The organism is Puniceibacterium sediminis (genome assembly GCF_900188035.1).
GTDB classification, from domain to species: domain Bacteria; phylum Pseudomonadota; class Alphaproteobacteria; order Rhodobacterales; family Rhodobacteraceae; genus Puniceibacterium; species Puniceibacterium sediminis.
In genome coordinates, this window is record NZ_FZNN01000015.1 from 1 (window position 1) to 115,343 (window position 115,343).

General features: G+C 60.5%; 103 protein-coding genes and 1 pseudogene (1 of these 104 running past the window's edge). 67 read left to right on the forward strand and 37 right to left on the reverse strand.

The window, feature by feature from the left end:
• Positions 1–97 precede the first annotated feature (97 nt).
• Positions 98–1,348, reverse strand: a pseudogene (locus tag CHB75_RS15300) (IS5 family transposase).
• Positions 1,349–1,610: 262 nt separating this feature from the next.
• On the opposite strand from CHB75_RS15300, the gene CHB75_RS21720 reads away from it, so the two are divergent.
• A complete protein-coding gene (locus CHB75_RS21720) occupies positions 1,611–1,781 on the forward strand; it encodes a hypothetical protein (protein ID WP_176439158.1) in 171 nt (56 codons plus the stop codon).
• Positions 1,782–1,937: 156 nt separating this feature from the next.
• Positions 1,938–2,078 carry a hypothetical protein gene (locus tag CHB75_RS21725; protein ID WP_176439159.1) on the forward strand — a complete coding sequence of 47 codons (141 nt, stop codon included), beginning with the start codon at positions 1,938–1,940 and terminating at the stop codon, positions 2,076–2,078.
• A gap of 295 nt (positions 2,079–2,373) precedes the next feature.
• On the opposite strand, the gene CHB75_RS15310 is transcribed toward CHB75_RS21725, so the two are convergent.
• The gene (locus CHB75_RS15310; protein ID WP_176439160.1) at positions 2,374–3,249 is read right to left on the reverse strand and encodes a helix-turn-helix domain-containing protein; all 876 of its coding nucleotides are present in this window, start codon (positions 3,247–3,249) and stop codon (positions 2,374–2,376) included.
• Between the two features lie 186 nt (positions 3,250–3,435).
• Between CHB75_RS15310 and CHB75_RS15315 the strand changes: the two genes are divergently transcribed.
• Genes CHB75_RS15315 through CHB75_RS15335 form a run of 5 tightly spaced genes read left to right on the forward strand, consistent with a single transcriptional unit; the run spans position 3,436 to position 8,632 of the window.
• Positions 3,436–4,476, forward strand: a complete 1,041-nt coding sequence (locus tag CHB75_RS15315) for a TRAP transporter substrate-binding protein (RefSeq protein ID WP_089272039.1) — start codon at positions 3,436–3,438, stop codon at positions 4,474–4,476.
• Complete coding sequence (locus tag CHB75_RS15320) at positions 4,473–5,033, forward strand: TRAP transporter small permease (RefSeq protein WP_217898799.1); 561 nt, start codon at positions 4,473–4,475, stop codon at positions 5,031–5,033. The genes CHB75_RS15315 and CHB75_RS15320 overlap by 4 nt, the downstream gene beginning before the upstream one ends.
• Positions 5,030–6,352, forward strand: coding sequence for a TRAP transporter large permease (locus tag CHB75_RS15325; protein WP_089272041.1), 1,323 nt, complete (start codon positions 5,030–5,032; stop codon positions 6,350–6,352). The genes CHB75_RS15320 and CHB75_RS15325 overlap by 4 nt, the downstream gene beginning before the upstream one ends.
• Positions 6,353–6,362: 10 nt before the next feature.
• Complete coding sequence (locus tag CHB75_RS15330; RefSeq protein ID WP_089272043.1) at positions 6,363–8,084, forward strand: thiamine pyrophosphate-requiring protein; 1,722 nt, start codon at positions 6,363–6,365, stop codon at positions 8,082–8,084.
• A 14-nt stretch (positions 8,085–8,098) separates the two neighbouring features.
• Entirely contained in the window at positions 8,099–8,632 is a 534-nt protein-coding gene (locus tag CHB75_RS15335) for a 2,4'-dihydroxyacetophenone dioxygenase family protein (RefSeq protein WP_089272045.1), read from the forward strand.
• Positions 8,633–8,713: 81 nt separating this feature from the next.
• Here CHB75_RS15335 and CHB75_RS15340 read toward each other — a convergent pair whose 3' ends face one another.
• From CHB75_RS15340 to CHB75_RS15365, 6 genes are read right to left on the reverse strand one after another with little or no spacing between them, the layout of a single operon-like run.
• Positions 8,714–10,165, reverse strand: coding sequence for an aldehyde dehydrogenase (locus CHB75_RS15340; RefSeq protein WP_089272047.1), 1,452 nt, complete (start codon positions 10,163–10,165; stop codon positions 8,714–8,716).
• A 15-nt stretch (positions 10,166–10,180) separates the two neighbouring features.
• A complete protein-coding gene (locus CHB75_RS15345; RefSeq protein WP_089272049.1) occupies positions 10,181–10,900 on the reverse strand; it encodes an ABC transporter ATP-binding protein in 720 nt (239 codons plus the stop codon).
• A complete protein-coding gene (locus CHB75_RS15350; protein WP_089272051.1) occupies positions 10,893–11,621 on the reverse strand; it encodes an ABC transporter ATP-binding protein in 729 nt (242 codons plus the stop codon). Before CHB75_RS15350 ends, CHB75_RS15345 begins: the two co-directional genes overlap by 8 nt.
• Positions 11,618–12,571 carry a branched-chain amino acid ABC transporter permease gene (locus tag CHB75_RS15355; protein ID WP_089272053.1) on the reverse strand — a complete coding sequence of 318 codons (954 nt, stop codon included), beginning with the start codon at positions 12,569–12,571 and terminating at the stop codon, positions 11,618–11,620. The genes CHB75_RS15350 and CHB75_RS15355 overlap by 4 nt, the downstream gene beginning before the upstream one ends.
• Positions 12,568–13,440 (reverse strand): branched-chain amino acid ABC transporter permease, encoded by an 873-nt coding sequence (locus CHB75_RS15360; protein WP_089272055.1) that lies wholly within the window; start codon positions 13,438–13,440, stop codon positions 12,568–12,570. Before CHB75_RS15360 ends, CHB75_RS15355 begins: the two co-directional genes overlap by 4 nt.
• A 30-nt stretch (positions 13,441–13,470) precedes the next feature.
• Positions 13,471–14,700 carry an amino acid ABC transporter substrate-binding protein gene (locus tag CHB75_RS15365; RefSeq protein ID WP_089272224.1) on the reverse strand — a complete coding sequence of 410 codons (1,230 nt, stop codon included), beginning with the start codon at positions 14,698–14,700 and terminating at the stop codon, positions 13,471–13,473.
• Positions 14,701–16,654: 1,954 nt separating this feature from the next.
• On the opposite strand from CHB75_RS15365, the gene CHB75_RS15370 reads away from it, so the two are divergent.
• The 7 genes from CHB75_RS15370 to CHB75_RS15400 all read left to right on the forward strand — a co-directional run bounded on the left by CHB75_RS15370 (position 16,655) and on the right by CHB75_RS15400 (position 25,761).
• On the forward strand, positions 16,655–18,883 hold the full coding sequence (locus tag CHB75_RS15370; RefSeq protein WP_176439161.1) for a TonB-dependent hemoglobin/transferrin/lactoferrin family receptor: 2,229 nt from the start codon (positions 16,655–16,657) through the stop codon (positions 18,881–18,883).
• Positions 18,883–20,604 carry an ABC transporter ATP-binding protein/permease gene (locus tag CHB75_RS15375; protein ID WP_089272059.1) on the forward strand — a complete coding sequence of 574 codons (1,722 nt, stop codon included), beginning with the start codon at positions 18,883–18,885 and terminating at the stop codon, positions 20,602–20,604. Before CHB75_RS15370 ends, CHB75_RS15375 begins: the two co-directional genes overlap by 1 nt.
• Complete coding sequence (locus tag CHB75_RS15380; RefSeq protein ID WP_089272061.1) at positions 20,601–21,311, forward strand: ChuX/HutX family heme-like substrate-binding protein; 711 nt, start codon at positions 20,601–20,603, stop codon at positions 21,309–21,311. Before CHB75_RS15375 ends, CHB75_RS15380 begins: the two co-directional genes overlap by 4 nt.
• A gap of 8 nt (positions 21,312–21,319) precedes the next feature.
• A complete protein-coding gene (locus tag CHB75_RS15385; RefSeq protein ID WP_089272226.1) occupies positions 21,320–22,126 on the forward strand; it encodes a ChaN family lipoprotein in 807 nt (268 codons plus the stop codon).
• A 503-nt stretch (positions 22,127–22,629) separates the two neighbouring features.
• Positions 22,630–24,003, forward strand: a complete 1,374-nt coding sequence (locus tag CHB75_RS15390; RefSeq protein ID WP_089272063.1) for an ATP-binding protein — start codon at positions 22,630–22,632, stop codon at positions 24,001–24,003.
• Positions 24,004–24,033: 30 nt separating this feature from the next.
• Positions 24,034–25,104 carry an isopenicillin N synthase family dioxygenase gene (locus CHB75_RS15395; RefSeq protein WP_245840999.1) on the forward strand — a complete coding sequence of 357 codons (1,071 nt, stop codon included), beginning with the start codon at positions 24,034–24,036 and terminating at the stop codon, positions 25,102–25,104.
• A gap of 3 nt (positions 25,105–25,107) precedes the next feature.
• The gene (locus CHB75_RS15400) at positions 25,108–25,761 is read left to right on the forward strand and encodes a LysE family translocator (protein ID WP_089272065.1); all 654 of its coding nucleotides are present in this window, start codon (positions 25,108–25,110) and stop codon (positions 25,759–25,761) included.
• Between the two features lie 203 nt (positions 25,762–25,964).
• Here the strand turns inward: CHB75_RS15400 and CHB75_RS15405 are convergent, their stop codons facing one another.
• From CHB75_RS15405 to CHB75_RS15430, 6 genes are read right to left on the reverse strand one after another with little or no spacing between them, the layout of a single operon-like run.
• Positions 25,965–27,329, reverse strand: coding sequence for an FAD-dependent oxidoreductase (locus tag CHB75_RS15405; RefSeq protein ID WP_176439162.1), 1,365 nt, complete (start codon positions 27,327–27,329; stop codon positions 25,965–25,967).
• Entirely contained in the window at positions 27,322–28,188 is an 867-nt protein-coding gene (locus CHB75_RS15410; RefSeq protein WP_089272230.1) for an isocitrate lyase/PEP mutase family protein, read from the reverse strand. The genes CHB75_RS15405 and CHB75_RS15410 overlap by 8 nt, the downstream gene beginning before the upstream one ends.
• On the reverse strand, positions 28,185–28,802 hold the full coding sequence (locus tag CHB75_RS15415) for a cysteine hydrolase family protein (protein WP_176439163.1): 618 nt from the start codon (positions 28,800–28,802) through the stop codon (positions 28,185–28,187). The genes CHB75_RS15410 and CHB75_RS15415 overlap by 4 nt, the downstream gene beginning before the upstream one ends.
• On the reverse strand, positions 28,802–30,865 hold the full coding sequence (locus tag CHB75_RS15420) for a hydantoinase/oxoprolinase family protein (protein ID WP_089272067.1): 2,064 nt from the start codon (positions 30,863–30,865) through the stop codon (positions 28,802–28,804). Before CHB75_RS15420 ends, CHB75_RS15415 begins: the two co-directional genes overlap by 1 nt.
• On the reverse strand, positions 30,862–32,511 hold the full coding sequence (locus tag CHB75_RS15425; RefSeq protein ID WP_245841007.1) for a hydantoinase B/oxoprolinase family protein: 1,650 nt from the start codon (positions 32,509–32,511) through the stop codon (positions 30,862–30,864). The genes CHB75_RS15420 and CHB75_RS15425 overlap by 4 nt, the downstream gene beginning before the upstream one ends.
• Positions 32,512–32,561: 50 nt before the next feature.
• Entirely contained in the window at positions 32,562–33,122 is a 561-nt protein-coding gene (locus tag CHB75_RS15430) for a nuclear transport factor 2 family protein (protein ID WP_089272071.1), read from the reverse strand.
• A gap of 145 nt (positions 33,123–33,267) precedes the next feature.
• Between CHB75_RS15430 and CHB75_RS15435 the strand changes: the two genes are divergently transcribed.
• From CHB75_RS15435 to CHB75_RS15460, 6 genes are all read left to right on the forward strand, one after another.
• Positions 33,268–34,062, forward strand: coding sequence for a GntR family transcriptional regulator (locus tag CHB75_RS15435; RefSeq protein WP_089272073.1), 795 nt, complete (start codon positions 33,268–33,270; stop codon positions 34,060–34,062).
• A complete protein-coding gene (gene leuC / locus CHB75_RS15440; RefSeq protein WP_089272075.1) occupies positions 34,059–35,456 on the forward strand; it encodes a 3-isopropylmalate dehydratase large subunit in 1,398 nt (465 codons plus the stop codon). The genes CHB75_RS15435 and leuC overlap by 4 nt, the downstream gene beginning before the upstream one ends.
• A complete protein-coding gene (gene leuD / locus CHB75_RS15445; RefSeq protein WP_089272077.1) occupies positions 35,456–36,055 on the forward strand; it encodes a 3-isopropylmalate dehydratase small subunit in 600 nt (199 codons plus the stop codon). The genes leuC and leuD overlap by 1 nt, the downstream gene beginning before the upstream one ends.
• 86 nt (positions 36,056–36,141) lie before the next feature.
• Positions 36,142–37,170 carry a TRAP transporter substrate-binding protein DctP gene (dctP, locus tag CHB75_RS15450; RefSeq protein WP_089272079.1) on the forward strand — a complete coding sequence of 343 codons (1,029 nt, stop codon included), beginning with the start codon at positions 36,142–36,144 and terminating at the stop codon, positions 37,168–37,170.
• A 62-nt stretch (positions 37,171–37,232) separates the two neighbouring features.
• Positions 37,233–37,739 (forward strand): TRAP transporter small permease, encoded by a 507-nt coding sequence (locus CHB75_RS15455; RefSeq protein WP_089272081.1) that lies wholly within the window; start codon positions 37,233–37,235, stop codon positions 37,737–37,739.
• On the forward strand, positions 37,739–39,043 hold the full coding sequence (locus CHB75_RS15460) for a TRAP transporter large permease (RefSeq protein ID WP_089272083.1): 1,305 nt from the start codon (positions 37,739–37,741) through the stop codon (positions 39,041–39,043). Before CHB75_RS15455 ends, CHB75_RS15460 begins: the two co-directional genes overlap by 1 nt.
• A gap of 187 nt (positions 39,044–39,230) precedes the next feature.
• Here the strand turns inward: CHB75_RS15460 and scpB are convergent, their stop codons facing one another.
• Complete coding sequence (scpB, locus tag CHB75_RS15465) at positions 39,231–39,821, reverse strand: SMC-Scp complex subunit ScpB (RefSeq protein ID WP_089272085.1); 591 nt, start codon at positions 39,819–39,821, stop codon at positions 39,231–39,233.
• Positions 39,822–39,823: 2 nt separating this feature from the next.
• Complete coding sequence (locus CHB75_RS15470) at positions 39,824–40,708, reverse strand: DUF1403 family protein (protein WP_089272087.1); 885 nt, start codon at positions 40,706–40,708, stop codon at positions 39,824–39,826.
• A gap of 772 nt (positions 40,709–41,480) precedes the next feature.
• On the opposite strand from CHB75_RS15470, the gene CHB75_RS15475 reads away from it, so the two are divergent.
• A complete protein-coding gene (locus CHB75_RS15475) occupies positions 41,481–42,521 on the forward strand; it encodes a tyrosine-type recombinase/integrase (protein WP_245841001.1) in 1,041 nt (346 codons plus the stop codon).
• Positions 42,522–42,832: 311 nt separating this feature from the next.
• On the opposite strand, the gene CHB75_RS15480 is transcribed toward CHB75_RS15475, so the two are convergent.
• The 3 genes from CHB75_RS15480 to CHB75_RS15490 form a co-directional block, all read right to left on the reverse strand.
• A complete protein-coding gene (locus tag CHB75_RS15480) occupies positions 42,833–43,990 on the reverse strand; it encodes a helix-turn-helix domain-containing protein (protein WP_089272091.1) in 1,158 nt (385 codons plus the stop codon).
• Positions 43,991–44,234: 244 nt separating this feature from the next.
• Entirely contained in the window at positions 44,235–45,200 is a 966-nt protein-coding gene (locus tag CHB75_RS15485) for a ParB/RepB/Spo0J family partition protein (RefSeq protein WP_089272093.1), read from the reverse strand.
• Complete coding sequence (locus tag CHB75_RS15490) at positions 45,200–46,417, reverse strand: AAA family ATPase (RefSeq protein WP_089272095.1); 1,218 nt, start codon at positions 46,415–46,417, stop codon at positions 45,200–45,202. Before CHB75_RS15490 ends, CHB75_RS15485 begins: the two co-directional genes overlap by 1 nt.
• An 863-nt stretch (positions 46,418–47,280) precedes the next feature.
• Between CHB75_RS15490 and CHB75_RS15495 the strand changes: the two genes are divergently transcribed.
• From CHB75_RS15495 to CHB75_RS22125, 15 genes are all read left to right on the forward strand, one after another.
• The gene (locus CHB75_RS15495) at positions 47,281–48,219 is read left to right on the forward strand and encodes a hypothetical protein (RefSeq protein ID WP_245841003.1); all 939 of its coding nucleotides are present in this window, start codon (positions 47,281–47,283) and stop codon (positions 48,217–48,219) included.
• 99 nt (positions 48,220–48,318) lie between these two features.
• Positions 48,319–49,275 (forward strand): AAA family ATPase, encoded by a 957-nt coding sequence (locus tag CHB75_RS15500; protein ID WP_089272097.1) that lies wholly within the window; start codon positions 48,319–48,321, stop codon positions 49,273–49,275.
• Positions 49,272–50,177: a DUF58 domain-containing protein gene (locus tag CHB75_RS15505; protein WP_089272099.1), complete on the forward strand. Its 906-nt coding sequence runs from the start codon at positions 49,272–49,274 to the stop codon at positions 50,175–50,177. Before CHB75_RS15500 ends, CHB75_RS15505 begins: the two co-directional genes overlap by 4 nt.
• A gap of 2 nt (positions 50,178–50,179) precedes the next feature.
• Complete coding sequence (locus CHB75_RS15510; RefSeq protein ID WP_089272101.1) at positions 50,180–50,545, forward strand: hypothetical protein; 366 nt, start codon at positions 50,180–50,182, stop codon at positions 50,543–50,545.
• Positions 50,538–51,491: a VWA domain-containing protein gene (locus tag CHB75_RS15515; RefSeq protein WP_089272103.1), complete on the forward strand. Its 954-nt coding sequence runs from the start codon at positions 50,538–50,540 to the stop codon at positions 51,489–51,491. Before CHB75_RS15510 ends, CHB75_RS15515 begins: the two co-directional genes overlap by 8 nt.
• Positions 51,491–52,387, forward strand: a complete 897-nt coding sequence (locus CHB75_RS15520) for a vWA domain-containing protein (RefSeq protein WP_089272105.1) — start codon at positions 51,491–51,493, stop codon at positions 52,385–52,387. The genes CHB75_RS15515 and CHB75_RS15520 overlap by 1 nt, the downstream gene beginning before the upstream one ends.
• Positions 52,384–53,064 carry a hypothetical protein gene (locus CHB75_RS15525; RefSeq protein WP_089272107.1) on the forward strand — a complete coding sequence of 227 codons (681 nt, stop codon included), beginning with the start codon at positions 52,384–52,386 and terminating at the stop codon, positions 53,062–53,064. The genes CHB75_RS15520 and CHB75_RS15525 overlap by 4 nt, the downstream gene beginning before the upstream one ends.
• Positions 53,061–54,236, forward strand: a complete 1,176-nt coding sequence (locus CHB75_RS15530; RefSeq protein ID WP_089272109.1) for a BatD family protein — start codon at positions 53,061–53,063, stop codon at positions 54,234–54,236. The genes CHB75_RS15525 and CHB75_RS15530 overlap by 4 nt, the downstream gene beginning before the upstream one ends.
• Positions 54,237–54,441: 205 nt before the next feature.
• Positions 54,442–55,080 (forward strand): S-(hydroxymethyl)glutathione synthase, encoded by a 639-nt coding sequence (gene gfa / locus CHB75_RS15535; RefSeq protein WP_089272111.1) that lies wholly within the window; start codon positions 54,442–54,444, stop codon positions 55,078–55,080.
• Positions 55,081–55,209: 129 nt separating this feature from the next.
• Positions 55,210–55,935, forward strand: a complete 726-nt coding sequence (locus tag CHB75_RS15540) for a response regulator (RefSeq protein WP_089272113.1) — start codon at positions 55,210–55,212, stop codon at positions 55,933–55,935.
• A gap of 12 nt (positions 55,936–55,947) precedes the next feature.
• A complete protein-coding gene (locus CHB75_RS15545) occupies positions 55,948–57,108 on the forward strand; it encodes an FIST N-terminal domain-containing protein (protein WP_089272115.1) in 1,161 nt (386 codons plus the stop codon).
• Positions 57,105–59,324, forward strand: coding sequence for a hybrid sensor histidine kinase/response regulator (locus tag CHB75_RS15550; protein ID WP_089272117.1), 2,220 nt, complete (start codon positions 57,105–57,107; stop codon positions 59,322–59,324). The genes CHB75_RS15545 and CHB75_RS15550 overlap by 4 nt, the downstream gene beginning before the upstream one ends.
• 67 nt (positions 59,325–59,391) lie before the next feature.
• Positions 59,392–60,063, forward strand: coding sequence for a hypothetical protein (locus CHB75_RS15555; protein ID WP_176439165.1), 672 nt, complete (start codon positions 59,392–59,394; stop codon positions 60,061–60,063).
• Entirely contained in the window at positions 60,060–60,404 is a 345-nt protein-coding gene (locus CHB75_RS15560; RefSeq protein ID WP_089272119.1) for a hypothetical protein, read from the forward strand. Before CHB75_RS15555 ends, CHB75_RS15560 begins: the two co-directional genes overlap by 4 nt.
• 382 nt (positions 60,405–60,786) lie before the next feature.
• A complete protein-coding gene (locus CHB75_RS22125) occupies positions 60,787–60,996 on the forward strand; it encodes a hypothetical protein (RefSeq protein ID WP_245841005.1) in 210 nt (69 codons plus the stop codon).
• Between the two features lie 210 nt (positions 60,997–61,206).
• On the opposite strand, the gene CHB75_RS15570 is transcribed toward CHB75_RS22125, so the two are convergent.
• Positions 61,207–62,016, reverse strand: coding sequence for a quinoprotein dehydrogenase-associated SoxYZ-like carrier (locus tag CHB75_RS15570; protein WP_089272121.1), 810 nt, complete (start codon positions 62,014–62,016; stop codon positions 61,207–61,209).
• A gap of 136 nt (positions 62,017–62,152) precedes the next feature.
• On the opposite strand from CHB75_RS15570, the gene CHB75_RS15575 reads away from it, so the two are divergent.
• Positions 62,153–63,193 carry a quinoprotein relay system zinc metallohydrolase 2 gene (locus CHB75_RS15575; RefSeq protein WP_089272123.1) on the forward strand — a complete coding sequence of 347 codons (1,041 nt, stop codon included), beginning with the start codon at positions 62,153–62,155 and terminating at the stop codon, positions 63,191–63,193.
• 164 nt (positions 63,194–63,357) lie between these two features.
• Here the strand turns inward: CHB75_RS15575 and CHB75_RS15580 are convergent, their stop codons facing one another.
• The gene (locus tag CHB75_RS15580) at positions 63,358–63,969 is read right to left on the reverse strand and encodes a hypothetical protein (protein WP_089272125.1); all 612 of its coding nucleotides are present in this window, start codon (positions 63,967–63,969) and stop codon (positions 63,358–63,360) included.
• A 153-nt stretch (positions 63,970–64,122) separates the two neighbouring features.
• Here CHB75_RS15580 and CHB75_RS15585 point away from each other — a divergent pair, with 153 nt between their 5' ends.
• The 7 genes from CHB75_RS15585 to CHB75_RS15615 all read left to right on the forward strand — a co-directional run bounded on the left by CHB75_RS15585 (position 64,123) and on the right by CHB75_RS15615 (position 70,440).
• Entirely contained in the window at positions 64,123–65,235 is a 1,113-nt protein-coding gene (locus CHB75_RS15585; RefSeq protein WP_089272127.1) for an S-(hydroxymethyl)glutathione dehydrogenase/class III alcohol dehydrogenase, read from the forward strand.
• Positions 65,236–65,242: 7 nt separating this feature from the next.
• On the forward strand, positions 65,243–66,079 hold the full coding sequence (fghA, locus tag CHB75_RS15590) for an S-formylglutathione hydrolase (protein ID WP_089272240.1): 837 nt from the start codon (positions 65,243–65,245) through the stop codon (positions 66,077–66,079).
• Between the two features lie 11 nt (positions 66,080–66,090).
• On the forward strand, positions 66,091–66,501 hold the full coding sequence (locus CHB75_RS15595) for a c-type cytochrome (protein WP_089272129.1): 411 nt from the start codon (positions 66,091–66,093) through the stop codon (positions 66,499–66,501).
• A gap of 140 nt (positions 66,502–66,641) precedes the next feature.
• Positions 66,642–68,441, forward strand: coding sequence for a lanthanide-dependent methanol dehydrogenase XoxF5 (xoxF5, locus tag CHB75_RS15600; RefSeq protein ID WP_089272131.1), 1,800 nt, complete (start codon positions 66,642–66,644; stop codon positions 68,439–68,441).
• 88 nt (positions 68,442–68,529) lie between these two features.
• Complete coding sequence (locus CHB75_RS15605; RefSeq protein ID WP_089272133.1) at positions 68,530–69,069, forward strand: c-type cytochrome, methanol metabolism-related; 540 nt, start codon at positions 68,530–68,532, stop codon at positions 69,067–69,069.
• The gene (locus CHB75_RS15610) at positions 69,053–69,901 is read left to right on the forward strand and encodes a substrate-binding domain-containing protein (RefSeq protein WP_089272135.1); all 849 of its coding nucleotides are present in this window, start codon (positions 69,053–69,055) and stop codon (positions 69,899–69,901) included. Before CHB75_RS15605 ends, CHB75_RS15610 begins: the two co-directional genes overlap by 17 nt.
• Complete coding sequence (locus tag CHB75_RS15615; RefSeq protein ID WP_089272137.1) at positions 69,901–70,440, forward strand: PQQ-dependent catabolism-associated CXXCW motif protein; 540 nt, start codon at positions 69,901–69,903, stop codon at positions 70,438–70,440. Before CHB75_RS15610 ends, CHB75_RS15615 begins: the two co-directional genes overlap by 1 nt.
• A gap of 43 nt (positions 70,441–70,483) precedes the next feature.
• On the opposite strand, the gene CHB75_RS15620 is transcribed toward CHB75_RS15615, so the two are convergent.
• From CHB75_RS15620 to CHB75_RS15630, 3 genes are read right to left on the reverse strand one after another with little or no spacing between them, the layout of a single operon-like run.
• Positions 70,484–71,287, reverse strand: a complete 804-nt coding sequence (locus CHB75_RS15620) for a quinoprotein dehydrogenase-associated SoxYZ-like carrier (RefSeq protein ID WP_089272139.1) — start codon at positions 71,285–71,287, stop codon at positions 70,484–70,486.
• 2 nt (positions 71,288–71,289) lie between these two features.
• Positions 71,290–72,270: a YncE family protein gene (locus tag CHB75_RS15625; RefSeq protein WP_089272141.1), complete on the reverse strand. Its 981-nt coding sequence runs from the start codon at positions 72,268–72,270 to the stop codon at positions 71,290–71,292.
• The gene (locus CHB75_RS15630; protein ID WP_089272143.1) at positions 72,224–72,760 is read right to left on the reverse strand and encodes an SRPBCC family protein; all 537 of its coding nucleotides are present in this window, start codon (positions 72,758–72,760) and stop codon (positions 72,224–72,226) included. Before CHB75_RS15630 ends, CHB75_RS15625 begins: the two co-directional genes overlap by 47 nt.
• A gap of 313 nt (positions 72,761–73,073) precedes the next feature.
• Between CHB75_RS15630 and CHB75_RS15635 the strand changes: the two genes are divergently transcribed.
• The 6 genes from CHB75_RS15635 to CHB75_RS15660 are packed head-to-tail and all read left to right on the forward strand — an operon-like array spanning position 73,074 to position 78,043.
• Positions 73,074–74,240, forward strand: a complete 1,167-nt coding sequence (locus tag CHB75_RS15635) for an ABC transporter substrate-binding protein (protein ID WP_089272242.1) — start codon at positions 73,074–73,076, stop codon at positions 74,238–74,240.
• 18 nt (positions 74,241–74,258) lie between these two features.
• Complete coding sequence (locus CHB75_RS15640; protein ID WP_089272145.1) at positions 74,259–75,233, forward strand: YVTN family beta-propeller repeat protein; 975 nt, start codon at positions 74,259–74,261, stop codon at positions 75,231–75,233.
• Between the two features lie 29 nt (positions 75,234–75,262).
• Complete coding sequence (locus CHB75_RS15645; protein WP_089272147.1) at positions 75,263–76,237, forward strand: ABC transporter substrate-binding protein; 975 nt, start codon at positions 75,263–75,265, stop codon at positions 76,235–76,237.
• An 11-nt stretch (positions 76,238–76,248) separates the two neighbouring features.
• The gene (locus CHB75_RS15650; RefSeq protein WP_089272149.1) at positions 76,249–76,998 is read left to right on the forward strand and encodes an ABC transporter permease; all 750 of its coding nucleotides are present in this window, start codon (positions 76,249–76,251) and stop codon (positions 76,996–76,998) included.
• Positions 76,995–77,615: an ATP-binding cassette domain-containing protein gene (locus CHB75_RS15655; protein WP_089272151.1), complete on the forward strand. Its 621-nt coding sequence runs from the start codon at positions 76,995–76,997 to the stop codon at positions 77,613–77,615. Before CHB75_RS15650 ends, CHB75_RS15655 begins: the two co-directional genes overlap by 4 nt.
• A 2-nt stretch (positions 77,616–77,617) precedes the next feature.
• Positions 77,618–78,043 (forward strand): hypothetical protein, encoded by a 426-nt coding sequence (locus tag CHB75_RS15660; RefSeq protein WP_089272153.1) that lies wholly within the window; start codon positions 77,618–77,620, stop codon positions 78,041–78,043.
• Positions 78,044–78,142: 99 nt separating this feature from the next.
• Here CHB75_RS15660 and CHB75_RS15665 read toward each other — a convergent pair whose 3' ends face one another.
• The 6 genes from CHB75_RS15665 to CHB75_RS15690 form a co-directional block, all read right to left on the reverse strand.
• Positions 78,143–79,111 carry a 2-hydroxyacid dehydrogenase gene (locus CHB75_RS15665; RefSeq protein ID WP_089272155.1) on the reverse strand — a complete coding sequence of 323 codons (969 nt, stop codon included), beginning with the start codon at positions 79,109–79,111 and terminating at the stop codon, positions 78,143–78,145.
• Complete coding sequence (sucD, locus tag CHB75_RS15670; protein WP_089272157.1) at positions 79,108–80,007, reverse strand: succinate--CoA ligase subunit alpha; 900 nt, start codon at positions 80,005–80,007, stop codon at positions 79,108–79,110. Before sucD ends, CHB75_RS15665 begins: the two co-directional genes overlap by 4 nt.
• 12 nt (positions 80,008–80,019) lie before the next feature.
• Complete coding sequence (locus CHB75_RS15675; RefSeq protein WP_089272159.1) at positions 80,020–81,198, reverse strand: malate--CoA ligase subunit beta; 1,179 nt, start codon at positions 81,196–81,198, stop codon at positions 80,020–80,022.
• A gap of 23 nt (positions 81,199–81,221) precedes the next feature.
• A complete protein-coding gene (locus tag CHB75_RS15680; protein WP_089272161.1) occupies positions 81,222–82,166 on the reverse strand; it encodes an HpcH/HpaI aldolase/citrate lyase family protein in 945 nt (314 codons plus the stop codon).
• A gap of 39 nt (positions 82,167–82,205) precedes the next feature.
• Complete coding sequence (locus CHB75_RS15685; RefSeq protein ID WP_089272163.1) at positions 82,206–83,402, reverse strand: aminotransferase class V-fold PLP-dependent enzyme; 1,197 nt, start codon at positions 83,400–83,402, stop codon at positions 82,206–82,208.
• 234 nt (positions 83,403–83,636) lie between these two features.
• Positions 83,637–84,269 (reverse strand): LuxR C-terminal-related transcriptional regulator, encoded by a 633-nt coding sequence (locus CHB75_RS15690; RefSeq protein WP_089272165.1) that lies wholly within the window; start codon positions 84,267–84,269, stop codon positions 83,637–83,639.
• A gap of 260 nt (positions 84,270–84,529) precedes the next feature.
• Here CHB75_RS15690 and CHB75_RS15695 point away from each other — a divergent pair, with 260 nt between their 5' ends.
• Entirely contained in the window at positions 84,530–86,206 is a 1,677-nt protein-coding gene (locus CHB75_RS15695) for a formate--tetrahydrofolate ligase (protein WP_089272167.1), read from the forward strand.
• A 116-nt stretch (positions 86,207–86,322) separates the two neighbouring features.
• Entirely contained in the window at positions 86,323–87,225 is a 903-nt protein-coding gene (gene folD, locus CHB75_RS15700) for a bifunctional methylenetetrahydrofolate dehydrogenase/methenyltetrahydrofolate cyclohydrolase FolD (RefSeq protein ID WP_089272169.1), read from the forward strand.
• Positions 87,226–87,538: 313 nt separating this feature from the next.
• Here the strand turns inward: folD and CHB75_RS15705 are convergent, their stop codons facing one another.
• The gene (locus tag CHB75_RS15705) at positions 87,539–90,274 is read right to left on the reverse strand and encodes a phosphoenolpyruvate carboxylase (RefSeq protein WP_089272171.1); all 2,736 of its coding nucleotides are present in this window, start codon (positions 90,272–90,274) and stop codon (positions 87,539–87,541) included.
• Between the two features lie 495 nt (positions 90,275–90,769).
• Positions 90,770–91,450 carry a GntR family transcriptional regulator gene (locus CHB75_RS15710; protein WP_089272173.1) on the reverse strand — a complete coding sequence of 227 codons (681 nt, stop codon included), beginning with the start codon at positions 91,448–91,450 and terminating at the stop codon, positions 90,770–90,772.
• Positions 91,451–91,566: 116 nt separating this feature from the next.
• On the opposite strand from CHB75_RS15710, the gene CHB75_RS15715 reads away from it, so the two are divergent.
• From CHB75_RS15715 to CHB75_RS15780, 14 genes are all read left to right on the forward strand, one after another.
• Positions 91,567–93,672 (forward strand): hydantoinase/oxoprolinase family protein, encoded by a 2,106-nt coding sequence (locus CHB75_RS15715; RefSeq protein ID WP_089272175.1) that lies wholly within the window; start codon positions 91,567–91,569, stop codon positions 93,670–93,672.
• Entirely contained in the window at positions 93,662–95,269 is a 1,608-nt protein-coding gene (locus CHB75_RS15720; RefSeq protein WP_089272177.1) for a hydantoinase B/oxoprolinase family protein, read from the forward strand. The genes CHB75_RS15715 and CHB75_RS15720 overlap by 11 nt, the downstream gene beginning before the upstream one ends.
• Before the next feature lie 74 nt (positions 95,270–95,343).
• Positions 95,344–96,876, forward strand: a complete 1,533-nt coding sequence (locus tag CHB75_RS15725; protein WP_089272179.1) for an ABC transporter substrate-binding protein — start codon at positions 95,344–95,346, stop codon at positions 96,874–96,876.
• Positions 96,877–96,886: 10 nt separating this feature from the next.
• A complete protein-coding gene (locus tag CHB75_RS15730; protein WP_089272181.1) occupies positions 96,887–97,846 on the forward strand; it encodes an ABC transporter permease in 960 nt (319 codons plus the stop codon).
• Complete coding sequence (locus CHB75_RS15735) at positions 97,843–99,717, forward strand: dipeptide/oligopeptide/nickel ABC transporter permease/ATP-binding protein (protein ID WP_089272183.1); 1,875 nt, start codon at positions 97,843–97,845, stop codon at positions 99,715–99,717. Before CHB75_RS15730 ends, CHB75_RS15735 begins: the two co-directional genes overlap by 4 nt.
• The gene (locus CHB75_RS15740) at positions 99,717–100,724 is read left to right on the forward strand and encodes an ABC transporter ATP-binding protein (protein ID WP_089272185.1); all 1,008 of its coding nucleotides are present in this window, start codon (positions 99,717–99,719) and stop codon (positions 100,722–100,724) included. The genes CHB75_RS15735 and CHB75_RS15740 overlap by 1 nt, the downstream gene beginning before the upstream one ends.
• Entirely contained in the window at positions 100,721–101,440 is a 720-nt protein-coding gene (locus CHB75_RS15745; protein ID WP_089272187.1) for an SDR family NAD(P)-dependent oxidoreductase, read from the forward strand. The genes CHB75_RS15740 and CHB75_RS15745 overlap by 4 nt, the downstream gene beginning before the upstream one ends.
• Positions 101,437–102,774, forward strand: coding sequence for an NAD(P)/FAD-dependent oxidoreductase (locus CHB75_RS15750; RefSeq protein ID WP_089272189.1), 1,338 nt, complete (start codon positions 101,437–101,439; stop codon positions 102,772–102,774). The genes CHB75_RS15745 and CHB75_RS15750 overlap by 4 nt, the downstream gene beginning before the upstream one ends.
• A 120-nt stretch (positions 102,775–102,894) precedes the next feature.
• The gene (locus tag CHB75_RS15755) at positions 102,895–103,704 is read left to right on the forward strand and encodes a creatininase family protein (RefSeq protein WP_089272191.1); all 810 of its coding nucleotides are present in this window, start codon (positions 102,895–102,897) and stop codon (positions 103,702–103,704) included.
• Between the two features lie 56 nt (positions 103,705–103,760).
• The gene (locus tag CHB75_RS15760) at positions 103,761–104,762 is read left to right on the forward strand and encodes a TRAP transporter substrate-binding protein (RefSeq protein WP_089272192.1); all 1,002 of its coding nucleotides are present in this window, start codon (positions 103,761–103,763) and stop codon (positions 104,760–104,762) included.
• On the forward strand, positions 104,759–105,322 hold the full coding sequence (locus tag CHB75_RS15765; RefSeq protein ID WP_089272194.1) for a TRAP transporter small permease subunit: 564 nt from the start codon (positions 104,759–104,761) through the stop codon (positions 105,320–105,322). Before CHB75_RS15760 ends, CHB75_RS15765 begins: the two co-directional genes overlap by 4 nt.
• A gap of 3 nt (positions 105,323–105,325) precedes the next feature.
• The gene (locus CHB75_RS15770) at positions 105,326–106,609 is read left to right on the forward strand and encodes a TRAP transporter large permease (protein WP_089272196.1); all 1,284 of its coding nucleotides are present in this window, start codon (positions 105,326–105,328) and stop codon (positions 106,607–106,609) included.
• 9 nt (positions 106,610–106,618) lie between these two features.
• A complete protein-coding gene (locus CHB75_RS15775) occupies positions 106,619–107,296 on the forward strand; it encodes an RraA family protein (RefSeq protein WP_089272198.1) in 678 nt (225 codons plus the stop codon).
• Between the two features lie 252 nt (positions 107,297–107,548).
• On the forward strand, positions 107,549–108,481 hold the full coding sequence (locus tag CHB75_RS15780) for a 2-hydroxyacid dehydrogenase (RefSeq protein WP_089272200.1): 933 nt from the start codon (positions 107,549–107,551) through the stop codon (positions 108,479–108,481).
• 102 nt (positions 108,482–108,583) lie between these two features.
• On the opposite strand, the gene ggt is transcribed toward CHB75_RS15780, so the two are convergent.
• The 3 genes from ggt to CHB75_RS15795 all read right to left on the reverse strand — a co-directional run bounded on the left by ggt (position 108,584) and on the right by CHB75_RS15795 (position 111,294).
• Positions 108,584–110,251 carry a gamma-glutamyltransferase gene (gene ggt, locus CHB75_RS15785; RefSeq protein WP_089272202.1) on the reverse strand — a complete coding sequence of 556 codons (1,668 nt, stop codon included), beginning with the start codon at positions 110,249–110,251 and terminating at the stop codon, positions 108,584–108,586.
• A 203-nt stretch (positions 110,252–110,454) separates the two neighbouring features.
• Positions 110,455–110,727: a hypothetical protein gene (locus tag CHB75_RS15790; protein ID WP_089272204.1), complete on the reverse strand. Its 273-nt coding sequence runs from the start codon at positions 110,725–110,727 to the stop codon at positions 110,455–110,457.
• A 258-nt stretch (positions 110,728–110,985) separates the two neighbouring features.
• On the reverse strand, positions 110,986–111,294 hold the full coding sequence (locus tag CHB75_RS15795; RefSeq protein WP_089272206.1) for a hypothetical protein: 309 nt from the start codon (positions 111,292–111,294) through the stop codon (positions 110,986–110,988).
• 180 nt (positions 111,295–111,474) lie between these two features.
• Here CHB75_RS15795 and CHB75_RS15800 point away from each other — a divergent pair, with 180 nt between their 5' ends.
• Positions 111,475–112,728 carry a lytic murein transglycosylase gene (locus CHB75_RS15800; protein WP_089272208.1) on the forward strand — a complete coding sequence of 418 codons (1,254 nt, stop codon included), beginning with the start codon at positions 111,475–111,477 and terminating at the stop codon, positions 112,726–112,728.
• A 45-nt stretch (positions 112,729–112,773) separates the two neighbouring features.
• Here the strand turns inward: CHB75_RS15800 and CHB75_RS15805 are convergent, their stop codons facing one another.
• Together CHB75_RS15805 and CHB75_RS15810 are read right to left on the reverse strand one after the other, a co-directional pair.
• Complete coding sequence (locus CHB75_RS15805; RefSeq protein WP_089272210.1) at positions 112,774–113,727, reverse strand: D-2-hydroxyacid dehydrogenase family protein; 954 nt, start codon at positions 113,725–113,727, stop codon at positions 112,774–112,776.
• 471 nt (positions 113,728–114,198) lie between these two features.
• A protein-coding gene (locus tag CHB75_RS15810; RefSeq protein ID WP_089272212.1) for a TRAP transporter large permease crosses the window boundary here: on the reverse strand, positions 114,199–115,343 show its 3' portion. Its footprint extends 139 nt past the window's final position; 1,145 of the gene's 1,284 nt are visible here — the last part of the coding sequence; its start codon lies off the right edge, out of view; it ends in the stop codon at positions 114,199–114,201.

Here is a 115,343-nt window from a genome sequence, read left to right on the forward strand (position 1 = left end):
CGCGCCGAAGCCGGTCATTCTCTTGGGCGAGGCGTAGATCCTCTTTCGACACCACATCCGTGTCTCGGTGTGCTGTGATCCACTTGTTCAGCGTCGACTAAATAACGGCGACGCGGAATGCGGCCAGGATGAGGGTCAACAAAGCCCTGAGGTGGGCGAGGATCTTGCGGATGTTGTGGCCGCAGCCGCAAAGCACGGCGAAGACCGCGTCGCCGAACGTGCCCTTCAGCGGGCAGTGCGAGAGGCGACCGTCGGTTTTCATGTGTCCGATCTCGGGCTCGATGGCGCTGCGTCGTCGCAGCAGCGTCTTCAGCTTTGGCGTCAGGCCCCGGCGCGTGCCGCTGATCAGCACTTTAGTTTTTGATACACCGTGGCCACGATAGCCACGGTCGACGACGACCAGTTCCGGGGTCTGACCGGTCAGGATTGCGACCTGTTCCAAAGCCTCTGACAAGCTTTGCCCATCGTAGGGATTGCCCGCGAGGGCGCGCATGCCGACGACAAAACCCTCGTCGATGGTCGTGGCGAGGCTGACCTTGGTGCCGAAATCGTAGCGTTTGCGGGCCCTGCCTTTCGAGATGCAGCCGACCTCGGGCTCATGCAAAGCGTAAATCTTGCCAGGGCTCTTGGGGCCTCGATGCAGCAGTCTGCCGACGAGCGCGAGGGTGTCCAGAACACGCTCGCGGAAGGGGCCACCCGGAATCTCCTCCAGCTCGCGGCGGATGTCGCGCAGGACGCGGCCGGTGTAGCCCTTCAGTTTTTTCAGAGCCTTGCACATGCGCTTGAACTGGCGGGCATGAGCATAGCGCCCGATCTGCATCGCGAGGCGCGGTGCCAGTCGATTGTAATACTAGCGCAGGCCGCCCCCGCCTTCATCTGCCAGGGCAACGAGCCGCCGACGCGCCTTTTCATACAGTCGTGCGTCGGTCGGGTGGGCGATATTCTTCTCCATCACCGTCGTATCCACGGCTATGCGTGACAGGCTGCGATCCTCCACCAAACCTGGTGCGCCCCCGACCTCGATCGCTTTGGTCAGCAGCCACTCGGCTCCTTCCTCGCCGATCCGTCTGCGCCACCGTGTCAGCGATGACGGATCGATCGGAGGGCGATGCTGGAAGAACACCTCGCCGGTGAAGTGCTGGTAGTAGGAGTTTTCGACCCAGCGGGCGACGACAGCTTCGTCGGACAGGCGGTAGGCGTGCTGGAGATAGAGCAGCCCCGCCACCAGGCGCGGCGATGTGGCTGGCCGCCCTGCCGTGGAGGGAAAGAAACTGGCCCATTCCGTCTCGAAGAACTCCCAGTCGATCAGCGCTGCCAGTTTCGCCAATGCGTGCCGAAGATCGATCATGTCGGTCAGACGGAGACGCAGGAGATCGTCCTGCTATTCAATGCGGGGATGAGGCTTCATCGCGGCTCCGGAATTTGCAAGATTTCCGCACCCATCATACGAAACCCTGCAATTTCCTGCTTCAGTTCTACCGGGATCACCGAACAAAGTCAGACGCTTGCGACTTGTTCAGGACGAACTATTTACGGCATCAGCCCGGAAAACTGATATCTCGTCGACGGATCAGGTTGTTCAGCACCCTGATATAAAAGTCGAATTCCGCTTGGCGTTTGAGGAACACGAGGACGGCACCAATGCCATCCTGCTCGACTCGGCGGCAGCTAACCTGCCCGCTCTGGATCACGCGCTTGGCCCGCACGCCGATGCTGAGGATATATTCATCACCGGCGATCTGTCGGATGGGGGGGAGACGGGGCCGCCTACATCCGTCTGAGTGACATCCTCGCCAGACTCTCTCTGCCCGTGCATCTGGGCACCCAATCATGATCGACAGCTGGGGACCCCAACCCAAGTCGGCCATTTCTGCGCACGACGTCCCGACTGGCTCTCTGCACAACTGGCGCAGCTTGAACGGCCTCTACAGATTTTCATGCACGACAACCCGGCACCGGTCGATATCGCGCCGGTGGACCAAATCATGCTCCTGGATTCAGAACGCCTGCGCGATACCCTGCGCCCCGACCTCGACATGATCACACATAGTTTCATGGGCACTGCCGCCTGCATCTGAACGGAACTTTCGAACCCATACCGTTTTCCGCACCACGCGGCACGACCCATGCCGCCAGGTCGGATTTTGGCGCAATAACAGCCTTGATCGCGTCAGATATGACGGGATCCTATGCGGTGATCCCATGCAACGGGCCGGATACAATGATTCACATTGTAGAACTTGGATATGATGGCCCGCTCCGTTCCGAAGGTTCGCCCGAATACGCCGACTGGTACCTGACGACTCCACGATAAAGAACCTACTGCGACGGATTGGCTGACAGTTAAACGGGCCCAGAAACTGCCTCTTTTTCTTATGGCCAAGCGGCGTAGGAGGGGCGGCTCTTTCGGGATTGGATATCGCGGCGCTGGTGGTTCGGGGATTGGCCCGTGAGTCTCTTGTAGAAACGGCTGAAATAGGCCGGATCAGAGAACCCAAGATCGTCGGCGATCTCGGCGATCTGCAAGCTGGAATCGTCCAGAAGGGCATCGGCCTCGTGAATGATGCGTGCGTGGATCAAAGCGAGAGGCGGTCGACCTGTTGAACGGCGCAGGGTTGCGTTCAGCCGGTCGGGTGTTACGCCAATTTCGGCCGCGTAGCGTGCGACGGTCCAGTGATCGCGCAGGTGCAGTTCAACCGCCTGCAGGAATTGCAGGGCAATCGTGCGCGGCAAGGGCTGCGACCCGCGCTTTACCGGGCCCGACATGCGCCAGATCGCGATAAAAAATAGCGCCAGGAGGTGCTGAACGGCCTCTTGCGCACCGCCTTCCTCGCTATCGATCTCCTCGGCGATCTTCTCCAAAGCCTCGGACAGCTGCTTGGCCTGCTTCAGATCAATCCGCGCCTTGATCATCGGTTCGAGCAGAACCGCCCGGATCTGCGAGGTGAGCGGACCGATGTTGATGGCCTGCGCGATCCCCACTTCAGTGACGCCGAGCGCGACGCCCCGGCTGCCGGCATCCAGCATGAAACGCTGCCCCGCACCCGCCGGCAGCCAAACCAGACAAGGCGCGACAAAAGACAGATCGCCGCCCGCCAGAGCAACCCGACCCTGCCCCGCCTGAAGAATAAAGCCTCGGTGGCGTTTGTCCCGGAACGACCATCCGCCGCTCGTCAGCTGGCTGCGAATCTGTGTCACCTCGGTGTCGGGTGGGCTTTTGAGATCATGCATTCTGGCTGAGATCGGCATGTCTTGCGCTCCGGGTCTTTGACCCTTGAATAGTACAATTATTGTCTGAATATGTCCATTCCTGCAGTGCCAGTTCCGCAATATCATTCCACCACGATTGTCCGCGCGGGAGGAGAGCTGTGCCGGGCCATTGCAACAGCGCAGGCTGTCACGACGTGTCGACGCCTGTCTCAGGGAGGGGAAATTATGATTAATCGACGGCAGATCCTTGTCGGCGGTGCGGCAATCGTCGCGACGCCCGCTTACTTGCGCAAAGCCTGGGCGCAGACTCCAGAAGTCGAACTGAAGCTGCACCACTTTTTGGGCCCAAAGGCCCCGGCGCATTCCAAGATGCTGGAGCCTTGGGCACAACGCATTCAGGACCAGTCCGAAGGACGGGTGAAGATCGAGCTTTATCCAGCGATGTCGCTGGGCGGATCCCCGCCGCAGCTGTTCCGCCAGGTCGCCGAGGGCGTGGTCGACATTGTCTGGACAGTAAACGGCTATACTCCGGGTCTTTTCCCGCGTTCCGAAGCCTTTGAATTGCCAACCGTCTTTACCAACGATCTTAGCGCCGCGAACCTTGCCATGCGCGATATGTTCGACGAATATCTTTCCCCCGATTTCGCGGATGTGAAAGTGCTGTTCATGCATGTCCATGCGGGACAGGCCCTGCAAATGGCTGAAAAGCTGGTCCGCTCTCCCGATGACACCAAGGGGTTGAAGCTGCGGGTGCCCGGCCCGACCGGCAACGCGGTGGTCGAGGCGATGGGGGCCACGCCGGTCACGATGCCCGTGCCTGATCTGCCCCAGGCACTAAGCACGAACGCCGTTGACGGAGCCTTGATCCCCTGGGAAATCATTCCGCCGTTGCAGTTGTTCGAATCCACCAAGTACCAGATTGAAGGCCCGGACAATAACCGCTTTGGCACAACCACGTTCCAGGTTTCGATGAACAAATCCCGCTGGGACGGGCTGCCCGACGATCTGCAGCAGATCTTTGCCGACAACAGTGGCGAAGACTGGCTGCGGGAAGTGGCGGACATCTGGCGCGGAGCCGATGACTTTGGCATCAAGATGGCCGTGGATAATGGCAACGAGCATATCGTTCTATCCGACGCGGAAATGGCTGCCTTCAACACGGTGCTGGCTCCGGTCGTCGACCAGTGGGTTGGTCAGCAGTCGGGCTTTGACGCCGCGGCGCTTGTTGCGGCGGCACGACAGACCATGGCGGCCCGGCAATCTTGAACGAAAAGATCGAACCAACGGCAAGCACCGAACCGCCTGCTGCCGAAACGCGGACGCCCATTGGCGCATGGATCGTAAGGTCCGTGCGCTGGTGGGCGCTTCTGGGCGGGGTACTGACGCTCGGGCTTGCTCTGATGACTGCAACAAGCGCCGTGTCGAACCTGCTGACCGGCAGACCCTTTCCCGCGGATTATGAACTCGTCAAGCATGTGATCGCCGTAGCGATCTTCATGTTCTTGCCTTACTGCCAGATAACCGGCTCCAACGTCTCGGTCGATATCTTCACCGAGCGGATGAAACCCCGCGCCAAGGCGGCCATGGCAGCGCTGTCTTCGATCCTGGCCATCGCCTTTTCGGTCATGATGCTAGTTCAGATGTATGGCGGGCTGCAAAGCTACATCAAATACCGCGAGGTAACCCCGGTGCTGAAGCTGCCACTGTGGACGGCCTTTCCGCCGATCCTTCTGTCACTTGTACTGCTGACGCTGGCATCCTTTGTCACGCTTGCGGCCCAGCTTCGCAGCTTGCGCGCGGCGCAGAACGGGGCGCATGCATGATCGACAATTTTCTGATCGGCATGGGCGGGCTTGTTGGCCTGCTGGCCCTGATCGCCATCCGCGTGCCCATCGCTTATACCATGATCCTGATCGGGTTCGTCGGCATTTGTTTGCAATCGGGACCCGGGATCATCCTGAGCCAGCTCAAGGATCTGGCATACGCACAATTTTCAAACTACGATTTGTCGGTCCTGCCGATGTTCATCCTGATGGGCGGGCTTGCAGCAAGATGCGGACTGTCGAGCGACATCTTCCGCGGTGCGAATGCCTGGCTTGGCCGCTTTCAGGGTGGTGTGGCCATGGCGGCAATCGCCGCCTGCGCGGGCTTTGGCGCGGTCTGTGGATCGTCCACCGCGACGGCGTCGACCATGGGACAGGTCGCGATCCCTGAACTGCGCAAGTACAAGTATTCCGGCGCTCTGGCCACGGGCTGTATCGCGGCGGGCGGCACGCTGGGTATTCTCATCCCGCCATCCATCGTGCTGATCGTCTATGCGATCATCGTCGAGGTGAATATCGTCAAGATGTTTGCCGCCGCGCTGATCCCCGGCCTTTTGGCGACGTTAATGTTCATCTTGACGATCTCGCTTTATGTGCGCTTTGTGCCCGGATCTGGCCCCAAGGCGCAGCCGGTTGGCCTGCGCGATCTCGGTTCAGCGACCCTCGCGATGCTGCCGGTTCTGGTGATTTTTGGCGTGGTCATCGGTGGCATCTATGCGGGTATCTACAGCCCCACCGCTGCTGCAGCCATCGGTGTGATCATGGTCATCGTCTATGGCATCGCGCGCAGACGGCTGACCCTGCCGGATATGGGTGATGCGCTGCTGGAAACGGCCCGCAGCAGCGGCATGATCTTTTTAATCGTATTCGGCGCGGAACTGCTAAAGATCTTCATGTCCCGTGCTGGTGTACCCCAAGCGGCCGCCGAACTGCTGCAGACCAGCGGCCTTGCGCCGATGACGATCATGGTCCTGATCATCGTCATATTTCTGGTCCTCGGATGCCTGATGGACAGCCTGTCGATGGTGATCCTTGCGATCCCCTTTTTCTGGCCGGTGGTGGCTGGTCTCGACTTCGGGCTGAGCCCGGACGAAACGAAACTATGGTTCGGCATCATAATCCTTGTGGTGGTCGAGCTAGGCCTGATCACCCCTCCCGTGGGCCTGAACGTATTTATCATCAGCGCGGTGGCCAAAGACGTGCCCATGCGTGATACCTTCCGGGGCGTCATGCCCTTCTTTGGTTCCGAGATCGTGCGCATCACGATCCTGGTGCTGTTTCCGGCTGTGTCGCTTTTCCTGCCGCGGCTGCTGCAATGAGGCTGATACCATGACCACTTCCCCCACCCCGACCGGTATGAGGATGACGGCCGGCGGCGCCCTGTTGGCGCGGCTGAAATCCATCGGCGTGGATTACATCTTTGCAAATTCCGGCACCGATTTCCCCCCGATCATCGAAGGCCTCGCCGAAGCCGCAGCCAAGAACATTGACCTGCCGCACGCGATCATCATCCCGCATGAATCCGCCGCCATGGGCATGGCGCACGGATACTATTTGGCGACGGGCCGGTCGCAGGCCGTGATGGCGCACACCAACGTGGGCCTCGCCAACTGCGCCATCGGGGCGATCAACGCAGCGGTCGAACATATCCCGGTGCTGCTGTTTTCGGGCCGCACGCCCACCACCGAAAAGGACAGGTTCGGCACCCGCACTGTGCCCATTGGCTGGGGTCAGGAAATGCGCGACCAGACCGCACTGGTGCGCGAAGCCAGCAAATGGGACTATGAGCTGCGCTTTCCCGAACAGGTCAGCGAAGTCGCCGACCGTGCCTGGGCCATTGCCAATTCCACCCCCAAGGGGCCCGTCTATATCAGCATGCCCCGCGAAGTACTGTGCATGGAAACTCCGACTGACGGTCTCGATCTGCCCCCCTCCATGCAGCCAACGACATCCCATGCAAGTGCAGCGCAGATCGCTCAGGCGGCCGAGATATTGGCGACAGCGCAAAACCCGGTGATCTTTGCTCAGCATGGCACGGGAAGCAGCGCTGCCTTTGCCGCCCTGTCGCAACTTGCCGACGGCTGGGGCATTCCGGTCTGCCAGTATTGGGCGCTGTCGCTGGCCATGCCCACCGATCACCCGATGGCCGCCGCCCCCGATCCCGCGCCATTGATCGCGCGCGCCGATGCGATCCTTGTGCTGGATGCGCTGGCCCCTTGGGCGCCGGAAATCCACAAACCCGCCGCCGGATGCAAGATCATCCAGATGGGGCAGGATCCGCTGTCCATACGTACCCCCATCCGTAACTTCCGCTCGGATCTGTCCATTGCCTGCGACACGGCAGATGGGATCCTGGCCCTGAAGCAGGCGATGGATGCGCTACACAAGGATCATGCGCCGCGCATCCCGCCACGCCGGACAGCCGTCGCCGCAGAAAACGCAGAGGCGCGCAAACAGGTTCTTGCCCGGTCAGAGGCGGGCCGTGACGGGCAGATGACCAAGGAGTGGGTAAGCCTGTGCCTGTCGCGGGCGATCAAAGGGCGCAGCGCCAGTGTTCTGTCGGAACTCGGCTGCCCGATGGCGCCAATGTCGCTGGACCATCATCAGGCCTGGTATCAGGAACCCCATGCCGGCGGGCTGGGCTGGTCCTTTCCGGCCGCGCTGGGGATGCAGCTGGCCGACCGTGACCGCCTGATCGTGGCCACCATGGGGGATGGCTCTTACATGTTCTCGAACCCCGTTGCCTGCCACCAAATTGCGGAAGCGCTGCAATTGCCGCTTCTGATAATCATCGTGAACAACGCCGAATGGGGCGCAGTGCGTCAGTCAGTTCTGGGCATCTACCCCGAAGGCTATGCCGCGCGCACCAACAAGATGCCGCTGACGCAGCTTTCACCCGTGCCCGATTTTACAAAAGTCGCCGAAGGTAGCCGCGCCTGGGCGCGCCGCGTTGAAACTGGCGCTGACCTTCCGGGCGCGCTTGCCGACGCCCTTGAACATATCGCTGAACATCGGGGCCTCGCACTGCTGGATGTGCGCGTGCGCCCCTGAGGAAAGAACTGTAAATGGCCGAAAAACCTACCCACGAATTCTGGCGCGACCTAAAGCCTCTCACCAACGTCTTTCGCCCCGACGCCAAGCCCGAAGTCTATCTTCCCGAGGCCGCCACCGACGACGAGCGCTACTACGTGCCCTTCACCGAAACAGTCTCCTCCCGCCCGCTTTGGATTTCGCCCGACCAGAACAAGTGGTGCGATATCCTGATGGCGAAAGAGGCCGGTGTCATAAACCGCCACTATCACCCGCACGAGGTTTTTGCCTACACGATCTCGGGCAAGTGGGGCTATCTGGAACATGACTGGACCGCGACCGCGGGCGATTTCATTTTTGAAAGCCCCGGCGAGGGCCACACGTTGGTCGCCTATGACCACAAGGACCCGATGAAGGTGTTCTTTCAGGTAACCGGCCCGCTGATCTGGCTCGACGCTAAGGGCGAGCCTGACGGCTATTTCGATGTGCACAACTACATCGAGATGTGCCGCGATCATTATGAAAAGGTGGGACTTGGTGCAGGGCTGATCGATACGCTGTTCAGGTAGGTTGCCCCGGGATGAGCGTTAAGCGCTCATCCCGTTCTCAGGCTCGGCAGGTCGATAAGTTCCCCGGCCCTTTTGACAATCTCAGATCGGATAGTGGATCGGGCCATCCTGCACGGTGATCCAGCGCAATTCAGTGAATTCCTGGACTGCCGCCTTGCCGCCGAACCGGCCATAGCCCGATGCCTTTGTCCCGCCAAAGGGCATCTGAGCTTCGTCATGGACCGTCGGGCCGTTGATATGGCAGATGCCGGATTCGATACGCCGTGCGACGGCCATGGCGCGCATCGTATCCTTGCCAAAGACCGCAGCGGACAACCCATATTCGGTGTCGTTGGCGACAGACACGGCCTCGTCTACGCCGCTAACCCGGGCAATGGTCACGACGGGCCCAAAGGATTCCTCGTAATAGATCTTCATCGAAGGCGTCACATTGTCCAGCACGATGGCAGAAATGATCGTGCCATCAATGCCGCCGCCCGCTGCCAGGGCCGCACCCTTGGATACCGCGTCCTTGACCAACTGGTCGATCCGATGCGCGGCTGTTGCGTCCACTACGCTGCCCAACGGCGTCTTGCCCTCGGACGGGTTGCCTGCCTTCAGACTCCGGGCCTTGGTGGCGAGAGCGGCGACAAAGGCGTCGGCAATGCTTTCGTCCACGACCAGACGTTCGGTCGCCATGCAGATCTGGCCTTGGTTCATGTAGGCGCCAAAGGCCGCAGCCGCGACTGCCGCATCAATGTCGGCATCGTCCAGCACCACCATCGGCGCTTTGCCACCCAGTTCCATCAGGGCGGGTTTCAGGTGACGACCACACAGCTCGGCAATGATCCTCCCGACCCGGGTCGATCCGGTAAAGTTGACCCGCCGCACCGCCGGTTGGGCGATCAGCGCCTCAACGATTTCGGGCGCATCATCGGGCGCGTTCGAGATGGAGTTCAGCACGCCTGCAGGCAGGCCTGCCTCGTTCAGCGCATCAATGATCAGCCGGTGGGTACGCGGGCAGATTTCCGACGTCTTCATAACCACCGTATTACCACAGGCGATCGGCATCGCGATCGAACGCACGCCAAGGATCACCGGAGCGTTCCACGGGGCCATGGAAAGCACCACGCCCGCCGCCTGTCGGATCGCCATTGCCATCGATCCGGGGCGGTTCGATGGGATGATTTCGCCGGTGATCTGTGTGGTCATCGCACCCGCTTCGCGCAACATGTCCGATGCAAGCGTTACGTTGAACCCGGCCCAGCCCGCCGTAGCACCGATTTCAGCCGCCATCGCCTCTTTGAACAGCGGCATCTTCTCGACCAGGATGTCCGCCGCCCTGTTCAGCACGGTGCGCCGCTCCTTGGGAGAGCTTTGTGACCACTTCGGAAAGGCGGCAGCGGCGGCATCGACAGCCGCAATGGCGTCGTCCTTCGTCGCCGCGGCTGCCTGGGTGGCCAGTTCGTTGGTGATTGGATTGCGCCGCTCAAAGGTGGCACCGTCGGTGGCGGTGACATCATTGCCGCCAATCATTAGTCCAAGCGTTTCCAAAATCGTCTCTCCTGCTCAGGTATGTGCCGCGACGCCCAGAAACGCGTTCTGAACCGCCGGATCATTTGCCAATGTTTCCGCTGTGCCCTGCCCCACGATGCGCCCTGCCTCAAGCAGGTAACCCCGATCCGCAATCGACAGGCTTATCTTCACGTTCTGCTCGACGATCAGCAAACCGACACCGCTTTGGCGGATGGCAGCCAGTGACTGGAACAATTCGCCCACCAGAACCGGAGCCAGTCCAAGGCTCGGTTCGTCGAGCATCAAAAGTCGGGGCGAGGACATCAGCGCCCGCCCGATGGCAACCATCTGCTGCTCTCCACCCGACATGGTCGACACCGTCTGCCGCCGCCGTTCAGCAAGGCGGGGAAACAGGGTCAGCACCTTGTCTAGGTTCGCCGCCTCCTGGGCGCGGGCGCGCCGCGGATAGGCACCCAGCAGCAGATTTTCGCGAACCGTGAGAGCGGCAAAAACGCCGCGCCCCTCGGGCACCACCGCGATGCCGGTTTCGACGACCTCGTGCTGTGGCATGCCGATCAGGCTCTGGCCCAACATCTCAATACTCGCGCCGGCGGCAGGGCGCACCATCCCCGCGACGGATTTCAGCAGCGTAGACTTGCCCGCACCATTGGCCCCCAGGATGACCAGCGCCTCACCCTCGGCCATGTCTATCGACACGTCCTGCAGCGCCATGTGCTTGCCATAGGCGACCGAAAGGTTCCTGACTTCAAGCATCTGCAGTCCCCAGATAGGCGCGCACCACGCCCGGATCGTTCAGCACAGCGTCGGTATCGCCATCGGCGATCTTGCTGCCGACATTCATCACCACACAGCGGTTGCACAGCGCGCGCACCGCCTCCATCACATGTTCGACCAGCAGGATCGTCATACCGGCGTCGCGCAGGCCCGCAATCAGGTCGATCCCGACCCGCAGTTCGGTGGGATTCAGCCCGGCCAGCCATTCGTCCAGCAACAGCAGACGCGGCTGTGACGCCAGAGCGCGGGCCAATTCCACGCGCTTCTGGTCGATGTAGGTCAGGTTTTCGACCATCTCACCGCCCCGCGCGCTCAGCCCCGCATTGACCAGCAGGCGGTCGGCCTCGTCCTGGGCCTCCTGCCCCCAAAGTGCGTCCCGCCGAAACGCCAAGGCAGCGATCACATTTTCACGGACATCAAGCGAAGGCAGGATCTTGACCAGCTGAAAGGTTCGCGCGACGCCTTTCGCCGCGACCCGGTGCGGCGGCAGGCCGGTGATCTGTTCCCCCGCCAGGGTTATCCGGCCCTCAGTAGGTTTCAGCGCGCCCGAGATGATGTTCATCATCGTCGTCTTACCCGACCCATTCGGCCCGAGTAGCGCCAGCACTTCGCCCTCGGCCACATCGAACGACAGATCATCCACCGCCGTCAGGCCGCCGAAACGCTTGGTGATGTTTTGGATTTCCAGCAGCGCGCTCATTTACCCGCTCCCTCACCACTTGCCGCAGGCTGTACCTCTGCACGCCGCGTGCCGAACCGGTCATCGAATAAACCGACGACTCCGCGTGGCAGCAGGAACACGATGATGATGAACAACAGACCCAGCAGGATGGAATAGTGATCGGGAAAGTTCGCTGACAGCCACTCAAACAGCAAGAACAGAGGAATCGCGCCCAGTGCTGGCCCCCAGAGCCGACCCGCACCGCCAAACAGCGCCATGATCAGTGTCATGAAGGACACGGTGGGATTGAACACGATGGCGGGTTCAACATAGGTCCAGCGCGGCGACTGAATTGCCCCGACCAGCGTCATGATGACGGCGCTGACGGCGAAAAGCGTGATCTTGGTCCAGGCGATGTTGATCCCGATGTGCGAGGCGACGGTTTCGTCGTCCGCGATCACCTTGAGAGCGAGGCCAAGGCGCGACCGCCCGATCCACCAAGTCAACAGCAGGGTGACCACGGCCAATGCCAAAAGCTGCCAATAGATATGCTCGGGTCCGAAATCCAGAAAAATGTAGCGCCCTAGCGTGCCGTTGATCGAGGTCTCATACCAGGTAACCAGCTGGCGCACCAATTCGGCAAGCCCGAACGAGAAGACCACGAAATAGACCCCCTCCAGCCGCAAGGTCGCAAGGCCCACCAGCAGCGCCACGCCCAGCCCGATGCCCGCCGCGACCAAAAGGACCACGGGATAGGGCATTGCTTCGCTCAGGACTGCGACAGTGTAGGCGCCGATACCAAAGAACGCGACCGTGGCCAGCGAGACATAGCCAGTCCGCCCCGAAAACAGCGCCCAGGCCGATGCCAGCGTGACATATCCCGCCAGACCGATCAGCAGGCCCAGCCAGTAGGGCCCGACAAACAGCGGCGCGCAGGCCAGCACAACAAGTGCAGCAAGCGCCGCAGGAATACCGTAGGTCAGCTTCATTTGCCGACCTTTCCGAACAGGCCCGATGGACGCCACAAAAGGATCCCAAGGAAGATGATGTAGACCGCGGCCATGGTCAGACCGGGGCTGATATATGTGGCCACCAGCGTTTCCGACAGGCCTAGGATCAGACCGGCACACAACGCCCCGGCCAGGTTCCCGACCCCGCCCATGATTACGACGATCAGCGCCTTCATGGTGAACACCACACCGGATGACGCGGTGAACGTTTGATACATCGACACGACAACCCCGCCGCTTGCCGCAAGTGCGCCACCAAGGGCAAAGGCGAACCGGGCCGCGCGGTTGGCGTCAATCCCGACCAGAGGCGCCGCCGCCGGATTTACTGCGACCGCACGCAGGGCTGTCCCCCAGCGCGTGCGCGTCAGCAAAAGGAACAATCCGCCACCAATCACGAAGGCAAGGAACAGCACCAGCAACCGGTTGGCCGCCACGCGTACGCCAAGGACTTCGATGCCGAAGTTCAGATAGTTGTAACTGATATAGTTGCCGCCAAAGACCACCAACATCACACCCTGGATCACGAACAGCAGGCCAAAGGTCGCGAGGATTGAGTTGATCTCAAGCGAGGCGATGTTCTTGGATCGCGCCACCAGCGGGCGCAGCAGAATGCCATAGACCAACCAGCCAAATACAAAGCCGGCGGGGGCGATGATCGCCAGCCCCAGAACGGGGCTGACGCCAAGTGTGTTGTGGATCAGATAGGCCGCAAAGGACGCAGCAATCATGGTTTCGCCATAGGCGAGGTTCATGGTCCGGGCGATCCCGTACTGGATCGTCAGCCCCATCGCGACAAGGGCATAAGTCCCCCCCAGCACGAGACCTCCGACGAGTGTCGCCATCAACATCCGCGTTCTCCGCCTTCCAATCCGACCGGATTACTGTCCCTGCCAAGCAGCCTTGGGCAGCTTGGGCGCCTTGGCACCCTCGCGGTCCGCGGGAGCCACAGCCACGTACTCGCCATCCTGCCACTGCCCGGTCAGCCAGAGCGTGCGAAGCTGGTTATCTTCCAGCTTGATTTCGCCCGAGGCCGTCTGGAAGGTGCCGTTCGACAGCTCGTCCGAGACCGCGTCACGATCCAACCCGCGACGCTTGATGGCTTCCTGCAACATCTGCAGGCTTGAGTAGGTAATGACCGATCCCCACAGATCGGGCGCCTGTCCGGTCAATTCTTCATGGCGCTTGCGATAGGCCATGTTTTCTTCGTTGCTGTAGTCGATGCCACCAAGGCTCATGATGCCTTCGGCATTGGCACCGTTGTTCGCCCCATACATCGGAAAGCCGGTGCCAACACCAAGATAAAGCACCTTGGGATTGAAGTTCGCGATCTGCGCCTGCTGGGTCAGCGCAAAGGTTTCCGGCGGATAAGAAAAGGCGACAAAACTGTCGGCCCCGCTGGCTGCAGCATCGTTGAGGATCGATGTGAAATCGGTAGTGCCCGCCGGATAGGTGACGTCGTAGACGACCTCGATCCCGGCGTCTTTCATCGCGGGCCGCGCGGCGGTGACCAGGTCGATCCCAAAGCCATCGGCGACCGAGATCATGGCGACTTTCGAGTTGATGGTCCCTTCGCTCGAAGCCGTGCTCAGCACCTTGGCCAGCGCGTCTGTGTAGTCATGCCCGCCGCCTAGCAGCCAGAAACTCTTGTCCCAGCGTTTGACAAATTCGGGCGCCTTGTCGGTCACTGCGGACACGGCAAGCTGCGGATAACCGAAGCGGTCGAACAGCGGCGCGACCGCAAGGTTGAACCCGGTGCCCCAGGGCGGCAGCATGAAGTCGACCTCATCCTGTGTTGCAAGGCGTTCGATCGAACGCACAACTTCCTCGGCCGAGGACCGATCATCGTATTCGATCACCTCGATCGGTAAACGCGTGCCGTCGGGCAATTCCAGTCCGCCAGCGTCGTTCACGTCCTTGATCCAGAGCTGGTAGTTCGGCAACGTCGTGATCCCGGCGCCTCCAGCATTACCGCCCGTCTTGGAGATCGCATAGCCGATCTTGACCGAGGTTCGATCCTGGGCTGTCGCCGCGAAGGGCGCGGCCGTGGCAAACACAATGGCACTGGCACCGAAATAGCGCAGGGCATGCCTGCGGGTTGCAGTCATCATCAGAAATCCTCCCATGAAAGGCGGGCACCTTACGGCCCGTCCTATTCGCAAGGCACAGTTCTCCTCCCGTACGCTTGCTTATCGAACGAGGCTAGGAGCTATTGCCGCCGAACGGAATAGACATTTTTGGGGATGAATGGTACTTTTCAAGGCTAAAATTAGAGGCAGCTCAATTCATGTCATTCTCGGCTCAGAACCGCGCGTGGCGTTATCGTGCAAACCAATCGGCTTCAGCTGTGACACGACGTCGGCTGCCGCTTTCCAGGCGGCAATTGCGTCGGGTCATCGCTCCCGCCGTGGGCGGTACGTCCGTTTCAATCTGAGTCGGCTTGAGGTTGAACGGGTCCCGTTCGATCAAGGCACCGACGTATCATGCGACGATGGGGTAGATGCAAAAACGAAGTTCAAGTTCTGTGTTTAAACAGAATGCTTCCTGAAGTTTATCAACGGGGAACGGCTAAACGCAGCTAAACCTAGTAGCCCATCACCTTTAGAGACGCCAAGATGATAGCTGCCCTGCTCATTCGGTTCAGGAACCACTGCAAGCCCGTCGAAAATCGCAACGAATTCTGGCCATTCCAGAAGCGTGTTTCACGCTGCACGACCCGAGTCGATGCCGGTGCCGCAACCTGATGCGTGGTGCCGTGGTAAACTCGGATTATCGCGCACCATAATCGTCAGAACCGCACGCCGACAGGGGGCAATATTCGGCTCTGACCCAAGGTTGACGCTCCCACATTGTCATGAAGGCGTCAGCAGGCGCGACCTGAGGAGATTACTGCTTGCACCCCGATACATCTTACATTTCAGAGTTTTCAAGCAATTGATCTGACCTTTATTTTTCCCGTCCCAGCGTGGTTCCCTAGGGGCGCAGAAATGCGCAGCGTCGTCGCACCGATGGATGCAATCGGGCTGTCGACTTGTGGCCACCCCATGTTGATGCGCCTTTCAAGATAGGAATAGCCCCGAGACACACAAACGATCATGCAATATCCAACCCGCGCATCCGAGCTTGTTCACCGACCTCTTCAGACCTCGGCCCACCCTTGGGCGTCCAGATCAAGGTAAACGCTTTGCCGTCCCAGATCGCATAACAGATCCTTGAAAAAAGACATCAGAGCGGTGCGCTGATGACACGTTGGCGGCGTGGCTGCACGGCAGAAGATCGTCGATCCAGATGGATGATGGCGTTGGGCGCGGTGCGCCTGACAGGCCGAATGTCGGCGTCCCGGAGCTGCGCGGATACCAGTCGCAGCGCTCGTGCAATAGGACGTGCATGCAGTCGGCCACCGCAGATGGAAGTGTTTGTGCAAAAACCCGGTCGGGCAGCTTGGGACACGGCAGCGGGACCTGCTCAATCAATTCCACCAGCAGATAGCGGGCTGGCAAATCGGCTGGCCGATACCGACTGTGGACGTGGCGAGAAGCCATGCCACAGTACAGGTGGACATCATGACAGTCGAAGAGCAAGCGTAAAACCGCATAATTTGACCATCGAATACCGCTTGATTGGCCCTGATGCCTGCAGGCACTAAATCCTGCCGTGGAATCAATGCAGCCATCGGCAACCGTCAGGAAAGGACCTCACGGCTTGGCCCGCCCAAGCTTCTAAAGCTCTGATACATCGGCACATCCAAGCACGCGGTTGCCACCGCATTTGATTTTTTGCCGAAGCGCTGCGCTGACGATCTGCCAACATACAAAAGAAGCATCTTACGGAGGGATCACCGCAACGAATTATGCGTGGGCCAGCCAGCGGAGTGAATTCCCTGCCCTATTTTCGGGGCAACCCAGTAAAAATAGTGAGCCACTTCATAGTTGACTAAATTACTTAGGTACAATAGCAGGCCCGGGTAGTCTGCCGAAAACAAGAAAAACAAAGGTCAGACAACGGAATTTGCGCCAGCTCTCCTCGCTAGCTTCTCTCAGATGCAACCCGAACGAGGACATGACTTTGGCTCGATATTCCAACGATTGGGCGCTTTTCGCGGCCACGCTTTCTGCTGTGCAATTTGCCGCCACTGCGGCCTCTGCCCAGGACGAACCCTTTATTTTGGACCCGATCACGGTGAACGCTGACCGGGCCGGAGACGAGGCTCTGGACGTCCCCGCGAACATCACGGTCATCGACGGGGAAACCATCGAAGACCACCAGATTTCCGACATTGAGGAACTTGTGCGCCAGGTCCCCGGTGTCACGGTAAGCCGTCAGACAACCGGCACCGACCCGTTCAATACCTTTGGAGGCTTCACCATCCGCGGCGTCGGTGGAAACCGGGTGGCGATCCAAATGGATGGGTCACGGATACCCGAGCGGATCATGGACGGCACACGCGATTACATCGACCTGAACTTTACCAAGCAGGTGGATATCGTACGTGGACCGGCTTCGGTGCTTTGGGGCGCGGACGCACTTGGCGGGCTTGTGTCATTCGAAACAGTGGACCCTGAAGATATCCTTGATGGTCAGGATCGCGCCGTAAGGGCCAAGGCTGGCTATGACAGCTTTAACGAGGGTGCCAGTACATCGCTGACGGTCGCCCAGAAATTTTCCCCCACACTTTCCCTGCTTGCAGGCGTCGCCCGCGAAAATGCCCACGAGGCCGAGCTTTCGAATGCGCGCGACGATGGTGGCATCTATGGCTGCCCGCGTAACATCGACGACGGGGCGACCCCCTGCGGTGAACTGGACCCGACCGACACACAATCCACGCGGGCACTGGTGAAACTGGTCTGGACGCCGACCGATCAGCACCGGCTGGAATTCAGTACCGACCTTCTGCAGCGCGACACCAGCGTCGAGCAGGACTATGTCCTGGGTCCCAACTCGTCAGGTGAGGTCATTACGGACAAGGACCGCGAGCTTGATCTTCATCGTCAACGTTACGCAATTGAACATACCTTCACCCCAACCGGTGGGCTCCTAAGTGAGCTGCGCACTACCTTGGCCTATACCTCCAACGGTTATACCCGAAGCGGCACCGAAGAATCGATTTCTACCGGAGGAGACGAGATCAAATCCTGGGATGAACTGGAATATTCCGAGAATTTTCTGGAACTGGATGTGCAGGCCACGGTCAATTTCATGACAGGTGCTGCAGATCACCGGATGATCATGGGCTTTGACGGCGACATCACCAAAACTGACTATTCCCGCCGCGATACCGAATACAATATCACGACAGACACCAAAACCGTGACATCCGCTGGTGGTTTCAATTTTGCCAATGCCACCACGCGCCGCGCCGACATCTATCTTGAGGACCGCATCACCTTTGGCGGCGGTCAGTTCGAACTGACGCCGGGTTTGCGCTTTGCAACCTACAAGATCGACCCCCGGACTGATTCCGACTACCAGGCTGTGACCGGGCAGGAGCCCGCTGTACGCGACGATCAGAGGCTTTTGAAAAGCCTCGGCGCGACCTACCACTTTAATGACAACTGGTCTGTCTGGGCGAAATACGGCGAAGGGTTCAAGATGCCCATTGCGCAGCAACTCTATACCTCGCTGCCCGGCACCTTTTTCAACCTGACCCCGGCCCCGGGTCTCCTCCCCGAAGAAGTGAAAAGTTACGAACTTGGCCTGCGGTTCGAAGAAGAGCGCGGCTTCTTTGCGATCAATGCCTTCAAGGCGGATTACACCGACTTCATCCAGAGTTTCTACAACCCTCCCGGCACCTCTGATTATACCTACCGCAATCTCTCGACAGTGAATGTCTGGGGTCTTGAGGCATCGGGGGCGTTGGCCCTAAGTGACCGAACCACGGCCAAATTTTCCGCATCCTGGCAAAAGGGCGAACAACAGGTCAATTCAGATTCGGACACCACGGCGCATACTTTGCCGCCGTTGATGGCAACCCTGTCCCTGGCGCATTATTTCCCGAACCAGCGTCTAAGCCTTGAAGGTGTCGGAACCTTTGCCAGCGCGGTCAAGGATACCGCCAGTGATACCGATTTCAAACCGGACGCCTATGCAATCTTTGATGCCCACGCAAAGTGGGAACTTGTGGAAAATGGTTTCCTGAACATCAGCATCAATAACATGTTCGACAAACGCTACTTCACGGCCAATGCTGCCACCTACGGCACGACTGCTTCCAGTTCGGTCGCGTCCAGCAACCCTATTGAACTTCAGACCGGGCCGGGTCGCACTTTTGCAGTCAGTTATGAAATGAGGTTCTGATGCGCCGCACCCTCGGACGCATAGGACGCCTGACCCTGCTTGCGGCCTCCGGGCCGCAAGCGTGGGTCGGGTTGTTTATGTTCGGGACCGTTCTGACGCTGCAATTTGTCGATCTTTGGGTGGATATCCAGATGATCGCCTGGACCAAACGGTTCTACGACGCGCTGGAACAGGTCGATGCGACCACCGCCATTCGCGAACTCGGTGTCTTCTTTTGCATCGTTGCCGCTTCTGTCGGACTCTATCTGATCAGTGACTACCTTCGCAAACGGCTCTGGCTGCGCTGGCGGACGGAACTGACCCAGAAGGCGCTCAATGCATGGTTGGGCGGGCAGGCCTATTGGCATCTGCGCCCGGGTCTGTCGCCCGAAGCCATTGATAACCCTGATCAAAGAATCGCCGAAGACTGCAAGATCTATGTCGAATTACTGTTGCAAGAGACTTTGGATCTGATTGGCCGCGCAGTCGGGCTTGTCACCTATGTGGTGATCCTTTGGAATATCTCGGATTTCCTGCTGGAATTCACGGTTCTAGGGATCGGTTTTTCCATCCCGCATTACATGGTTTGGCTGGCGTTCCTGTATGTTCTGCTGTCCAGCATCATCACCCACCTGATGGGTCGTCCGCTGAAATCGCTATTCTTCCGCCAGGAACGACACGAGGCTGACTTTCGCCACGCTCTTGTTCAGATCCGGGACAACGCCACCGAAATCGCGCAGGCCGGTGGCGAAACCGCCGAACGCCGCCGTCTGACCACCCGGTACGAAGGCATCCGCCAGAACTGGTTCCGCCTGATCGGACAAGAGTTCTTTCTGGGCCTCTTCACCCGCCCTTATTATCAGACGATCCTGCGTATCCCGCTGTTCTTTGCGCTTCCCGCATTTTTCGCGGGGGCGGTTACATTTGGCGGTTTGATGCAGCTTTCCAGCGCCTTTGGCCGCGTTACACAAACCCTGAGCTGGTTCATCTTTTCCTACAAGGATCTCGCCAATTTTGCCGCTGTGGCGCACAGGTTGGACGATCTGTTCGCCCAGACCCGCAACCCCGAACCAATGGCAGGTGCCCCGTGCGCCATTAACCACGGGCCAAGCGACGACGGCGCGCTGCACATTCAGGGGCTTCGGCTTGCCACTCCGTACGGCCGCTGGTTGTCTGCCGTGCCTGACCGCGTTGTCACCCCGGGCGAACGTATCTGGATTTCGGGTGACTCCGGACAGGGCAAGACCACGCTGCTCTCGGCTATCACCGGCCTTTGGCAGTATGGCGAGGGCCGGATTGGCCGACCCGATGTGAAAATGGTCGCACTCCCCCAACGGCCCCACCTATTCCCCGAAGGGTTGGCCGCCACAGCCTCTTACCCGCGCGACCCAGCTGACATTCCCACGGACAGGTTGCGTAGTATTCTGGAACGCCTTGGCCTTGACCATCGCCTGCCGATGCTGGACGCAGCCGGCGAAGCCTCCCTCGAAGGGCTGTCTTTGGGCGAACGACAGCGACTCGCCTTTGCCCGCATCCTTCTGCATCAACCCGATCTGGTTCTTCTTGATGAGGCAACCAGCTCTCTTGATGCGACAAGCGAAGCGCACCTTCTCTCGCTCCTGCGCAAGGAGCTGCCAAACGCGACCATCCTGTGTGTTGCGCACCGGATGCCAACGGCGCTTGAGCCGACCGATACATGGTACATCGGCCAAGCCACTCAGACTGAAAGGAAATCCGCATGAATGACGACATCCTCAAAGGCCACTGGACGCTGGTCGATGTCTCAGCCGCAGACATTCTTGCCCGACTGCCCGAAATGGACCGGGTCATGGTCATTCATCTTGGTGACGGCGCCACACATGAACGCATCGGCACAGTCGAAACAGTCACCAATGACGACGGCCATGTCACGCTGAACGGTGCCACACACGAAAGCCAGGTTGACGCCCAGACCATCACATCAATCAGGCTCGAGACGACGTCGATCATGCGTGAAAAGGTCTATCCGAGCCTCGGCTTTTTCACTGAAAAGCAAGAACTCCTGTTCCGCGTTGTCGGGATGGAGGGTGCCGCGCCATTTCTGGAGCCGCTCAAAGACATCGAACGCACCGCCCTGCCGACTGAGGATAGAACAGTTGGTGTTGTGAAAGAGACACCGCCAGAGGATTTATCCGACGACCCAGGCTTCCGTCTGCTCGACAGCCTTCGTGAGGCTGCCAAACCGGTGGCCATCCGTCTGACCCGACCGGGGCGCGAACAGGTCTGGCGTGGCACGATCGACGCCGTCAAACCCGTAATGGGTTATTCCAATGTGATGACAAAGGATTTCCATCTGCATCTTAAGGCCGGAAGTGTCGGCAGTTGGAAATCACTGGCCAATCAGCATATTGCGCTGGATGAAGAGGGCCAGGAAATTGGTCTTGAGATTGTGGAGAGCCCGACAGCATGAGCCTTGGCATGAAATGGTACGCCCCGTCAGGTGGAGAGAGCCTGCCCCACAATGACGCCATCGCCCGGCTTGCCGCTGCGGACATCGTGCTGCTGGGCGAGCAACATGACCGTGCCGATATTCACCGTTGGCAATTACATGTCGCCGCCGGGCTTCTGGCGCATCGCCCGCTTGTCATGGGCTTTGAGATGTTCCCTGCCCGGCTTGACCCTGTTCTAGCAGAATGGATCGCTGGTGACATGGACGAGGCCACTTTTCTTGAGCGTACCGATTGGGCCAAGGTTTGGGGGTTTCCGCCAGAACTCTACCTGCCGCTCTTTCGATTTTGTCGGGAAACTGGGACGCCGATGGTTGGCCTGAACGTCCGGCGTGACCTTGTCCGCCAAGTTGGAAAAGGCGGCTGGGACAGCGTTCCCGAAGCAGACCGAGAAGGGCTGTCACCGCCCGCGCCTTCGCCGTTGCCCTACCGTCAGTTCATCTTTGATCTGGTTGGGGCCGGTCCGGCAGGTCGCGGCGCAAAGGGTCCTGCAGATCCCGCCTTTGATCGCTTTGTCCGCGCGCAAGAGGTCTGGGATTGTGCTTTTGCGACCCGGCTCTTTGGTGCGACGGAAACCGCCACCGATACCGCTGTTCGCCCCATTGTTGTCGGCATTATCGGTCAGGGTCACCTGCAATGGGGCGGCGGAGTATCTTGGCAGTTGGCCCACTTGGGCATCGACAATGTCCACACCGCCATCCCACAACAGACCGGCGCCCAAAGACTGCAGCCGGGCGTCGCTGAACTGGCATGTGTCCTGCCAAAAGCCTTTTCCTGACCCTCGCATCTCAATCGACATTGAGGACAGCCTCCTCCGGGCATTCAGGTTTCCACCAGTTTGCCGAAGTCACTGAATGATTTAGCTGAATAGTTGCCTATCGATTGTGAAGCCCTTGGCAAAGGCTGGGTCATGCCGCCATTTAGCAGGCTACCGAAATATTACACGCGCGAGAATATCATTCTTCCTATTGGTCGTTCAGCCACGCATTTGTCATGCTACGGGTCGCCGTCTTTCGCCTCATACAGTCAGCAGTCTGGGCAGTCGCGCAAGATTGCCGACTACCATCGTCAGCATGAGGCGTGATCGGACGCGCTTGACGCCGCGAGACATGGTTTGCGCCCTGCATCGGTCAGTTCGCCCTCTCCCTCAAGCATTGAAAAATCCAAGAATCTCGTCATAAAACAAGTTTATCGTTCGGCTGCGTCCGAAATCTAGACTACCGGCTAGGAAAAATTCCGGTTAGCTTGACACTAAGTATGCGGTTCCAAGGGAAAATATGAGTGCCAAAGTTGCTACCACCACATTTTTTTGAACAAAAACAGTTTGATGAGGCGCTAACGCTTCGCACGCTCAACGTTTTTGCGGTCGATCTGATTGCGATTCCAAACGTAGAAGATTTGTTCTGGTATGTCGCGCAGAATGTGGTCGGAAAGCTGAATTTTAGTGACTGCGTGATATATCAGGCCGATGATGAGCAGAGGGTACTAACTCAGGTTGCCGCACTTGGTGAAAAAAACCCCTTTGGGCGTAGTATCGTTAATCCACTCCGCATTCCTTTCGGAGAAGGGATTACCGGACGGGTGGCCCAGAACAGAGAAGCCATCATCGTTGATGATCTTCTCCGAGATCAAAGTTACATTCCGGATACACAGCCGGCACGCTCGGAGATCTGTGTCCCCCTTGTCATGCACAACCGCCTGGTGGGAGTCATTGACAGTGAACATCCTGAACCGGGGGCTTTTGGTAAGGCAGAGTTAGAAATCCTGACGACGGTTGCAGCAATGACAAGTGCAAAGCTGGAACTTCTTGAAGAGGCGGAACGCTCTAGGCAAAGATATCGGGATTTGGTCCAGTCTCATGCTCAGTTGAACCTGGAAACAACTAATCGAAAAGCCCTGGAGACCGATTTATTCAACGCACGCAAGCTAGAAGCCGTAGGGCGTCTGACCGGGAGATTTGCACATGATTTCAATAACCTGCTTACGGGTATTTCAGGGAATCTTGAACTGCTGGAAGGCGATTGTGTCAGCCCGGAATCCAAAGAAAGCCTGGACTATGCCAAAGCAGCTGCGGCGCGTGGGGCCCAGCTGATCCGTGATATGCTCGCATTTTCTCAGCGGACACGCCTATCTCCCACGCAAATTGACCTGAACACGCTCGTATCGACGGCATGTGCGCTAGACAGCGGAATAGTAACCTCGAAGGTCGAGATGAATCTCGATGAAAAACTTTGGTTGGTGAATGCTGATGCGACCATGGCAAGGAACGCCTTGGTCAACCTCATAACAAATGCCCAGGACGCCATGCCACATGGTGGCAGTCTTAAGATCAGCACTGAAAATATCCGGCAGACTTGGTCTGATGATGCCGCGCTCGCATCTAAAATTGCGCCAGGACGATATGTTCGACTAAGTGTCGAAGATGATGGTGTTGGCATTTCGGAAGAGTCCCATCAGCAGATTTTTGACCCGTTTTACACGACGAAGCCCGTCGGCGCGGGCACCGGATTAGGTTTGTCGATGATTTTGGGGTTCATGCAGCAATCCGGTGGAACAGTCTCTGTCGAAACAAAAATCAACAGTGGTTCCACATTCCGGCTGTATTTTCCGGCCGCCACCGACGACGCAAACGATTTGTTAACCATGGAACGTTAACAAGTGATTACGCCAACCGGGAGGGTGCAGGTGTCAGCTCTATCGGCAAGTAAAGATGAGGACACCGTGTCTATTCCACTGATCAGCATTCAGAACCTGAGGACAGGCAACCGTGCCTCCTTCAAGCAGGTCGCTGACGAAATTGGACGCGCGGCCCGCGAAATCGGATTTTTTCGGATATGTGACCACGGGATTGATTCCGAACATTTTGAGGCAACTTACGCTGCTGCAGAACGTTTCTTTTTGCTGCCTGCGCATGAGAAGCATCAGTATTATATCGGTCATAGCTCAAATCATCGGGGCTATGTTCCCTTTACGGAAAAGGGCGATTACCCAGATGAGGTTAACCGGAGCTATGAGGCATTTGATCTGGGGCTAGATCTGCCAAGTGACGATCCAGACTTTGTCGCAGGCAACAGAGTTTTGGGGCCAAATGTTTGGCCTAAGGTGCCAGGATTCAAGGAAGTAGTTGCGCGCTACTATGCCAGTGTTTCAGCGCTTGGCCGCTTGATCTGCTCGGGTCTCGAGGTTCACTTGGGCCTGCCGCAAGGTGCCATGACAGACCACATGACCAAGCCGATTTCGCAACTCCGGCTGCTGCACTATGTCCGCCAAAAGGAAACGGCAGATCATCAGTCTGTAAACATGGGCGCACATACCGACTATGAGTGCCTCACCCTTCTGCATACGCGGAACAAGGGTTTGCAGGTCATGACCCGAGATGATCGCTGGATCGACGTTCCCGTCGATCCAGACGTTCTGGTGGTCAATATCGGCGACATGCTCGAGGCTTGGAGCAACGGCTTGTTACGATCAACGCCGCACAGGGTGCTGAATCTGAGCCCCGAGAGGTTTTCTCTGCCGTATTTTGTAGCGACAAACTACGACACGGTCATACGACCCCTACCCGAATTGGTGAGTTCGGAGCAGGAAGCAAAATATGAGCCGTTTCTGGCGGGTGCTCACTTGGAACGCATGCTTGCCCGCGATTTTCCCTACCTGCGAAACAGTGGTTCTGCTTCCAAAGACAGCTACTCGGCGGGATCGCCTTCTTCGTCCTACAACCCATTTGAGCAACGCCTCAACCGGAGCATTGGTTAAATCATGCCACAATTTGATACGATCTTAGCAGTGATCCTAGCTGGCCTCGCGCTCAGTGCGACGCCGGGGCCATCAATGCTTTATGTTTTGTCGCGCAGTGTTGGTCAGAGCCGCGCGGCCGGGCTGGCGTCGGCACTCGGTTTGGGGCTGGGCGGCATCCTGCTTGCAGTGGCCACTGCGATGGGACTGGCGGCCACATTTACAGAATTTAGCGAACTTGTCGTAGCCTTGCGTTACATCGGCTCTGCTTATCTGGTGTGGCTAGGCGTCGGGATGATACGCGATTCCCGAACCAGTGTTCCGGTTGCAATCAAGGCTCAGAAAGTCGTCCCCAGTTCATTTCGCACAATTATATATCAGGGCGTCCTGATAGAATTGCTGAACCCAAAGACTGTCCTTTTCTTTGCGCTATTCCTGCCCCCGTTTATCGATACGACAAGCGGGCAGGCCACGGAAACCAGTGTTCAAATCCAGCTACTTACACTCGGCGTCCTTGTGCCACTCACAGCGATTCCATCAGATATCTTCGTCGCCTACATGGGCGGCACCATGACCCAGGTGCTCAAACGCCAAGAGATTTTCGGCAAGTTTCTGGCATGGATTGGTGGACTGACGCTGATCGCCATTGCGATAAATCTGCATCTTGAGTTTATTTGATCTCGCCTGAACTGGGCACCATGGATCGTCCCTGGCCAACTGCAGATTGCGTAACGAACCCTGTTCTTTGGCGATGATGCAATCGTTAGTCCCGCGGACCGTGCAACACAGCTCAAATAGCCCGCGCCGAGTACCCTCGTGGCAATGACTGCCAGCCACGATACTTCGGGAACATGTTCCGCGCTCAGAGCTTCGCATACTGATCAAACCATTCCGCAGCCCGCGCTGTATCCCAGAACCACTGCAGCGAGAAGCCCGTTTCCGGACAGATAGCCACTGTCTCCTGCGCCAGAGACTCCGCATGCCGCGCCACCCGCAGCAAAGAGATTGGGAAACAGGCTGCCGTCGGTGGCGCGTACGCGACCACTTGCGTTTGTCTCCAGCCCGCCTTGAGTATGGAACAGCGCGCCAGTCACTTGCACTCCCATATAACGCGGCGAAAGCGGCGGCGTATCGAACTGCCGACCGAAGCGATCTCGCGCACCAGTGGGACGCGAGTTAATCTCATGGGTCAGCTCCGCTTCTGGCAGACCCAACGCCTGCGCAAGAGCTTCAGGCGTATCAGCAGATTTGACAGCCCCCTGCAATTCGGCCTGTTTGAAATCGGCGAATTGCCGCGCAATCTCGGCAATGCGGTGGTCAAAGATCGCAAAGGCCCGGCCGTCGGGCTGGGCAAGCACGGAACGGGCTGCTTCGGAATATCCTTGGCTCTCATCCCAGAAACGCTTTCCCTGACTGTTGACCTGAAAACCGCCCTGCGTGATCACCGCCCAGGTGATCAGAATGCCATGCGGATGCGCCACATTGCCGTGACCCTGATAGGCGCCCAAATGCCGGGTCGCCGCACCCAGCGCCTGCCCCCAGCGTATCGCCTCACCACGGTTTCCATCGTGACCGAACCAAACGGCGTTATCGATATCCGACATGTACTGTGCCACCATGGCGCGATTGCCGCCAAAGCCGTTGCAGGCGAGGATCAGCTTTTCGCAACCGATGGTCTCTGTTGCTCCATCGGGACGCTCAAGCCGCACACCAGTGATCTTGCGACCGCTGTGATACAGGGTCACGGCGCGCCGTTCGCAAATGATATCGATGTCCCGATCCTCGGCAGCTGCACGCAACCGGTCAATCAGCTCGGCCCCCGAGCGGGTGGGAAGACCGTGCATCCTGCGCCGACTGTGACCGGGATAATCAAAATCAGTCACCACCGAAAAGGGTAACCCGATCTCGTCGGTCAGCCAATCGATCACTGGTGCCGACCCGCGTGCGAGCGCATCCACCAGATCGGGATCATTTTCCGACTTCGCCTTTTTCTGGATGTCTGCGGCGAACAAATCCGCGTCATCCTCGATTCCGACCACTGCCTGCAGGCGGGTTCCGGCAGCCGGGATCAAGCCGGCAGACAGCGCGGTCGAGCCTTGTGGCACCGCATCAGCCTCGATCACAAGCACCTCTTGCCCCGCTTCGTGCGCAGCTAGGGCTGCGACAAGCCCACAGGCCCCCGCGCCAATGATCAGTGTGCCGACCTCAAAATCGAAACTCTCCGGGCTGGGGGCGATTTCAGGCATCAGCAGGGCCGTATTTGCTGCCTTTTTCGAGCATTTCAGGCGTGCCAATGACTGCGTTCAGCCCGTCGAAATCGAACATTCGCCCGGCAAAGGGCCGGTTCGATCCATTCGCCTGAAGGCTGGCATAATAATCCTGCGCGGTCCGCGCCAGCGCCCGCACAACCCCGCCCGGAAAGATCACGATGGAAAACCCCATCTTCTCAAGATCCCCTGAGGAGGATATCGGCGTCGCGCCACCCTCGACCATATTGGCAAGAAGCGGAATCCGCCCGGCAAAGCGTTCGGTGGCCGCACGCATTTCGTCCGCAGATCGAAGCGCTTCGATAAACAGCACATCCGCGCCCGCCTCGATGTAACGTTCGGCACGGTCAAATGCAGCCTCTATGCCTTCGACAGCCACCGCATCGGTACGCGCGATGATCAGCGTCTCGTCCGAGTGGCGCGCATCGGCCATCGCCGACAGCTTACCCACCATTTCCACCGCCGGGATCAGGGACTTATCCGCCAGATGACCACAGCGCTTGGGATAGGTCTGATCTTCGACCTGAAGCGCCGAAGCGCCGGCGCGTTCGTACTGGCGCATGGTCCGCTGCGCGTTCAACGCGTTACCAAAGCCGGTATCCGCATCAATGATCACTGGCAGTCCAGTCCTGTCCGCGATCAATGCCATCGTGTCGGCCATTTCCGATGCAGTGGACAACCCGATATCGGGGCGCCCCAGCCGGGTATAGGCGACCGCCGCACCACTCAGATACAGCGCCTCAAACCCCGCCTCAGTGGCGATCGCAGCCGTAAGGCCATCATAGACGCCGGGCGCGGTCAGGATGCGCGGCTCTTGCAGCCTTGTGCGCAGGCTCATGCCGTGCCCTCCAGCCATTCAACGGCCTCGGCGCAGGTCCTTTGCGCACCAAGGGACCCAAGGGAAACCAGTGTGGCGTCATGTACCTCTGGCCGGAACGCAGCGCAGCCGTCGCTCAGCAGGATGGTGTCAATGTTGCGCAGGTGGGCGTCCCGCAAGGTCGAGGCGACACCACCATTGGTCACGATCCCGCCGATGATCAGCGTGTCAATATCCAGCGCGCGCAGGATATATTCCAAACGCGTCTGGTAAAACGCAGAATAGGCGACCTTTTCGACGGTGTAATCCGCAGGAGCCAGATCCTCGACAAGGGAATGTCCGAAACCGCCGGGGGCGAAATCGCCTTTGGTAAGAAACGGTCGCAGCTCTTTGAGATGCGGCGCGATCAGCGGGGCGCCGCCCGGGCCGGGCACGAGCGTGAACTGTGCGGAGACATAGGTGCCGCCCTTGGACCGTAATGCGTCAACCACCCGTGCGATCCGTGAAGGCAGCGCCTTGATGCTGTCTGCGCCCTGCCCCGCGCGGCCATAAGCCCCTTCGGGGTGCAAAAAGTCATTTTGCAGATCGATTGTCAGCAGAGCCGTCCGTTTCGGGTCAATCTGAGAGATGTCCATTATGCGTCCTCCCGGGTGATGATCGTGTTGCCATAACTGTCGACGCGGCCAATCAACCCAGGTTCTATCAGCACGGTTGTATCGGGCTGCTCCAGAATGGCTGGTCCGCTGATTTCGGCACCCACCGGCAGTGCCAGACGATCATAGATCGAAGTGCTGAACCATGCGGTGCCGAAATGCACATCGCGGTGTCCCTTAAGTGCTTCCTCTGCCAGCCCCCCCACGGGGGCCAGTGTCGACAGGTCGAATTTAGGGCGTTTTCCGGTCACCGCCGAACGCAGGTTCATCACCCGGCGCACGCCTTTTTCCAGAAGCCGACCGTATGCGGCCATATAGGCGGCATCAAAGGCTTCGGCGATCTGTGCCAGCGTTGGCGCGACGACCGTCGTGTCGTTCACTTTGACCGTCAGCGGCACCGACACCGTATGAGTCTGCCCCAGATAGGCCATATCCAGTTCAAAGCTGATCTCGCGCGCTTCAAACGTGGTTCGGGACGCCGCCAGCATCGCAATCCCCTGATCCACATGCGCCTGCATGAAGCGACACAGGGTGGCAGTGTCCAGTGCATCGGCAAGGCTGTTGATGGTCTGCACAAAGTCCTGCCGCATATCGGCAATCACACAGCCCATGGCGCTGGTGACACCGGGATACCGCGGCACAATCGCCCTGCCAATGCCGACATCGGCAAGCATTGCCCCGGTGTGCAGCGCGCCGCCCCCGCCAAATGGCATGAAGGCAAAACGCTTGGGATCAAAACCGCGTTCAATGCTGACCAGCCGGATCGCCCCCGCCATACGGCTGTTGGCGACGCGCAGAATGGCTTCGGCAGCTTCCACCGTCGACAGGTTCAGCGGCGCGCCGACATGAGTGTCAATCGCTTTCGACGCTGCCGCTACATCAAGCCGGGTCAGTTTTCCGCCAATCGGATTATCGGGATCAATGCGCCCCAAAACCACGTTGGCATCTGTGACTGTCGGGCGTGTGTTGCCCAATCCATAGGACACTGGGCCGGGATTGGATCCGGCGCTTTCCGGCCCGATGTTGAGCAGCCCGCCCTTGTCTACCCAGGCAATGGAACCGCCGCCTGCTCCGATCGTCGTGATTTCAATCATCGGGGTGCGCACCACCATGCCGAAATCGATCGAAGTCTGCGGCGACAGGATCGACTGCCCGCCCGCGATCAGAGACACATCAAATGAGGTTCCCCCCATATCACCCGTAATCACATCGGGAAAACCCGCGGTGTCGGCGATATAGGCGGCAGCGATGACGCCTGCCGCCGGACCGGACAACGCCGTGCGGACCGGAAGCTGGCAGGCCGTGCCAACGTCCATGACGCCGCCGTTGGACTGCACGATCATGAATTCGCCGTCGAATCCGCCGCCTTTGAGCGCGGTCTCAAGCCGGTCGAGATAACCCGAAACCTCTGGCTGTAGATATGCATTCAGCGCGGTGGTGGAAAACCGTTCGAATTCACGGATCTCCGGCAGAATTTCGTAAGAGGCCGAGACATGCGGAGTGGGCCAGATTTCCCGCAGTGCGGCAACAGCAAGCGCTTCGTTTTCAGGATTGGCATAGGAATGGGCGAAAAGCACCGCCACCGCCAAACAACCCTGATCCAGCAACTGTTGCGCCGCCGCCCGAACAGCATCCAGATCAACCGGCACGCGGATCGTACCGTCAGCCAATGTGCGTTCGGGCACCTCAAGCCGCAGATCGCGCGGCACGACAGGTTCAAAATCGCCGCGCAAACCCCATGTCCGGGGGCGGTCACGGCGGCGCATTTCCAGCACATCCCGCAACCCCTGCGTGGTAATGATACCGATCTTTGCACCCTTGCGTTCCAGCAGCGCATTCGTTCCCGCCGTGGTGCCGTGCACAACGACGGCCACATCCGAAAGGTCGCTGACCTGTCGGCCTATGCCATCAAGGAAACCACCCGACTGGTCCGGCCGCGTGGTCGGCACCTTGGCAACGCTGGCGGTGCCTGCGGCTTCGTCCAGAACGAACACATCCGTAAAGGTGCCGCCGACGTCGACGCCGATCATCTTTTTGCCACTCATGCCTGCTGCTCCTGCCATGCGGTTCCATAAAGCCGCTCTGCCTCGGCTGCGCTCAGAAAACCGAGCGCAACATCGCGCGCCACGGCTGCGGAATCACGTGCAGCTGCTGGCCCGTAGCCGCCGCCACCCGGGGTTTCAAGACGCACCGCCTCGCCCGCTTTCAGGGGAATGCCACGCATCTTTGATGTCATCGGGGGACAGGCCTGCGCGCCATCCTGATCATAGGAAAACTGGTTCAACGCCGCCTCGCCGCCCCCCGCGACCCCCTGCGGGGCAAAGCGACCGCGTTCGCCGAACAGAAACGCTTCGGCGCCGTTTTCCTCAAGCACCTCAATCTCATAGACCGCACCAAGACCGCCCCGGTGCTGGCCTGCACCGGCACTGTCAGGACGCAGGGCCCACTGCCGGAACATGACCGGATAGGCCGCCTCAAGAATTTCCAGTGGCGGAATCGTCGCCGTCGAGATCGGCGCATTCCCGTGGTTCAACCCGTCGGATTCCAGCGATCCGCCATGGCCGCCCCCGTAAAATGAGAACATGACCCATGGCTGACCATTGCTGCGCCGCCCGGCTATCGACAGTGCGTTGATCGTCCCATAGGCATTGGCGACAACGCGATCCGGCGCGGCCTGTGCCGCCGCCGAAAAGATCACGTCAATCATCCGCAAGATGGTTTCTGTATAACCGCCGACCGGTGCCGGAAATTCCGCTGCCAGCAGGGATCCTTCGGGGATCTTCACCTCGATCGGGCGCATCACACCAGCGTTTGCAGGCAAGGCGGGAAAGATGTGTTTGATTGCAACATAGGCGGTCGCTACCGCGGTGGGCAGCGCAATGTTGACAGGCCCGGCACAGCGCGGCGCCGTCCCTTCGAAATCCAATACCATGCGGTCGCCGCAGATTTCCAGCGACACCGCGATCGGAAGGGCTTCATCCTTGATCCCGTCGTTGTCGAGGTAATCCACCGCCTCCCAGCGGCCATCGGGCAGCGCCGCAAGCTCCGCCCGCATCAGCGTTTCGGCGCGATGTCCCAGTGCCTCAAGCGCGGCGCTGACTGTCGCTGCTCCGTATTCATCCAGCAGCTCATCCATACGGCGCACACCAAGATCAAGTGCGCCAAGCTGACCGTTCAGATCACCCATAGCGGATTGCGGCAGACGAGTATTTCGCATCAGAATATCAATGATATCCTGATTCATATGGCCTTTTTGGGCAAGCCGGACGGGCGGCAGAACAAATGCCTCTTGAAAGACATCCGTAGCGGCCGGGTTATAGTTTCCCGGAACGCCGCCCCCCAGATCATGCCAGTGACCCACCGATGCAAGATAGCAGAACAGTTGTCCGTCGCGAAAATAGGGTCGCACAAGACGCATGTCGTTGAGGTGTGTCCCGCCAACATGCGCGTCGTTGAAAATCCAGATGTCACCATCTTCGGCCTGACCGCTGACAGCAGCCTTTTCGATCACCGCCTTCACTGCAAAGGACATGACCCCGACAAATATCGGCAAGCCGGACTTGCCCTGCACCAGCGTATCGCCGCTGGTGGCATGATAGAGCCCGTGGGATGCATCATGCGCCTCGGCAATGATCGGATTGAAGGCAGAGCGGAACAGGGTGGCGTCCATCTCATCGGCGATCTGCTCCATCCGCCCGGCAAGCACTGCCAGCGTGATCGGATCAATTTCTGCATGCTCAGTCACGGGCGTACCTCAGCCATATCGTTCCAGACCTCTTGTTTGATGATTTTGCCGCCAGCGACCTCGAACCGGTCGATAAAGCGGATTGCGTCAAAGGGGGTGCCATCCAACCAGACACCCGACAATGTGCCGCGCATATAGACCGTCGCCGCTTCGCCCGCGCCCTGGAACGCTTCGGCCGCCTCATAGGTCTTGCGAACCTCGCGGTAACGTAGTCTGGACCAATCGAGCAGCTCCTGCAGGTCATGCATCGCGGGCGCACCGGGAAAGAGCATCACGAATCCCTCCCCCAGAAACTCACGCGCCGCGCCAAGGCTGCGCGCCTCCATCGCATCCAGATAACGGCGCACGATCACGGCCGGATCAGGCAGCGCCGGTGCAGGTTTTTGCTGAACGCGTCCACGCATGTACTGGGCCGCGCTGCGTTCGTGGATCATGACGCTAATTGCCTCTGGTGCGGCGGGCACAACCAGACGCACCGCATCTGTCAGGGCCACCCCCAGCCGGGTCTTGTCCGCGCGATCATAACCTTCCAGCAGATGCAGTTCGACAATAGGCATGGGGTCGCTCCTCAGGCAGTTGTATCTTTTGTAATACATCTTAATGTTTATTCAAAGCATAAATTTTGCCGCGATTGTCATACAAATTTCTTGCGTTTCAAAAACCAGCCGGTACCCTGATGTGCAAATGACGGGGAATCTGCCGATGCGCGATCACGTGAAGTCCAGCCTGCCCGAGGGAGGCAAGGCCCGCCGGGTCTATCTTCTGCTGCGTGACGAAATCCTCAACAGCGTTTATCTGGCGGGCGGGCTTTTGCCGGGCGAACAGCGGCTGGCACAGCAATTTGATGTCAGCCGGGTCACGATACGGCGCGCTTTGGATGCGCTTGAGGCGGACGGGATGATTGACCGCCGCGCAGGCAGCGGCACCACCGTGCTACCCCAAAAAGAGGCCGGGACCATCGCAGCCGACATGACCATGCTCATTCCCCAGCTGGTCGAGCTTGGTCAGCATTCGGCCCGATTGCTATCGTTTTCCTATGGTCCCGCCCCCGAGGTTGTGGCGCGGGACATGGGGCTGACGCCGCAGGCCCGCGTCCAGCGTGCTGTGCGGGTGCGGATTGCCGATGGCAGCCCGTTTTCGCACCTCACCACCTATGTGCCCGAAAACATCGCAGCAAATTACTCAGAGTCCGACCTTGCTGCAACACCTCTGTTTCGGCTGTTGGAGCGTTCGGGCGTTCAGGTAGAGGCGGCGCACCAGACCGTCAGCGCGGCTCTGGCAACTCCGGAAGTGGCCGAAGCCTTGGAGGTGTCGGTCGGCTCTGCCCTATTGTCACTCAAACGGATCGTGCGCGATACCAATGGGCGCGGCGTCGAATATCTCTCCGCGCTTTATCGCCCGGACCGGTTCCAGTTGGAAATGACGCTAAGCCGGGTCGGCGAAGGCGGCGCGCGCCATTGGGAGCCAGTTATCGGCGACAAGGGGGACAAGGCGTGAGCCAAACCCTTCTGGACAAACTCTGGGCTGCACATGAGGTGCGCCGCAATGACGATGGGCAGTCCCTGCTTTGGGTTGATCGCCATCTTGTGCACGAGGGTTCCCACCATGCATTCGGCAAGCTCGCCGCGCGTGGCCTGCCGGTGGCAGAACCGGACCTGACATTCGGCGTCGCAGATCACTATGCGCCCACCGGGGATCGCGGCCGCATTACCGATCCAGCCATCGCGAAAATGATCGAACGGCTGGAAACGCATTCGCAGCAACATGGCATCACGCTTTTCGGACTCAACGATCCGCGTCAGGGCATCGTCCATGTCATCGGTCCGGAGCAGGGGCTGACCCTTCCCGGGCTGCAAATCAACTGCGGCGACAGCCATACTTCGACCCACGGCGCGTTTGGGGCACTGGCCTTTGGCATCGGCGCCACAGAAGTCGCACATGTGCTGGCAACCCAGACCGTCTGGCAGACCAAGCCGCGCGCGATGCGGATCACCATCGACGGATGCCTTGGCCCCATGATCAGCGCCAAGGATATCGCCCTCCACTGGATTGCGCTGTTGGGGACCGACGGGGCCCGTGGCCATGCCATCGAATACGCAGGCGAGGCGGTGCGCGCACTTTCTATGGAAGGTCGCATGACCCTGTGCAACCTGTCGATCGAAGGCGGCGCCCGGTTTGGCATGATCGCCCCTGACGAGGTGACATTTGCCTATATCAAGGGCCGCCCGTTCGCGCCCAAAGGTGCCGACTGGGACGCTGCCTTGGACGAGTGGTTGCGGCTCAACAGTGACGATATGGCTGTCTTTGACCGCGAAGTTCGCCTTGATGCCGCCGAGATCGCGCCGACCTTGACCTGGGGGACCACGCCGGAACAGGCGCTGCCGATTACTGGCAGGCTCCCCAATCCCGCCGATCTGCCCGAGGATAAGGCCCGCGCAGCCTCGGAAGCACTAGAATACATGGGGCTTCACGCAGGGCAAGTGCTGGACGGGGTGCCCGTGGACCAAGTGTTTCTAGGCTCCTGCACCAATGCAAGGATCGAGGATCTGCGCATCGCCGCCGCCGTATTGCGTGGCCGTATGGCCAAGGTCCCGGGCATCGTCTCGCCCGGGTCGATGCTAATCCGCGCCCAGGCAGAACGCGAAGGACTTGATCAGGTGTTCACGGCGGCGGGGCTGGAATGGGTGGCGTCCGGATGCTCGATGTGTGTCGGAATGAATGGCGATCTCGTGGCGTCCGGAAAGCGCTGTGCCTCTTCCACCAATCGCAATTTTCGCGGCCGTCAGGGCAAAGGTGCACGCACCCATCTGATGTCCCCCGCGATGGTGGCCGCTGCCGCCGTCACCGGCACTCTCACCGACCCGCGCCCGCTGCTTGAAGGACGTCTGTAATGACAGGATGGACCAGGCATGACGGCACCGCAGTGGCCCTGCCGCGCGACAATATCGACACGGACCAGCTGATCCCTGCTCGGTTCATGTCCGCCTCGCGCGCAGAAGGGTACGGCCAATTCCTGCTGCGCGACCTGCGCGAGGGCGATCCAGGCTTTCCGCTCGACCGTTTTCCGCAGGCCAGCATCCTGCTGGCAGGGCGCAACTTTGGCTGCGGTTCCTCGCGCGAAGCGGCGGTTTATGCGCTGGTCGATGCGGGCATCCGTTGCGTCATTGCGCCCAGCTTTGGCGATATCTTCGCCGCAAACGCCGTGAACAACGGACTTTTGCCCGCGCGGGTCGCGGAAACTCCGGCGATGATGCAGGCGCTTGCGGGCGGGACTGCCCCCGCTTCCATCGACCTCAAGGCCAGCCAGATCGAAATCAACGGCACGACCCTAACCTTTGATCTGGCGCCGGCCTGGCGCACCAAGCTGATCAATGGCTGGGACGACATCGACCTGACCCGGGCCCATCTGGACGAAATCCGCAGCTATCGCAACCAGCGCCACGAACGTCAGCGCTGGAGCTGGCCCGCACCACAGGATCCGCAAAGCTGACGCGCTCAGCCTTCGGCATTACCAGGGCTTCGCGCCCGCTAATAAGCAACGTCGGCTCTGAACCGGCTCACAACAAGGAGACCATAATGAAGCACACAGTCATCAGAGGCCTGACAGCCGCGTCTATCGCGCTGAGCAGCCTCGCAACGGCAGGCGCCGCCCAGGCCGAAGATACGATCTCTGCCGTCCATGCCTTTCCCGAGACGCTGATCTATACCAAGAGCTTTCTCAAGTTCGTCGACGAGGTAAATGAGGCCGGCGAAGGCGTCGTCCGCATCGACGTGCGCGGTGGTCCCGAAGCGATCGGCATGTTCCAGCAGGCCGATGCCGTGCGCGACGGTATCGTCGACATGGTCTATACGGCCAGTTCTTTCTATGGCGGCACCGTACCGGAAAAAGACGCTCTGGTGGCTTCGAACATCACGGCCGTCGAGGCCCGCGCCAATGGCGGGATTGAACTGATCGATCAGATCCATCAGGAAAAGATGGGCGTGAAATACCTCGGCTGGTTTGATTCCGGCGTTTGCTACAATCTGTGGACCAAGGATGAGCCAAAGTTCGACGCCGAAGGCAATCTGGATATCAGTGGGCTGAAGCTGCGCGGAAATGCCGTCTACAACGCGTTCTTCAAGGAATATCTGGGCGCGCAAGTCATCGACATGTCGACAACAGATGTGTTTGCCGGGCTCGAGCGCGGCGTGGTTGATGCCACCGGCTGGACCCAGATCGGCCTGATCGATCTGAAATGGAATGATTTTCTGAACTACCGGATCGAACCCTGCTTCTTTTCCACCGATCTGGGCGTGATCGTGAATCTCGAAAAGTGGAATTCCCTGTCCGACGAATCCAGGAAGATCCTTCAGGATGTTGCCATCGCGCATGAGAAATCCAGCGTCGAAGAGATGCGCGCAAAGCGTGACGAAGATTTCGCAGCGCTCGAAGCAGGCGGCATGAAGGTGATTTCCCTCGAAGGCGACGCCAAGGCGAGCTACCTCTCGGCGGCCCGCGAAAAGACCTGGGAACGTATGAAGGGCCTGATGGCCGAAGCACCCCAGGGAGATGGCAACTATGACAAGCTGATCGGCCTGTTCTACGACGCCAACGCCGACAAATAGTCCCGCGACGACGGCCCCGCGATCCGGGGCCGTCGTTCGTTTTCATCCGGAAAGGAGTGGTCATGCGCCTGCTGGCCCGAGCCTATGATACGGTTCTCTATGCGATGGCATCCGTGTCCGCAGCCATGCTGATATGGCTGATGGTCTCGATCGTCATCTCCGTGCTGATGCGCAATGCGGGGTATCAGCCCTATGCATGGCTGTTCACATCCTCTGAATACGCGGTGCTTTACCTGACCATGCTAGGTGCGCCCTGGCTGGTGCGCGAAAAAGGCCATGTGCATATCGAACTTGTCACCGCCGCTCTGCCCGCCGGGCTGCAACGGCTGGTTTCGCGGGGTGTTGCGCTCGCCTGTGTGGCAGTGTCGCTGATCCTTGCCTGGAAGGGCCTTGATCTGGTTCTGACCAACATCGCGCGCAATGACTATGACGTGCGGGCCTATTACTTTCCGCGCTGGCTCCTCACGATCTCATTCCCCATCTGCTTCAGCGTGATGGCTGTTGAATTCGCCCGCTTCGTTTTTGGCAATGAGTTGCTGCATTCAGGCAAGGCCGGAGTACACGAATAATGGACTGGTACGAAGCACTGGGGCTGCTGCTGGGCTCCATCATGTTCCTGATGGCCTTGGGCATGCCGGTGGCGCTGGCGTTCCTCGCGGCGAATATCCTTGGCGCATGGATCTTCATGGGGGGTGAACGCGGTATCAGCCAGCTGCTCAACAACGGACTTGGATCCCTGACCAGTTTTGCACTGGTGCCGATCCCGCTGTTCCTGCTCATGGGCGAGATCTTTTTCTATACCGGACTTGGCGAACGTATGTTCAATGCCATCGATCGGTTGCTGGGCAAGCTCCCCGGCCGACTTAGCTATGTCACGGTGATCGGGGGCACAGGGTTCTCAACGCTTTCAGGGTCTTCCATGGGTTCGACCGCGCTGCTGGGCAGCCTGATGGTCCCCGAGATGAACAAGCGCGGCTATAAGAAACACATGAGCATCGGCCCCATCCTTGGCACCGGCGGTCTGGCAATCATCATCCCTCCCTCGGCTCTGGCCGTGCTGCTGGCCACGCTGGCACAGATTGATGTGGGCGCATTGCTCATCGCCGGGATCATTCCGGGCCTGATCCTTGCCTGCCTGTACATTGGGCTTATCTATCTTCAAACCAAGATCGACCCGGATGCGGCGCCCGCCTACGAGGTTTCACCGATGGCGCTGTCGGCCAAGCTAATGCTTGTCCTGCGCGATGTGGTACCGATGATGGGCGTCATGGTGTTGACCGTGATCGGGATGATCAGTGGATTTTTCACCCCGTCCGAAGCGGCTGCCTTTGGCGCACTTGGTGTGCTGATCCTGGCTGCGATCTTTCGCTGCCTGACCCTCGACGCAATCAAGAACTCTGTGATCGGCGCACTCAAGGTCACGCTGATGGCCTACTTGATCGTTTTCGGTTCCGCCACCTTCAGCCAGCTTCTGGCATTTTCCGGGGCCTCATCCGGGCTGATCCACTGGGCGACATCCTTTGATCTGGCACCAGTGGCGATGTTGTTGGTGATGTTCGGCGTGCTTCTGATCCTTGGCATGTTCATGGAACAGATTTCGATGATGCTACTGACCGTGCCGATCTTCTTTCCGCTGGCGGCATCCTTGGGGTTTGACCCCGTCTGGTTCGGCCTGATCATGCTGCTGGCTCTTGAAATCAGCTTCACAACACCGCCCTTCGGGCTTCTGCTTTTTGTGATGAAAGGCGTCGCACCGCCCGAGACCACCATGCGTGAAATCTATACCGCCGCCTTCCCGTTCATCGGTTGTTCATTGCTGTTGGTGCTGCTGCTGATCATCTTCCCCCAATTGGCACTCTGGCTGCCCGGGTAACCGCCCAAGAGCATTCGGATTTTATCTCATGGACGGCTTTGATGATATGACCACTTTGTCTCGTCCCGATGCGCATGGTGATACTGTGATGGGGAAAGCGTCATCTCGAGCTTCTCTAGCGCGCCCACACGCAGGTCTGTCCAGAAAAGATGCCCTTCCTTTACCACCGAAACCAAGTAATCACCGCCTAAGCTGCGCCTAGCCCTGCATCATCCAACTGCTCCCGATCCGGGAGGTCGCGCAGCGTTTCCAGTCCGAAGGCGACCAGGAATTGCGCGGTGGTTACGAAAGTGTAGGGCGCGCCACGACTCGGGCTGCGTGGGCCGGTGGCGATCAGACCACGGGCGTGTAGCCGTCCGATCAGCTCGCGGCTGATTTCTTTGCCGAAGATATCCTTCAGCCCGTCACGGGTGACCGGCTGATGATAGGCGATGGCGGCCAATACCGCGACGTCGAACTCGTTTAGGTCCAGATCCTGCCCGTCCACATCGGCTGCTGCCCGGATCGACGCGGCATAAACCGGCCGCGTCCGCAGCATCCACCCGTCTGCGACGCGGACAGCCTCATAGGGGCGTTCGGCAAGCCCGATCATCAGATCCTCAATCAGCAGCTCTACCGAGGCGCCCTGCCCCACGACCTTTGCCAGCGCCTCGCGCGACACCGGCGAGGCGGAGGCGAAGAGCACCGCCTCGATCCGCCGCATCCATTCCCGCCAGCGCAGCTCGGGCGGCAAGTCCTGCAGTTCTTGGTCAAGATCGGGTTCGGGCTGTTTCTTCATATTCACAACCCATAGAGCCGGAAGGTCGCCCGCCCGGTCAGCTCGCGCACCGCGCCCAATTCAACCAGCCGATCGCAGAGGCGCCTCGCCGCGCGATCAGGCAGCGGTAGCGCCACAGGCGCAACAGCGTCCCATCTCAGAAACATTTCGACCGCCGCATCTGCTCCCTTGGCGCGTAGCTTTGGCGAAACCGCTCTCAGCCGAACCGCGCGACGGGTCAAGTCGGCGGCGATCCGCACCGCCTCGGCAGCGGCGGACACAACGGCCCGGTGGCACGCCATCCGCAGGTCGTCCCCACCCTTGCGCAGGTCCCTCGGTTTCAGCCCGGCGGCCAGCAACGGCACAATGTGGTCCCAACCCAATGCCTGCGCCATAGCGGCATCGGCCAGGATCAGCGCCGTGGCCTCGGCGCGCGGTCGGTCCAATAAAACGGCCTCAAGCACCGCCGATGCCCGCACTACAGGGGCACCCTGCCCCGGATCAAGCCAAGTTGTGATCTGGTTCGGTGCCTGCGCGGACAAAGCCCGATGCAGTGCCTTGATCGAGAGTGGCCTTTCCACGGTCCGCCGCCATTGCAGGTACACGTCCCCCGCTGGCCCGGGCTGATCGCCGGGGCGCAGCAGGTGCAACGCGTCACGCAACTCCCCTGCCCTTTCCATCCGCCCCGAAAACCCTACACAGGCCTCTGCGGCGCGCAGCGCCAGACGTTCCCGGAACAACGCTTGGGGGACATCTCCTCGCCCCAGCACCATATGCAGCGTGGCGAGCGCTCCTCCTGACAAAAAGGCCACATCTTCAATTGTTTGCTCACGCCCCGAGGAGACCCAGCCCGGCATCCTTGGTAGGGTTTGCGGGTCGTGCAGCGGATCAGGTTTCGTATATGTCATGCCACAAGCCTAACTCAAGGCGGCGCTTTCCACCACAATATTGCGTAGTAACCGCCGCAACTTGTGGCTCACTTTTATGTCCGATAATCCAAACCTATTGGCCAGAACCGAGAGCCCTAAGATAATGGATCTGGACGGGTGCGCCGACACCGGCGCCGAATGGACAATGGCATCCATCGTGATCGAACCGAACTGTCCACACGGGACGCGCAGTCGCCTAACCGATCAAGTGGCGCCCATAGCGGACGAATTGCCCATACCCGGCGAACCAAGCGCCCCTCGCCACCATCGGTGTTCCTCTTAACTAAGCTCTGACAGGTAAAATGGCGTTGGGAAATGCCATGTCCATACGATCTGTCCACAACCCTGCCCTACCAGCACGAAGACACTCGGATATGCCGCCTCTTTCCTTCCCCGAAACCCAATTGCGTGACCGGTTTGGACACCGCAATTTCAACGACAGGTGTTCTGCGGGTTCCGGGGACAGGATGAAAGCGGCTGCGCGCAACCGCCCGTTCCCTTGCCGCGGCATCTGCGGCGCGGATCACCGGTTGATCCGCCATGGCCAAAATCAGTAAAAGAGTGTCTTATGTCCGATAATGAAGTTAAAATCCAGCAAAGAAACAGCGATGTTACATTATAAATCAATAGCTTAGAGACCTTTATGGAACAAGAACGGCAGTCAAAATACGATGGACAATCGCCCAAGCGCTCGGTAAACGCCCCCGTCCGCAATGCGGAAAGCCAGAGCACCTCACCTGAGACTGATGCTATGAGTGTTCCGCCCGGTTTGCGTGTCCCCGCGGCATCGGCTGGGTCGGACTCTCTCGATCATCTTGTCGATACTGCCAATATTTATACCGGCCAGCGCACCGCTCAGAACACTAAGAAGGCATACAAGCAGGATTGGACCCACTTTGCCAGTTGGTGCCGCAGACGTGGCGCAGAGCCCCTGCCCCCAAATCCGCAACTGGTCGGCCTCTACATAACGGACTGCGCGGCACCAGAGACAAAGACCCTTTCGCAGCCGTTGTTCCGCCCCCTTTCGGTATCGACCATTGAGCGAAGACTGTCCGGGCTTGCCTGGCACTACCAACAGCACGGGTTTGTTCTGGATCGCAAGGACTGTCACATCGCGACTGTGCTTGCCCATATCAGACGTCGACTTGCGCGGCCTCCAGTGCAAAAGGAGGCTCTGCTGGCCGAGGACATCCGCGCCATGTTCGCTTGCCTTCCCTTCGATTTGCGGGGCCTCAGGGATCGTGCGATCCTCCTGATCGGCTATGTCGGCGGGTTGCGCAGGTCCGAGATCGTGAGCCTGGATTATGGCCACGACGACAGTCCGGACTCCGTCGGGTGGGCCGAGATTGAACAGGATGGTGCCATCCTGTTCCTGCGCGGAAAAACCGGGTGGCGTGAGGTTGAGATTGGCCGCGGTTCATCTGATCAAACCTGTCCTGTCCATGCGCTGGAACAGTGGTTGCATTTCGCCAAGATCGACTGTGGACCGCTCTTCCGCCGCACCAGCCGTGACAACACGCGCGCTCTGGCCGCACGACTGTCTGATAAGCATGTTGCGCGGCTGATAAAGAAGACCATTCTGGATGCTGGCATCCGCAGTGATCTGCCGGAAAAAGAACGACTGGCACTGTTCTCTGGCCATAGCCTACGTACAGGGCTCGCTTCGGGCACTGAAGTAGACGCGCGTTACGTACAAAAGCAGCTTGGTCATACCTCTGTAGAGATGACCCGAAGATATCAACGCCGCGGCGACCGGTTTCGTGTGAATCTGACCAAAGGGGCAGGACTTTGACTTCGGCTTGCAGATAAGTGAAAGAGCTCGCCGGGCTCAAGCTCCCCGGGTTTTAAGGCGTGGATTAGACTGTGATGGCTACGCAATTGCGGTGTGCCTGTTCAGGTCAGATTTTGATGCACTTTCCCATCGCTGAAAGTCTACCCTGCCGCGGTGGGAAAGTGCATCAAATGGCGTTAGCGCCCGCCTCGTCAATTGGGAGCGGTGGGCGGATCGAGGTTTGCAACGGGGTGTCCACATATCTGGGAGCTAGTTGCTTTGGACTAATACCTACGATTTACCGCGGTAAATCGTTATCGCAGGAAAGTTTGTCATGTTGGGACCCCGTAGGATTGAACCCACCGGCAGCGCTCGTTTGGCACTACGCGACCACCGGCGATTGGTTCTCCTTGCTCATAGGCATTTATCATAGACCTGAGATATCCCTCAGGCCGAGAGATTGTCGCAATCTTTGAAGACAGATAGTCGAGGGTGTGGATCATCGCTTCCCATCCAATGACAGACAGTCCGTGGATAACGCCACTCTGTCCAAGTCCAATAAAGGAAGAAAAACTAAAAAGCGCTTCTGCGGCCTCTCGCTCTCTTTCGGGCGCGTTGGGGTAGAACTGCTGTAGCATCTCCGTTTTCCTCCAGCTTTCAACAATGAGGCGGGGATCAAAACGGATGTGCTCCTTTTTATTTTTTTCTTTTAGTTTTGACTCTATGTGCCGGACAGTCTGTCCGGCATCGACGGGACAAGTGTCCGCTAAAACGGCGGTTTTCATCGCAGTCTGATCCTGCTGTTGGTCAGAGTCTGCCCGGCTGATCTCTGCTTCGAACTGGGCAATACGGGCTTCGATGGCATCAAGCTCGTCAAGTGCCGTGGTCTTGCGACGGACAGCGCAGCGTAGCTGAATGCGCAGGGATTCGATCCAATCAGGGAGCTTGGGGCTAGACTGGAGGAAGGTCTTTAGGGCGGCCTGAAGACGGGCGCTGACGCTGTTCTTGCGGCTGCGCAGCAAAAGACGCTCTTCCTCGATCCTGTCCCGCATATCGAGCAGTTCGGCGTATCTTTCAAAAAGCGGGGCGATGTCGACGCCGTAGGCATTGACGATAAGGCCCTGGTTGTCACGTTCCGGAAAGCGTCGACCGTTACCACTCAGGCGTCGACGGATGAGGCCGACCTGCTCAAGACGGGTCTCGCCCCGGCGGAAGCGCCGCTCATCCATGCCGCAGGCTCTCTCTAGAATCTCTGCAATCTGCATGAAGGACACGTTGAGCTTGCTGGGGTCGAGCGGACCATGGGGCAGGACGGTCAGGTGGGCTCTCAGGACCATCACGTCCCGGTCCGTGAGGCCGAGTTCATGGCGTAACCCGGTGACCAGCGACAATAACTCCCACCGGTCCAGCAGGCGGGGCCCTGTACCTGGGTTTGGACAAGCCGATATCGCTTGTCCACGCGGCATTGCCGCGGACATTAATGTGTTCATTCAGATTTCAGACGGCAAAATTCGACCGTTCACCGAAAACCGGTGTTGAAAGTAATTCGGAAAGCGGCTAGAAAGACTTTGCTACAAGACCTATCCAGCCCTCTTCGGAACTTCGGTTTCGGGGGGGGCTTTTTTGTGCCGGTGTCTGCTCCTTTTGGTTTCGCCTGTAATAGGGCTCTGTGGCCCGCCTATTGGATTTACCGCGGTAAATCATTTTTATTGTTTTATATCAAATGATTACATGTCATCCCTCCTGTGCTGCTTCAAGTTCTGCCAAGAGTTCCACGATCTTTGCGTCGATTTTTTCAAGGATCTCGGGTGGCATGTTCTTGCGGGTGTTCACGACCAGTTGCTGTGGCTTGCGCACCGTCGAGACTCCGCCTCCAAAGAAATTGCGCCGACTTGCCTTGGGGGCAGGGGAGGGGGGCTTGTTCTTTGCGGCCCTGATCTGAAGGGCGTAGAGCAGAGCTTCGAACCGTTCAACACTGTCGGCAATGTCTTCGTTGACCAGAGCCCTGGCGGCGTCGGGTGAAATACCGTGGCGTGCCATGGTGGTAACAAGAGTATCCCATTTGCGACGCCCGACACCCCGGGCCGGGCCGATGGATAAAACGAGTTCCTCACCCACGGCCTGATAGCTTTTGATCATGAAGTTTATCAGCGTGCGGGAAATGTTCAGGAACTCGGCGATGTCCTTCTGGTCATAGCCCGCATTTACCCCCTGCGCCGCCGCACGGGCCCGCTCGATATAGCTTGTCTCCAGCCGGGCTGAGTTTTCGATGCCCTGCGCGATGAACGCCTCTCGGTCATCAAGCTTGGCGACGAAGGCCTTGATCCTCGGCAGAGCCAGACGGCGATGCGCCGCGAGGCGCCTGCGACCGACGACAATCTCGTAGGGCTTCTCGCCCTGTACCACACGGACAAGGATCGGGATTTGCTGGCCGTTCGCACGGATGCTCTCGACCAGACTGTCGAGGTCTTCTTCGACATTGATGCGATCCCTGATCGGGCTTTCCTGGATCTGATCAACCGAAATTTCCTGATAGGTCCGGTCGGCTCCGCCCTGCGTCGCAGCGTTGATATATTTGGAACTTGCCGCGCCGCCCTTGATGATAGGCTTGCGCCGGGCCAGCATCGGCTTTTGGTCGACCTTGTCCTGCCCGGACTCACTTGCCGGACCGGACTGATTTCCGAAGACTGATCGCGCCATCAGGCAACCTCCTCATTCTCGGAAACCCGACCGCGGCCGGCCATGATTTCCCCTTCGATTTCCAAAGCGATTCCATGAAGGCTTTCGAGGATGCGATCATAGGTCTTGCGAGTGAAGCTCGAAGGATCGACCTCCAACAGGGGGTTCATCGTGTTGCCGGCATCCGCGATCGCGGTCGAGGCCAGAAAGTCGGTATTTAGCATCGCGCTGCCCAGCGTGTTGCGCAGAAAGGAACTGAGCTGGAGTTGGGCCGGATCATTGGGCGAATAGCGCGTCAGAAGGATGCGGATGAAGTCGAAGCGCTTGTTGGGATCGACGCCTTCGATGCTGTCCAGGGTGCTCGATGCGAGGTCGAGAAACTTCACGAGGCTCACAACATCCAGCATCCCCGCCGAAAGCGGAATGAGCATCGAGTTCGATGCATAGAGCGCCGCGATCACGCAGAACGACATATGCGGCGGGGTGTCGAATAACACCACGTCATAGGCGTCTTCGACCAAGCTGAGGGCGTCAGAGATCCGTGAGTAGAAGGGGATGCCCTTGGCGGCGGCGCTTGCTGTTTCATATTCGAATTCGGTCAGCGAGATTGAGCCGGGGATGATGTCAATATTGGGGAAATACGTGGCCTGAATGGCATCGGCGATCGGAACACGCGCTTCGCCATCACCTTCCTCTTCGTAGCGCAAGACATCGTAGATCGACGGGGTGCCGTCGAGGTCTGCCTGAATGTCGAAAAGGTCCGAACAGCTTGCCTGCGGGTCGAGATCCACAAGAAGAACCTTGAACCCGCGCATCGCGAGGAACTGCGCGAGGTTGACCGCGGTAGAGGTCTTACTTACCCCACCTTTCAGGTTGTAGATCAACAGCTTGGTGGTGTTTTCTCCGTCAAGTTTGCTGGGATACATCTCGACCGGGATCTTACCTGCTTCAAAAAGCCTTTGCTGAATTTCAAGGATTTCCTCGAGCGAGAATGTCCTGCGGTTGCCGGGCTCCATGATACCCTGAGGCAGGTCGGGGATGTTCTTGAGGTGATGCCGGAGGGTGTTGTAGTTCACCCGGAAGCAGATGTCAGCCATCTCGCGGATGGTAAAGCGGCGCAGACCCTTGTCGGACTTGCGGGTGTCCGGTGCCAGAAGACGGCTGGATTGTTGACGCAGGGCCACATCCAGTGCTTCACTAAAAGCGCCCAGAGTCTCCGAGCCCAGAAGGTTTCTCATGCTGCTCTGTCCTCATTGGTGTTCTTTTTTAAAAGGCTTACATCAGTAAAGCTGCTCAAGTCTATAGAAAGCTGATGCGATTGACTATTCAGCGTGAGGTGCGGCTGGGTTGATGTGCGAGGATGTCTCGAATATATCATTTAAAACAAATGCTTGACGGGAATTTGCTGAAATGTGGAGGGCGCGTGAGAGACTGTGCAAGAAATATCCACAGGTTGTCAGAGGGGTCTGCGCGCTGACGGGGCGGACCTATGAGTAAGAATCGTCGAAGGCTTGTGAAGGGAGAAGGGGCTGCGCAGGACTTTTGGTCAAGCGATGAGTTCGAACCGGTGAGGTTTGAATGCGGTCATTTTGTGCAGAATGTGGGCGGCGGTCCTGATTTGAGTGTTCTGGCTCGGAAAGCTCCGCGCTTTCATTTCAGGGCCGAAGACCGTCTTCCAACGGCCCATTTGGATTTCCCCCGAGGGCGCTGATTGTGGCGGTGTCGCCAAGTGGATACGCGCGTCAGGGCGAGATACCAGCCAGTCATGGCAATTTCATTTTCCCGGCCACGTCCTAAAGGTTTTCGCGCCAGTCCCAGCTGACATCGGGGCGATGCCGGGCCGGAGAACGATTGATGGTGGACGAAGGCTGGTCACAATCGCCAACGCGATCATTCAAAGCGGTATCCCTTCGTAGATTCAGCCCGGAGAATAGACACAGTTGCCAGGCCGGGTGACGCGGGCAGAACGAACTGTGAAAGCCGGGGTGGCGCTGCTTTGACCGGGGGCTGAGGGCTCGCTGGCCTGAGCTGCCGGTGCAAAAACTCTGGGAATTTTTCGACCGTGCGCTACCTTTGAACCTGGCGACAGGGAGCACCGCGGATGGTCCGTTTGTTTTCACTGCTAGGTGTCCTTTGTTTCAGCCTCGGGCTGGAGGCCCAGGCGACGCCACTGCCAGGCGACCGCGATGCCTTTATGGCGCTTGCGAAAAAGGGCTGGGTCTATGAGCTGCGCACGGCGATGTGGAAGCACGACCCGCTGACCCCACCCATCGTGATCAACGGACGCGATCTGGCGGGCGCTGCGATATGTGTTGTGGGAGAAACGCCACATCCGCAATCGCGGGCCGTGATTGACACCTTTCGTGCGCTGATGGCGGATGTCTTTGGCAAGCCGCTGCCGCTGCGCTATGCGGGTGGGGGGCTGGAGTTCTGCGGCACCGGGCGGGTGGTGTACATCAGGCTCTATTCGGATCGGCCGCCACATGTAGCCCTGAACGCGGATCTGCGGCGGATGGACGAGGTGTTCGAATTCGGCCTGCCGCGAGGGCGGGAACAATCGGTGATATCGCCAGCACAAGCGCAGACGTTTTTTGGCCGGAAGGGCAGGGCGACGCATGTTCTGGTCAAGCAACCAGCGCCGGGCGACACCACGGATCTGGAGGCGGCGTTCTATGCGTCGATCATGATCGAAGAGCTCTACCAGACCTTTACCTATGGCATGGATATCCTGCATTTCGACCCCAAAGCCAACTTTGTGTCCAAGCTTGAGGAATTTCCGGTCTATCTGCGGAATTTCCCTTGGGATTCAAAGCGGTATATGCAGGGATTGCTGTCGTCGAACCCAAGCGGGCTTTGCCGTTTTGACGTGTTCATGCTGCATGCGCTGGCCGAAGCCCCGGTCGAGAACACGAATTCCGACGCGTTTCTGGAATATATCGGCGGGGCTTTTGAGCGGCTTGAATCCGAAACGGATGTGACCGTGGCGAACCCCGATTACGCACCCATTCTGGATGTAGCCTGTAGTGTCACAACGCAGTAATTGGCCCCGACTGCTACCTAGGAACATGTTTGTCGATTTCCCGGCCTGCGTTAGGCTTTGGCGCAAAGCACGTCAGGAACTGACGGCACGGGAGGATTCATGGATGCAATGACGGATCATGCGCCGGGCGGAGTTGCCGCCCTTGCGGATCATCTTGCCGAAGGGCTGGTCGGGCATGAGGTGCTGATAGAACGCCTGCTGATCGGCGTGCTGGCCGGGGGCCATCTGCTGATCGAAGGTGCGCCGGGACTGGCCAAGACCCGCGCGGTCAAGCGTCTGGCCGAGGCGATGGATGGCGGTTTCGCCCGCATCCAGTGCACGCCCGACCTCATGCCGTCTGACCTGACTGGTACGCCGGTGTTTCGCCCGCAGACCGGCGCATTCGAATTTGTGCCGGGGCCGGTGTTTCACAACCTTGTCCTTGTGGATGAAATCAACCGCGCCCCGCCCAAGGTGCAGTCTGCGCTGCTAGAGGCGATGGCAGAGGGGCAGGTGACAAGCGGTAACGAGACGATGAAGCTGCCCGATCCGTTTCTGGTCGTGGCGACGCAGAACCCGATCGAGCATGATGGCACCTTTCCCTTGCCCGAGGCGCAGCTGGACCGGTTCCTGATGCATGTGGTCCTGCATCTGCCCGATCCGGCGACCGAACGGCGCATCCTTGATCTGGTCGAGGCAGAAGGGCAGGGCGTGGCGATAGCGCCGATGCAGCTGTCATTGGACGATGTGCGCGCTGCACGCCGCGCGGCGATGTCGGTGCATCTGTCGGGGCCATTGCGGGACTACATCGTGCGACTGGTGACCGCGACCCGCGCCGAACCTTTTGCCCGCGACATCGAACATGCTGTTTCGCCGCGCGGATCGCTTGCATTGGCGGCGGCGGCCAAGGCGCGGGCGTACCTTCATGGGCGCGATTTTGCCCTGCCCGAGGATGTGGCGGAAGTTGCCGGGGACGCGCTGGCGCATCGCATGGTCATGACCTGGCGCGCGGTGGCGGAGGGGCGCACGGCGCGGGCCCTGATCGCGGATGTGCTGCGCGCGGTCGAGGCGCTGTGATCCCCGCCCTGGACGTTACCGGCATCGCGCTGCGGGCCGAGGCGCTGATCGTGCTGCGGGGACGGGCCGGGATTGGTGGGGACACCGCGTTGTTATCTGCGCTTCCGGGTGGGTTCGTGACCAAACGGCGCGGCCACGGGCAAGAGGTGTCGGACGTGCGTGAATATGTGGCGGGCGACGATATCCGCCACCTTGATCGCGGCTCCACCGCGCGTACCGGAACGCTGCATGTGCGCCGGTTTCAGGAGGAACGCGACCGGGTGACCCTGCTTGTGGCTGATTTCCGGCCCTCAATGCTGTGGGGGACGCGGCGCGCGTTCCGGTCCGTGGCGGCGGCCGAGGCGCTGGCGATGATCGGTTGGCGCGTGATCGAAGCCGGCGGGCGCGTGGGGTTGCTGGCCCTTGGGGCGGGTGAATCTGTTGCGGTGCCGCTGCGGGGTCGTGCCCGTGGCATGCTGGGTGTGATTGGTGGTCTGGTGCGCGCCCATGAGGCGGCGCTGCAACTGGCGCTGGCGGGTGAACAGGACGATCCGCCGCTTGATGAGGCTCTGTCGCGGCTTGGTCGCATTGCGCCTGCGGGGTCGGAACTGGTCATCGCCTCTGGCTTTGATGGGCCGGGCGCGGGGTTGGCGGACCGATTGTCCGAACTTGCGCAGCGCCGTACGCCCCGGCTGATCTGGGTGCGTGATGACCTTGCCGCCAACCTGCCGCCGGGGACCTATCCGATCCGTCTGGTCGGTGGCGGCCGGGCGCGGGCGCGTATTTCCGAAGGTGCGCGGCCTGAGCCGGTTCAGGAAAGCATGATTGCGGGGTTTCCGGCGCTGCGGGTTGATGCCGGTGCAGCACCGGAACAGACGGCCCAACTGTTGAACGCGGCCTTTCCGCTGGACCGGGGGGCCTGACCATGGCCGACAGCGCGCTGAGCAAAGAGGCGATGCTGGAGGGGTTGCGCGACATCCGCCTTCCCGGTGATGCCCCCGGCGGGTTGGTGGCCGAAGGGCTGGCTGCTTTGGCCTGCGGGCTGCTGCTTGCCGTGCTTATTGGCGTGATCCTGCGCGTGGTGACCCGGGTTCGGCCCCGACGCGCTGTTCCCGAAGATCCGTTTCGTTCAATAGGCGCGCTGGCGGAAGAGGATCAGCGCCTTGCGCTTCTTCGGATGCTGAAGGCCCGCGCACCGGAACGGTATGCAGTACTGGCACAGGATCTGTATCAGCCGGGCGGTTTGCCGGATGTCGGGGCCCTCTGGGCTGAGGTGCGGCGCGATGATTGAACTGGCCAGTCCCTTGGCGTTGCTGCTGCTGCCGCTTCCGTTTCTGGTGATCTGGCTGCTGCCCGCCGCGCCGACGGGTGGTCCCGCGCTGGCTGTGCCCGAACGGATCGGGCAGGGTATCCTGGCCGGGGCGGGGCAGGGGGGCGAGGCCGCATGGAGGCGTCGGTTTGCGCCCTGGATGGTCTGGGTGCTGCTGGTTCTGGCGCTGGCGGGGCCAAGGCAGCTTGAACCCATTCCGGCGCTCAAGGTTTCGGGCCGGGATCTGGCGATTGTGCTGGATCTGTCGGGGTCGATGGTGCGCGACGACTTTTACCTTGATGGCGCGGCGATCACCCGGATGGCTGCGGTGCAGCGGGTCGGTGCCGCCTTTGCCCGCCGTCGCGCGGGGGATCGTGTGGCGCTGATCGTCTTTGGGTCCGAGGCGTATTACGCCGCCCCCTTCACATTCGACACAGAGGCGATTGCGCGGCAGATTGAAACCTCGGTCATTGGTATTTCGGGGCGGGCGACGAATATTTCCGACGCGCTGGGGCTGGCGTTGAAACGGCTGGAGACGTCTGAGGCGGACAGCAAGGTTGTGATCCTGCTGTCTGACGGGATCAACAATGCCGGAGCGACGAACCCGCGCGGGGTTGCCGGCCTTGCGGCGGATCTTGGGATCCGGGTGCACACGATTGCGCTGGGGCCAAAGGATCTGACGAACAGTGCGCCGGGTGAAAATGGCGTGGTCGATGCGGCCACATTGCGGGCCGTTTCCGACCTGAGCGGCGGGAGCAGTTTTCGGGTCCGCACGACCGAGGATCTGGTGGCGGTGACGGACGCCCTTGACCAGCTTGAGGCGACCGATAGCGACGGGCTTTCGGCGCAGGTCTTTGCCGAATTCTGGATCTGGCCGGCCGCGTTTGCCGCCATGCTTTGCCTCTGGATCGGGTGGAGGGCCGAGTGATGGAAGACGTTTCCCTGCTGCGCCCCCTGTGGTTGATCGCGCTGCCTGCGCTGGTGGTGCTGGCCGTGGTGATGCGGCGACGCCGCGCCGGGTTGGGGGATTGGGACAGGGTGCTGGACCCGGCGATGTTGCGGGCGCTGCGGGCGCTGGGTCATGTCGATGAGGCCAGAAGCGCCCGGCGGGGGCTGATGGCGCTAATCGCTGCCGGGCTGGTGGTGGTGGCGCTGGCGGGGCCCGCGCTGGAACGGCGGGATGCGGCGGCGTTCCGTAATCTGGACGGGGTCATCTTTGCGATTGATGCCTCATCGTCGATGGTTGAGAGTCCGCGCTGGCCGGCCCTGCAGACCATGGGGCGGTTCGGTATTTCCGCGCTTGGGTCGCGGCCCGCGGCGCTGTTGGTATTCGGCGGCGATTCCTATGTGGTGAGCGATATGACCGGCGATCTACGCCAGCTGGGCCAGACCCTGTCATTGATCGACGCCGAGACCGTGCCGGACAAAGGTAGCCGCCCCGAGCGCGCGCTGGCAGAGGCGGCGCTGATCCTGGATGAAGCTGATGTGCTGGCAGGCGACGTGGTGCTGTTCACCGACGGCGGCGGGCTGGGGCAGGCGGCAATGGCCAAGGCGGGGGAACTTGCGGCGCGCGGCGCGCGGGTGTCGGTAGTGAGTCTGGATGACCCGGGACCAGAGGTGCAGACATTGGTGGCGACGGGGCAGGGCAGGGTGTTCACCCTGAACGAAACCGACGCATTCGCCGCCTTCCTTGCGCAGGACGCGCGCGACCGGCTGGAAAAGCAGGATTATCCGCTGCTGTTCTGGTCGGATTATGGCCGTTTTCTGCTGCTGGTGGCGCTGATCCCCGTGCTGCTGCTGTTCCGCCGGAGGGGTGTGGCATGAGGTGGGTTCTGCTTGTCGGTTGCCTTTGTCTGGCGCTGTCGGCGATGCTGGGTGGGACCGCGCCGATGGGTCGGGTGCTGTTGTCGGCGGGGATGCCGGGACTTGCCGCCCCTCTGTTCAGCGATGCGGGGTGGCGCGGGGCGGCGCTATATCGCGCGGGGCGGTTTTCTGAGGCAGAAGTGGCGTTTCGCGCGGCGCGGGAGATGCTGAACCTTGGCAATGCGCAGGTGATGCAGGGGGCCTATGCGGCCGCGTTAGAGGCCTATGACGCGGGCCGGATGAAGGGCGACCCCGAAGCAGGCGCGAATTTCGATCTGGTTTCGGCCTATTACGCGGGTCTAGCGCTGGATCCCGACGCCGAGATTTCGTGGTTCGCGAAAAAGGACAAGAACGGCGAGGCGCAGCCGTCATCCGTCGCGCAGGGCAGCGCGCGGGCAGCCGGAACCGGGTCTGAGGCGACCAATGCCGGGGCGCTGATCGGGCTGCCTGAGTTGGAGAGCCGGGGCAGGCTGGGGGTGCGGCGTGTGTTCGATGACAAGTTCATCATGGCCAACCGGCGCTGGCTGGCGACACTGCCGGACGTGCCGGGCGATTACATGGCCGCACGCATCACGTTCGAACACAAGCGGCGTGACAAAGCAGGCCTGTCACCACCCGAGCCGGAGGACCCGCGATGAGGTGGTTCGTGGTGCTGATCTGGGCGCTGACGTCGGTTGCTTGCGCCGCCCAGACGACGCAGGTGAACCCGGCGGACCTGACCCTAACCGTGACTGTCGCCAACGGGGATGTGGCGCCCTATGTGCAGGAAATGGTGTTGGTCACTATCGAGGGCCAATATCGTCGGCATGTCACGCGCGAGATAATGGAGCAGCCGGATCTGGAGGGCTTCAACTGGATGCAGCTGGGTCCGGACCAGTGGTATGATACGACCGAGCGCGGCAAGAAGGTCAAGAACCTCAGGCGGCGCATGGCGCTGTATCCGGACCGCCCCGGCACGCTGACCATCGGCGCGTTTACGCATCACCTGACGCTGACGGACGAGGGCGATGACTGGTTCCCGCATGACATTCAGTCCCAGCCAATCACAATAGAAGTGCTGCCCGCGCCCGAGGTCAAGTCCTGGTGGTTCCCGGTGCGTCACCTTGAGGTGTCCGACACCTGGTCGAACGCACCGGACCGGTTGAAGCCGGGCGAAGGTGTGCTTCGGGTGATCCGGGTTGAGGCGACAGGCGTGCCGCCCGACATGATCCCGCCGATGCCAGAGCTGCACTCGCCCTCGGCGATGATATTCGCACATCCCGAAAAACGGTTGGTGGAACTGTCCCCCGAAGGCCCGGTTTCCGTGGCTTTCTGGCGCTGGACGATCCGCCCGGGCAATCACACGTCTGCCATCGTAGAGCCGATCAGTTTTGACTATTTCGATACCCGCAACCGCGTGCCGCGCACGGTGACCATTTCTGCGCAGCGGGTGGCGATGGATGAATCCAGCCTGCCGGACCCGGTGCTTCCGCCCGAACCCGCGCGGCTGTTTGCGCTACCAGTGCTGATATTGTTCGGGGTCGCTTTGGCAGGGGGGCTGGGGGCGATCCTTTTTGGTCGGCAATTCGCCGGGTTGGACAGACTGCGCCAAGTCGCGCTGCTTGATCCCTTGCGCCGAAAGATGCGGCGGGCGGCGGCGGCGCGGGATCTGCCGGGGCTACGGCGCGCGGCGATCGCGATGCTGGCACGCGACGGGTATTCGGTTGCCCGGTGCGAGTTACTGAAGGATCTGGATCGGGACGCTTTCGGGCGCACGCCGGGGCACCTGGATGGGCGGGCATTCGCGCGGCGATTTCTGGCCTCCCGATGAGTTTGCGCCGAAACCTGCGCTGCGTCGCCGAGGTAGAGGGGCCAGCCGCTAACACTCCCCGGAGCATTTCGGGACAGATGAAGGCGCGCAGGGCGCTGAATGCGACCGATACCATTGGTTCAGTTGTCACAGGGCAAAGCGGCGGGCAGTCTTCGTACCATCGCGCGAAAAAAAACAGGGCGTGGTCAAGGGAGGGAATATTTCAATGGGACTGCTTTCAAATCTATTCGGCGGCGGAAGCGCTGCATCGAAACCGAGCGCGCCGCGTTACACCAATGTACGCATCCACCCGGCGGTGGATAACGGCGTAAAGCCCGGGTCAGCAAGCTTTTCGGGCGGGACGCTGAAGTGCCATTGCGCCAGCGACAAGGTCGAGGTCGAGGTCGGCGGCCAGACGGCGCATAATCACGTTTGCGGCTGCTCCCAGTGCTGGAAGCCCAAAGGCGCGGTCTTTTCGCAGGTTGCGGTTGTCGGCAGCGACAAGGTGACGGTGACCAAGAACGGCGAAAAATTGGACCGGGTCAACACCCATGCAACGATCCAGCGGTATGCCTGCAAAGGCTGCGGCGTGCACATGTTCGGCCGTATCGAAAACACCGGGCACCCGTTCTACGGGCTGGATTTTATCCATACAGAGCTGTCCCCCGCGTCGGGCTGGTCCGCACCGGAATTCGCCGCTTACGTATCGTCGATCATCGAGGCTGGGTATGACCCTGCCAAGATGGGTGACGTGCGCGGACGGCTCAAGGAACTGGGGCTGGAGCCCTATGACTGCCTGTCCCCGCCCCTGATGGATGCGATTGCCACACATATCGCCAAGGCGAAGGGCACCCTAAAGGCCTAAGGGCGCTGGGGAGTTTTTTGGGTCGTGAACCGTGTTTCGCGACCCGATCATCGCTTGCCATACAAATGTGCGTGGGAGTTGCGTGGCGGGTAACTTTCTTGCTAAGCTTTTGGCAGGGAGGACTTTGCTATGAAACATGATCCGGTGGCTCAGCCCGCTGGCCGTATACGATCCGTTGTGATCGTGGACGATCATCCGCTGTATGGTGATGCGCTTGCGTCTGCGTTGCGCCACGTTTTTCAGGATTGCCGCATAGAAACAGCCAAATCGTTGGGCGAGGCGATGGACCTGCTCGCGCGCGGTGCTGCGCCCGATCTGGTGATGTTTGACCTAAAGCTGCCGGACGTCACGGGAATCAGCGGGTTCCTGTCGCTGCGCGATCGGATTCCGGACACGCCGATTCTGGTGATCTCGTCGCTGACCTCGGTGGATGTGGTGCATGCTTTGATGGATGCAGGCGCGGCCGGTTTCCTGCCCAAGGATGCCTCGGCCCAGGTTCTGAAGTCGGTGTTGTTCGACGTCAGCGCCGGGCGCAAGTATCTGCCCAAGGAATATCAGAAGACCGCCAACACAGAGCAGCGTCGGCCTGACTGCCATCAGGTCAACCAGAAGCTTGCGGACCTGACCCCGCAGCAGACCCGCATCATGAAGCTGATTTGCGCCGGCAAGCCGAACAAGCAGATCGCCTATGAGCTGAGCCTGGCCGAAGCAACGGTCAAAGCACATATCACGGCGCTTCTGCGTCGTCTGGGCGTGCAGAACCGCACGCAGGCTGCGGTGCTGGTGGAAAGCGGCAACATGGACGGGGCTATGGGGGCCTCTGATGCGGATGCCCGCGCCTTTCTGAGCCAGTAGGGGAGGCGGCGGATGCTGCATCAGCCTCTGAATGCGCCAACCTCTGTCGGGGTTGGCGTTTCCTATCTCAAGGATGCCCGCGACGCCGTGGCCGATCTGGTGACGCAGATCGACCTGCGCGAGGTATGCTTTGCCATGGTGCTGATCCCCGAAGGGTCCGACCTGCCCGCGCTGGCGGCGGAGCTTGATCGCCAGATGCCGGGGCTGCCGGTGTTCGGCTGCACTACGGCCGGGCAGATCACCCCGCGCGGATACGAGACCGAAGCCCTGCAGGTTCTGGCCTTTCCCAAGCGGCATTTCCGCTGTGCCTCGATGCTGATCAAGCCGCTCAAGCCACTGTCGATCAAGAAGATCGCGGCGGATGCGCGCCGCCACGACGCGCAGTTCCAGCGCACCGCCGACTGGGACCGGCTGGCCCTGATCTTTGCCGATGGTCTGTCCAAGCAAGAGGACATGCTGGTCACGGCGCTGGAGCAGGGTTTGGGCGATATGCCGGTCTTTGGCGGATCCGCCGGCAATGGCCTGAACTTTCGCGAAACATTCGTGCTGCATGGCGGAGAGTTTCACACCAACGCGGCGCTGCTGTTGTTTCTGGAAACGGATCTTGCTTTTACCGGGCTGGGCTTCGACCATTTCCTGCCCACGGACAAGCAGATGGTCGTGACGCACGCGATCCCCGAAGAACGGCTGGTGCTGGAGATCAACGGCGCGCCGGCGGCGGTGGAATATGCCCGGTTGGTGGGCGTGCCTGTGGATCAGCTTTCACCGCAGGTTTTTGCGGAAAACCCGGTGCTGGTGCGCAACCACCACAATTATCACGTCCGCGCCATCCAGGAGGCGCCCGGTGCACACGCTTTGTCGTTCCTATCGGCCATCGACGACGGTCTGCTGCTGACACTTGGTCGTGGCAAAGAGATCCTGCGCACTTTGGAGACCGGGCTGGACGTGCGCAGCCCTGCAGGCAATCCGCCGGATTTCATCCTTGGTTTTGACTGCGTGTTGCGCAAGCTCGAGATCGAGCAGAAACAGCTGAGCGGCGCTGTATCGGAAATATTCCGCGACCGTCGGGTGCTGGGTTTCAACACCTACGGCGAACAGCACTGCGGCGTGCACGTGAACCAGACCTTTGTGGGTGTCGCGTTCTTTGAACCCAGAAAGCGGGATCTGCATTGATCGACCCGAATGACCCTCTGGATGTGCAGGTTGAAAAGCAGACCAAGATCATCGACGCCCTTATACGGCGGACCGGCAGGCAGCATGACGTCGGCCATTCCGCCTATGCGGCCTTTCAGTCGGCGATCGCCCTGCAGGGCCAGGTCTGGGCCAAGACGCTGGACCTTGAACGCGCCAGCAACGAGTTGGAACTGGTCCGCTATGACCGCGAGCGCACGCAGAAGAACCTGACCGATGCGCTGTCCGCGATGGAGGGCGGTTTTGCGCTGTTCAACGATGGCACGCTGCAGGTCTGTAACGACCTGTTCAGGACGCTGCTGCCGGACATCACGGAACTGATCCTGCCGGGCCTTGCGATGGCCGACTATTTTCTGGCCATGGAAAAGAGCACTCATCTGGTTGGTGCTGATGCCAAGCTGCATGTCAATCTGGCAGAGGCGCAGACCGGGCCTTCGGGCGCATCGCTTCTGTCCTTTGTGGTGGCGCTAAGTGACGACCGCTGGTTCCAGATCAGCCAGCAGCGCACGAGCCTGGATAACGTGATCATCCTGCAGACCGAGATTACTGATGTGGTGCGTCAGAACCGGTCGGAAAAGGATCACCTGATCGACATGCAGGCGCATTACCTGCAGGCGGCGTTTGACAACATGTCGTCGGGCATCTGCACGTTTTCGCGGGCCGGAATGGTGATGATGCACAACGATCGGTTCCGCGAATTGCTGGGCCTTCCGTTCACACTGATGCATCAGGGCACGCAGTTCACTCAGATCCTGGGCTTTATCCAGAACAACGGGTTGCTGGTGGATTCCGACATCACGGATATCGACCGCTGGCCGTACCGCCTGCGGACCGAAGGCCAGTTGCGCAAGCGTCTGCGCCATGGCGGGGGCCGTGTGCTGGATCTGCAGGCGCATCTGCTGCCGGATCGTGGATTCCTTGTGGATATCAAGGATGTCACGCTGGAATCCCGTGCCACCGAGATGTTGGAAAAGCGGGTTGATGAACGCACCTCCGAACTGACCGAAGCGAACGTGCGCCTGACGGCCCAATCCGAAGCGCAGGCGCGGGTCGAGGAAGAGTTGCGCATCGCCAAGGAGGCGGCCGAGGCTGCCGTTTCGTCCAAGACGCGGTTTCTGGCGGCGGCGAGCCATGATCTGCTGCAACCGGTCAATGCAGCCAAGCTGCTGATCTCGACCCTTGTGGACATGTCGCGCACAACGGCGATGGCGCCCACGGTTGACCGGCTCGACGGTTCGTTTTCCTCGATCGAATCTCTGTTGCACGCGCTTCTGGATATTTCGCGGCTGGAAAGCACCGAAAGCGCCCTGTCGGTGACTGAGGTCTGTCTTGGCAGTCTTATGCAGGGAATCATCGAAGATCACGCGCCGGTCGCCGCCAAGAAAGGCGTAAGGCTGGATGTGGTGCCCTGTTCGCTCTGGGTGAAAAGCGATCAGCGCTATCTGATGCGGTCGGTTCAGAACCTTGTGGTGAACGCCATTCAGTACACCGAAAATGGCCGGGTTCTGGTTGGCTGTCGGCGCAAGGGTGCGAATGTCGTGCTTCAGGTCTGGGACACGGGCATGGGGATTTCGCACAAGGATCAGAAGCGGATCTTTGACGAATTCACCCGCGCCGACAACGTTCCGCCGGGGTCCGGCATGGGTCTGGGCCTGTCCATCGTTGACCGCACCTGCCGCCATCTGGGCCACACCGTCAGCGTGCGCAGCAAGCCGGGGGTCGGGTCTGTCTTTTCCATCGAGATGGAGATGGTTCCGGGGCGGGCGCCAATGCCCGTCAGCCACAGCACCGCGCAGGCCAGCTTTGACAATGACATGAACCTGATTGTGCTGGTGGTCGAAAATGATCCTTACGTGTTGTTCGCCACGACTCAGAAGCTTGAGACCTGGGGCGCGAGCGTTCTGGCGGCCAAGTCGACCGAAGAGGCGCTGACGCTGGTGCGCGATATCGGCATGGCGCCAGATATCATTCTGGCGGACTATCAGTTGGACGGCGACGATACCGGCGTGCAGGCGATCCGTCTTGTGCGCGAAGAGACAGGCAGCCATGTGCCGGCCATTGTGATCACCGCTGATCGTGGCCCCGCCTTGGTGCAGATCGGGGCACGCAATGATTTCACGGTGCTGACCAAACCTGTGCAGCTGTCGCGGTTGCGCCCGCTGATCGACTGGAAGACCCGCGAACAGGCCGAAGTGTGACCCAGACAAAAGTAGCGCATGACAGTCCGCAGATGGTCAGTAGGCTACGCCTTGGGAGGAGACAATTATGCTGAAACATCTGGCTTTCGTGATGGTGGCTTTCGCTTTGGCGGGGACACCGGCCTGGGCCGCCGCCGATGACGGCAAGGCGACCTATGATCTTCTGTTCAAGGACGGTACGCTGGACGATGTGTCCAAGGATCACGTCCTGTTGTACAATAGGGTCGTAACGAACGCCTTGCTGCCCGAGGCTGCGCCGCGTGACACCGGAGAGGTCGAGCTGTCGTTCGAGGACAGCACGCCGCCCGAGGCAAGTCTGCGTTTTCTGCGCGCAGGCAAGCATCGCAATCTGGGTGTCTTTCCGATGAGCGTCGGTAACCCGATCATCATGTATTTCGTCGAAGCGACGGTGCGCGACATGGCCGAAGCCGCTGGTGGCAGCCCGTTCTACATCCGCAACCGGGTGAAGGAAGCGCTGATCACACCGACCGAAGTTCAAAGCGGAGAGGCGATGTATCAGGGCAAGGTCGTGCAGACCAAGATCGTGACGCTGCACCCTTTTGCCGACGATCCGAACCGCGACAAGATGAAAGGCTTCGGCAATCTGGCGCTGACCGTTGTCATGTCGGACGAGGTCCCGGGCTGGTATCAAAAGCTTGAGGCGACAGCGACAGGCAGTGACGGCCCGGTCTACAGCTCCGTGATGCAGTTTGAGGATGTAGAAGAGGCACCGCAATGAGACACCTTGCGCTCGCACTGACACTTCTGGCGGGGTCGGCGACGGCCCAGTCGGTCGAGCAACGGCTGAACGACTATCCGACGGCCGCTCGTGCCGATTATGTCTTTGCCTGCATGGCGACGAACGGCCAGGGCCGCGATGTGCTGGAAAAATGCGCCTGTTCGATCGACACGATCGCGTCGATCCTGCCTTACGACAAGTACGTCGAGGCGGAAACGGTGCTGTCCATGCGCCTGACCGGGGGTGAGCGAATGTCGATCTTTCGCTCTGCCGCTTTTGCGAACACCATCGTCGCCGATCTGCGCCGTGCACAGGCCGAGGCCGAGATCATCTGTTTCTGATTGTTTGTGCGGACCTGCGTTAAGATGATCCTGTCGGGCGGGCGCCGCCCGGCGGGTGTTGTCCGTCTGGTCGCAGGAAATCGACACGCCGAGATAAAAGCCGCTACCGTCTCCAACCCCTGGAAGTAAGTGGTGCACCCTCTTCGGGGCTGCTGTCGCCTGGGAGGGTCCAGGTCTGAGCCTTACGCACTTTCCACCAGCGAAGATGGAAACCGCATGTTTCGGGTCGTGCCCCAGCCAGTTTTGCGGTCCAATCCTGTGAAATCAGGAGGTGCCTTGCCATGATCCAGACAACAAGCGCACTTTTCTTATTCCTCTTCCCACTGGCATATAGCCCGGGCCCGGGCAGTGTATTCTTTGTGGCCAACAGGGCGCGATTTGGTTGGCTTGGAAAATATTTCGTGCTGGCACCTTCGAAGGAGGTGGCGTTGCCAGCCCGGCGACATTCAGGGACGGGGTCGTTCTGCTGGCCCTGAACGCCACGGCGTATGTGATTATTGCGCTCATCTTTACGCAGTTTCTGGGCCGGTCGGATATGGGAACACTGGCCACTGTCTTGTTGATTACCACGGTCTTTACTTCGACAATCTGATCGCCTTTTCCACCTAGGCGTTGATCGGAGACAAGATCGCGGGTTATTTCTGGACGCCGAATAGGGCACAAAAAGAGAACATGATCTTCGGCGGAATTTTAGCAGCAACATCTATATCGCGACTGCTGCCATAGGTGGCTGGGTCCGGACAGTTTCCCGCAAAGCACACTGGGGATTGTCTCCGGAGCTTTGCGCCTGGAGCGATGATTTTCAGCCCTGCACGTCCTTTGGCAGCGTATGTTCGAAAACGTTGCCTTCGGTATCTGTGGCGCGCACCTGCAGGTCGGTTGATCCGTTGTCCGTGTATTGGAACCGGAAAACCGGGTTTTCACTGACCGAAATGCCGCCTTCCATCGTCCAGAGCATATCATCCCCCTGGAACACCTCGATCTTGTCGATGAAGTGCGCCGAGATGAACAGTTGGGTGATCTGATCCCGCTGCAGGCCCGAATAATTCGGGTGACGGATCATGATCTGCGCCTCGCGCCGGGGTGTCGACATCAGCGCGGGCTGTTCGAACTGACGCAGGCGCATTTGCCCCATGGATGCCAGGGCCAGTTCAGGGTTCTTGGATGCCGGCGCCGAACAACCGCCCGATGCCTTCACATACCGGCCGTCCATCAGCAGGCCTTTGTCGGTTTCGGCAATGACGCGGACGTTGGAATACATGTTCACGCGAACGCGCAGTTCCAGATCCAGAGGGGCCATCGCGGCGCCGAAAGTGAATTCGGCCGCAAGCGGCGCGGGGTTTTCGTCGATGACGACCTTCAGGCCCTGAATTTGAATGCCCGGATCTGTCTGGGTAATGTGAATGGGAACCGTGGCGGCGTCATCAGCACGATAGGGGGCGTCGACGTTGAACATGCTTCTGCCGTCGGCGATGTCGGCCTCTCCTGTTATGTCGCCACGCAGGTCTGTCCAGCTTTCACTATCGGTCAGGGGATTATGCACGGCATCGGTCGCGGAATGAACCGGGCCCGCGATCAGGGCAGTCAGGGCAATAGCGTGGAAAATGTTCATGTGTGACGTCCTCCTCCTCGGGCGTATCGCGGGTATATGCCATAAAATTCGGCACAAAGACATTGGGTCCTTGGTCTGACTGGATCACAGTTCCGTTGGCGCGCAGTGTGGGCAAGCACCGGGGAGGGTGTGTGGAATGCTCGAACTTGTGGTGACGCTTTGCCTGATGGGGGGGGATGCCTGCCGGGATGTTTTGTTGCCGGGATACGAGGCGTCCGAGGTCGCCGGTTGCGAACGAGCGCTTTCGGCAGTGCCCCCTGACCTTGTTCCTTTTGCCGCATACGACCAGCGCTCGGAACCGCATTGTGTGCCGGTGGGCGAAGCTCTGGCGTTTGAAGAGGCGGCGCCCGGGGTATTCGTGCATCGCGGATTGATCGAAGAGCCGACGCCGGACAACGGTGGGGACGTGGCGAATATCGCCTTTGTGATCGGTGACAGGTCTGTCGCGGTGATCGACTCCGGGGCGGCGCATTGGGTGGGCGAGGGGATCTGGCGGGCGATTCGGGCGCGCACGGATCTGCCGGTCAGCCATGTGATTCTGACCCACATGCACCCTGATCACGTTCTGGGCGCTTCGGTGTTCGTGCAGGCCGGGGCCAAGGTCGTGGGTCACGCGGGTCTGGAGCGGGCGCTGGCGGACCGACGTGAAAACTACCTGCAAAGTCTGCAAGCTTTGATCGGCCCGGATCAGTTCATCGGAACCCAGACGGTGCGCACGGATATCGCCATTTCAGACCGGGGCGTGTTCGATCTTGGCGGGCGTCGGATTGCTCTGCGGGCGTGGCCCGTGGCCCATACCGGCACGGATCTGACGGCGCAGGATCTGGCGTCCGGGTTGTTATTCACCGGGGATCTGGTGTTCGACGAACACACGCCCGCACTGGACGGCTCTGTTCTGGGATGGGAGGCTGTTCTGAACGAATTGGCTGCGGAGCCGATTGCGCAGGTAATGCCGGGGCATGGCGGCCCGCTGTTGGACTGGCCCGAAGGGGCCGCGCCGATGCTGCGGTATCTAGGGGTGCTGGCGGCTGACACCCGGACGGCGATTGCGTCAGGACTGCGGCTGGGTGATGCGGTGCAAGTGATTGCGCAGTCAGAGGCGCCACACTGGGATTTGTTCGGGGCGTATAATGCGCGCAATGCGACCGTGGCATTTACGGAACTGGAGTGGGAGTAGCATCTTTTTCCCTGAAACTGCGCGATGACCCAGCCCGGAATTTAGCGCGCCGCGCTGACCAGACGTGGCCCGCGGCTGGTTAGGGGGACCAACACTTTGCCGACGGGATAACCCGCCGCAGAAAGTTCAGGATCTGACGGACGCCCGGCGCGTTCCCCCATCTGTCAGCTTTTGGCAGCGTCCATCAACATCTGCGCAATGGCGTAGAGGCGCTTTTCCAGCAACACGGGTGTCTCACAGACATAGGTAAGCGACTTTTGCCGGTCGGTGTAGATTCGCTCATCCCAGTCGACCTGTTCTTCCAGCTTGTCCACCTTGTCATAATCGGGGGACTCCGCCGCCATCAGCGCGTCCATTTCGCTGCGTGCGCCATCGATTCGCTCGGACATCGCGATCTGTTTGAGCGAGAAATCCTCGATCCCCTTGATGATCAAGGTACGCCGTCCGGCAAGCTTGTCGAAGACCTTTTCAAAGACATGGCCCATCAGTGCTTCGCTATGGCCATACTCTGCGGCAAAGGCTGTCACATAGCCCTGCGCCTCTTCCAGATCGATCCGGCGCAGCTCCAGTCGGGCGGCCAGTTCGTTGACCGCCTGACCCAGCTCCGGGGTCATCTTGATCTGCGCGATTTCATGCGGCCACATGAGACCAATGGACAGTGTGTCCACCTTGCGCTGGACGCAAGGCCAGGTCGGATCGGAAAAGTCGGCGGCCTGTGCCGGTGCCACAAGACCCAAGGAAACAAGGGCTGCGGCCAATATTTTGAGGTGTTTCATCTGCTCTCTCCCTACGGGGCAGACTATGCGCGAGCGCCGGTTTCCTGTCCACAACCCGCAATACCAACCATTGTCGCAGTTGTTCGGTTGTTGCCCCCTTTTATAGTGCTATCAAACGCCATCAGAGCGAACCTAATTATGTGGAGGAATGGCATGCGCACACGTGCAGCCGTGGCCCTAGAGGCCGGCAAACCGTTGGAAGTCATGGAAGTCAATCTCGAGGGCCCGAAGGCCGGCGAGGTTCTGGTCGAGATTAAGGCGACCGGTCTGTGCCATACTGACGAATTCACCCGTTCCGGTGATGACCCCGAAGGCATCTTCCCCGCGATTCTGGGCCATGAAGGTGCCGGTGTCGTGCTGGAAGTGGGCGAGGGCGTCAAAAGCCTGAAGCCCGGCGATCACGTCATTCCGCTGTACACGCCGGAATGCCGCGAATGCGAATACTGCCTGTCAGGCAAAACCAACCTCTGCCAGGCGATCCGCGTCACGCAGGGCCAGGGCCTGATGCCCGACGGCACCACGCGTTTCTCGATGCTGGATGGCACGCCGATCTATCACTACATGGGTTGCTCGACCTTTGCGAACCACACGGTTCTGCCGGAAATCGCGCTGGCCAAGGTGCGTGAAGATGCGCCCTTCGACAAGATCTGTTACATTGGCTGCGGGGTCACAACCGGCATCGGCGCGGTGATCAACACGGCCAAGGTCGAACTCGGCAGCCGTGCGGTTGTCTTTGGTCTGGGCGGCATCGGTCTGAACGTTATTCAGGGCCTGCGCCTTGCCGGTGCGGATCAGATCGTCGGCGTCGATCTGAATGACGACAAGGAAGAGATGGCGCGCCACTTCGGCCTGACCGACTTCGTGAACCCCAAGAAGGTCGAAGGCGATATCGTCGCGCATCTGGTCGAACTGACCAAGGGCGGGGCGGATTATACCTTTGATGCGACGGGTAACACGACTGTCATGCGGCAGGCGTTGGAATGTGCGCACAAGGGCTGGGGCACCTCGATCATCATTGGCGTGGCCAAGGCCGGCGCCGAGATTTCGACACGTCCCTTCCAGCTGGTCACGGGTCGTAACTGGCGCGGCACCGCGTTTGGCGGCGCCAAGGGCCGGACCGACGTTCCCAAGATCGTCGACTGGTACATGAACGGCAAAATCGAGATCGATCCGATGATCACGCATACGCTGACGCTGGACGAGATCAACCACGGCTTTGAGCTCATGCACCAGGGCAAGTCGATCCGCGCGGTGGTGGTCTACTGATATGAGCATGGAGGTCATCTCGGAAAACAGGTGTTACGGGGGCGTGCAGGCTGTGTACTCGCATCCCTCAAACACCTGCGGAGTCGAGATGACCTTTGCGGCCTTCATTCCGCCGCAAGCCAAGGATGGCCCGGTTCCGGTACTCTGGTATCTGTCCGGGCTGACCTGCACGCATGAAAACGCGATGAACAAGGGCGGATTTCAAGAACATGCCGCCCGGCACGGCATCGCGGTGATTTATCCTGACACCTCGCCACGTGGCGATGGGGTCGCGGATGATCAGGCCTATGATCTGGGGCAGGGCGCCGGGTTCTACGTCAATGCGACGCGCGATCCGTGGCGGCGTAACTTTCGGATGTATGACTACATCGTATCCGAGCTGCGTTCAGTCGTGACAGCCAATCTACCTGTTCAGGACGTGCACGGAATTACCGGCCATTCGATGGGTGGTCACGGAGCTTTGACCATTGCCCTTCGCAATTCCGAGCTATTTGAATCCGTATCGGCTTTTGCGCCTATCGCACATCCGACTCGTTCGGATTGGGGCCGCAAACAGCTGAGCGCCTATCTGGGCGACGACGAGACCGCATGGTCAAACCACGATTCGACCATCCTGCTCGAACAGAATGGCTGGAAGGGCGATATCCTGATCGATCAGGGCGAGGCAGATCAGTTTCTGGACCTGCTGAAGCCGGAGGCTCTGGCAGATGTCATGGCCCGTCGACGCCAGCCGGGGTTGGTACGGATGCAAAAGGGGTATGACCATTCGTACTACTTTATTAATACCTTCGCGTGTGATCATGTAGAGTGGCACGCCGAACGGTTGCACCAAACACGGCACTAGAAAGGAACGAAATGCTAAACAAAATGTTCAGCGCAGTTTGCCTTCTGGCGATGACGGCAGGATACGCCGCCGCCGAAAGTCATTCGGCGGGCGACGCTGCCAAGGGTGAAAAAGTTTTTCGCAAGTGCATGGCTTGCCACGCTGTGGGGCCGGATGCCAAGAACAAGGTCGGACCCGAGCTTAACGGCATCGTTGGTCGTCACGTCGGCGCGCTCGCGGATTTCGGCTATTCCGACGCGATGAAGGCCAAGGGCGATGAGGGTCTTGTCTGGGATGCAGAAAGCCTGGCCGCCTTCCTCGAAAAGCCGCGTGATTACGTCAAAGGCACCAAGATGTCCTTTGCCGGTCTGCGCAAGGATGACGATCGCGCCAACGTGATCGCCTATCTCGCTACGTTCAATGCTGAAGGGGGAGGATCCTAAGACACAAACGAACTGCACCTGACCGGTCGGAGGAAATTGGAGCCGGGCAGATGTAAAGAAACCCTGTCGTGAACGCGCCCCCTGAAGGAGCGCATCGGAAGGGTTGCCACTATGGCACTACGTCAACAAGGGAGTTGGAAATGAAAAAGCTATTTGCTTTGACCTCGGGAATCGCACTCTGCGCCGGTATGGCTAGCGCGAACGATGACCTGATGGGACTGATTGATGACCCGAACCAGTGGGCCATCCAGACAGGTGACTACAAGAACCAGCGCTATTCCAAGCTGGACCAGATCACCAAGGATAACGTCGGTGACCTGCAGGTTGCATGGACCATGTCCACGGGTGTTCTGCGCGGCCACGAAGGTTCGCCTCTGGTGATCGGTGATACGATGTATCTCCACACACCGTTCCCGAATATCGTCTACGCACTCGATCTGAATGCCGAAGGCAAGATCAAGTGGAAGTATGAGCCCAAGCAGGACCCGGACGTCATCCCGGTCATGTGCTGTGACACCGTCAACCGCGGTGTGGCTTATGCAGACGGCAAGATCTTCCTGCATCAGGCTGACACGACTGTTGTTGCTCTGAACGCAGACACTGGTGCTGTGGAATGGTCCGTCGTGAACGGCGATCCGTCCAAGGGCGAAACCAACACCGCGACCGTCATTCCGATCAAAGACAAGGTCATCGTCGGTATCTCGGGTGGTGAATTCGGTGTGCGCGGTTCCGTGACTGCTTACAATATCGCTGACGGTTCGCTGGCTTGGCGCGCCTATTCCATGGGTCCTGACAGCGACATCTTGGTCGATCCGGAAACCACTATGCACCTGGGCCAGCCGGTTGGCGCTGATTCCGGCACGAACACCTGGGAAGGTGATCAGTGGATGATCGGTGGCGGCACCACATGGGGCTGGTATTCCTACGATCCCGATCTGAACCTCGTGTATTACGGTACGGGCAACCCGTCGACATGGAACCCGGCACAGCGTCCTGGTGACAACCGCTGGTCGATGACCATCATGGCGCGTGATGCCGACACCGGTATGGCCAAGTGGTTCTACCAGATGACCCCGCATGACGAGTGGGACTTTGACGGCATCAACGAGATGATCCTCACGGAGCAGACCATTGATGGCACAGAGCGCAAGCTTCTGACCCACTTTGACCGTAACGGCCTGGGCTATACCCTTGACCGTGAAACTGGTGAGCTTCTGGTCGCTGAAAAGTTCGACCCGGCTGTGAACTGGACAACCGGCGTTGTCATGGACAAGGAGTCGCCCGAGTACGGTCGTCCCCAGGTCGTTGCTCAGTACTCGACCGAGCAGAACGGCGAAGACGTGAACTCCACCGGCATCTGCCCTGCCGCTCTGGGTTCCAAGGACCAGCAGCCTGCGGCCTACTCGCCCCAGACCGAGCTGTTCTACGTGCCGACAAACCACGTCTGCATGGACTACGAACCCTTCCGCGTGTCCTACACTGCCGGTCAGCCCTACGTTGGCGCGACGCTGGCAATGTACCCGGCACCGGACAGCCATGGCGGCATGGGTAACTTCATCGCATGGGACGGCAAAGAGGGTAAGATCGCATGGTCCATCCCCGAGCAGTTCTCGGTGTGGTCTGGTGCTCTGGCAACCGCGGGCGACGTCGTGTTCTACGGCACGCTCGAAGGCTACCTCAAGGCAGTTGACGCGCAGACAGGTGATCTTCTCTACAAGTTCAAGACACCGTCGGGCATCATCGGTAACGTGATGACCTACACCCATGACGACAAGCAGTATGTCGGCATTCTGTCGGGTGTTGGCGGCTGGGCCGGTATCGGTCTTGCGGCTGGTCTGACCAACCCGAACGATGGTCTGGGCGCCGTGGGTGGTTATGCCGCTCTCAGCGACTACACCGCGCTTGGTGGTCAGCTGACCGTCTTCAGCCTGCCTAACTAAGGTACGCGCAACCAGAAGGGCCGACATGCCAGACCGGTGTGTCGGCCCTTTCTCCCTAATGTTCCCCCCCAACCGAAAGGTCCGCCTTATGAAGCGTGCCGCTTCTCCCATTTTTGTCGCCGCGATCATGGCGCTTGGACTTCCCGTCGCTGCCAGCGCTCAGGCCTGGAGCGATCAGGCGATCGACCCCGCCGCAGATCATCCCGAAGTGCCCGTCTCCTACGAAGACGGTGGCCGCTACTACACCGAAGACGATATCCCGACCTTCAACATCGGCGATGACGGCGCTGTTGATTGGCTGTCCTTTTCGGGCTTTCGTCGGTACCATTCGGAATGTCACGTATGCCACGGTCCCGATGGCGAGGGTTCCACCTACGCACCGAAGATCAAGAATTCTGCCGTGAACCTTGAATACTACGACTTTGTCGATGTCGTCGTGAACGGGCGTAAAAGCGGCAACTCTGTCATGCCGCACTTTGGCGACAACAAGAACGTCATGTGCTACCTTGACGACATCTACGTCTATCTCAAGGCCCGGGGCATGGAAGCCATTCCGCGTGGCCGTCCGGCCAAGAAAGCCGGCAAATCCGATCTGATCGCAGAGACTGAAAATGCCTGCATGGGCTGAAAAAACTCTGGCACTCACCGTTGCCGTCGCGGCCCTGCTTTTCTCACAAGCAGGGCCAGGAGGCGCGCAGACGTCTGACCTCGTGTCGAAATCCGCGTTCCGGGTCTGCGCTGATCCTGCAAACGCGCCGATGTCCGATAAAGAGGGCACAGGATTCGAGAACAAGATTGCCGAACTGTTTGCCGCCAAGCTGAATCTGCCGCTTCAGTACGAATGGTATCCGATGGCGACCGGGTTTATCCGCAACTCACTGGGCGCCAACAAATGCGACGTTGTCATCGGCTATGCTCAAGGGCACGAGCTGGTGCTGAACACCAACCATTACATGACCTCGGTTTTCACGCTGGTGGTGCCCAAGGAGTCTGCCCTTGCCGAAGTGACGGAACTGTCGGACGCTCGGCTCAAGGACGTTGATATCGGCATCATCGCAGGCAGCCCGCCGGCCACGCATATGGCCCGGAATGGTCTGCTGAAAAACGCCAAGGCCTATAATCTGGTCGTAGACAGGCGCTATGAATCCCCGACCGTCGATCTGCTGAACGATGTACAGACGGGTGTCACCGGGGCGGCAATCCTTTGGGGGCCAATCGCAGGGCCATTGGTCAAAACGGACTATCCCGATCTGAAAGTGATCCCGCTGCTGAAAGAAACGCTGCCGCCGCGGCTGTTCTTTCGGATCACAATGGGCGTTCGGATGGGCGAAAAGGTCTGGGAACGCAAGTTGAACTCCCTCATCCGCCGCCATCAGGACGAGATCAACGCCATTCTGGTCGAGGCCGGTGTGCCACTGGTCAACGACATGGGGACCGAAGTGATGACGGTGGGGCAGTGATGCCCCGCCTGGCAGTCTGGGCATTCGGTGCCCTACTGCCATTCGCCGCCTGGGCGGCCGACGAACCTGCCGAATATCGCATGGATGAATTCCGCGCACCGGTGCCTGCGACATTGGCGGGGGCGACTGTGGTCGGTCCAGAGACGGCATATGATCTATGGCAAACAGGGCAGGTCGCCTTTGTCGATGTTCTGCCACAGGCTCCAAAACCTGCGGGTCTGCCGGAAGGCACGATCTGGCACGAAAAGAAACGCAATTCCATTCCCGGAACGATCTGGCTGCCGAATGTTGGCTATGGTGCACTGGCCGAAAGTTACCATGCCTATTTCCGCGAAGGTCTGTCCAAAGCCACCAGCGGGGACATGGATCATCCTGTGCTGTTCTTCTGTCTGGAAGACTGCTGGATGTCGTGGAACGCGGCCAAGCGGGCCCTCGAATACGGCTACACCACCGTCTACTGGTTGCCCGAAGGCACTGATGGCTGGGCCCTTTGGGATTACCCTCTGGAGGAAGTAAAGCCCGAGCCCGAGCCGAAATAGCAGCCGGAACGTTCTCTTGCTTTAAGTCCCTCGCGTGCCCGAATTAGTAACCTGTCAGGCGCTTTTTGGCATGGGTCACGGTGCCATCGGTGTCGGTCATCGTCACATCCACTGATTGCGTCTGCCCGGGAATGCCCAGACTCACGCGCGGGTTTTCAGACAGCGAAATACTGCCTGTCATGTCCACATAACCCGCACCGTCCAGATCAATCTGGACATCCTCGACATAGCGCATCGGCACGAATAGCAGGGTGATCTGGTCCATCTGCATGCCGGAGTTGCTGGGGTGCGAGATATCCAGATCCAGCCGCTGCTGGCGCAAAGACAGTGCGCTCAGCTTTTCGCTGCCCATCAATTGGTCGATCCCGATGGTCATGTTGCCCAGCGTGGCCAGCGCCTCTTCCAGATCAGAGCCCGGAGGCGCCGAACAGGCCCCCTGACCAGAGGTCTTGACGAAAGTTTCGGCGACGAACAGCTGGCCGTCGGTGGTTTCGGCCACGATATGCATCGGCGTCGGTCCGTTGATCCGCATCGTCACATCGAAAAAGAACCGTGGCAGCGGCTGCTCAAGGCTGAACACAGCAGAGACCGGCATCGGATTTTCATCCAGGATCAGCGTCACACTACCCAGCAGCAGGCCATCGGGCGCCGCGATCTGGGCCGCGACCTGGGTACGGGCATCGTCGCCGGTGCGGTAGGGCACGTCGATCGAGATATACGGCGCGCCGTCGTTCAGAACCCGGTCTTCATACAGAGCCTCGGACAGGTCGGGCCAGGCGGGATCATAGGCAAAGGCGGGCAGGGCGGATGCCAGCACCAGTGGCAGGGTCAGAGCCGTGAGTTTCATATTCAGTTCCTCTGCTGAATGAACGTACCAAAGGCGCGCGGTCCATCGCCAGTTTCGATTTCTCCCACCACCTCCATCGTGGACGCATCGATCAGGCTGACCGTATTCGAAAACCAGTTCGCAACGACAATGGTAGCGCCATCGGTGCTTGTGTCTATGCCTTCGGGATATTCGCCGACCTCAACGGTTTGCAGTGGCGCGTAAGTGGCAAGGTCCAAGACGCTGACCGTGTCCGCATACTGGTTGGTCACAAAGGCCCGTCCGAGCGCAAAAGCCACACCGTAAGGGCGTTCGCCGACGGCTATTGTGGCAAGTGTCTCACCTGATTGCGGATCGATCACTGTGACATCATTTGTGCCGACATTGGCGACAAATAACCGCCCGTCTGGGGCAAAGCGCAGGCCAAAGGGGCGGGTGCCAACGGTGGGGCGCAGACGCAGTTCCAGCGTATCCAGCGCAAAGATCGATACCTGATCGGAATCCCGGTCCGCCGAGGCGAGCCATCTACCGTCCGCCGAAACGGCAAGGCCGGCCGGAGCGCTGCCGGTTTCGAGCATCTGCAGAAGTTCCAGCGTTTCGGCGTCCATCACCCAGATACGGGCATTGTACCAGTCCGACACGAAGATGCGTTCAAGCCCCGGGTCATAGACAACGCCGATGGGTCCGCCATCCAACTGCGCAGCGGCCAGGATTGATCCATCCTGATCCAACCGGCGGACCACTTTGCTGTCGGGAGAGACGGTAAACACATGGCCCGCGCCATCCACTGCCACGCCTGCCGGTTTGCCGGGAACAGAGATGCGCGAGACCTCTTCGCGGCTGTCCAGATCCAGAATGCTCAGCTCCTGGCTGTTCTGGTTGGTCACATAAGCAAAATCCCCCGCCACCAGTGGGCTGGTGCCGAGGGCAAGAACGGGAATAATCCCGAAAAGGGCGTTACGGCGCGCCAAAGCGTTCCACGAGGGCCGCCATACCCGCCTCATAGACTCCGGTGACGGCTGCAATAGCAGCTTCGTCGTTCAGTTCCGCAGGCGGGTCGTTGTTCGGGTAGCCGCGGTAAAAGGCGCCACGCCATTCAACCAGAGATCCGCCGCCATCGCGCGGCTTGACCGTGAGGTGGGACGAATAGTTGGTCACTGGCAGCACTTCGACTGCGACGTCATCGATGCGGTAGGAATAGGTCATCTTGGTTGCATCGTATTTGTACAGCGACTCAGTGATGGTCGGGCCACCTGCCTCGCCCAGCACCAGAACGCGGATCGAATCGATATCGTTGCCGCCCTCGCCCTGGGTCTCGAACACAGCCGGATGCCAGCTCATGTCATGAAAATTGCCAATCGCTTCCCACACGGCGGCGGGGTCGGCGGCCACTTCGGTGGTCACGGTGACCTTTTGCCGGGAGGGGCCGTGGGCCAGGGCCATACCGGGCAGGATCAGCCCCAGCACCACCATCAGGTTTCTAAGTTGTCGCATGGGTCCTCACGTTTTGAAGAAGGTGTTTTCGGAAAGCGGGTTGTTCCGTGGGTGTGAACGTCGCCGCTGTGCGCGGCGATGTCCAGTGCCTCTCCCAGGATGTCGCGCGCTTGCAGCCCGCATAGGAACGGGTCCGGTGCTGAACATCAGCAAGGCGGGCAGGGTGGAATGGTACATGTCCGCCATCGTGTTGCAGCCACGCAGGTGCGGCAATGCTCCAAAAGTATTGGTATGGGTGGCACGCCTTCTCTGGCACTGTTCGTGAAAGCTCCGGAATAGGGGCAGGGAGGATACCTTGAAACTTTTGCGGATCATGCTGGCTTTCGGCATGTTTTCTTGTCTCGCGGCAGGGCAGGCCTTGGCCGTGGACGTGCGCGCGGCAGTATTCCGGATCGACTACCCTGCGCTTGCACCGATCTCGCGTTATGACCTCGTGCCCGAAGACATGGGCTTTGCCGGGGCGCAGCTTGCGCAAGAGGACAATGCAACCACCGGAGCGTTTCTGGGGCACACCTATGAGCTTGAGACCGTCGCCGTCGCGCCGGAAGATGCCGATGCCGCTTTTGATGCGCTACTTGCAGGTGGTCAGAACCTGATCATAGTCATGGCGCGGCAGGATGATCTTTTGCGGCTAGCGGATCGGGCCGGGGATGGGGTCCTGATACTGAACGCCACGGCCCATGACACAGCCCTGCGGGACGATCAGTGTCGCGCCAACTTACTGCATGTGGCACCAAGCCGGGCCATGCTGGCCGACGCCGTGGCGCAGTTCGCCATGTGGAAGAAATGGCCGAAATGGTTTCTGATTTCCGGATCCAACCCTGACGACAAACTGCTGGCTGACGCCTATCGCACCTCGGCCCGCAAGTTTGGCGCAAAAATCGTGGAAGAACGGGAATTCGAGGATACCGGAGGGTCCCGGCGCACCGACACCGGACACGTTCTGGTGCAGAAGCAGATCCCGGTCTTCACTCAGGATGCCAGGGACCACGATGTCGTGATAGCGGCAGATGAATCCGATGTCTTCGCACCCTACCTGCCGTTTCACCTCTGGACACCACGGCCCACGATGGGGTCTGCCGGTCTGCGCCCTGTGACCTTTCATGCCGCGCACGAAGCCTGGGGTGCCACCCAGTTTCAACGCCGTTTCGAGGCCCTGACAGGGCGCTACATGCGTGAAGAGGATTATCAGGTCTGGCTTGCCCTTCGCGTGATCGGCGAGGCGGTGACCCGCACAAGCACCAACGAAGTCGCCACCCTGCGCAACTATGTCCTGTCCGACCAATTCGAACTGGCCGCCTTCAAGGGCGTCGCCGTCACTTTCCGCGCTTGGAACGGACAGATGCGCCAGCCTATCCTGTTGTATGATGGCCGCATCACTGTCAGCGTCTCACCACAGGACGGCTATCTGCACCAACGTTCGCCACTGGATTCACTCGGGCTCGACCTGCCCGAATCCGCCTGTACCGCCTTTGACTGATCCCTGGGAGGGTTCGCAATGCACCGACTGATCCTGACGACTGCACTTGTTGCTGCAATTGCCACGCCTGCTCTGGCGAACAAGGTCTTTGTCACCAATGAAAAGGGCAATACCGTTTCGGTGATCGACAGCGATACCTGGGAGGTGATCAAGGAATTTGACGCAGGCCATCGCCCGCGCGGCATCACCATCTCTCCGGACGGCAAGCTGCTGTATGTCGCGGCGAGCGATGACGATCAGGTGAAGGTCTTTGACACCGACACCTACGAGGAGCTTTATTCACTGCCGTCCGGCCCGGACCCGGAACTGTTCGTGCTGCACCCCAGTGGCAATCCGATCTATATTGCGAACGAGGATGACAACCTTGTCACGGTCACGGACACCGAAAGCCACACCGTTCTGGCCGAAATCCCCGTGGGCGTCGAACCCGAAGGTATGGGCATCAGCCCAAACGCCGAGTGGGTGGTGAACACGTCCGAGACCACGAACATGGCGCATTTCATCTCGACCGCAGACTACAAGATCAAGCATAACGTGCTGGTCGACCAGCGCCCGCGATATGCTCAGTTCAGTGACGATGGCACACTGCTGTTCGTGACTTCTGAAATTGGCGGCACGGTCAGCGTCATGGACATCGCCGCCGACGGCACCCCGACCATGAAGAAGAAGATCGGGTTTGAATTGCCGGGCGTGTTGCCGGAATGGCTGCAACCGGTCGGACTGCGGGTCACGGCGGATGACAAATGGGCCTTTGTCGCGCTGGGGCCGGCCAACCGGGTGGCGGTGATTGATGTCGAACAGCTTGAGGTGGTCAAGTACATCATCACCGGGCAGCGCGTCTGGCAACTGGCCTTTACCCCGGACGAGAAATACCTGATCACCACGAATGGTAATTCCAACGACGTGACGGTGATTGACGTAGCCGATCACGAGGCCATCAAGTCAATTCAGGTGGGGCAGCAGCCCTGGGGTGTTGTCGTTTCGCCGGAGTGATCCGGCACAGAATTCCTTGGGAGGGAAAGATGAACAAGACGCTGAAAATAGCCGGTGCCATGCTGGCAGGGATGGTCGCTGCAACCGGCGTTTGGGCGCAGGACCTGACAACGGTCCGCGCGGCCGTTTTGCAGATTGGCACTGTGAACTGGGAACTGAGCACCATCATCGACAACGGCCTTGATGAAAAGTATGGCTTTGACCTCACGATGCAGCCCTTTGCGGATAACGGCGCCACCCGCGTCGCGGTCGAAGGCGACGAGGCTGATATCGCCGTCGCCGACTGGATCTGGGTCGCGCGGCAGCGGGCGGCGGGCAAGGATTACGTCTTTATCCCCTATTCCAAGGCCGTCGGTGGTGTCGTCGTACCCGGTGACAGCAAAGCCGAAACGCTAAAGGATCTGGCGGGCGGTAAGATCGGCATCGCCGGTGGGCCGCTGGACAAGAGCTGGCTGATCCTGCGCGCTTATGCGCAGCAGGAATATGGCATGGATCTCAAGGCTGACACCGAGCAGGTTTTTGGCGCGCCACCGTTGATCTTTAAATCCGGCATCTCGGGTGATCTCGACGGGGCGATCAACTTCTGGCATTTCCTTGCCAAGATGAAGGCCGCCGGAATGCGTGAACTGATCTCGGTCGAGACGGCTTCGGCGGCTCTTGGGCTTAATCCCGACACACCGCTGCTGGGCTACTACATGAAGCAGAGCTTCATCGATGCTCACCCCGGAATCGCGCAGGCGCTTTATGACGCGTCACAGGATTCAAAGGGGCTGATGGCCAGTGATCCCGCAGTCTGGGAGGCGGTCCGCCCGCAGATGAACGCCAGCACCGACGCGCAGTTCGAGACGCTGAAGACGGATTACCTGGCCGGGGCACCCGCCCGTGGGCCGGTTGACCTCGCAGGTGCGGACAAGTTCCTGCAACTGATGGCCGCTCTGGGCGGAGAAGAGCTTGTCGGTCAGGCCACGACCCTGCCCGAGGGTCTGTTCGCGGATGTGAAGTGACGTCCCGCCCGATGACCGAAAAAGGCCTTGTTCCGGCGCTCTCGCTCATCGGGCTTCTGTTGCTGTGGATCGTGGCGGCAGCGCTGACCGCCGATCCGACCATCCTGCCGACGCCTTGGTCGCTGATCATGCCGTTTCTGAACGAACTGCAGTCGGGCGAGTTGCTGTTTCATCTGGGCCATACGTTGGTCCGGGTTGTCTGGGCATTTGTGCTTGCCATGGCCATAGGCATGGCGCTGGGTCTGGTTATGGGCCGGTTTCCCCGCGTCGATCGCTGGCTTGATCCCTGGTTGGTTGTTTTTCTCAACCTGCCGGCGCTGGTTCTGATCGTGCTTTGCTATCTCTGGATCGGGCTGAACGAAACGGCGGCGATTATTGCGGTGACCCTGAACAAGGTGCCCAACGTCACCACGATGATCCGCGAAGGCGCGCGGTCGTTCGACCCGAACCTTGACGCCATGGCCAAGGTCTACCGCATGGCGCCCATGGCCCGACTGCGCCATGTGCTGCTGCCGCAACTGGCGCCGTTCGTTGCCGCTGCGGCGCGGTCGGGCGTCGCGGTGATCTGGAAGATCGTGCTGGTAGTTGAATTCCTTGGCCGTTCCAGCGGAATCGGTTTCAAGATCCATCTCTATTTTCAACTGTTCGACGTCCGCATGGTGCTGGTCTACGCGCTGTCCTTCATCATCGTGATGTTGATCGTGGAGTGGACGCTGCTGCAACCTTGGGAACGGCGTGTACGCCGCTGGCGGACCGCATGATCAAGGTCGACATCACCCGCAAGGCCTATGGCGACGCGCCCGTTCTGGGCCATATCGCGTTCGAAATCCGGCGCGGCGAAACAGTGGCCATCCTCGGTCCGTCGGGGATCGGAAAGTCGACGCTTCTGCGGTCCGTGGCAGGGATAGACGACAAATACGAAGGGAACATCGAACGCCCGGAAAATATGGCGATCGTTTTTCAGGAACCGACGCTGCTCCTTTGGCGCTCGGTTTTGCAGAATCTGACTCTGATCCATCCGCATCTGTCGGATCGTGCCGCCCGAGAGATGCTGGGAAAAGTCGGAATCGCGGACAAGGCCGATCTATTCCCGGGTCAGCTGTCACTGGGTCAGCAGCGTCGGCTGGCGCTGGCGCGCGCCTTTGCGGGTAATCCAGAGTTTTTGATCATGGATGAACCTTTCGTCTCTCTTGATCCGAAGACGGCAGAGGTGATGCTGGCCCTGACCGAGACGCTGATTGACGAAGTCCGCCCGGCGACCCTGTTCGTCACCCATGCTCGATCCGAGGCCGAGCGACTGATGGCACGGATTCTGGAATTAAGGGGGATACCGGCGACGCTGGTCCCAAGACTTGTGTCAGGAAAGGAAATACCATGAGAATGATTGCTTTGATAGTGGCTTGGGCGGCGACCGGCGGCGGCGTGGCTCAGGCGCATGAACTGGGATTCGCGGGTCTGTTGTCTGCCTCGAACATGGAAGAACTGCCGGATATCACGCTTGGGTCTGGCAAGCCGCTGGCCGAGGGGCCGATGACGCTGAAATCCGGCACCGGCTATGAACTTGAGATCGTGTCGGACGGATCGGGTGAACTGGGGCTCGAAGGGCCGGGCTTCTTTCGCGCCATCTGGATCAACGAGATCGTCGTGAACGACCTTGAAATCCGCCCGTTGGGACTGGATTCGGTCGAATTTGACGATGCGGGCACGATGGAGATCGAATTCATCGCAATCAAGCCGGGTCAGTATTTTCTGCGGATTCCGGGATCGAAAGGCGAAAGCCAGCGCGTGGAGATCACCATTCAATAAGGGTGAAGTCCGCGTCGCAGGTTTTAGAAAACAAAAAAGACCAGAGCGTGGAGGAGACACGCTCTGGTCAGGTTGGTCGTGACCATCGGGAGAGACTGGTTACGACACAAGGTTGGGCACAGGTTTCCCTGCGAAAAAGGCGTCGAGGTTATCGGCAACCATGTTGCCCATATCTTCGCGCGTCTCGATCGTGGCGCTGCCCAGGTGTGGCAGCAGCACGGTGTTTTCCATCGCGATGAGCTCAGCCGGGACATCAGGTTCGCCTTCGAACACATCCAGCCCGGCACCGCCAAGTTTGCCGTCCTTCAGAGCGGCAATCAGCGCAATCTGGTCGACGACATCACCCCGGGCGGTGTTGATCAACATGCCCCGAGCGCCGATCAGCGCCAGACGCTCGGCGTTCATCATATGGGTATTTGCTCCGCCGCCTGGCAGGTGCAGGGACACCACGTCGGACGCGATCAGCACCTCTTCGATGCTGTTCAGCCGCGTGGCCGACAGCCCGCCCAAGCGGTCGTTGGCCACGGCGCTTCGGTTGAAATAGACCACGTTCATGCCCAAGGCCGCCTGCGCGCGCCGCGCGGTTGCAATACCGATCCTGCCCATGCCGATAATGCCGAGAACCTTGCCGCCCAGACGGGTGCCCATCATGTGGGTTGGACGCCAGCCCGCCCATTTACCGGCCCGCACCTCGCGTTCGCCTTCGCCGGCACGGCGCGCCAGCATCAGCATCAACGTCAGCGCGATATCAGCGGTGCAGTCTGTCAGCACGCCGGGCGTATTGGTCACGGTCATCCCCGAGCCCGTCGCCGCAGCGATATCAATATGGTTGAAGCCTACCCCAAAGTTACCAAGGATCCTGGCGCGGTGATCGCCGGTGAAAATGGACGTCGGCAGTTTGTCCGAAACGGTTGGACAGACGGCATCGTATTCGTTCAAGGCCGCGCCGATTTCCTCAACAGTCATCGGCACGTCGTCGGTATTCAGCGTGGCGTCGTAGTCGGCAGACAGCCGTTTTTCAACGGACCCCGGCCAGCGACGGGTCAGCAGTATTTTCTTCTTGGTCATGCAGCCACTTTCTTGCCCGACAGCACAGATTCGACGGTTTCGCCGAAAGCTGCGGGGTGCGGAATAATAGTGTGACCAGCCTCGCGGATGATCTCAACCTTTTCCTGAGCAGATTCCCCAAAGGCCGAGACGATGGCACCGGCATGGCCCATGCGCTTGCCCTTTGGGGCCGAGAGTCCTGCGACATAGGCCAGCAGCGGTTTCTTCATGTGGGCGCGTGCCCATTCCGCCGCCTCTGCCTCTTGCGGACCGCCGATTTCGCCGATCATCACGACGGCATCGGTGTCAGGGTCCTGTTCGAAAAGTTCGAGCACGTCCTTGAACGAAAAGCCATTGATCGGGTCACCGCCGATGCCGACCGACGTGGACACGCCGATACCGCGCGCCTTCATCTGGCTGGCGGCCTCGTATCCCAGCGTCCCGGAACGGCCCACAACGCCGACCCGGCCCGGGATGTAGATGCTGCCGGGCATGATGCCCATCATTGCCTCACCCGGGGTGATGGTGCCCGCGCAGTTAGGCCCGGTCAGGATCATGCGATCCTCTTTCTTGTAACGGCGCATGTAGCGTTTGACCCGCATCATGTCCTGTGACGGGATGCCGTCGGTGATGCAGACGCAATATTTTATGCCCGCATCCGCCGCTTCCATGATGGAATCGGCCGCGAAGGGTGGCGGCACAAAGACGATGGACGCTTCGGCTCCGGTTTCGGCCACTGCACCCTTGACGGTGTTGAACACCGGCAGACCAAGGTGCGTACTGCCGCCCTTGCCGGGTGTGACGCCGCCCACGACATTGGTGCCATAAGCTTTCATCTCTTCGGCGTGAAAACTGCCGATGCGTCCGGTAAAGCCCTGGACGATGACTGGGGTATTCTTGTTCAGAAGAATGGACATTTGTTTCCTCCCTCAGGCGGCAGAACGTTGAGCGGATTTCAGGGCAGCGACGGCGGCGACAGCGGCATCTTTCAGCGTGTCGGCAGTGATGACGCTGGGCGCTTTTTCCCGCAGGATCGCCTTGCCTTCATCCACCTTGGTGCCCGACAGGCGCACGATCAGGGGCATGTTCACGCCGACCTCTTCGATGGCCTTCACGACGCCTTCGGCCACCCAGTCGCAGCGATTGATGCCGGCAAAGATGTTCACCAGGATCACCTTGACGTTCTTGTCCTGAAGCACCGCGCGGAAGGATTTGGCCACCCGTTCCGGAGATGCCCCGCCGCCGATATCAAGGAAGTTTGCCGGCTCGCCGCCCTCAAGCTTGATCATGTCGAGCGTTGCCATGGCCAGACCGGCACCGTTGATGATGCAGCCGATTTCACCATCAAGGCCGACATAGGAAAGGCCGCGATCCGAGGCAAATGTTTCGCGCGGATCTTCCTGGCTCTTGTCGCGCAGCTCGGAAATCTCGGGACGGCGGAACAGGGCGTTTTCGTCAAACGACATCTTGCAGTCGAGCGCGATAACCTCGCCCTTGCTGACCACAAGCGGGTTGATTTCGAGCATCGAGGCGTCGAAGTCGCGGAACACCCGGTAGCAGCCAAGGATGGTGTCGACCGCCTTGCCGATCAGCGCGCCATCAAGGCCCAGACCAAAGGCGATCTCGCGTGCCTGAAACTGCTGCATACCCAAACCGGGATCGACCGAGGCGCGGACAAGGCTGTCGGGTTCCTGCTCGGCGATCTGTTCGATCTCCATCCCGCCCGAGGAGGAAGCCACGATCATGATCCGCTCTTCTTTGCGGTCAAGGACAAAGCCCAGATAAAGTTCCCTTTCGATCGGCACAGTCTCTTCGATATAGAGCCGGTTGATCAACTTGCCGCCCGGGCCAGTCTGATGCGTGACCAGTTTCTGCCCCAGCAGCCTTTCTGCGGCAGAGGCGACCTCGTTGTCGGACTTGCACAGGATAATGCCGCCGGCCTTGCCGCGCGCGCCGGAATGGATCTGCGCCTTGACGACCCAGGCTTCGCCACCGATTTCCGTGGCGCGGTAGGCGGCCTGTTCGGGGCTGTAGGCCAGACCGCCGCGGGGCATGCGGATGCCATGCGTGGCAAGCAGTTCCTTGGCTTGGTATTCGTGGATATCCATCTTGGTCTCCTCCCTTGTCGTCGTTACGCCGCGCGGGCCTTCAGCACCTTTTGAACGGCAAGCACGTTGTTCGCCATCTTTTCGGATGCGGCGTCGATCATCTTGCCATCGAGGCTTGCCGCGCCCTTGCCCTGTGCCGCAGCTTCCTTGAGCGCCACCAGGATTCGTTCGGCGCGTTCAACCTCGGCCGGGGTAGGCGAATATTCTTCGTTCGCCATGTCGATCTGGCTAGGATGAATGGCCCATTTGCCTTCGATCCCCAGCGCTGCGCCCCGCTTGCAGGCATCGCGAAAACCGTCGGGATCAGAGAAATCACCAAACGGGCCGTCGATGGGGCGCAGACCGTAGGCGCGGCAGGCCGTGGTCATGCGGGAAAGCGCCGCGTGCCACTGATCGCCGGGGTAATTCGGGTTCAGACCGCCGATATTGACCGTGCGCGCCTTGTGAAAGGCAGCATAGTCCGCAACGCCGAAATGCATCGCCTCAAGCCGCGACGGCGCGGCAGCCAGCGCTTCGACATTGGCCATGCCAAGAGGGGTTTCGATCAGCGCCTCAAGCCCGACTTTGCGTTTGTAGCCCATCGCCATTTCGATCTGGTTGCACATGGCTTCGACCATATACACGTCAGCGGGCAGGCCAACCTTGGGGATCAGGATCACGTCCAGTTTGCTGCCGGCCTGTTCCATCACATCCACCACGTCGCGGTACATGTAATGGGTGTCGAGACCGTTGATGCGGACAGACGTAACCTTGTTCTTGCCCTTCCAGTCGATATCGTTGAGCGCCTCGATGCAGTTCTTGCGGGCCTGCTCCTTGTCGCCGGGGGCAACGGCGTCTTCGAGGTCAAGGAAGACGACGTCGGCATTACTGTCTGCTGCCTTCTGAATCATCGCAACGTTGGATGCCGGCACCGCGAGCGTCGAGCGCTGCAAGCGCGTGACGCGCATGCCGTGTACTGTATGGCTCATTGTCTTTGGTCTTTCATGTTGGTTGATCCGTCGCGCCAATCATTCGGCGGCAATGGCCTTGCCCGATTTCGCAGCTGTGCTGGTGAAATAGTCGATGGCGGCACCAACACCCGATCCGGCCTTGATGTTCATGCCGACGTCGATCATCGACATCTCGGCGACGGACAGCGCCGTGCTCACCATGCCTTCGTTCAGCCAGCCAAGATGGCCGATGCGGAACACGCGGCCCATGACCTTGGACAGACCGGTCCCGAAAGACGTGTTGTATTTGCTGTAGCCCGTCGCGATCACGTCGCGGGCATCCACACCGTCGGGAACCAGGATCGCGCTGACCGTGTTGGAATGCCACTTCGCCTCTTTCGCGCAAAGCTTGAGGCCCCAGGCATCAACCGCCGCCCGGACACCCGAGGCGAGGCGGTGGTGACGGGCCCAGATGTTTTCCAGCCCTTCGGCGTGGATCATGTCACAGGCCACATCCAGCCCGCGCAGCAGCTGGGTTGCGGGCGTGTAGGGGAAATACCCCTGATCGTTGGTGGCGATCATATCTTCAAAACTGAAGAAGGTGCGGGGATATTCGGCGTGTTTGTGCGCCTCAAGTGCCCATTTGGAAACCGAAAGGATGCCGATGCCCGCAGGCAGCATAAAACCCTTTTGCGATCCGGACACGGCACAGTCCACGCCCCAGGCATCCTGATCGAATTCGATCGACCCGATCGAGGACACACCATCAACCATCAGCAGGGCAGGGTGGTTGGCCGCGTCCAGTGCTGCACGCACGCCCTTGATATCTGAACTCACACCGGTGGCGGTTTCGTTGTGCGTGGCGAAGACGGCCTTGATCTCATGGCCGGGGTCGGCCTTGAGACGGGTGGCGTATTTCTCGACAGGGACACCTTCGCCCCACTCGCATTCGATCACCTCCACATCAAGGCCAAGGCGCTGCGCCATGTCGACCCAAAGATGCGAGAACTGGCCAAACCGACTCATCAGGACCTTGTCACCGGGGGAAAGCGTGTTCTGGATCGCCGCTTCCCATGCGCCAGTGCCCGAGGAGGGGTAGAGGAAGACGCGGCCGGTTGTGTTCTTGAACACCTTTTGCACCTTGGCGAACAACGGCTTGGTGAAGTTGGGGAAATCAGGCGCGCGCATGTCCTGCATGCAGACATTCATCGCCATGCGGACCTCTTCGGGCACGTTTGTCGGACCCGGGATGTATAGGTGATTGTAGCCGGCCATTGGTGTTTCCTCCCTACGGAAATCCTGTGGATATGCGTTTCTCTGCGGTTGAGGATGCCAGCGGGCTCGGTCGCTCAGAACACCTTGCAGGATAGGAAAGCACGTCCCGGGGATGGGTTTAAGCCTACCCGATGGGGGCGCGGGCGGTCTGTGCACCTTGGGGTTGCCAGCTGTTGCCCTGCGGCGGAATTGAGCTGTTGCGGGTTGGAAACAGATCTTGCGTTGGCAAGACTTTCAATCCTCAGCCTCGCGCGAATAGACCGCGACGGCCATGGCGCGGTTGCGTACGTCCAGCTTGTCATACAGATTCTTGAGGTGGTATTTCACCGTGTTTTCGGAAATGCCCGTCCGGTTAGCAATCTGTTGATTGGTCCAGCCACGCGCCAGAACGGCCAGCAATTCGCGTTCGCGCACCGTCAGGTGCGCCAGCGGTGTGTCGTTGATCTGCGTCACATCTATGTAGGGCACGCACAGCCGCCCGTTCGCGACCGCGTGAAGCGTGTCGAACAGAACCGACGGATCATCGAACTGATAGCAATATCCAAGCGCCCCGAGCCGCACCGCCTGACGCACATGGCCAAGATCGCGGCTGTTGGAAAAGATCGTCGTGCGGAGCTTGCTTTGACGCGCCTTGAGAGCGCGCAACACATCCGGGGCGGTCATGTCCGACAACTGCCAGGACAAAACTACGACATCCATGTCTTCCTCGGGCATGGCCAGGATGTCGGCACCGCTTTCCGTGGTTGCGACCAGACGGAACCGCTGATCACCCTTGAAGCACATGCCAAGGGCCGAAACGACAAGCGGATTGGGCTCGGCAAGGACGACCCTGATCTGGGCCTCCAGCGCTTCCGGCGGATTTTGCATGGTTCTCCTCCCGACCCCACGGAGATGATGATTTTTTCATCAATCCGCAAAGCAGACCTGACCGTCGCATTCAAGTCTACCTATTCTTTCGGCTGCGTGACAAAATGCGCAACTTTATTTCCCGCCCGACTGGGTAGGTTGAGTTTTCCGGGCGGGCGGAATCTCGTCGCGAAACGGCAATTCTACCAACTGGCTAGTTGCCCTGACGATATGTTCCATGGCAGTCGCTGGGGGTTGCCAGGGACCCGGGAGGAGAAACCATGAGCTACAAGACAGATATTCAAATCGCCCGCGAGGCTTCGAAACGACCGATACAAGAGATCGGGGCCAAGTTGGGAATCGGCGCAGGGGACATGTTGCCTTATGGCCATGACAAGGCGAAGATCTCGCAGGACTTCATCAATTCGGTTCAGGACCGCCCCAACGGCAAGCTGATCCTGGTGACCGCGATCAACCCGACCCCGGCCGGCGAGGGCAAGACCACGACCACAGTGGGTCTGGGCGACGGGCTGAACCGGATCGGCAAGAAGGCGGCGATCTGCATCCGCGAAGCATCGCTTGGCCCGAACTTCGGCATGAAGGGTGGCGCGGCCGGCGGCGGATACGCGCAGGTGGTGCCGATGGAGGATATGAACCTCCATTTCACTGGCGATTTCCACGCAATCACGTCGGCGCATAACCTGCTGAGCGCGATGATCGACAATTCCATCTACTGGGGCAATCCTCTGGACATTGATCAGCGGCGGGTCGTCTGGCGGCGTGTCCTCGACATGAATGACCGGGCGCTGCGCGATGTGGTGACGTCTCTGGGCGGCGTGGCGAATGGCTTTCCGCGCCAGACGGGGTTCGACATCACCGTCGCATCCGAGGTCATGGCGATCCTGTGCCTGGCAAAGGATCTTGCCGATCTTGAAAAGCGTCTGGGTGACATGATCGTCGCCTATACCCGTGAGAAAACGCCGATCTATTGCCGTGACATCAAGGCAGATGGTGCAATGACAGTTCTGCTGAAGGACGCGATGCAGCCGAACCTTGTGCAGACTTTGGAAAACAATCCGGCCTTCGTGCATGGTGGCCCGTTCGCCAACATCGCCCACGGCTGCAATTCGGTAATTGCCACGACGACGGCCCTGAAACTGGCCGATTACGTAGTGACCGAGGCTGGATTTGGTGCCGACCTTGGCGCCGAGAAATTCCTGAATATCAAGTGCCGCAAGGCGGGCCTGTCGCCCGATGCAGTGGTGATCGTCGCGACCGTTCGGGCGATGAAGATGAACGGTGGTGTCGCCAAGGGTGATCTTGGGGCCGAAAATGTCGCGGCAGTCGAAGCGGGTTGCCCGAACCTTGGTCGGCATATCGCCAATTTGCAGTCGTTCGGCGTGCCCGTGTTGGTTGGCATCAACCATTTCGCAGGCGACACAGATGCCGAAGTGCAGGCGGTGAAGGATTATGTCGCCGGGCTGGGTGCCGAGGCGGTGCTGTGCAAACATTGGGCAGATGGCGGTGCGGGAATCGAAGAAATGGCACGTAAAGTTGCCGATCTCGCGGATTCCGGTGTGGCCAAGTTCAAGACGCTTTATCCTGACGATATGCCGCTGTTCGAGAAAATCGAGAGCATCGCAAAGAATATCTATCACGCGGATGGCGTGGTGGCTGATGGCAAGATCAGGACACAGCTGAAGGAATGGGAAGCGCAGGGTTATGGCAAACTGCCGATCTGCATCGCGAAGACGCAGTATTCGTTTACCACCGACCCAACGGTGCGCGGCGCCCCCACCGGGTTTACCCTGCCGGTCCGCGAGGTGCGGTTGTCGGCAGGGGCGGGTTTTGTCGTCGCGATCTGTGGCGAGATCATGACCATGCCGGGCCTGCCGCGCAGGCCAGCATCCGAAGCGATCCACCTGAATGATGAGGGATTGATTGAGGGGCTGTTTTAACTCAGACCTCCGAGACAAGTCGCCATCAGGTCGATGATGTCTCCGGTGGGAAAATTTTGACCCAGAGTTGGGGAAGGGCGGTGTCCCGACCCCGGCTTTTGATGAATGGAGATCCGATGACGGCGACAGTAATTGACGGCAAGGCGTTTGCCGCGAAAGTCCGCGCGCAGGTGGCAGAGCATGTGACCAAGCTGAAGGAAACCCACGGCATCACGCCCGGTCTGGCCGTGGTGTTGGTCGGCGAAGATCCGGCAAGTCAGGTCTATGTCCGCTCCAAGGGCAAGATGACCGTCGAAGTTGGCATGAATTCCTATGAGCACAAATTGGATGCCGACACATCAGAGGCGGACCTTCTGGCGGTGGTGGACAAGCTGAATAATGATCCGGCGGTGCATGGCATTCTGGTTCAGCTGCCGCTGCCCAAGCATCTGGATTCGGATCTGGTGATCAATTCCATCGATCCGGCCAAGGATGTGGACGGGTTCCATATTTCCAACGTGGGCCTTCTGGGGACAGGACAGAAATCGATGGTGCCCTGTACGCCGCTGGGGTCGCTCATGATGCTGCGCGATCATCACGGCAGCCTGTCGGGGATGGATGCGGTGGTGCTTGGTCGGTCCAACATCGTAGGCAAACCGATGGCACAACTGCTGCTGAACGACAGCTGCACGGTCACGATCGCGCATTCCCGTACCAAAAATCTGGCGGATGTGGTCCGCCGCGCCGATATTGTTGTCGCTGCCGTAGGTCGCCCGCAGATGGTGCCGGGCGACTGGATCAAACCGGGGGCAACAGTGATCGACGTGGGTATCAACCGCATCGACGCGCCGGAAAAGGGCGAGGGTAAGACACGGCTTGTCGGGGACGTCGATTACGACCCCTGCTCCAAGGTGGCCGGGGCGATCACCCCTGTTCCGGGCGGGGTCGGGCCGATGACCATTGCCTGCCTGCTGGCCAACACGGTCACCGCCTGCTGCCGCGCCAATGGGCTGTCCGAGCCCGAGGGGCTGACAGCCTGAGAAACACAGCACCCGCCGGAACTATCTGGCGGGTGCTGTACCGTCCCTACGCATCACTTCGGCTTCGATAACGGCTGCCCCTGATATTACATCTGTGGGTCCCGGACATGGCGCCGACATCACGGAAATCCGTGCTACGCATAAGTACGTCGCAATTTAGCGTCCAACTACAACCACGGATCAGGCTTGACAGCCCATCCGTGGCCGCAACCTGCCAGCCGGTCCGATCGGCGTCTCCGCACGTATTTGGGGGATCCCGGTGGGCGGTATGCGGTCCGCCGCGCTGGCGCTGTTTGACGGCTTCATTCCAGGGTCAGCCGGTCCAGCCAAGACCGCTGGAAATGACGTGGATCGTCATCAAAAGCGCGTCGACTTCGGCCGGGTCAGCCTTGTCCGCGCCACCGGCCCGGCGCACATGGTCAAGCAGGTCGATCTGCAGGCGGTGCACGCCAGCCATTTGCGGTGCGATGCTGTTGGCCTGTTCGCGAAAGACCGGAAAGCGTTCGCACAGATCGCGCCCGCCAGCCACCGCCAGGATCATGCTGCGGGTCAGGTCGTGTTCCGCCTGCACCTTACCAAAGATCGACGCGCGGGTGGCCGGGTTCTGCACCAGTTCGGAATAGGCACGGGCTGTATCCATGTCGGATTGAAAGAGCACCTTCTCCGCCTCGTCGATCACCAGCCGGAAAAGCCGGGAACGTTCGAACATGCGGCGGAGCAGATCAAGGCCATCATCACCACGCACGCGCGTGAACGCCGCCAGCGCCGAGCCGATACCATACCAGCCGCTCAGCATGTGCCTGTTCTGGCTCCAGGCAAAGACCCAAGGGATGGCGCGCAGGTCTGACAGATCGCGCGCAGAAGTGCCAAAGCGTTTCGCCGGTCGCGATCCGATCTTGAGCAGAGACAATTCATCCACCGGGCTGCTTTCGTGGAAATAGTCGATGAACCCGGGGCTGCGCACCAGATCGAGATACTTGATCTGGGACAGACCGGACAGCGCCTCCATCGCCTCGTTGAATTCGGGCGTGTCCGGCTCTGTGTTCCCGGTCTCAAGCGTATGGGCCAGAACCGCGGCAGAGAGATATTCGAGATTTCCAAGGGCCGTGCCGCGGTTGGCAAACTTTGCCGAGACGATTTCGCCCTGTTCCGTCACACGCAACCGCCCGTCGACAGTGCCCGCAGGCTGCGCGGCAATGGCGCGCCCGGCGGGGGCGCCCCCGCGGCTGACAGACCCGCCTCGACCGTGGAAAAAGGATACCCTTACGCGGTGCTTTTCGCCGACGCGGCGCACGGCGGTCTGCGCCTTGGCCAGCTCCCAGTTCGACGTTAGGAACCCGCCATCCTTGTTGCTATCGGAATAGCCAAGCATGATCTCCTGCACATCCCCGGCCTCGCGCATGGCGCGACGCACGGTGCGGTTGGCGAAAAGCTGGTCAAGGATTTCTGTCGCCGCGCGCAGGTCGTCGATGGTCTCAAGCAGGGGCACGACCTCAATGTCGGTGGGCAGGTCATGCGTATCGGCCGCGGCGGTCCAGCGTGCCAGTAGGTAAACCGCAAAGATGTCATCTGTCGAGGTTGTCATCGACAGGACCACCGCGCCGATGGCCTGCCGGTCCTGTGCACGCGTCCGGGCAACAAGACTGAAGAGGTCGAGCGTCTCGTTCGCCTCATCGGGCAGGTCACCAAGCGCCGCGCGATCCAGAGGTGTTTCGTCCTGTAGCGCCTTGGCGAGCATTTTGGACCAGTCCGCCGTACCTTCTTGTGGGCAGTCCCCACCGCGCGCCGCGAACACGGCGGCGACAGTACGGTTGATCACCGTCGCGTTCTGGCGGATGTCGAGCGATACTGTGCGGAAACCAAAGGTATCGATCCGGCGCAGCAACGGGCGGGCGCGCCGTGCCGCGACCCTATGCGCAGCTGATTGCACAAGTGCCGTGTCCAGCGCCTGGACCAGCGTGCGGAATTCGCGGGCAGAGGCGAATGGCGTCACATCTGAGACAGCACCCAGAGTGGCATCAAGGCGCAGAAGCAGCGCGGTGGAAAACTGGCGGAAGGGTTCAGCAGAGTTCTGCACACGGGTGTGATCCGCAGCACTTCCACAGAGATCAAGCTGAACGGCCACCAGTTTGAGGAATTCCTTCGGTACTTCTGTCACGCTGAGGCTGAGCGACAGCTCGCGACAAAGTTCGGCGAGTGTGGGGCGATAGGACCTGATCGCCGCCACGCGGTATTCGACCAGCGCGTCCCGCGTCACCTTCGCGGTCACATGCGGATTGCCGTCGCGGTCGCCGCCGATCCAGCTTGAGAACCGCAGGAAGGGGGCTGGTGACAGACCTTCGTAGGATTGACGCAAGGCGTGTTCCAGGGTGTCCTGAAGCGCGGGCACCGCCGTATAAAGCACCTCGCGAAAGAAATAGAGGCCCCACTGTACCTCTTGCGCAACGGTCGGTTTTTCCAGACGCAATTCTCCGGTCAGCCACAGGATTTCGATCTCGGCCGTCAGGGCCTGAAGATGCGCCTCCTGTTCGCGGGGGGCCCAGTTCCGGCCCATGAGGTCCGTCAACCGACGATAGATGCGGCGGTGGGTTTCCAGAACCGTAACACGCTTGGTTTCGGTCGGGTGGGCGGTCATGGTGGGGGCGACGCGCAGTTTTTGCAGTGCCGTCTCCATCATTTCGCGGTTCTTGCCGCCCCCGGCCGCACGGGAAAACACCTCGGCAAAGGATCCGGGAATGTCTGCGGCGTGCCCGGCGCGCTCGATCTCGCGGCGCATCTGGACGGCTTCGAATTCCCGGGCGATGGCCAGCAGCTGATGCCAGGCACCCAAAGCTTGCAGCGCCATAAAGCGTTCGCCCGCAGGCAGGCTGTCGACAGACCTGCGCCCATCCAGAAGGCGGGCAACGTCGCTGACCTGACCCCGGGTCACGGCCACGAGGCATCGGGTGAGCATTGCCTGAATGTCAGAACTGCGGGTTGTGCTCACCGGTTCGATACGCCGGTGATCGGGCGCCGCCGATGGATCGGGAAGGGTGCTGGGAATGTTCATAGCGGCTGCGTTCCAATTCTGTTCGTTGCAACCATGAGACGCCCTGTCACGCGATGGCACCAGCACCGGTGGTATAGAAACTGCTGACCATTCGTGGAGATTGTGGTTACCCGTTCGGGGACCAATTCAGGTGTCCGATCTTGGGCCGCGATCACGGAGGTACGAAAATCAGTGCGGCTCTCTTCCGCAGCTTGACGTTTACCCGCATCCGTAAACCGTCGGAACACAGATCGCAGCGACGTTCTTCGCTGAACCGGTGCATGACTACGAACCTATGGGCAGAATACTCATTCGATTAACTCCGCCAGGGACGTTGATCGAACACTTAGACGGCCGCAGTCAGCGTCGAAAAAGCCATACCGATAAGATTCGCTTCAGCTGTGACAAAGAGCTTTGCATTGGACGACGCGCGGAAATCGGATGTCCGATGCCGCGCATGGCAACAAACCCACAGGCACGATTATCGCACCTCCTGACTCGACGCGAAGCGCGACGTTATGTCGGCAAATATGATTTGAGCCGTGGCATCCCCACGAGATGGCGATCCAGAATGCTCAGCGCGCGATCCTCATCATGAGCGATCAGTGCTGCGATCAGTTCCCGATGCTCCTTCACAATCACGTCGTTCTGGCCGACGCCCAGTTTCAACGACAGCATCGCGACACGGGTCAGATTCGCCTGAAGATTGTCGAACACCTGAACCAGAACAGTGTTGCCCGAGGCTGCGACGATCGCCTGATGGAACTGTCGATTGATTTCGACGCTGGACAGAAAATCATCTTCGGACAGCTGTGTCTGCGCTTCGCACAGCTCCTCCAGCCCGTCCGGGACCGGTCGCGCGTCCCGGCAGATGCGCCGCACCGCGTGGCTTTCAATCATGTGGCGCACCTCGCAGAGGTCTTCGAATTCATCCGCCGACAGCAGCCTGACCATCGCGCCGCGCCGCGGGTGCAATTCGACGAACCCTTCGGCGGCTAGCCGATTAAGCGCCTCGCGCACCGGCGAACGCGACACACCGGTCATTTCGCAGGCAATCGCCTCTTCGATGAAACGGCCGGGCGCAAAGACCCCGCTCAGGATGGCGGCGCGAATCCCGTCATAGGCACGGACACGCGCGGTGACGCCGACAGCCGTGGGCTCCTTTTCCGCGTGTGCACGCTTTTCGTGTCTACTCATTCATCACCTCCGGGCGGTTTTCGGGCCGCGTTGCGCCCGCAGATAGCTTTATTCTGGACAAGCGTGTTGTATTCTTCTTGTATACGTGAAGAACACACCAAAAGGCCAACAAAGAAATGATGGACGGTACGGCAAAAATCGACCCCGAGGGCAGCTGGCGCGTCGGCGTCGATTCCGGCGGCACCTTCACCGATGTCTGCATGTTCAATCAGGACAGTGGCCAGATCGCCGTCTGGAAAGTGTCCTCGACCCCCGACGATCCTTCGCGCGGTATTGCGCAGGGTGTCGAAGAGGGCATGAGCGAATGTGCCGGTGCGCAGGGCGACCCCGCCGCCGCCATCGCCTACCTCGGCCATGGCACGACCGTGGCGACCAATGCCCTGATCACCCAGCGCGGCGCGCGGGTCGGGCTGCTCACCACCGAAGGTTTTCGCGATCTGCTTGAAATCGGGCGGCAGAAACGCCCGGATCTTTATGACCTTTTCGCCAGCAAACCACCCACACTCGTCCCCCGTGACCTTCGGTTCGGCCTGCCTGAGCGGATTATGCAAAGCGGGGATATTTCGCTTCCACTGGACGAAGACGCGGTGCGCGCCGCTGCGCGGTCCCTGAAAGAGGCAGGTGTCGAAGCGGTTGCGATCTGTTTTCTCTATGCCTTCGTCAATCCGGCGCATGAACAGCAGGCCCGCCGCATCGTCGAACAGGAAATGCCCGATGTCTTTGTCTGTACCAGTCACGAAATCGCGCCCGAGTTTCGGGAATTCGAGCGGCTTTCGACCGCCACCGTCAACGCCTACCTCGGCCCGATCATGCATCGCTACATCAGTCGGCTGACACCGCGCCTTCGGGATCTGGGCCTGCCGGTTCCTCCGCACCTCACACAGTCAAATGGTGGCGTCGTTCGGTTCGAAGTCGCGGCGCAAACTCCGGTGCGCGCGGTGCTTTCGGGCCCTTCGACCGGGGTCGTTGCGGCGCAGGCCATCGGCGCGCAGGCCGGGTTCCCCGACATCATCACATTCGATATGGGCGGCACGTCTTCGGACGTTGCGCTTATGGCGCAGGGGCGGACCGCGCAGATCAATGAAAGCATGGTGCACGGCTATCCGATCAAGGCGCCGATGCTCGACATCCACACCGTCGGTGCCGGGGGTGGCTCAATCGCGTCGATCGATTCTGGCGGGCTGCTCAAGGTCGGGCCGGAGAGCGCTGGCGCCGATCCCGGACCGGTCTGCTATGGGCGCGGCGCAACCGAGCCGACGGTCACCGATGCCAACATCGTGCTACAGGTTCTGAACCCAACGCATCTTCTGGACGGGCGGATGAAGGTCCGGCGTGATCTGGCAATCGCAGCCATAGGAACCATGGCCGAAACGCTGGGCATGGGCGTCATGGACACGGCGCAGGGCATAATTTCGGTCGTTACCGCCAATATGGCCAAGGCGATCCGCGTGATTTCGGTTCAGCGGGGGCACGATCCCCGGGGGTACGCGTTGATGGCCTTTGGCGGCGCGGGTCCGCTGCATGCCGTCCGGCTGGCACAAGAATTGGGCATGTCCCGCGTGATCATCCCGCGCAATCCCGGCATCCTCTGCGCCATGGGTCTGCTGCTGACCGATCTGCGCGCCGATTTTTCGACCACGCGGCTGATCCCGCTCGAGGACCGCGCACTTGGCAGGATCTGCGACGCCATTCAACATGTCGGGGACGAGGCGGAGCAGTGGTTCGATGCCGAAGGCATTCCCGCCGACCAGCGCCGCAGTAGCTGCCGAGTCGATCTGCGTTATGAGGGTCAGAATTACGAGCTGTCGATCCCTGTGCCCGAGGGCGCGATCACTTTGGCGACGTTGACCGCACTCAAGGACGGTTTTGCCCAGGCCCATGAACGCATGTACGGCTTTGCCGTCGAAAACGAACGCATCCTTTGCGTGACCTTCCGGGCCGAGGCGCTTGGCCTTGTGCAAAAGGCCGAACTGCCGCGGCGTGCATTGGGTGGACCAGATGCATCGGCAGCAATCACCGGCAACCGCAATGTGTGGTTCCCCGAAACCGGCACCTTCACGCCCAGCACGCTTTATGCCCGCGACCGCATGACACCGGGGATGATCTTTGCCGGTCCCGCCATTGTCGAACAGATGGACACCACAACGCTTATCCCGCCCGGCGTGACCGTCCACGTGGACGAAATCGACAACCTTGTGCTGGAGCTTTCCGATGACAGATAACGCCAAGCCCACGCTGGACCCGATCACGGTCGAAGTCATCGGCGCCGCGCTTTCATCGATTGTCGAAGAAACCGGCGAGGCGCTGGTACGCGCGTCATATTCCACCAACATCAAGGAGCGGCGCGACTGTTCCACCGCGCTGTTCGACGGGCAGGGCCGCACCCTGTGTCAGGCCGAACATATCCCGGTGCACCTTGGCAGCTTTCTCGACTTTATCCCGATGCTGCTGGCCGATCACGACCCCGCCGACATGCGCCCTGGAGATGTGTTCATCGGGAATGACGCCTATCGCGGCGGCGGCACCCACCTGCCCGACATCGTGCTCGCCGAGCCGATTTTCATCGACGGCGTGCTGGTGGCCTGGACGGTCAACCTTGCGCATCATTCCGACTTTGTGGACCGCGCCCATGCCCATATCTATCAGGAAGGTCTGCGCATCCCGCCGATCCGCCTTTACCAAGCGGGCGTGTTGCTGAAGGATGTGCAGGAGTTGATCCTGCTGAACTGTCAGGTACCGCGCGAACGGCTGTCGGATCTGCGTGCCCAGATGGCGGCGAACCGGGTCGGCGTTCAGCGGTTTCAGGAACTCTGCGCGCGCCACGGGCTTGAGACTGTGCTGGCCTCGGGCGAGGCGCTTCTGGATTACGCCGAACGCAAGATGCGCGCCGGGATCGCCGCGCTGCCCGACGGCAGCTGGCGGTTCGAAGACGTCTTTGACAACCTCGACTTTGACGAGCCGATTCCACTGTCGGTCACGGTCACCGTTTCCGGCAGCGAAATCGCGCTGGCCTTTGATGCGCCGCCACAGGTGCGGTCGGGCATCAACATGACCCGCACCGCGCTGCTGGCCACGGTCTACTACATCGTGAAATCCGTGGTTGACCCGACAGTGCTTCCCAATGCCGGACTGGCCCGTCCGATCACCGTAACAGCCCCCGAGGGATCGATCGTGAACTGCGCCCACCCCGCGGCAGTCAACGGGCGGGTTCAAACCTGTCAGCGGGTCGCAGACCTGATCCTGGGCGCGATCGCGCAGGCCGTGCCGGAACGTGTATCGGCCTGCACCAATTCGACCTGCACCGTGGCGCTGTTTTCCGGCACCCGTCAAAGCGGCCCCGACAAAGGCACCTACTGGGTCTACCTTGAAACCATCGGCGGCGGCGGCGGCGCCCGCCCCGGTGCCGACGGGCTGGACGGCATCCACGTCCATGCCACCAACACCTCAAACCTCCCGGTCGAGGCGCTGGAGGTTGAATACCCGATCATTCTCGAACGTTATGAACTGGTCGACGGGTCGGCCGGTACGGGGCGCCAAAGGGGTGGCATGGGGCTGCGCCGGGTCTATCGCGCCACCGAAGACTGCATGGTCAGTGTCGACATCTCGCGCAACCTGTCCCGTTCCTGGGGGCTGGAAGGCGGTGGCCCGGGCGGCCACGGCGGCTATGTGCTAAGCCCGGAAACCCCGGCATTCGATCGCGGCAAGGGTATCTTGCGCGCTGGTGAATGGCTTGAGGTCATAACCCCCGGCGGCGGCGGCTACGGCCATCCCGCAATGGAAAGCGAAACGCCTGAAGGTGACAAACTGGCCGCCGAATAGCGCCAGACCCGCAATAAACCGCATTCATCCAACGGCCGACAAGAGCCGACACCCCCAACAAGGAGACCTGACAGATGACCACACGTTTGAACCGCCGCGGATTTCTGGCCTCGACCGGCGCATTGGCCGGGGGACTTGCTTTCCTCGGACCCCGCGACCTGCTTGCCCAGGAAGGCGGCACTCTGCGCTTTGCGCTGTCCACCTATCCGCCCAGCTTTGACGCCTGGGCGTCAAGCGGCACCGCCGCCGGCACGATCAAGCTGTTGATCCACCGCGGGTTGCTGGGTTATGCGCCCGACGGCACGCTGCGCGGCGAACTGGCCGAAAGCTGGAAAGTGGACGACACCGGCGCCTGGATCTTCAAACTGCGCGACGCCAAGTGGCACGACGGCACGCCCGTCACCGCCGAAGATATCGCCTGGAACGTGCTTGAGGCGCAGAAATCCGATTCAGCCGCACATTTTCAGGGCCAGCTTTCCGCCATCACGTCGGTCGAGACGCCGGATACCAAAACGGTGCGCATGGTCACCACGGAACCCCTTGCCGTGCTGCCCGGCTGGTTTGCCGATTTCAACATGCCGATGATCAAAAAGGGCGAACCGCGCGACACGACTCTGGGCGCGGGGCCATTTACCCTCGCCTCTACCGACCGCGGCGTATCGCTCAGCCTCAAGGCGTGGGAGGGGTACTACAAGGAAGGCCTGCCCAAACTTTCGGGGATCGAGGCCATCGTCTATGCCGACGAAAACCTGCGGGTTGCGGCGCTTGAGGCCGGCGATGTGGATCTGATCGAATACGTGCCATGGCAGTCGATGACCAAGATCGAAGGCAACGATGAACTGACCCTGCAAACCACCAACGGGCCGTTTATGTACCTGACTTTCAACGGCTCGCGCCCGCCGTTCGACAATCCCAAGGTCCGTCAGGCGGTCGCTCATGCGATCAAGCGCGAAGACATCGCAGCGGCGGCGTTCTATGATCGTGGCGGCGCGCTGGAACACCTGCCCATCCCCGAAGGGTCGGAGTTCTACAACCCCGAATTCAAGGACGCCTGGAACTACGACCCCGACAAGGCGACCGCCCTGCTGGCCGAGGCGGGTTATCCCGACGGCTTCGAATGCACCATGCTGTCCACTGCACAATACGGCATGCACCAGTCCACGGCCGAGGTCTGTCAGGCCTATCTTTCGATGATCGGCATCAACGTGCAGCTCGACCTGCCCGAATGGTCGACCCGCGTGCAAAAGGGCAACGAGGGCAGCTATGACCTTGCCGTCATGGGCACCGCCGCGTCGAACAACGACCCCGACGGCCTTAGCAGCGTGTTGGACGGATCGCTGCCCGCCAGCTTTGTGCGCAGCTTCGCGCTGGAAACACCCGAAATCAGCGCGCTGTTCGCCAAGGGCCGCGCGACCTTTGACACAGAGGAACGCAAGGCGATCTACAAGGAGATGGAAAAGATCGCCATCGACACCACGCCGATGGTCGGGCTTTCCTGGCGGTCGCAGGGCTATGCGATGAAATCCGGGGTGAGCGGGTTCACCAGCATGCCCGGTCAGCTGATCTTCTACTCCGGCACCACGCTGGAAGAGACGATGTTCGGCTGAGCCGCGCAAGATGGTCAGATACATCGCCTACCGGAGCCTCATGGCCCTGTTCCTGGTCTGGGTCGTGGTGACGATCGTGTTCCTGCTGCTGCATCTCATTCCGGGTGACCCGGCCGAGCTGTTGCTGAGCCAGGGATCGATCGCCGCAGATCCTGCCGCGGTGGCGGCACTGCGGACAAAAATGGGGCTGAACGAACCGCTCTGGCAGCAGTATCTGTCGCATCTGGCCGGCGTTCTGACCGGCGATCTTGGCGCGTCGTTTCGTGACGGCGCGCCGGTCGTGGGGCAAATTGCACAGCGACTGCCCCGCACTCTCGAAGTCATCCTGACCGCTGCGATCATCGCGACCACCCTCGGGGTTCCGCTGGGTACCTTTGCCGCCATCCGCGCCGGTGGCAAATGGGATTCCGCGATTTCGCTGTTGTCCTCGGCGGCGCTGTCGACGCCGGTCTTTGTTGTCGGATCGGTCGTCATCCTGATCTTTGCGCAGCAGTTGCGCATATTGCCCGCTGGTGGCTTTGTTGCGATATCTGTGGACCCTGTACAGCATCTCAAACTGCTGATGCTGCCCGCCGGGACCGTCGCGCTTGGCCTCTGGGCCGTCATCACCCGGATGAGCCGCGCCACCGTCCTCGAAGTGCTGCAGCGCGACCACGTACGCACCGCGCGCGCCAAGGGCCTCAGCCACCGCCAGATCCTGCGCCGCCATGTCGTGCGCAACGCGCTGATCCCGGTGCTGACCGTGCTCGGGCTTGAGATGGGCACCCTGATCGGCGGCACGGTGCTGGTGGAATTCGTGTTCAACTGGCCGGGGCTGTCTGGTTACCTCGTCTCGGCGGTAGATGCGCGCGATTATCCCGAAGTGGTGGGCATTGTCATGACGATCTCGATCCTCTTCGTCTTTCTCAACCTGCTGGTGGATGTGGTCAACGCCGCGCTCGACCCGCGCATCGCGCTGGCCCGGTCATGAACCGCGCCCTACGACAGCTGATCGTACCCGGAACTGCCGTGGCGATCATCGTGATGCTGGTGCTGCTGGCCCCTGTCCTGCCGCTGGCCGATGTGCGCGGCATGGACATCCCGCACCGCTTTGCGCCGCCGTCGGCCCAGCATTGGCTGGGTCAGGACGAATTTGGCCGCGACGTGCTGGCCCGGCTGATCTGGGGCGGGCGGGCATCGCTGTTCATCGCCATCGGATCGGCGCTGGCCGCCGCCGTCATAGGCACCACCCTTGGCCTGCTGGGCGGGTATTTCCGTGGTGTGGTCGAGATTGTCACGGTGCGCGCTGCCGAGATCATCCTCTGCCTGCCGCCGCTGCTGCTGGCGTTGCTGGTGGTGACCATCCTTGGTGCCGGAACACGGCCGCTGATCCTGGCGCTGACCATCCTTTATACGCCGAACTACGCCCGGGTGATCTATGCCGCGACGCTGCAGGTGCAGGGCCTGGATTTCGTGACAGCGCAGCGGGCGATGGGCACCCATCCGATACGCATCCTGTGGCGCACCATCCTGCCCAATGTCATGCCTCCACTTCTGGTGCAGATGTCGCTGGTCATCGCCTCGGCCATGGTGATCGAAAGCGGGCTCAGCTTTCTGGGCCTTGGGGTTGTGCCGCCGACCCCGTCCTGGGGTCTGATGATCCGCGCTGCCCGAAGCGCGATGGAGCTTGCCCCGCTGCTGCTGGTCTGGCCGTCGCTGGCGCTGGCGGGCACGATCCTGACCTTCAACCTGCTGTGTGACCGGCTGCAATCGGTGCTGGACCCGCGCGCTACCACTGCGGGCGGCGCACTATGGCTGCGCAATCCCCGCAGACGTGCCGCGCCGACACCCCGCACCACCACCCCGCCCGACCAGACGCAGGCCCCGCTGCTGGAAATCCGCGACCTTGCCATCGCGGTCAATGCTGGCCGCCAACCGATGGACCTTGTCCATAATGTCAGCATTTCCGTGCAGCCCGGCGAAACGGTGGCGCTGGTCGGGGAATCCGGGTCGGGCAAGACACTGACCAGCCTTGCCTTGACCGGCCTGCTGCCTGACAGCCTGTCTGTCACCGGCGGCACGGCCACCTATATGCCGCGCGACGGCGTGCCGATCGACCTCTGCCAGCTTGACGAACAGGGCTTTCGCACCCTGCGCGGGAGTGAGATTTCGATGGTGTTTCAGGATGCCGCGGCCGCGCTCAACCCCGTTCTGCGCATCGGGTACCAAGTGGCCGAGGCGATCCGCGCCCACCGTAACCCCAGTGACTTCGAACTCGACACCGCCGTGATCGAACTGCTGCGCCATGTCGGCATTCCCGATCCCAAGGCCCGCGCCCGCGCCTACCCACATGAACTATCCGGCGGCCAGCGCCAGCGCGCGATGATCGCCGTGGCGATTGCCAACAGCCCCCGCCTCCTGATCGCGGACGAGCCGACCACTGCACTTGACCCCACCATTCAGGCACAGATCCTTCAGCTGTTCCGGACGCTCAAGGATGACACGCCCGAGATGGGCCTGATCTTTGTCACTCATGACCTCGCCCTCGTGTCCGAAATTGCCGACCGCGTGACCGTCATGTACGCCGGTGAGGTGGTCGAGGATGGCCCCGTTGCGCAGGTCTTTGCCCAGCCCCGCCATCCCTATACCGCCGCACTCATCGCCTCGGTCCCCGAAGGGGGGGCGGAACGGCTGGTCGCCATCCCCGGCACCGTGCCCGCACCGAACGCCATGCCACCGGGCTGCCGTTTTGCACCGCGCTGCGCCCACGCCCGGCCCGAATGCGACGCCGCCCCGCCGCCGGTGATTGCCCCCGCGCCGGAACGTCGGACCCGCTGCATCCGCTGGAAAGAGGTCACCTGATGTTCGACGCCCCGCCAACGCCACTGATCGACGCCAGCAATCTTGGCCGCAACTTTGCGACCCGTCAGGGCCTGTTCGGGCGCTGGCGCGATGTCTGGGCGGTGCGCGATGTTTCGCTGAGTCTGGCCAAGGGTGAAACCCTCGGCATCGTCGGTGAATCCGGCTGCGGGAAATCCACCCTCGGGCGGATGATGCTGGGACTTGAGCCGCCGACCACCGGTACGGTCACCTTTGACGGGCGCGACCTTTCTGGCTACCACGGCGCAGAACGACGCAGGCTGGCGCGCCGGATGCAGATGGTGTTTCAGGACCCGTTTGGCTCACTCGATCCGCGCCGCACGGTGGGCGCACAGATCGCTGACGGGCTGAAGACACACGACATCGTGCCCCCCTCCGAAATGCAGGCCGAAGTGACGCGGCTGATCGAACAGGTCGGGCTGCCCTCCACCGCCGCACAGCGCCGACCGCATGAATTTTCGGGCGGACAACGGCAGCGGATCGCCGCCGCCCGCGCCCTTGCCACCCGCCCGGATTTCATTGTTGCGGATGAGCCCGTTTCGGCGCTGGATGTGTCGATTCAGGCGCAGGTGGTGAACCTGCTGATGGACCTGCGCCGGGATCTGAACCTAACCATGCTGTTTATCAGCCACGACCTGCACGTCGTGCGCCACCTCTGCACCCGCATCGCTGTCATGTACCTTGGCCGCATTGTTGAAGAGGGCCCTGCGGAAAAGGTCTTTGGTACCCCGGCGCATCCCTATACCCGCGCCCTGCTTGCTGCGACGCCGTCGCTACACCCGCGCGCGGATGACGCTGCGGACCGCATCCTGCCCGGAGAGCTGCCAAGCCCCGCCAATCCGCCCTCGGGTTGCCCGTTTCGCACCCGCTGTCCCATCGCCGAAGACGCTTGCGGCCGCGACGTGCCCGCGTTCCGTGAAATAGGCCCGGGCTGGCGCGCCGCCTGTATCAAGCCCGAGCACACTGCCAAAGTGGAAGTCCTGCCATGAACGATGAATGTCCCGTTGCGATGATTACCGGCGCCAACAGGGGGATAGGCGCTGCCATTGCGCGGGAGCTTGGCGGCAAAGGCTACCGGCTTTCCCTCGGACTGCGTGACCCGGCATCCCTGCCACAGGATCTGGCCGCGCTGGATCCACTTGTTGTGCCCTATGACGCGTCCGATCCAAAGGCCGCGCGGGCGTTTGCAGATGCCACTCTGGCACGCTTTGGCCGCATCGACGCGCTGGTGAACAACGCTGGCATCGGCGGCCCGTTGGAACTGATGCCTGAGACGCCACAGGACGACGACGAAATGGAAGAAATGCTCGACGCGCTACTGACGATCAACGTCAAGGCGCCGTTCCGGCTGACTCGCGCGGTCCTGCCCGCCCTGTGCCAGAGCGGGCGCGGACGGGTCATCGTGATCGCATCGCTGTCGGGCAAGCGGGTGCTTGGCCTGAACGCCGGTTACCAGATGACCAAACATGCCGCCGTTGCTTTGTCCCATGCTGCGCGCCGCGCCGGATGGGACAACGGGGTACGTGCCTGCGCCATTTGCCCCAGTTTTGTCGCAACGGACATGACACTGCGCCACGATTTGCCACGTCAGGATATCACCAAACCCGAAGACCTCGCGCACATCGTTGCCGAGGTGGTGATGCTGCCGAATTCGGCCAGCGTTTCGGAACTGGTGGTCAACTGGCGTTACGAGCCCGGGCTATGATCCGCCCTTTTGTCACACCCGTTACAGGCGATGCCACGCTACCTAAGCAGGTGGATATCGTGGTGATCGGCGGCGGCATCGTCGGATGTTCGGCCGCCCTCTGGGCCGCAGAACAGGGGCACCGGGTCGCGCTGATCGAAAAGGGGCGCATCGCGGGCGAACAATCTGGGCGCAACTGGGGATGGGTGCGGCGCATGGGCCGGATTCCTGCCGAATATCCACTGGGGATTCAAAGCCTGCGGATATGGGCGGACCTCACCCGCCGCACCGGGCACGAGACGGGATTTTGCCGCGCCCGGGTCGTCTACACCGCCAGCACGCGCCACGAACTGGCCTGGCTCGACACGGTTGCGCGCGATGCTGACACCTTCGGCCTTGCCGTGACGCAGCTAAACCCGGCGCAGCTGGTCGCGCGGCTGCCCGGCTCGACCCTTCCCGCACAATCCGCCCTGCTGAGCGAAGACGACGGGCGCGCCGAACCGGCCCTTGCCGCCCCCGCCATCGCCAAGGCCGCGCGTGAGAATGGTGCAGCGATCGTGACCGGCTGCGCCGTGCGCAGTCTGGAAACATCCGCCGGGCGGGTTTCTGGTGTAGTGACGGAACGCGGCCGCATCGCATGCAGTGCTGTGATTTTGGCCGCTGGCGCATGGTCGCGGCTGTTTGCGGGCAACCTCGGGATCGACCTGCCACAGCTGCGCGTGCGCAGTTCCGTCCTGCGCACCACGCCCGTCTCCGGCGGGCCGGACGCGGCGATCGGGACCGGACGGTTCGGCCTGCGCCCGCGCCTTGACGGTGGATATACCATCGCCCGTCGGGGTCGCGCCGCAGTTCAGATCACGCCGGATGCGTTTCGCCTCATGCCGAAGTTTCTGCCCGGCCTGCGCAAGAACCGCGCTGAATTGGGCCTGATCCTAGACCGTGGTGCCTGGGACGGTTTGGTCACGCCGCGCCGCTGGTCCGAGGACGCTGTTACCCCGTTTGAAACCTGCCGCGTGCTGGACCCCGAACCACAGCCCGCCGCGCTGAAGAAGGCGCTACGCGATGTTCAGCGCGCCTTTCCCGCCTTTGCGGACGCTCAGGTCGCGCAAAGCTGGGGCGGCATCATTGACGTGACGCCGGACGGGGTGCCGATCATCGACGCGGCACAACAGCTTTCCGGGTTGGTCATCGCCACCGGCTTTTCCGGCCACGGTTTCGGCATCGGACCCGGGGCGGGACAGCTGGCCGCCGAGATCGCCACCGGTGCCGCGCCGCTGGTCGACCCCGCGCCGTTCCGGCTGTCGCGGTTTGGCACCACCGGCGCCCCACGGCCCGAAATGGCGGGGGCGCCATGATCTGCCGCCAGCCTGTGCAAAGCTTTCTCGATCGCCCGACAAGGCGTTTGAATTGGACAGACCGTCCCCCAGATCGTCCCATGACACCAGTCAGACCACAACCAAAACGGAACAGAGCACATGATTGACAAGATCCGAATGGCCGAACTCACCTCGCAAGAGGCGCGCGAGCATCTTGATGACAAGGCCGTCGTGCTGCTGCCCATGGGCTCGCTCGAAGATCAGGGTATTCATGCCCCGATGGGCGACTACCTTGCCGCCGATCTCATGGCGATGGAGATCGCCAAAGCCGCCCGGGCGGATGGCGTGGCCACCTTTGTTGCCCCGGTGATCCCCTTTGGCGGCAAGGACTACTTTGAATCGAGCCACGGCGGCATCTCGATCAGCCATGCCACGCTTTGCGGCATTCTGGACGACATGTTCGGCTGCCTGCACCGTCACGGCATCCGCAAGCTGATGATCGTGAACGGCCACGGCGGCAACGTGCCCGCCATCACCGAAGTGGCGCTGCGCTGGCGGCAAAAGGCCGGGCTGTTCGTCCCCTCTATGTACCTCTGGCAGGTGGCTTACGGCGAACTTCCCGCCCTGATCGGCGCTGACAAGGCTGCAAAGTCCTCGGGTCACGGGGGGGATCCGCTGACATCGGTGGGCCTGCATTTCTATCCCGACCTGCTGCGCCCCGACCTTGTGCGGCCGTCGCCCACTGGCAGCGCGATCAAGGGTCTCACCATCTCGGGCTTTTCCACGATCAGCTATGACGGCGCCAAGATTCAGGTCCCGATCGAGGCGTTGGAGGCCACCGAAACCGGCGCATACGGCTGCGATCCGACCCTGTGTTCAGCTGAAACCGGGTCCGCCCTGACCGCCCGTCTGGCCGCCATCGGGGCCGGGCTGGTGCGCGACCACGTCGCCAGGGGACTGCACGACTGAATCCATAACCAAAGCCGGACAAACCGGCGAAACCCAACCGACAAGGAGTACTGACAATGACATTTATGAAATCCCTGACCCTTGGCACGGCCATCGCGCTTGCCCTTGGTGGCGGCGCGCAGGCGGAAACCACCTGGCGCATGGCGACCAAGATGCCGGTAGACAGCCCCGAAGGGAAAGTATTCGAAAAATTCGCCGACCTGACCGAGGAATACACCGGTGGCGAGCTCAAGATTGACGTCTACCCGAACGAGCAGTTGGGCAAGGAAGACGCCGTTCTGGAGCAGCTTCAGGCCAATATCGTGCAGATCTACGCCGAAGGTTTTGGCTATCTGAAAAAGTGGGAACCGGCGCTGGCGTGGGTTGCGGCGGCCTTTGCCTTTGACGACTACGACCACTGGCAACGTTTCATGGTGTCCGACACCGTCAGCGGCTGGTTCGACAATGCTGCAGCGCAATCGGGCGTGCGCCCCTTGGGTGATCCGACCCTGATCCTGCGCGGGCCGTTCCGTGTCATGGTGTCAAATGTGCCGGTCAATTCCGCAGCGGACATGGAGGGTATCAAGCTGCGGATGCACGAAAACAAGGTCGCCATCGAAACATGGGATACACTGGGGGCCGAAGTCGTCACCCTGCCCTGGACCGAAGTCTATCAGGGCATTTCCAAGGGCATCGTGCAGGCTGTGAACTCGCCCATCGCGCTGGTCGAATCCATGCGCTTTAATGAGGTCGCGCCCTATATCGCACGCCATGATGAATACTGGCAGTCCGTCGGCTTCATGGTCAACGAGCAGGCGCTCGCGGATCTTCCTGAAGATACCCGTGCCGGGTTGATGAAGGCCTATGCCGAGGCGGGTGATTATTCCAAGGAAGTGATGTTCGCAGTTGCCGACGAAAGCATCGCGCGCATGGAAGCCGCCGGTGCCACCTACACGGTAATCGACACCGGGCCACTGGTCGCAAAGATGCAGGAGTATTACGCTGCGATGGCCGAGTCCGGTGAGCTCCCCGAAGGATTCATGGAGGCCATCGAAACCGCGCGGTCGCCCGCGAAATGACGCCCTACGAATACACGCCAGAGGGTCCGCTACAGCGGGCCCTCAACCGGGCGGACCGGCTGAACTGGTCGCTGGGGGGCGTGTTCCTCTGGCTCTCCAACATATGTCTTCTGATCATGCTGGGCCTGACCGCCGCCACCTTTATCCTGCGCCCGATGGGCCTTGCGCCCTACTGGATGTGGCCTTGGACGATGGTGTTTTTCATCTGGCTGTCTTTCTTTGGCTTTTTCGCGCTTTACGCCCGGCTCAAGGATGTGCGCGTCGATTTCATCGCAGGCCTGATGGGCCCGATAGGCATGGCCTTCACTCGGTTGCTGGCGGATGCGGCGGCTCTGCTGGTGACTGGTGTGCTGCTTTGGCAACTGCCAGCGGTGCTTGCCACTTCGCGCGGGGTCTTTGACGGTGCCATCTTGCCTGCAGGGCTGGAGTTGCCCCGCATCGCGCTGTCTATTCCTCTGTTCATCTCAACCTTTCTCGTCGCGCTCGCGGCCTTGCTTGATCTTGCCAAGATGGCATCTGGCATGCCCGAAAACGTCACCGACGACTATCCGGAGATCTGACACGTGGCATGGATACTTTTTGGCACCTTCATCGCGCTGATCCTGCTGCGGGTGCCCATCGCGATTGCCATAGGCACCGCAACCGTTCTGACATTTCTGACCTCGGATTTCTCGAACGCGCTGCAGATCATCCCGCAGCAGATGCTTGAGGGCGTGAACAAAGCGTCGCTGACCGCCGTGCCATTTTTCATCATGGCCGGAAACCTGATGAACGTGACTGGCGTGACGCACCGGATCTTTGCCTTTGCCAATGCGCTGGTGGGGCACCTGAAGGGTGGGTTGGCGCAGGTCAACGTGTTGTCGTCGATGATCTTTGCCGGCATCTCGGGTGCGGCCGTCGCCGACTGCGCGGGCCTTGGCGCGATCGAGATCAAGGCGATGCGCGAAAGCGGGTACAAACCGGACTTTGCCGCCGCGATCACTGTGGCTTCTTCCGTCATCGGGCCGCTTATCCCGCCATCAATCGGGCTGGTGATCTATGCCTTTCTGGCGCAGCAATCCATCGAACGCATGTTCCTTGCCGGTCTCATTCCGGGAATACTCGTCGGGCTCGCCCTAATGCTTTATGTCCGCATCCGCGCCAGCTTTGAGGATTTTCCGACCCAGCGCCGCGCCACAGTGCGGGAGGTTGCAGGCACCGCACGCCACGGCTTTGCCGCCCTCATGGCGCCCGCCATCATCCTTGGCTCGATCATGTTCGGCGTCGTGACCGCGACCGAGGCAGGTGTTCTTGCCTGCCTCTACTGCATATTCCTGGGCATCTGGTACCGCGAACTGACGGTGAAAAGCTTCTTCGCGGCCCTCAGCGACACCGCGATGATGACATCGGTCATCATGATCATCATCGCGTTCTCCATCGCCATGGGCTGGCTTCTGGCCATCGACCAAACGCCGCAAAAACTGGCTGATTGGACCTTCGCCCTGACCGAGGACAAGAACACCTTTCTGGCGCTGCTGCTGGTGTTCATCATCCTTGTCGGCTGCGTCGTCGAAGGCGTCCCGGCCAAGCTGATCCTGGTGCCCACCCTGCTGCCACTGATCGACGCCTATGGCATCGACCGGGTGCATTTCGGCATCATCATCCAACTGGGCCTGCTGATCGGCATTGCCACGCCGCCGATGGGCATCGGCCTTTATATCGTCGCCGAAGTCGGGCGGGTGCGCTTTGAAAAGGTGACGCTGGCGGTGCTGCCAATGCTGCTGCCGCTGTTCGCGGTGCTGATCCTGCTGACCTATGTGCCGCTTACCGTGACCTTTCTGCCCGATCTCATCCTCGGAAAACAATAAGGGACTACCATGTCAAACCTCGTCTACAAAATGAGCCCGATGCCTGCACCAATCCCGCAGGACAAACTTGACCGGCTGGCAAAGCTGGAAACCGCGACCATTGGTCATTTCTACCACTTCGGCTTTGCCACCCCCGCGATCCAGCCGGTTCTGCAGGGCAAGGTCATCGCCGCCACCGTCGCGACCCTAGCCATTCCGGGCCTTGATTCCACCCTGCTCCACCATTGTCTGAGCCAGTGCGGGCCGGGCTACTTCCTGGCCGTGGACCGGCTGGGCGATACCAAATACGCCTGCTGGGGTGGCGGCGTAACCCGAATGGCGGCGATGATCGGCCTTGAGGGCGGCTGCGTCGACGGCCCCCACACCGACACCGCCGAGATCATCGAACAGGATTTTCCCATGTGGTCGCGCGGCGCGTCGCCCGTCACCACACGGCTTTACGATTCCGGCGGCGGGTTTAACGTGCCGGTCTGCATCGGCGGTGCGGCTGTGCTCCCGGGTTATGCGGTGCTGGCGGACGAATCCGGCGTGTTGTTCATCGCGCCCGATGATCTGGACGAAGTCATCGAACAGGCCGAGATCAAGACCGCCCGCGGCCTTGTCAACGAGGCCAAGATCACCGATGGCACCCATCTGGGCACCATGTCTGGCGCCAGTGCCATGGTGCAGGCCAAACTGGATGTCTGAGGCGGCCTCAGACATCCTCGGAAAAAGGAACTGTAGGTCAGATGCGTGGCACACCAGTCCCGGGCCGACCTGCTTTTATGGGCGCGGTTGACATGCTTGCAGGCCACGCACAGCGGGGCGATGACCTCGGTCACCGGGATGCCTATCAACCGCGCTGCTGCAGTGTCTTGCTCCCGAGGCATCAGAGCGAGGGTAGACGCCGTAGCCCTGCCGCACCATTTCCCAGACCTCCCCAATCCTGAAGGAACCCCAATGACTGTCGCTGTTTATCTTCCCGTGCAGGACAAGACCCAGTTTTGGGTTGATATGCTGCAATCCCACCTGCCCGGCTGGACCATCGCCGCGATGGATGATGTCACCGACCCCGAAGCGGTGACCTATGCCGTTGTCTGGCGTCCGCGCACCGGCGATCTGGCTAAGTTTGCCAATCTCAAGGCTATCGTGTCCATCGGTGCGGGGATTGACCACGTTCTGGTCGATGAAAAGCTGCCCGCGGGTGTGCCGATCATCCGCACCGTGGGCGATGACCTGACGCAACGTATGCGCGAATACGTGGCGCTACATGTGCTGCGTCATCACCGCGACATGCCGCGTCAGCTGCGCGCGCAGGCCGAACGTGACTGGCATGCCATCGTGGTGCCCGTGGCACCCAAGCGCGCCGTTGGCGTCATGGGACTTGGCAATCTTGGCGCGGCGGCGGCGCGCTCCCTGGCCGATCTGGGTTTTGCCACCCGCGGCTGGTCGAAATCCGCGAAATCCATTGACGGGGTTGAAACCTTTGCCGGGCCGGAACAGTTCGACGGCTTCCTTTCGGGTTGCGAGATCCTTGTAAACCTGCTGCCGATGACCGATCAGACAAGCGGAATCCTGAACGCCGACCTGTTTGGCAAACTCGCCCCTGGTGCCTGCATCATCAATTGTGCCCGGGGTGGGCACCTTGTGGACGATGACCTGATTGCCGCGCTGGAGAATGGCACGATCAAACAGGCCACGCTGGATGTCTTTCATGTCGAACCCTTGCCCGCCGATCACGCCTTTTGGGGGCACCCGGCCATCACCGTGACACCACATGTCGCGTCCCAGATCGACGCGGGCACCGGCGGGCGGATCATCGCAGGAAACCTCAAGACGTTCGAAGGCACCGGCAGCTGCGCCGATCTGGCCGACGCCGTCCGGGGGTATTGACGCGGCGCTGCGTCCGGCCCTGACTTTGGGCCGGATCGCCTTTCTCCCCTATGACGGGGGCGTCTTGCGTATCATCCTAGCCTCACTTTGACCAAGGTGGGCTTAGATGTGAAACGCCACACCCTCTGCCGCCAGCCCCCCACCCAGTGCCGACACTGTGCCATCAGCACGCCAGCAGGCGGCGCCAGTCATCTCGCCGTTTGGACCAAAGGCGATGGCATTCATGCCGCCGCCGATATGTGGCACCACGCGCACATCGTGCCCCTTTGCCTGCAGGGCCTCCACGTGGTGCGCAAAGCATGGCTCGACCTCGACATGGCTACCTTCGGTCCAGACGCGCGGGGCCTCGACCGCCTGTTGGGGCGTCATACCGTGGTCGATCAGGTTGACGATCGCCTGCATTGCCGACGGGAAAATCCTCAGCGCCCCCGGCAGACCAAGTGCAAAGGCCGGTTTCCCCTCCTTCAGCACAATCATCGGCGCCATCGAGGTTGGCACCCGCTTGCCCGGCGCGACCGACAGCGCCTTGCCCGGGTGCGGATCGAAATTATACATGTAGTTGTTGGGGATGATCCCGGTGCCCGGCACCATGAACCGCGCCCCGAATAGCCCGTTGATCGTATGGGTGGCCGACAGGATCATCCCGTCGCGGTCCGCGACGGTGATATGTGTTGTGTTGTTGCTTTCGTATCCCGGGGGCACAGCCGCCGCCCCGCCGACATCACGCAGCCGCGCCCGACAATTGCGGGCATAATCCTTGGATGTGAACCGCCCGACCGGGATATCGACAAAATCCGGATCCCCCGAGGCTGCGCGGCGGTCTTCGAACCCGATGCGGATCACCTCCATCAGCAGGTGCAGGCGCTCAGCGGAATCAAATTCCATCGCCGCCAGATCGTACCCTTCGAGGATGTTCAGCATCTGCGCCACATGCACGCCCGACGATGCGGGTGGCGGGGGACCGGCGATTTCATAGCCGCGATAGGTCGAAAAGATCGCCTCGCGTTCGCGCGGGACATATCCGGCCAGATCGGCCAGCGTCACTGACCCCGCATCGTCGCCACCGGTATTCAGGCGGTCAACCAGCGCCCGCCCCAGCGCTCCGCCGTGCAGCGCCTTGGCACCTTCGTCGCGGATCAGTTTCAGACTTTGCGCATATTCCGGCATCGTCAGGTGATGCCCAACTGGCGCGGGCGACCCGTCCGGCAGAAAGATGCGCGAAATCTCGGGGTCTGCTGCAAGATCCTCGGCATTGCGAAGGATATTCCCGTTCAGATAATTTGAAACGCGAAAGCCTCCCGCTGCCAGACGGATCGCGGGCGAGATCACGTCAGAAAACGGCAGTCGCCCGTGCTGGGCATGCATTGCGCACCATCCGGCCAGGTTGCCCGGCACCGCGACGGACGATGGGCCAACAAGATTGCGGCGGCCCACCGTTTCCATGTATTCGGGCAGGCTGTCCGACACTGGCTGGAACATATCTGGCCGCGCGGAACCCGAAGCCTGCGACAGGCAATCGAACACCACGTGGCGCCCGTCAGCCAATCGCAGATGGGATACGCCGCCACCGGCAATGCCCACCATCATGGGTTCGACCACAGTCAGCGCCAGCAGCGCCGCCACACCCGCGTCGACTGCGTTACCACCCGCCGCCAGCATCTCGTGGCCGGCGGCCGATCCCAGCGGGTGGTTGGTCACCACCACCCCGCCAGAGCCTGAGGCCGGATGTTTCTTGCAGGTGAAGGGCATGTTGGGTGTGGGCGCGGTCATGTCGTTGATATTCCTATTCCGTCAGCAAGAAAATCCAGACTTGGGAACATGTTAAACCTCCTATTCACCGGGTGTGAAGGACTGGCTGGAATCTGTCCGGAAATACTTTGGTTGCGGTCGCGCCTGTTGCTGACATTTTGAACCATGCGATCCGAATGCCGTGCAGACGCTCTGAATTGAACGCGTTCCGGCGGCACCTGCCCCTAGCCGAAAGTGGTGGGCAGGTCAGCCAACGGAATGAAGACCCGGGTCGGGTTTTCGGGATCGTTCAGGCTCTGGAACCCCAGATCTGTATAAAATCGCCAGCGGCGCTCAACCACGGCGTCTCTCAGCAGGTTCAGCACGATGGCGGAGCACTTTATCTGTCCGGAGATTCCCAGACAGGGGCGCAGGGCGTCCAGCAACAAGGCCGTTCCGAGGCCACGATCCTGCTGGTCCTGCCGCACCAACGGCGCGGATGTAGATGACCAGTACATCGGGGATGGGGTCCGTTGCCATGGCTATAGGCGCAGGTCAGCGCGTATGGTGGGCGCCCCCAGAATGTAAAGCCAATGACAGACCGGTGGTCACCAGCCGTCGCCATGTAGGCCACAACTATTCCAGCCTTGGTGCTATCGCTCAGCGATGATTTCAAAAAGGTGCCAATCGGACCAAAGCCACAGGAAAAGGCGCTGCAGTTGTGAAGCGCCGTGTCGAAATTCGCAATGGCCAGAGGGAGACGTTCCGGCACTCCTTCAACCCATATCCTTGAACAGCCCGTTCCAGGCCGCGGCAGTCGCCGCAGGCCCGGGAAGAACCCGGCCCGGCACATCAAGGGCCGCGCGGAACGCCTCAAACGCCTCTGCGGGCAGTACTGACAGAGATATGCGCCGCCCGATCTGTTCGACGTGCAGAACGGCGGATTGCCAAATAAAATCAGCCCCTTGCAGGCCGATTGTGGATGCGGCGGCGCGGATAGGTTTCTCATCCCGACGGTGAAGCCGCAGTTGCTTGCGCGCGTCCATCCGGCCCGGCGTGGTTTCTGGCAGATCACTGGCGAACATATCCGGTCTCCTTCGCGCAATATGCATGGTCAAACGCCGTGCATGTCAAGATCGCGCGGCCTTTGGCTCTGGCTGTTGTTTGCCAAAAAAAGACTGGGGAACGACACCCCCTTGTAGCTGAGTGCCGGAACGCACACTCTGTCCGCAAAACAGGCAAAAACTGGATCGGGGCGCGACGCTATGCAGATTACACGACGTTGGATAACACTGGCGGGCGCAGCTGCCCTTCTTTCGGGCTGCGGCGTGGGCGGCGGTATGGGAAGTGGCGGCGCGATAGGTGTCAGTGCGCCGGATCCGGGCCTGCGCCCGCAGCCGAATGCGGCATACGACGCTTGGGTTGCCGCGTTTCGGAGCCGCGCCAAGGCTCAGGGAATATCTGACTCAACACTTGGCGCAGCCTTTCGCAAGGCGGGCTATCTGCCAGGCGTAGTCGAGCGTGATCGCAACCAAACGGAATTTTCCCGCTCGCTCGAAGACTACCTGGCCATCGTCGCATCGCCTGACAAAGTGGCGGCCGGTCGTTCGGCGCTGTCAGAATACGGCAGTTTACTGAACGAGATTGAGGGCAGATACGGCGTCCCCGCCCGCATCACTGCAGCGGTTTGGGGGATGGAGAGCAACTATGGCGCGCGGCGCGGGGACATCTCCGTGATTTCCGCCACTTCGACCCTCGCCTATGACGGACGGCGGGGCGTGTTCTTTGAAAAACAGCTCATCGCGGCGCTGAAGATCCTGCAAAATGGGGATGTATCCGCCGACAGGCTGGTCGGCAGCTGGGCGGGTGCAATGGGCCATACCCAGTTCATCCCCACCACATTCGAGGCCTATGCCGTAGATTTTCATGGCGACGGACGGCGCGACATCTGGTCTGATGATCCGACCGATGGGCTGGCCTCGACCGCCGCCTATCTGTCGGCGTCGGGGTGGCGGCATGGTATGCCTTGGGGGCAGGAAGTACGCCTGCCCACGGCGTTCGACGCATCACTGGCCGGTCGCGGCAAGCGCCGTTCGGTTGGCGAATGGAACGCACTTGGGATCCGTGCGGTCACTGGCGGCCCGGTACCGGATCATGGCCCTGCTGCCTTGCTGCTGCCCTCGGGTGTCGCGGGTCCGGCCTTTCTAGCCTTTCGCAACTTTGACATCATCCTGCGCTATAACAATTCCGAAAATTACGGCATCGGTATCGGGTATCTGTCGGACCGCATCGCTGGGGCCCCACTGCTGACCGCGCGCTTTCCGCCCGACCGTTTTGGGCTGACCATCGAGGACCGTCAAAGACTGCAACAACGGCTGACCGCGCTCGGCTTTGATACGGGGGGATCGGACGGCGTGATAGGCCCCAAGAGCGAAGAGGCGATCCGGGCCTATCAGGCCAGCAGGGGCCTGTTGGTCACTGGTCAGCCGTCGCGGGAATTACTGGTGCAACTTGGCTGAATCCAGCGCCATTGCCTAATGGGTAGATCCGCACCGCTTCCCAACCTAAAGCGTGCGGATCGGACAGCCTTTTTGAAAGGCTGCAACAGCCTCGACAGTCTGTTCATAGAACACGCGCCAGGTGGCCTGTGTGACATAGCCCAGATGCGGAGTCAGCATAAGCCGATCCCCGAACCTCGTCTTGGACTGACGCCACGGATCGTTGGGCGGAAGCGGCTCTACCTCAAACACATCAATGGCAGCCAGTGCCGAAGGGTCTCTGTCCATCCATGCAAACAGCGCGTCCCGATCCAGCAGCCCGGCGCGCGAGGTGTTTATGACCAGCGCACCCTTTGGCAGCGCCTGCAGGGCCGAAGCATCCACAATCCCTGAACTGCGCTCTGACAGGACCATGTGGATTGACAAGACATCCACCTGCGCGGCCAGCGCCTCCAATGTCGGTGCAAAGGATACGCCTGCTTCCGCAGCCCGGCCTTCGGTCAGATTGGGCGACCAGGCCGCCACCTCGGCGCAAAAGGCATGCGACAGAGTCGCTACCTGACGGCCAACATTCCCCAGACCAACCAATCCGATACGCAAATCCGCCAGATCCCGTCCGGGCACGCCTTGAAATCCGCCAGCACTCAGCTGCGCCGTTTCGGCCCCGATCCGACGTGTCTGGTGTAGCATCATCGCCAGCGTCAGTTCTGATGTCGTGGTCTTGCGGGATTGGGTCGCCGAGACGAGCACGCCCCGCGCCTGCGCGGCGGCGAGGTCGATGGACGCATTGCGCGGCCCGGTGGTGACGATCAGTTTCAGATTGGGCAGGGCCTCAATCAGCGCAGCCGGGAAAGGTGTGCGCTCTCGCATGACGCAGACAACCTGAAACGGCTTCAGCGTCTCGACCAGCCTGTCAGCCTTTATCGGATCTTTGAAAAAGGTAACATTTCCATCCAACTGCGCCCAGTCAGCCGTCTTTTCAGCGACTCCCGCCCAGTCGTCCAGTACCGCAATCCGCATAAATTTTCCCTCGCCTATTGTGCATTGGCCACATTGTTCGCTTGTCAGTACCGTATAGAAGCTTTGCCGTTGGGTCGGCAACTCTTTGGGAGCAAAACCAAAACTGGGGGCAGGTTAGCTGGCAGTCGCCGGTTGCTTGGGGACAACGCACGACAAACAACATCGCCAGTAGTGAAAACCTACTTTCGGAAGCCTGGGCCGATTTCATCCTGAAAAACCGCAGTGAGATTGGCCAGCTGCAAATAAAAGCGTGGCAGTGGCTGGGGGCTAGAAGTGGGGTGTCCTGCATCCGAGAAATTGGGGATCATCCGCACTGATGACCCGGGATTTGGTACGGAAACATAAACGCTTGTTGTTGATTGTTAAAGTTTACGTATGCACAAAACTGTGCTGGAATCACCGCATCAACCCTCGCGGCATTGTTAACGCGACAGCTCCGGCGGCCAATTTCACAGAGGGGAACTCACCCCTTTAAAATCCGCTGGCTTTCGGAAGCCAGGTGGACAGGGCAGGCACAAAGGTGATCAACAGCAACGCGGTGGCGAGAGCCAGAAAGAACGGCGGCATTTCCTTGATTATGGCAGAGGGTTTTAAGTTCGTAGTTGAGGATACGACGAAAATGAGACTGCCCACTGGTGGCGTCGCGAGGCCAATCGTCAGGTTCACTATGACCACGATGGCAAAATGATTGGGGTCGATGCCAAGCGCCAGACTGATCGGCGCAAGGATCGGAACAAGGATCATCACGCCGGGCAAAGGGTCCATGAACAGGCCGAAGATCAACAGAAGTACGTTCACAGCCAACAGAAAGACGATGGGTGACAGATCCAGAGAAATTATCGCTTGGGCCAGTGACTGTGGAATGTTTTCGATGATCAGGATCCAGGCAAAGGCGCGGGCTGCACCAAGGATCAGAAGAACAGCGCTAGAGGTCAGGGCCGCGCGCAAGATGATCACTGGCAGGTCCTTTATCCGCAGTGAACGGTAGATGAACATGCCAACGAACAAAGCATAAAAGACTGCGATGACAGAGGCTTCGGTCGGGGTGAAGACGCCGAAACGGATCCCCCCCACGATCAGTACTATCAGCAGAAGCGCTGGAAAGGCATGGATCGCGATGCGCCCGATTGCCGCGAGGGGCGGCATTGGGTCGCCGCTTGCATAACCGCGCTTGCGACTGACCCGTGCATTGGCCAGCAGCACCACGACGGTGATCAAGACGCCCGGCAGGACGCCGGCCATGAAAAGCGAACCGACCGAAACCTCCTGATCCTGCATGGCGTAGATGATCATGGTGATTGAGGGCGGGATGATCGGTCCGACAATGGAACTCGCGATTGTCAGCGCCCCGGCATAGGCGCGGTCGTATCCGCCTTTTTCCATCATCCGGATCATCATTGTGCCGGGACCGGCCGCATCAGCGAGTGCGCTGCCCGAAATTCCCGCGAACATTGCCGAACTGACGACGTTGGCATGCCCCAGGCCGCCTTTGAGGTGACCGACAAGGGACTGTGCCAAACGCAGCATGGCCAGCGTTACGGCTCCGCCGGTCATGATTTCTGCGGCCAGAATGAAGAAGGGCACTGCGAGGAGGGGGAAGCTGTCGAGACCCGAGA

What these genes read in the sequence shown, in the direction of transcription:
- CHB75_RS15570 (WP_089272121.1), bottom strand. Translation starts at nt 62,016, where the DNA reads ATGAACATTTTCCACGCTATTGCCCTGACTGCCCTGATCGCGGGCCCG.
- CHB75_RS15475 (WP_245841001.1), top strand. Translation starts at nt 41,481, where the DNA reads ATGAGTGTTCCGCCCGGTTTGCGTGTCCCCGCGGCATCGGCTGGGTCG.
- CHB75_RS15790 (WP_089272204.1), bottom strand. Translation starts at nt 110,727, where the DNA reads ATGTACTGGTCATCTACATCCGCGCCGTTGGTGCGGCAGGACCAGCAG.
- CHB75_RS15375 (WP_089272059.1), top strand. Translation starts at nt 18,883, where the DNA reads ATGCGCCGCACCCTCGGACGCATAGGACGCCTGACCCTGCTTGCGGCC.
- CHB75_RS15650 (WP_089272149.1), top strand. Translation starts at nt 76,249, where the DNA reads ATGACCGAAAAAGGCCTTGTTCCGGCGCTCTCGCTCATCGGGCTTCTG.
- CHB75_RS15710 (WP_089272173.1), bottom strand. Translation starts at nt 91,450, where the DNA reads ATGAGTAGACACGAAAAGCGTGCACACGCGGAAAAGGAGCCCACGGCT.
- gfa (WP_089272111.1), top strand. Translation starts at nt 54,442, where the DNA reads ATGGGACTGCTTTCAAATCTATTCGGCGGCGGAAGCGCTGCATCGAAA.
- CHB75_RS15615 (WP_089272137.1), top strand. Translation starts at nt 69,901, where the DNA reads ATGCCCCGCCTGGCAGTCTGGGCATTCGGTGCCCTACTGCCATTCGCC.
- CHB75_RS15680 (WP_089272161.1), bottom strand. Translation starts at nt 82,166, where the DNA reads ATGAGCCATACAGTACACGGCATGCGCGTCACGCGCTTGCAGCGCTCG.
- CHB75_RS15315 (WP_089272039.1), top strand. Translation starts at nt 3,436, where the DNA reads ATGATTAATCGACGGCAGATCCTTGTCGGCGGTGCGGCAATCGTCGCG.
- CHB75_RS15775 (WP_089272198.1), top strand. Translation starts at nt 106,619, where the DNA reads ATGTCAAACCTCGTCTACAAAATGAGCCCGATGCCTGCACCAATCCCG.
- CHB75_RS15640 (WP_089272145.1), top strand. Translation starts at nt 74,259, where the DNA reads ATGCACCGACTGATCCTGACGACTGCACTTGTTGCTGCAATTGCCACG.
- CHB75_RS15800 (WP_089272208.1), top strand. Translation starts at nt 111,475, where the DNA reads ATGCAGATTACACGACGTTGGATAACACTGGCGGGCGCAGCTGCCCTT.
- CHB75_RS15455 (WP_089272081.1), top strand. Translation starts at nt 37,233, where the DNA reads ATGCGCCTGCTGGCCCGAGCCTATGATACGGTTCTCTATGCGATGGCA.
- CHB75_RS15460 (WP_089272083.1), top strand. Translation starts at nt 37,739, where the DNA reads ATGGACTGGTACGAAGCACTGGGGCTGCTGCTGGGCTCCATCATGTTC.
- scpB (WP_089272085.1), bottom strand. Translation starts at nt 39,821, where the DNA reads ATGAAGAAACAGCCCGAACCCGATCTTGACCAAGAACTGCAGGACTTG.
- CHB75_RS15625 (WP_089272141.1), bottom strand. Translation starts at nt 72,270, where the DNA reads ATGAGGCGGGTATGGCGGCCCTCGTGGAACGCTTTGGCGCGCCGTAAC.
- CHB75_RS15745 (WP_089272187.1), top strand. Translation starts at nt 100,721, where the DNA reads ATGAACGATGAATGTCCCGTTGCGATGATTACCGGCGCCAACAGGGGG.
- CHB75_RS15750 (WP_089272189.1), top strand. Translation starts at nt 101,437, where the DNA reads ATGATCCGCCCTTTTGTCACACCCGTTACAGGCGATGCCACGCTACCT.
- CHB75_RS15360 (WP_089272055.1), bottom strand. Translation starts at nt 13,440, where the DNA reads ATGTTGATGGCGACACTCGTCGGAGGTCTCGTGCTGGGGGGGACTTAT.
- CHB75_RS15795 (WP_089272206.1), bottom strand. Translation starts at nt 111,294, where the DNA reads ATGTTCGCCAGTGATCTGCCAGAAACCACGCCGGGCCGGATGGACGCG.
- CHB75_RS15585 (WP_089272127.1), top strand. Translation starts at nt 64,123, where the DNA reads ATGCGCACACGTGCAGCCGTGGCCCTAGAGGCCGGCAAACCGTTGGAA.
- CHB75_RS15310 (WP_176439160.1), bottom strand. Translation starts at nt 3,249, where the DNA reads ATGCCGATCTCAGCCAGAATGCATGATCTCAAAAGCCCACCCGACACC.
- CHB75_RS15635 (WP_089272242.1), top strand. Translation starts at nt 73,074, where the DNA reads ATGCTGGCTTTCGGCATGTTTTCTTGTCTCGCGGCAGGGCAGGCCTTG.
- CHB75_RS15555 (WP_176439165.1), top strand. Translation starts at nt 59,392, where the DNA reads ATGCTGAAACATCTGGCTTTCGTGATGGTGGCTTTCGCTTTGGCGGGG.
- CHB75_RS15400 (WP_089272065.1), top strand. Translation starts at nt 25,108, where the DNA reads ATGCCACAATTTGATACGATCTTAGCAGTGATCCTAGCTGGCCTCGCG.
- CHB75_RS15410 (WP_089272230.1), bottom strand. Translation starts at nt 28,188, where the DNA reads ATGAGCCTGCGCACAAGGCTGCAAGAGCCGCGCATCCTGACCGCGCCC.
- CHB75_RS15715 (WP_089272175.1), top strand. Translation starts at nt 91,567, where the DNA reads ATGATGGACGGTACGGCAAAAATCGACCCCGAGGGCAGCTGGCGCGTC.
- CHB75_RS15470 (WP_089272087.1), bottom strand. Translation starts at nt 40,708, where the DNA reads ATGACATATACGAAACCTGATCCGCTGCACGACCCGCAAACCCTACCA.
- CHB75_RS15690 (WP_089272165.1), bottom strand. Translation starts at nt 84,269, where the DNA reads ATGCAAAATCCGCCGGAAGCGCTGGAGGCCCAGATCAGGGTCGTCCTT.
- CHB75_RS15325 (WP_089272041.1), top strand. Translation starts at nt 5,030, where the DNA reads ATGATCGACAATTTTCTGATCGGCATGGGCGGGCTTGTTGGCCTGCTG.
- CHB75_RS15330 (WP_089272043.1), top strand. Translation starts at nt 6,363, where the DNA reads ATGACCACTTCCCCCACCCCGACCGGTATGAGGATGACGGCCGGCGGC.
- CHB75_RS15560 (WP_089272119.1), top strand. Translation starts at nt 60,060, where the DNA reads ATGAGACACCTTGCGCTCGCACTGACACTTCTGGCGGGGTCGGCGACG.
- CHB75_RS15345 (WP_089272049.1), bottom strand. Translation starts at nt 10,900, where the DNA reads ATGCTTGAAGTCAGGAACCTTTCGGTCGCCTATGGCAAGCACATGGCG.
- CHB75_RS15610 (WP_089272135.1), top strand. Translation starts at nt 69,053, where the DNA reads ATGCCTGCATGGGCTGAAAAAACTCTGGCACTCACCGTTGCCGTCGCG.
- sucD (WP_089272157.1), bottom strand. Translation starts at nt 80,007, where the DNA reads ATGTCCATTCTTCTGAACAAGAATACCCCAGTCATCGTCCAGGGCTTT.
- CHB75_RS15655 (WP_089272151.1), top strand. Translation starts at nt 76,995, where the DNA reads ATGATCAAGGTCGACATCACCCGCAAGGCCTATGGCGACGCGCCCGTT.
- CHB75_RS15660 (WP_089272153.1), top strand. Translation starts at nt 77,618, where the DNA reads ATGATTGCTTTGATAGTGGCTTGGGCGGCGACCGGCGGCGGCGTGGCT.
- folD (WP_089272169.1), top strand. Translation starts at nt 86,323, where the DNA reads ATGACGGCGACAGTAATTGACGGCAAGGCGTTTGCCGCGAAAGTCCGC.
- CHB75_RS15580 (WP_089272125.1), bottom strand. Translation starts at nt 63,969, where the DNA reads ATGAAACACCTCAAAATATTGGCCGCAGCCCTTGTTTCCTTGGGTCTT.
- CHB75_RS15620 (WP_089272139.1), bottom strand. Translation starts at nt 71,287, where the DNA reads ATGAAACTCACGGCTCTGACCCTGCCACTGGTGCTGGCATCCGCCCTG.
- CHB75_RS15545 (WP_089272115.1), top strand. Translation starts at nt 55,948, where the DNA reads ATGCTGCATCAGCCTCTGAATGCGCCAACCTCTGTCGGGGTTGGCGTT.
- CHB75_RS15730 (WP_089272181.1), top strand. Translation starts at nt 96,887, where the DNA reads ATGGTCAGATACATCGCCTACCGGAGCCTCATGGCCCTGTTCCTGGTC.
- CHB75_RS15435 (WP_089272073.1), top strand. Translation starts at nt 33,268, where the DNA reads ATGCGCGATCACGTGAAGTCCAGCCTGCCCGAGGGAGGCAAGGCCCGC.
- CHB75_RS15540 (WP_089272113.1), top strand. Translation starts at nt 55,210, where the DNA reads ATGAAACATGATCCGGTGGCTCAGCCCGCTGGCCGTATACGATCCGTT.
- CHB75_RS15405 (WP_176439162.1), bottom strand. Translation starts at nt 27,329, where the DNA reads ATGCCTGAAATCGCCCCCAGCCCGGAGAGTTTCGATTTTGAGGTCGGC.
- CHB75_RS15385 (WP_089272226.1), top strand. Translation starts at nt 21,320, where the DNA reads ATGAAATGGTACGCCCCGTCAGGTGGAGAGAGCCTGCCCCACAATGAC.
- CHB75_RS15380 (WP_089272061.1), top strand. Translation starts at nt 20,601, where the DNA reads ATGAATGACGACATCCTCAAAGGCCACTGGACGCTGGTCGATGTCTCA.
- CHB75_RS15485 (WP_089272093.1), bottom strand. Translation starts at nt 45,200, where the DNA reads ATGGCGCGATCAGTCTTCGGAAATCAGTCCGGTCCGGCAAGTGAGTCC.
- CHB75_RS15365 (WP_089272224.1), bottom strand. Translation starts at nt 14,700, where the DNA reads ATGATGACTGCAACCCGCAGGCATGCCCTGCGCTATTTCGGTGCCAGT.
- CHB75_RS15430 (WP_089272071.1), bottom strand. Translation starts at nt 33,122, where the DNA reads ATGCCTATTGTCGAACTGCATCTGCTGGAAGGTTATGATCGCGCGGAC.
- CHB75_RS15765 (WP_089272194.1), top strand. Translation starts at nt 104,759, where the DNA reads ATGACGCCCTACGAATACACGCCAGAGGGTCCGCTACAGCGGGCCCTC.
- fghA (WP_089272240.1), top strand. Translation starts at nt 65,243, where the DNA reads ATGGAGGTCATCTCGGAAAACAGGTGTTACGGGGGCGTGCAGGCTGTG.
- dctP (WP_089272079.1), top strand. Translation starts at nt 36,142, where the DNA reads ATGAAGCACACAGTCATCAGAGGCCTGACAGCCGCGTCTATCGCGCTG.
- CHB75_RS15805 (WP_089272210.1), bottom strand. Translation starts at nt 113,727, where the DNA reads ATGCGGATTGCGGTACTGGACGACTGGGCGGGAGTCGCTGAAAAGACG.
- CHB75_RS21725 (WP_176439159.1), top strand. Translation starts at nt 1,938, where the DNA reads ATGCACGACAACCCGGCACCGGTCGATATCGCGCCGGTGGACCAAATC.
- xoxF5 (WP_089272131.1), top strand. Translation starts at nt 66,642, where the DNA reads ATGAAAAAGCTATTTGCTTTGACCTCGGGAATCGCACTCTGCGCCGGT.
- CHB75_RS15575 (WP_089272123.1), top strand. Translation starts at nt 62,153, where the DNA reads ATGCTCGAACTTGTGGTGACGCTTTGCCTGATGGGGGGGGATGCCTGC.
- CHB75_RS15495 (WP_245841003.1), top strand. Translation starts at nt 47,281, where the DNA reads ATGGTCCGTTTGTTTTCACTGCTAGGTGTCCTTTGTTTCAGCCTCGGG.
- CHB75_RS15425 (WP_245841007.1), bottom strand. Translation starts at nt 32,511, where the DNA reads ATGGAGCAGATCGCCGATGAGATGGACGCCACCCTGTTCCGCTCTGCC.
- CHB75_RS15630 (WP_089272143.1), bottom strand. Translation starts at nt 72,760, where the DNA reads ATGCGACAACTTAGAAACCTGATGGTGGTGCTGGGGCTGATCCTGCCC.
- CHB75_RS15515 (WP_089272103.1), top strand. Translation starts at nt 50,538, where the DNA reads ATGATTGAACTGGCCAGTCCCTTGGCGTTGCTGCTGCTGCCGCTTCCG.
- CHB75_RS15695 (WP_089272167.1), top strand. Translation starts at nt 84,530, where the DNA reads ATGAGCTACAAGACAGATATTCAAATCGCCCGCGAGGCTTCGAAACGA.
- CHB75_RS15480 (WP_089272091.1), bottom strand. Translation starts at nt 43,990, where the DNA reads ATGAACACATTAATGTCCGCGGCAATGCCGCGTGGACAAGCGATATCG.
- CHB75_RS15595 (WP_089272129.1), top strand. Translation starts at nt 66,091, where the DNA reads ATGCTAAACAAAATGTTCAGCGCAGTTTGCCTTCTGGCGATGACGGCA.
- CHB75_RS15735 (WP_089272183.1), top strand. Translation starts at nt 97,843, where the DNA reads ATGAACCGCGCCCTACGACAGCTGATCGTACCCGGAACTGCCGTGGCG.
- CHB75_RS15685 (WP_089272163.1), bottom strand. Translation starts at nt 83,402, where the DNA reads ATGGCCGGCTACAATCACCTATACATCCCGGGTCCGACAAACGTGCCC.
- CHB75_RS15510 (WP_089272101.1), top strand. Translation starts at nt 50,180, where the DNA reads ATGGCCGACAGCGCGCTGAGCAAAGAGGCGATGCTGGAGGGGTTGCGC.
- CHB75_RS15525 (WP_089272107.1), top strand. Translation starts at nt 52,384, where the DNA reads ATGAGGTGGGTTCTGCTTGTCGGTTGCCTTTGTCTGGCGCTGTCGGCG.
- CHB75_RS15335 (WP_089272045.1), top strand. Translation starts at nt 8,099, where the DNA reads ATGGCCGAAAAACCTACCCACGAATTCTGGCGCGACCTAAAGCCTCTC.
- CHB75_RS15350 (WP_089272051.1), bottom strand. Translation starts at nt 11,621, where the DNA reads ATGAGCGCGCTGCTGGAAATCCAAAACATCACCAAGCGTTTCGGCGGC.
- CHB75_RS15645 (WP_089272147.1), top strand. Translation starts at nt 75,263, where the DNA reads ATGAACAAGACGCTGAAAATAGCCGGTGCCATGCTGGCAGGGATGGTC.
- CHB75_RS15725 (WP_089272179.1), top strand. Translation starts at nt 95,344, where the DNA reads ATGACCACACGTTTGAACCGCCGCGGATTTCTGGCCTCGACCGGCGCA.
- ggt (WP_089272202.1), bottom strand. Translation starts at nt 110,251, where the DNA reads ATGACCGCGCCCACACCCAACATGCCCTTCACCTGCAAGAAACATCCG.
- CHB75_RS15355 (WP_089272053.1), bottom strand. Translation starts at nt 12,571, where the DNA reads ATGAAGCTGACCTACGGTATTCCTGCGGCGCTTGCTGCACTTGTTGTG.
- CHB75_RS15705 (WP_089272171.1), bottom strand. Translation starts at nt 90,274, where the DNA reads ATGAACATTCCCAGCACCCTTCCCGATCCATCGGCGGCGCCCGATCAC.
- CHB75_RS15720 (WP_089272177.1), top strand. Translation starts at nt 93,662, where the DNA reads ATGACAGATAACGCCAAGCCCACGCTGGACCCGATCACGGTCGAAGTC.
- CHB75_RS15420 (WP_089272067.1), bottom strand. Translation starts at nt 30,865, where the DNA reads ATGAGTGGCAAAAAGATGATCGGCGTCGACGTCGGCGGCACCTTTACG.
- CHB75_RS15415 (WP_176439163.1), bottom strand. Translation starts at nt 28,802, where the DNA reads ATGGACATCTCTCAGATTGACCCGAAACGGACGGCTCTGCTGACAATC.
- CHB75_RS15490 (WP_089272095.1), bottom strand. Translation starts at nt 46,417, where the DNA reads ATGAGAAACCTTCTGGGCTCGGAGACTCTGGGCGCTTTTAGTGAAGCA.
- CHB75_RS15605 (WP_089272133.1), top strand. Translation starts at nt 68,530, where the DNA reads ATGAAGCGTGCCGCTTCTCCCATTTTTGTCGCCGCGATCATGGCGCTT.
- CHB75_RS15675 (WP_089272159.1), bottom strand. Translation starts at nt 81,198, where the DNA reads ATGGATATCCACGAATACCAAGCCAAGGAACTGCTTGCCACGCATGGC.
- CHB75_RS15530 (WP_089272109.1), top strand. Translation starts at nt 53,061, where the DNA reads ATGAGGTGGTTCGTGGTGCTGATCTGGGCGCTGACGTCGGTTGCTTGC.
- CHB75_RS15500 (WP_089272097.1), top strand. Translation starts at nt 48,319, where the DNA reads ATGGATGCAATGACGGATCATGCGCCGGGCGGAGTTGCCGCCCTTGCG.
- CHB75_RS15520 (WP_089272105.1), top strand. Translation starts at nt 51,491, where the DNA reads ATGGAAGACGTTTCCCTGCTGCGCCCCCTGTGGTTGATCGCGCTGCCT.
- CHB75_RS15665 (WP_089272155.1), bottom strand. Translation starts at nt 79,111, where the DNA reads ATGACCAAGAAGAAAATACTGCTGACCCGTCGCTGGCCGGGGTCCGTT.
- CHB75_RS15755 (WP_089272191.1), top strand. Translation starts at nt 102,895, where the DNA reads ATGATTGACAAGATCCGAATGGCCGAACTCACCTCGCAAGAGGCGCGC.
- CHB75_RS15780 (WP_089272200.1), top strand. Translation starts at nt 107,549, where the DNA reads ATGACTGTCGCTGTTTATCTTCCCGTGCAGGACAAGACCCAGTTTTGG.
- CHB75_RS15740 (WP_089272185.1), top strand. Translation starts at nt 99,717, where the DNA reads ATGTTCGACGCCCCGCCAACGCCACTGATCGACGCCAGCAATCTTGGC.
- leuD (WP_089272077.1), top strand. Translation starts at nt 35,456, where the DNA reads ATGACAGGATGGACCAGGCATGACGGCACCGCAGTGGCCCTGCCGCGC.
- CHB75_RS15760 (WP_089272192.1), top strand. Translation starts at nt 103,761, where the DNA reads ATGACATTTATGAAATCCCTGACCCTTGGCACGGCCATCGCGCTTGCC.